This window comes from Candidatus Thiosymbion oneisti (assembly GCF_004359955.1).
Taxonomy (GTDB): Bacteria; Pseudomonadota; Gammaproteobacteria; order Chromatiales; family Chromatiaceae; genus Thiosymbion; species Thiosymbion oneisti.
In genome coordinates this window covers 1-98,205 of record NZ_SMSC01000021.1, presented here as the reverse complement: position 1 = coordinate 98,205, position 98,205 = coordinate 1, and the positions used below count along the sequence as shown (strand labels likewise).

The following is a 98,205-nucleotide window of genomic DNA, read 5'->3' as shown; positions in this document are numbered from 1 at the left end:
ACACAGAAAACGCAGAGCATTGGCCGATTCCTTTCTCTGTGTTCTCTGCATTCTCTGTGGTTCGAAATGATTTTTGCGACTCCCTCGGCGGGAGGGGGACTGATTGTGCCTATGGGAACAAAAGCGCCCGGCGTGGGTATGGGGCTCGGGTTCCGGTGCTCCTCCGCCGGGACAAAGCTTGCTCCCACGCTGGAGAGACTGTGAAAGTATTCGCTTTTCCTGTTCAACACCCGACTGCATGGCGTTCACGTCCTCGCACCATAGACGCAAGCGCTGCGTCTTGAGGGAAACATCCAGATCTTCCTGTCCCTTGGTTTCCACTACGATCACCCGTCCATCAGTCAAAAGGGGCCACCGTAACGCCCCGCCTTGGACACAATGCCGACCGCGCCAGTGCACTCGATCCACTGCTTCGGTGTCAGGGTAAAGCTGTTCAGCCTGGCCTGGCGTCTAAACCCGTCGAATTCGACGGGGTTAAAACCGGGGTTGTGGATCTGCTCCCAGATGCCCAGAAACTCGACCGTGTTGCGATTGCGTATCCAATTCCGAATCAGGTCGTCGGTCCGCTCCGCGTCCCGGTGGCGGGCGATGTCCGTCAGGGAAATGGAGTCGTCCTCTTCTATCCGGGCGACCTTGACGGCGGTGTCCAGTACCTCGATCTCGCGGCTCTTCCGGCTCATACGCTGACCTCCACAATGGTCATGGTGTCATTGCCGAAGATGTCCATCACCTTTACCGCCACCTTGTGTCGCCCCGGCGGGTATTAACGATCTTCGAGGCCTTCGCGGCGCTTATTTAAAAGACACACAACATAATAAAGGAGAAAGCATTGCCACGGCCCTTTCCGGTTTAATAGATACTGTTTTTTCAAGTCGTCTTTTTCCTCGTTGAGGTCTTCGATATATTCGGCAATTTGGGATTCCAGCTTAGTTTTCGCTTCCGCTAATGTGTTTGCCTGCGCGGCTAGGCCGAACTCAAGGCTCATTGCCACATAAAGGTCTTCATCACGCTCAACTAAGTATCTGATTTTCATTGTCATCTGTTGGTTGAACCGGTCAATCATAGAGAGAAAACTAAGCGTCGTCTGTGGCAGGGCTGTTTGCGAGTCGTTACACCCAGGCCGACGGAAGGACAAGCACTGGTAGTGGTAAATTTTTAAATGGTTAGCGGAGAGCGGTTCATTATGCCCCATTGCTTCATTTGATCCCCTCTCCCCGGCTCCCTCCTCCGTCGGGACAGGTTCTCTCCCGGGGGGAGAGGGGGTGCAGCTTGTGGCGTGCCCAACCCCCTGCTCGTGGCGATGTTTCCATTTAAACCTTAACCACTACCTGGGGTTTCTCGACAAACCGCCTATCGGTATGTGGCGCGTGCCCTGGAGGATTTGAGGAACAGGACCAGGGAGAGCGCCGCAGCAATGGTGCAGTTGGAGTTTGACCGCTATGACTACCTGCTCCAGATGCCAGCGCCGGAGATTGAAAAGGGTTGTGTACCGGCAATCCTTGCGGCGTTGAAGATCAGTGAGCGGCGTTGCAAGCTGTTAGGGCTTGATGCGCCGGCCAAGACCGCGATGACCGACCCGGGCGGCGAAAAAGAGGCCCCTGGCGTGGTGATTTACCTGCCGGACGACGGGAGGCCAGTCGAAGTGGATAATGGCAGGGATTGAGGGCAAGCGAGGTTTCAAAGGGGGGCTAAATGGGGGGGCGAACAAGGGAATCTATAAAAACATCCTTGTGAATCAATCTCTTAAAAACCAGATTGGTGGAGGTGGCGGGAATCGAACCCGCGTCCGCAAATCCTCCGCCTATGGATCTACATGCTTAGCCCGACCTATTGTTTTTGACCTTCCGCCGCCCGGTGGGCGGGGCATGCGGTCGGCGATTCCGAATTCGGTTTTAGCGGATCAGGTCCGGACCCCCATCACCGCGATCCCATGTGGTGTTACCCCTTAAGTCCACCGCCCATAGGCAAACAGCGGTCAGAGGCTCGCCGGTCAAGCGGCGAGAGCGTAGTTGTCGTCGTTGGCAACTATTAGTTTGCGGTTGGATTTACGAGGTAATCCGCACCTCGGCATGCACCACAGGTTTCGCAACCCACGTCGAAGCCAGGTCACCCCCTGCGTGTAGTAATGGATTAGTGTACACGGGGGAAAGTTCCCGGGCAAGCAGATCCGGGTAAATCTTCCCAAAAATATCGCTTTGGCGGGTCGGGATTTTGAACCGCAAAGACGCAGGATACTCTGTTCTACTGCAAGTCCAATCGCAGGCGGCGTTTGACCCCGGACCACCGAATGATAAATCGAGAGAAAGCAGAGAGTTGCCTATTTTTTGAACCACAGAGACACAGAGAACACAGCGGAGATGAAATGCCGGCTACGGTCGTTTACTCCCCGTTCGGAACGCATCCTGCCGGTATCGGCTTACCGCCCTTTGGAGTGCGGCGGCAACCAGATACCCTTGGGCCTCAAGTGATCTCCGGGGATGGGCTGATGGCGCCCGTCTCCCGATCGGCACCAATCCGACGCCGCTTTGGATTGGGAGCGGCCAAAGACCAAAGCGCCGTCGCCGCGCTGCGGAGGGGACGCCGCACCGCCGATCTCGGCAAACAGCACGGTAATAACGCCCCCCGCTTGGTTCCAAATCAGAGGCAGCGCGCTGCCGGCGCACTCCAAAGAGTTGGGTAGAAGGCCTGACCCACCTGACCCGATTCCAGGCCAAGGGCTTGTTTCAGCAGGAATTATCATGACTCATTTGTAAAGATGCGGGTCCATCAAGGAATCCTAGCCATTGATTTCTCAGCCTTTGCTCAACTCAAGCTTCGTCGTGAAACCCCAATCGGACAGGATTTACAGGATTACACAAGATTTACAGGATTCTTGTATTTCCTGAATTTCCTACGCCCGATCACACGCTTACCAAACCAGCAAGCGCTCTTCACAACCAAAAATCCTGTACATCCTGAAAATCCTGTCAATCCTGTACTATTGGCTAGCGAGGCTTCGCCTTAAGCCCACGAGGCGTGAATCTTTTGTGCCGTGCACACAAAACCTGACCCATCTGTAAAGATGCGGGTCCATCGAGGAATCCTAGTCGATCCTGATCGAGCGCGCCAGCCGGTCGAATTCCGTCGTCTCCATCGGTTGAAATCCGTGCGCGGCGAGATCGGAGTCCTCCCATAAATAGAGATCGCGGAAATCCGATCCCGCACCGCCCTTCTGCCGGTCGTAATCCGCCACTTTTCTCGCCCGCGCCTGCCTGGAGCGAATGATCCAATCGAAGTGCACTAAAAAGGCTTCGTCCGGGGCGACCAGCCCGGCTGATGCCCGAAACCCGGGGGAGTGGATGTCCGTGATGTAGTCAACCCGATCCGGCCGAAACAAGCGCCATTGGATATCCATTTTGTCCTGATCCTGCTTCAGCAATGGGTGGTTGGAAAACTCGCAGTGTTCATTCTTCCCCATTCGTACCCAGCGGCGCGGGATGCCGACGATGTTGGTATCCAGACTGTCGAGCCTATCCGGGATCCAATCGATCAAGGCATGGGATGGAAATTCATCGTCGTCCAGGCGCAACACCCACTGGGCATCGGTATGCTTCGGGATCAATCGAACGATCGCCTCGACCCTCGGAAATTCCGGAATAACCCGAGTGAATTCTATCTGTTCGCGTTCGAGCAATTCCTTGGTTCCGTCTTCGGAAGCATTATCGAGCAAAACCAAGGGTTGGATCGCCAGCTTTCGGTAAGCATGGAGAATCTCTCCGAACCACCCGGCACTGTTCTTGGTTGCGATCACGATCCGTACCCGTTCGCGGAAAAACCTGCTCGATTTCCCGAGCCTGGCTTTTCGTAAGACCCATTGCCACATGGAAGTGCTGCGCCTCAATGGATGGATTAGATATCAATCAGTTAGCTTACCAGAAAATCTTTGCATCCTTTGCGATCCATCAGTCGCCGGCTACCAGTCACCAGCTTCCAGCGGCTGGTAGCCGACGACCGGAAGCCGGAAATTATACGCGCTCGCCCCGGGGCAAACCTGCCCGACTTGAGCAGTGCCGCCGATTTGCCGGAAAATAAGCCCCTATTGTGCGAGCAGGCGTTGGGCCCCGTTCGGACGGCATATGAGGAATCATCGATGGTGGCAACGACCTCGATCCACGGTATGTGGACGACCCGGCTGGCGTTTATCCTGGCGGCAACAGGCTCGGCGGTCGGGTTAGGCAACGTCTGGAAGTTTCCTTACATCACGGGCGAGAACGGGGGCGGCGCCTTTGTGCTGGTCTATATCCTGTGCGTATCGATGATCGGCATCCCGATCATGATGGCGGAGATCATGCTCGGGCGGCGTGGTCGCCAGAGCCCGATCAACACCATGCGCACCCTAGCTCACGCGGAGGATCGGCATGGCTTCTGGCAGCTGATCGGTTGGGGAGGGGTGATCGCCGGCTTTCTTATCATCTCTTATTACAGCGTCATCGCCGGCTGGGCCATCGCTTACGCGTTTCGCGCCCTGGGAGGGAGCTTTACGTCCTTGACCGGTGAGACCGCCAAAGACCTGTTCGGTGCCCTGACCGGTGATCCGGAGCGGCTGCTGGCCTGGCATACGATTTTCATGGTGATGACCACCATCGTCATCTCCCGCGGCGTACGTTCCGGTCTGGAACAAGCGGTGCGCGTCCTGATGCCGGCCCTGTTCGGGCTACTGTTGGTCCTGGTGGGCTACGCGCTGACCAGCGGCAACTTCATGGACGGGCTTAGGTTCCTGTTTGTCCCCGACTTCGGCGCCCTGAGTGCAGGGGCGATCATCACCGCGATGGGACATGCCTTCTTCACCCTGAGCCTGGGTATGGGGGCCATCATGATGTACGGCTCTTACCTGCCCGCGAGTGCCTCGATCACCCGTTCAACCATCATCATCGCCCTGATGGACACCCTGGTCGCCTTGTTGGCGGGAATGGCTATCTTCCCCATCGTCTTCGCCAACGGTCTGGAGCCGGGGGCCGGGCCGGGCCTGGTCTTTCTGACCCTACCGATCGCATTCGGCAATATGCCCGGCGGTCTGCTGTTCGGTACCCTGTTCTTCGTCCTGCTGGTATTCGCGGCCTGGACCTCCGCCATTTCGCTCATCGAGCCGGCGGTTGCCTGGTTAGTGGAGAATCAGGGATTCGCAAGGGTACGCGCTTCGGTCTACGTGGGTATCGTCGCCTGGCTCCTGGGGATTATGACCGTCCTGTCGTTCAACGACTGGGCCTTCAGTTTCGATTTCGCCGGGGAGGCGAAGACAAATGGCGTCTTCGACCTGGTCGATATCCTTACCGCCAACTTCATGCTGCCCTTAGGCGGACTGGCAATGGCCCTGTTCGCGGGCTGGTTCATGGCGCGCGCATCGACCCAGGACGAGCTCGCCCTGGGTCAGGGCCCGGCCTATCGTCTGTGGCGGGTACTGATCCGGTATATCGCTCCCCTCGCGGTCGTGCTTGTGTTTTTCAACGCCGTTGGACTCCTGTAGGCGACTTTGCAGATGCCGGTCATCACCAAGAGTGCCTTGGTTACCTTCTCCGCCTCCCGGATGTTCGATCTGGTGGCGCAGATGGAGGACTATCCGAAGTTTCTGCCCTGGTGTGCGGCCGCCGAGATTCTGTCCCGTGAGGACAACCGGATTTGCGGTCGCATGGAGGTGGCCCGGGCAGGCATCCACCAGACCTTCACCACCTGCAATCGATTCGTTCCCGGGGAGCGGATGGAGCTGATGCTGGTGGATGGCCCCTTCCGCAAGCTCCAGGGCGCCTGGACCTTTCGACCCCTGCGCCGGGACGCCTGCAAGGTGGAGCTCGAGCTCGACTTCGAGTTCTCCGGCAAGCTCATCGACAAGGCCTTCGGCCGGGTGTTCAATCAGATCGCCAACACGCTGGTAGACGCCTTCTGCAAGCGGGCCGAGGAGGTCTACCGTGACTGAGGATCGGAACCGGGTCGAGATCGCCTATGCCCGGCCGGACGCGCAGACGATCCTCTCGGTAACGGCGAGCGAGGGGCTCACGGCAAAAGGGGCCATCGAGCAGTCCGGAATCCTGCGACGCTTCCCCGAGATCGACCTCAGAGTCAACCGGGTGGGGGTGTTCGGCAAGCTCGCAAAGCTCGACCAAGTCTTAGCGCCTGGTGATCGGGTGGAGATTTACCGGCCGCTTATCGCGGACCCCAAAGTGGTACGCAAGCAGCGCGCGGCGCAAGGGAAGGCCATACGCAAGCGGAACGACGGCAAAGCACAGGCCTGACCACGCCGTATTTGGGTCCGAGCTTTTGAATTTCCCCCTCACCCCCGCCCTCTCCCGGAGGGAGAGGGAGTGAAATGCGCAGATTGTTCCGTGTGGAAGTATAGATGTTGGGTACGGCACGAGATAGACCATCAACGGAGAAAAAGACTAATGGCGAACAACGTCTTTGCCAATGGGCGAGAGATTGCATGCAAAGCGGCAGAGGGGAAATCCACCTGCGCCTTTCCCGATGTCTGCATGACGCCGCCGGAGACCCCGGCGACGCCGGCCGGGGTGCCGGTGCCTTATCCGAATACCGGCTATGCCAAGGACACGACCAAGGGGAGCAAGACGGTCAAGATCTCCGGCAAACCGGTGATGCTCAGAGATCAATCGTACTTCAAGACATCGACCGGGAATGAGGCGGGATCCGCGGCGAAGAAGGGTGTGGTGACCGGTGTCAATCGAGGCAAGGTCTATTTCAATTCCTGGTCGATGAATGTGAAGATCGAGGGCAAGAATGTTGTTCGGCATTTGGATCTGACCACCCATAACCATGGATCGGTGCCGGGAAATACCGGGGTGTGGAGATATATCGATACCGGGGTCGAGGCGGGTCAATGCGAACGCGATAAAAGAAAGGTCGAGGCCAAATGCAAACCCAAGGAAGAAGCAGACCAGGCAACGGGAAAGCGAAAGAGACAGGGGGATGTGGATAAAAAGCCCGCGACCTGGAAGGACAGCGCCTGCAAGGGCCTGGAGTTCAAGCCGCTGGATAACCTGGACCCGGCCGCGATCGAACGGAAGCTGAACGAGATCCTGGACGTCGGAAAACAGTTGGAAGACGCGCTCCGAAAGGCCAAGGACATCCTGGTCGAGAAGGTCGAGACCTGGGCCTTGGAAAAGGGCGGCAGACTGATCGCAAAATCGGCCGTAAAGGGCTGGTTAGGACCCTTGGGCTGGGTCTGGACGGCATACGATGTTGTATCGGCCGGACTCGAGATCAAGGATATGTGGGGAATCCTCGATGAGATGAAAGAGGACATCGAAACCCTCAAGCAACTGCCCAAGGAGATCGAAGAGATCAAGAAACAAGGATTGACACCGAAATCGCTTGCCAACGCGCAGGCGGCCCTTGCCCGCGCTGTCCCCTGTCTACGGGCCCGCAAATGTATGTTGGTCCCTTACGAGAAGAGCCGCCAATCGAAGCAACGGGGCGACGAAGACAGCGGCTGTTGTCCGGGCCAGACGCCGCATCACCTGATGCCAAAATCCCAGTTCAAGGACGCCGCGGATTGCCCCGGCTACAATGAAGACAAGGCCCCCTGTGTCTGTGTCGAGGGTACCAGCCACAGTAAAGGGGGGACGCACCAAAAGTTTCATGACTTCATCGAACCGGAAATAAAGCGGGCAGCCGATGCCCAGGGAGAGATGACCTACCGGCAGGCGAAGACAATTGCTCTAAATTCTCACGAGAAAGTCTTTGGACATTGCAGTAAGGCCTGTCTTGCAGCCCAATTGGATAACCACTATAAGCAGGTGTGCGGCCGGCCGGGCAAGGGCTTCAACGAGAACTCCAAGGTTCGGGCAGCGAGTGCCAAATCCAATAAAGTCTATCAAAACGTCCCTCAAGAGGGGGCAGAAATATAATCATTTATAGGAGAAGCCATATGAAAATTGGTATCTATGAAGAAATGCGTGAGCGCCTCCGGGGGTTCTCGATTATCGACTGCACGATCCGCAGCAAAGACTGCATCTACATCTTCTTCGAGAACAACCCGGATCAAGACGACGAAGATGCCGAGCTGATCTTTCGGGCCGGGTTTTATTACCCCAAGACGGAACGGGTGTGGGGATACAAGGAATATTTTAGTTTTTACCGGGCCAAGTCGTGTGTCTTGCCGCCACCCAATGGCCCGGTCGTCGTGGTGGATTTCGACGGTAATGTGATATCTCAGACGGGCGACACGGACCGCGGGAGCGGTTTTGCGCTTGAAGAGCCGATCCCCCTCATCCCCAATGTATCCGTGATGCGGGTGCGGGAGATCGCGGGACAGGCCTACATGGCGGGCACCCTACGGACCGTCTTTCGCCGCGAAGGACCTGGCGAGTGGACTTGTCTCTCCGGCAATGACTTGGCGGTCCGGGACGAAGAGGATCGACTGCATCTGAGGTTTGGTTTTAAGGATATCGATGGGTTTGCCGCCGACGACATCTACGCCTGTGGCGGGCGAGGTGATCTGTGTCACTATGACGGCCGGCGTTGGGAGGTGATCGACTGTCCCACCAACCAGTATCTTGCGGCAATCTGCTGCGCCGGGAACGGCAAGGTCTATGTGGGCGGGGACGATGGGATGCTGATCGAGGGACGGGGCGATAAGTGGCAAGTGATCGGTGAGGATACCGAAGGCTTCGGTACGGACGGGGATCCCGAAACCGCCGGCATGGGTGCCGATATCGTCTGCATGGCCTGGTATCGGGACCGGCTCTATCTGGGCACGGACCAAGGGCTGTACGAGTATTACGAGGGCCGGGTCCGGCGCACCCCCGGATTGTCGGGACTGGTCCCGACTTCCGGCGGGGATGAAGGCCCGGAACCAAAGATCAACGAACGGGTGCAAGAACTCCTGCGCACAGGTGGTGCTGACGAAGAAGCAGTCGATTTGGTCTCGATGCCGGTGGAGCCTGCGGGGGAAGGAATACTTATGCTGGCGGTGGATTCCTTGAGTACCGATGGCGAATTGTTGGTGGTTAATGGGGACGATAAGGTTGTGGTATTCGATGGCGTGAGGTGGAAGATCCTGTATTCGCCTTATGGGCTTGATGAAGGTGGGTCGCTATAAGTGGCCCGTGTCCAGCACCCTTACCGGGCCTGCCTGCCGCCCAAAGATGCGGTTTGCCGCGGGCCAGGCGTCCATTGATGCGGTTCGCGCTGCTTCGAATGCCATCCTGTAAGACCTGCCGCGCTCACCGCACCATTATGATCCCCGTCCGTAGGCATCCCGGCGGGATGCGGCCGTCCATGGCCCGTCCCGCCCTACGGGGACTGCTGATGCGGTTCGCGCCTCCTCGTGGTGCCATTCTGTAAGATCTACCGCGCTCACCGCACCTATTATAAGAAGGCGTGCGGTCGACAGGACGAGGACTTCAAGGTTCGGGCGGCGAGCCCGTGTAGGGCGGGAAAGCGAAGCGCATCCCGCCTTTAGGCGCTACTCCGTCGACTCCGGGTCCAGCAGGAGCCTGGTGAATAATCCGCGGTCGTCCTGCCAGTCGGGCACCGAGACCAGCAGGTCGGCGGGCTGGCGCTGGGCCGCACGGTTGGGGTCCGGCCGCAGATCGCCTTGTACCTCCACCAAGCGATCGGCCTCGAACAGCAGGGTAAGGCGCATCATCATCATCTTGTCGTGACCACGCCGTATGGTATAGGTGTAGTCCCAACGATCGGTGTGAAACAGGTCGGTCAGCATGGGGGTTCCGAGCAAGAACCTGGCCTGGCTTTTCGTCATACCCAGCTCCAAACGGTCTATCATCTCTTCGGTAACGATGTTTCCCTGCTGTACCGTCATCTTGTGGACAAACGGCAGCTTCTCCAGAACCGAGGGCTTGGGTTGGGAATCTTTCTCACCGAAAGCGCATCCTGCAAGGACCAGGATTGCACCGATGACGAGATAAGCAAGAACCTTTTTCATCATGCTCGTTTTTCTCACACCAAGCCACAAAGCCACGAAGGATTCTTCTCCATTTCCGTTGCTCTTCTCCCAAATCCTTGTATCCCTCTGTGGTTTAGAGGCTGTCTAAAAATTAAGATACTGATTTTAGAGCATAAAATTTGCAAATTTCACGCTCGTTCCCACGCTCCAGCGTGGGAACGGCAGCTTGTCCGCTCCCGCGGACGCAGCTCTTCTGTGCGGATAGGCATTGGCGGTTAGCCTACCGAGGCGCTTAATCGACGCTGGAGCGTCAGATCCCTCCTCCGTCGGGACCAGGTCTGCTCCCACGCTGGAGCCTGGGGAGCCAGCCGGAAATCAATGCCAGTAGAAAATCAATAGGTTAGTTTTTAGACAGCCTCTTAGTGTCTACGGGTCTGAAAACGTAAAACGGCAGGAATTTTTCAAGCTGCGCTTAGAACAGATCGTCGATAACCCGGGGCGCACGTTGTTTCGCCTTGGCGGAAGACGCGCGTCGCCCTTTCTTGCCACGGGTTTTCTGGCCGGCTTTCCCGCTCGCTTTCCCACCACCGGTGTAGGCTACGGGCTTGGGTCCCTGCAGGGCATGCGCATACTCGGCCCGGACCCATTCCCCCACCCCACCTGAGCTGACACGTCGTCCGCTGGCCTTGGAGACGCGCACTTTGACCATCCCCCGGGGCGGCTTCAGAATCGCTTGGGGCTTGCCTTTGAGGGCCTTGCGCATGAAATCCACCCACATGCCGAGGCCCGCCTGACCGCCGGTCTCCCGCTTTCCCAACGGGCGGAACCTGTCGTAGCCCATCCAGGCCACGGTAACCACGTCCTTCTGAAAGCCGCAGAACCAGGAATCGCGCACTTCGTTGGTCGTCCCGGTCTTGCCGGCCAGGTCCTTACGTTTGAGCCGCAGGGCCTTGCGCCCGGTCCCACGCTTGATGACATCCTGCATCATGGATGTCATCTCGTACACCAGACCCGGGGCCAGTACCCGCTCGGCCAGGGGACTATTGGGGGGTCCGTCGGTCCGTCCCAGGGCCGCAGTCTTGGCGGACGACCCCCGGTAGCGGGCCCAGCAGTCCAAGCAGGCACGCGGCGGATCGGCCGCGAAGACCACCTCACCGTCGCCATTCTCGATCCGGCTGATGAAATAGGGTTTCACTTGGAAACCGCCGTTGGCGAACAGGGCGTAGGCCCCTGCCATCTGGAGTGGGGATACTTCGGCGGTACCCAAGGCCAGCGAGAGACCCCGGGGCAGCTCCTCAAGGGTAAACCCGAAACGTCGGATGTAATTTCTGGCTTCCTCCACCCCTACCCGCTTGAGGAGATGGACGGACGCCAGGTTTCGGGACTGGGTCAGCGCGACGCGCATGCGGATCCGTCCCAGGATCTTATGATCGGCGTTCCGCGGTCGCCACGCCCGCCGCCGACCGTACCTGACGACAATGGGCTCGTCCCGGACCAGGCTGGCCGGGGTATAGCCCTGGTTCAGAGCGGCCGCATAGACGAAGGGCTTGAAGCTGGAACCCGGCTGACGGCGGGCGTCGACCGCTCGGTTGAACTCGCTGTCATTGAAGTAGTATCCCCCCACCACGGCTTGAATCGCTCCGTCCAGCGGCGACAAGGCTACCAGGGCCCCGCTGACGCTAGGTGCCTGCGACAGTCCCCAGGTGCCCTGCCGGTTCCGCCTGAGCCGGATCAGGTCACCCACGGCCACCGCGTCCGTCACCCTGCGCGGCGCCCGCCCCCGCCAATTCTCATTCCTGAACGGACGCGCCCACTTGACTTGCCCCAGCCTCAAGGTGATGCGTTTCCCGCCTCCGACGTAGACCTGGGCTGCTTTGGCACTGGCCCCAACCACGATGCCGGCGGTGAGGTCCGGCAAGCGAGTCACCGCCTCCAAGAGCAGGTCGAGCTGCTCGTCATCGGCGCCCGCGACCTCGTACTTGGCCTCGGCGCCGTGATAGCCGTGACGCCGATCATAGGCCCGTAGGGCCTTGCGCACCGCATCCTGGGCGGCACGCTGCAACCGGGGTTCGATGGTCGTGGTCACCCGATAGCCTTGTTGGTAGGCAGCCTCTCCGAACCGCGTGACCAGGTGCCGGCGCACCATCTCGGCGGCATAGCCGGCCTCCAGATCCACCCCCTTGCGGTGCAGACGGGCCTGGTCAACGCGCTCGGCAGCGGCCTGAAACTCCGTGTGGGTAATATAATCGAGATCGCGCATCCGCCGCAGAATATAGTTACGGCGTTCCCGGGCGCGCTGGGGATTGGAAATCGGGTTATTGACGGACGGGGCCTTCGGGAGGCCGGCCAACATGGCCATCTCGGCAAGGTTCAGCTCATCGAGTTGCTTACCATAGTAAAGGGCCGCCGCGGCCGAGACGCCGTAAGCCCGATGGCCGAAGAAGATCTTGTTGAGATAGAGCTCGAGAATCTCCTCCTTCGTGAACGAGCGCTCGATGCGTATCGACAACAAGAGTTCAGCGAGCTTGCGCTGGAAGGTCTTCTCTCTGGACAGGAAGAAGTTACGCGCGACCTGCATGGTGATGGTACTGCCGCCCTGGGTGCGCTCGCCGGTTCGGGCGAAACTCATCGCCGCCCGTGCAATGCTCTTGAGATCGACGCCCTGGTGCTCGAAGAACCGGGCATCCTCGGTGGCCAGGAACGCCTTCACCATCAAGGGTGGTATGGCGTTGAAGGGCACCGGACGGCGCCGCTCGATACCATACTCCGCCATCAGACCACCATCGGCGGCGTACACCCGCAGGGGCTCCTGCAGGTGCATTTCCTTGAGCATCTCGGGGGTGGGAAGATCGGCCTGGGTAACGGCAACAAAAGCGGCGAGGACCAGGCCCCCCGCCAGCGTCAGATTCAGGACGCCGGCCACCACTGCAACGAGGGCGCGCCACATCGCAACTAAGACGCCCCGCATCAGCCTGCCCAGGAGGGTATAGGCCGTCGAACGGCGGGGATTGCGCGGGGCTGCTTGGCGCGCCGCCGTCTTCATAGGCAACTCGAATTCCGGAGCCTCAGATGACGGCAGCTCGACTCCTGAATCTTTCTCCACGCGGAACTCCACCCAGCTTTTTTACTCCGCTTCTTGAAGAAGCGCCGGGAAGACAATTCTCCAAGGTGATTGGATTCTACAACATCGCACCCTTGAGATATAAGGAGTTCGGGTGATCGAGATCGGGCAAACGCGTATAAACCCTTTGAAAACATGACCTTGGCGAGCCTGTCTGGCTGCTCCTGCCGGCCGGCAAGCAGTTTCCGGTCCCGGCTTGGTCTTTCCCGCAAGCATACCCTGTAATATGCTCGGTTCCATACCGGCAAACATCCCCGACCCCTCAGGCCACGGTTCCATAGCCGACAGCGCTTCTTACAGATGACATGCAAAGCACACCCGCTGCTTCCATCAGCCTTTCCCTCGTCGTCCCCATGTACGAGGAGGCGGACAATGTTGCCCCCATTCTGTCGCGGGTCCACGCGGGCCTGCGGGAGTATCCCGGTCCCTGGGAGCTGATCTGTGTGGACGACGGGAGTCGGGACGGGACGGGCGAGCGCCTGCGGGAGCAGGCGGCAAACTATGGGAACCATGTGCGGATCATCGAGCTGCGACGCAACTTCGGGCAGACGGCGGCCATGCAGGCGGGGCTCGACGCAGCCCGGGGTGGGCTGATCGCGACCTTGGATGGGGACCTGCAGAACGACCCGGCGGACATCCCACGCATGGCGCGGGAGCTTATGGAACGGGATCTGGACCTGCTCCAAGGTTGGCGTCTCGAACGTCGGGACGGGTGGCTGCTGCGCAAGCTCCCCTCGCGCATCGCCAACTGGCTCATCGCCAAGGTCACGGGCGTCGCCCTGCACGATTACGGTTGCAGCCTGAAGCTCTACCGCGCAGAGGTCATCAAGCCGGTGCGCCTGTTCGGGGAGATGCATCGCTTCATCCCGGTGTGGGTAGCGGGCGTGACCGACCCCCGGCGGATCGGCGAGACCGTGGTGCATCATGAGGCGCGTCGTTTCGGGGTATCCAAGTACGGGATCTCGCGTACCTTCCGGGTGCTGCCGGACCTGCTGGCGGCCTCCTTTTTCCTGCGCTACGGGGCCCGCCCCGGACACTTTTTCGGCGCCATCGGCATGGGCCTCGGCTTGATCGGGACCCTGATCATGTCGTACCTCCTGGTCGTCAAGTTCGGCCTGGGGGAGGACATCGGCAATCGCCCCCTGTTATTCGTGGGTATTCTATTCCTGGTAGCCTCGATCCAATTCCTCACCACCGGTGTGTTGGCGGAGCTCCTGACGCGGACCTTCTTCGCGTCCAGGGATCGACCCGATTTCACCATCGCCCGGCAGAGCGATCCGGACCTGGCCGGCTGGAGGCGATCCGAATGAACCGGGACGCAGAGTCCCCCGCGGAGCTCCCTACCCCGACCTGGTTGCTGGTGCCGGTACTGCTGCTCGGCTTCTACTGGATGCTCGGGTCCGTGCCCCTCTATGACCTGGATGAGGGGGCCTTCACCGAGGCCACGCGCGAGATGCTGGCTAGCGGCAACTACATCACGCCCACTATGGATGGTGAGCCCCGCTTCGACAAGCCGGTGCTCATCTACTGGCTGCAGGCGGCGTCCGTGAAGCTGCTGGGCTTAAGTGAGCTCGCCCTGCGTCTCCCCTCGGCCCTGGCGGCCACCGGATGGCTCCTGGTCCTGTGGCTCTTCGTGCGCCGGCGCCTGGACCCTTCGACGGCGACGGTAGCGGCCCTGGTCATGGCCCTGACCCTGGAGGTCTCCATCATCGCCAAGGCGGCCACCGCCGACGCGGTGCTGAACCTGTTCCTGGCCTTAAGCTTCTTCGACATCTACCGCTGGTATCTCAAGCCTGAGCGCGGCACCCTGCTGCGCATCTACCTCTGGATCGGACTCGGCTTCCTGACCAAGGGGCCGGTGGCGATCCTGTTTCCGGTCCTGGTGAGCCTCCTGTTCTTCCTCAGCGAACGCTCCCTGAAGGAATGGCTGAAGGCGATCCGCTTCCCCTGGGGTTGGGCCTTGTTGCTGGCGGTCGTACTACCCTGGCACATCGCCATCTACTTAGACAGCGGTCCCGGCTTCTTCGAGAACTTCTTCCTGGGCCACAACCTGGGCCGCTTCGGCGCCGCCATGCACGGACACCAGGGCTTCTTCGGCTACTACCTGGTGATATTGCCGCTGATCATGCTGCCCTTCACCGGCTGGTTCCTGCGGTTGCTGCCGGCACTCAGACAGACCTGGGCCGATCCCCTGGACCGCTTCCTGTGGCTCTGGTTCGCCGCGGTCTTTGTCTTCTTCTCGTTCTCCGGGACCAAGCTCCCCCACTATATGCTCTATGGCGCAACCCCCCTGTTCGTCCTGATGGCCCGGCACCGCAAGCTGCTCGCGAACCGCTGGCTGGCATTCGTACCACCGGTGCTATTCTTCCTGCTGCTGCTGGTGCTGCCGGAGCTGGTGGAAGCGGCCGCCGGGTGGACCCAAGGGCCCCATCAGCTCGCCATGTTCGAGCTGGGCAGGACCCTGCTGGACACCCCCTATCGCATCGCGGTCGCCCTGGGCTTAGTCTTGGTCTCGGCGATCGCCCTGTGGCGGCGGTTGCCGCCCTGGCAAGGGCTGGTGCTCGTGGGCCTGGTCCAAATGGCCGTCGTCTCCGGGGTGCTGGTGCCCCGGGTGATGGAGGTCCTGCAGGGACCGGTGAAAGAGGCGGCCCTGCTGGCCCGAGCGCTGGATCTGCCCACCCTGGCCTACCGCACCAACATGCCCAGCTTCAGCCTCTACCGGCGGGCGATCACCCCCAATCGCCCCCCCAGCGCCGGGGACCTGGTATTCCTGCGGGTAGACAAGTTGAGCAAGCTCACCGCGCAGCATCCCGATTTGGAGCAGGAAGTGGTCTTTCGGCGCGGCGCGGTCGCCTTGGTCGAGGTTAAGAGGCTGTCTAAACTGCCTGCCGAAAAATTCAGCCGCAAATGAACGCGAATGAACGCAAATGAAGATCACTGCTTAAATTTGCGTTTATTTGCGTTCATTTGCGGCAAAGAATAAGGGGCTTAAGGCACATAAAGCGAATCGATGGCCTGGTATGAAACGACTGAAATTTACAGTTTCCCAACTGAAAATCAATAAAATCAGGGTATTAGTTTCCAGGCAGCCTGTAAGGGAGCGGCGGCATGGCGGCTGAGGGCCTGCTCCCCTTTCTCGGACGCGACCTGCGTGAAGGCTTGGCGGCGGGTTTTCGACGCACCCCGGCGATCCTTCCCGAGGGTGGCCTATGGCTGGTCCGGTGGGCGACGATCAGCCTGCTCGTCGGCCTGATCCTGTTCCTGGCCTGCGGCTATCACGGCGGCTTTTCCCGGCTCAACACCCTGGCGGCCGAGCTTCCCGCACCGCTTTGGCAGTGGCTCACGGTGCTCGGCGACGAACGCGTCGCCTTTGCCCTGACCTTGTTCTTCACCCGCCGCTGCCCGCGCGTCTTCTGGACCCTCATCAGCGCCGCCCTCTTCGCCATCGCCTTTACCCATTCCCTCAAACCCCTGTTTTCCACCCTGCGACCGCCGGCGGTATTGGAGGCAGGGGTCTTCAACCTCATCGGCCCTGGTCTGCGCGAGCACAGTTTTCCCTCCGGGCACACAGTGACGGCGGCGACCTTCTTCGGCGTCTGGGTCTACACCGTCCGCGCCCGCTGGCTGCGGGCATTCCTGATCCTGCTGGCCGTTGCCGCCGGCCTCAGCCGGGTAGCGGTCGGCGTGCATTGGCCGGTGGATGTGGCGGTAGGACTGGCGGGTGGGGCAATGGCCGCCCGGTTGGGGGTATCCCTGGCGGCCCGGAGTGAAAGGCTCGGATCGGAGCCCATCGTCCATTTGGCGCTGGTGACCCTGGCCGCCGGGATGGCCGTTTCGCTGTTTCTATGGGACGGCGGCTACCCCGGGGCCGCAACTATGCAACAGCTGCTTGCCGTCGCCGCCCTGGGTTTTGCGGTCTACGCCTATCTGATCGATCCGATACTGCGCTGGTCGACGTTGAGAAACTAAAGCTACCGGGTCGTTTTCCCCATGCTCAATTTTGATAAGGACTTGGTATTCGTCCGCGGAACGGCCAGGGTTGGATCGAGCCTGTAGGATGCGGTGAGGCCTACCGAACCATTGATGCGGTTCGCCGCCGGGCGCGGGACGCGCCCGGTGGCTCACTACATCCTACGGGCTGTGGAGCAGTCCGGGTCGGATTGAGCGTGGGAATAAGGCATTTTTTATCCGCAGATTTTCGCAGATTAGTTCGTTTTTCATCTGCGGAAATCTGCGTAATCTGCGGATTAAATAAGTCAGATCCCACTAGCAACTTTTATTCACTGTGATGCGGCAATCCGTGCCCCCCATACCCGCGCCTCGTCCAGGATGGCCGCCGGGTCCAGGGTCGTGGGCTCGCCGTCGCGGATCAGGTGCCGGCCGGCCACCCAGACCTGTTGGACTTGGTCGCGTCCGGCTGCGTAGACGACCTGGGAGACCGGATTGTAGACGGGTTGGGTATCCGGGTCCCGTAGGTCGAGGGCTACCATGTCTGCGGATTTGCCGGTCTCGAGGGAGCCGGTCTCGGCGTCGATGCCGAGGGCCCGGGCCCCGTTCAAGGTCGCCATCCGCAGGGCAGTATAGGCGGGCAACGCCGCCGGGGAATCGGCCACGCCCTTGCCCAACAGGGCCGCGGTCCGGAGCTCGCCCATCATATCCAGGTCGTTGTTGCTGGCCGCCCCGTCGGTCCCCAGGGCGACATTCACGCCTGCGGCAAGGAGCCGGGCCGCCGGACAGAAGCCGGCGGCAAGCTTCAGATTCGACTCCGGGCAGTGGACCACATGGGCGTTAGCGTGGGCGACGGCCGCGATCTCCGCGGCCTCGAGTTGGGTCATGTGCACCGCCACCAGATTCGGTCCCAAGAGGCCCAGGCGCTCCAGCCGGGCCAGGGGCCGCTCGCCGTGGTCGCGCAGGGATTGGACGACCTCGTCGTGGGTCTCGTGCAAATGGATGTGTACTGGCACGTCCAACTCGTTGGACAGGGTACGGATGCGCTCGAAGGGGCCGTCGGACACCGAGTAGGGGGCATGGGGGGCGAAGGCGGTGCAGATCAGGGCATGGTCGCGGTAACGGTCGTGGAGCGCCAGGCCCTTGCGTAGGTACTCCTCCGGTGTCTCGGCGAAGCGGGTGGGAAAGTCCACCAGGATCATGCCGGCGACGGCCCGCATACCGATGTCGGCCGCGGCCTTGGCGGTGACCTCGGCAAAAAAGTACATATCGTTGAAGCAGATGGTGCCGCTCTTGAGCATCTCCAGGGCGGCGAGCCGGGTCCCGGCACGGACGAACTCAGGCTCCGCCCACCGCTGCTCCGCCGGCCAGATATGCTGGTTGAGCCAGGTCATCAGCGGCAGGTCGTCTGCCAATCCCCGCAGCAGGACCATGGGGGAGTGGGTGTGGGCGTTGATGAGCCCCGGGATCAGGACATGGCCCGGAAGCTCGATCTCCTGTGCGGCCCGGATGTGGGCGCGGGCCTCCGCGGTCGGCAGCAGGGCCCGGATGCGTCCCCCGCTAACCGCCAGGCTGTGATCCGTGAGGATGCTTGCGGCGGCGTCGACGGGGACGATCCATTGGGGGTGGAGGAGAAGCTCTGCTTGCATGGGAGAGATTTCCCTGGAGAGTAGTCGGCCAATCGGGTCACGATAGGCGCAAATCAGCGGTAAGGATACCTCCCTGGGAACCGCAAGTCCCCTTATTGTCGGTCCGGCAATGCCATCGTTCGGTATCAGCGCTGTCCGGCATTGTTGGGTGCTGCCCGAGAAGGCGTCGTGTTGCGTTACGCCGCGTTTGAACCGTGCCTGTCCGGGCACGGTCCTGGGTTATTTGGCGTTGGTTGTGGGAAAAGATCCCTCCTGCGTCGGGACAAACCTGACGTGTTGGGTTACGGCGCGTTCGGCCTTGTCGCTGTACTTCGGGATCGGACAGCGCGCCTAACCCAACCTACATTTAACGCGAGGTCCGCGCAGGCAGGCTGCGCGGGGGGGGGGGCATGTGGGTGTAGGTTGCGTTAAGACGCCGGCACTGACGCCACCCCAGATGCACGAGCCTTGGTGCGTCGAACGCAACAGGTCAAACCCTGTCCCGACGCAGGAGGGATCTTTCTTGTCCCGTCGCAGGAGGGATCTTTTCCCTCCGGACAACGCCAAATCATTCAGGATCGCTACTCTGACGTCCGGATTGTTTTGACCTCCTCCTTATCCTGAACTAAGCTTCTTTCCACGCTTAAAAATTGATGACCTATCGACAGCAAATCCCGACGCTCCAGCGTCGACAAGCGACCAGGTAAGCCGGCACAAGCCAACCCATGTTGGCCCAGAGGGGTAGAGTCCGCTGGAGCGGACAAGACGGCGTTCCCACGCCGGAGCGTGGGAACGAGCGCGGGACGATGGCCCATTAAAAATTTACCACTATCTGTGCTGAAATGAGGTACGAGGGTGCAACCGGGTCCCGACGGTAACCATATAGTCTCCCTCAGCTACCGCGACGCCGGGGTCGATATCGACGCGGGCAATGCCTTGGTGGAGCGCATCAAGCCTCTGGCCGCCGCGACCTTCCGGCCCGGGGTCGTCACCGGCCTCGGGGGATTCGGGGCCCTGTTTGAATTGCCTCCGGGCCGCTACCGCCGACCAGTGCTGGTCTCAGGGACCGACGGCGTAGGGACCAAGCTCAAGCTGGCCCTGGCGCTCGGCCGCCATGACACGCTGGGCATCGACCTGGTCGCCATGTGCGCCAATGATATCCTGGTCGCCGGGGCCGAGCCTCTGTTCTTCCTCGACTACTATGCTACCGGCCGTCTGGATCTGGAGGTTGCTACCTCGGTGGTGGCAGGCATCGCCAGGGGGTGCGAGCTCGCCGGCTGTGCCCTGGGCGGCGGCGAGACGGCGGAGATGCCGGGCATGTACGCCCAGGGAGACTATGATCTGGCCGGGTTCTGCGTCGGCATCGTGGAAAAAGACCAACTCCTGACCCCCGAGCGGGTGCGGCCGGGAGATGTCTTGATCGGGCTGGCCTCCTCCGGGGCCCACGCCAATGGTTACTCCCTGATCCGAAAGGTCATCGAGATATCGGGGGCGGATCTCACCGCGCCCCTGGGCGCTTCCACTCTCGGTGAGCTGCTGCTCGCCCCGACCCGGATCTATGTCAAACCCCTGCTCAACCTGATCAGGGAGCTACCGGTCCACGGCATGGCCCACATCACCGGCGGCGGTCTTCCCGAGAACCTGCCCCGCATGCTGCCCCAGGGGGTGCGGGCATGCATCGATCCGGATTCCTGGCAACGCCCGGCGGTGTTCGACTGGATACAGTCCCAGGGCGCCGTAACCACACCGGAGATGCTGCGCACCTTCAACTGTGGGGTAGGTATGGTCGTCTGCACCCCTGCTGCGGACGCCCGACGCGCCTGCGATCTGCTCACCCGAGCCGGAGAGCAGGCTTGGCCCATCGGTCGGATCGAGACCGCGGAAGGGACCCCGGAAGTGGTCTTCACGGGAGGGGATAGCGAGTGACGGCGCTCACCCTTGCGTTGTATTACTTCGCCTTGTATCATCCAGATATTCAGGTACAAAATATTGCGTACTGGTAGCCTACAAACCACAAGATCTTGTGTTTTCATCGCGACGAGCAATTGCTCACTCTATTGCGAGAAGCCGTAACACAGCGATCGGGTGCGAGAGGTTAGGTGTCGCAAAGGAATATTCGAACATGAAAAATATACCAATACAGGTAGTGGTACTCATCTCCGGCAGCGGCAGCAATCTGCAGGCCCTCATCGACGGAACCCAGGCGGACTTGCCCATCCAGATCCGTGCCGTGATCAGCAATGAGCCGGATGCCTTCGGCCTGGAGCGCGCCCACCGGGCCGGCATCGAGACGCGGGTCCTGAACCACCGGGACTATCCGAGCCGGAAAGACTACGACGACGCCCTGGGCGCTTTGATCGATAAATTCGAGCCGGGTCTGATCGTCCTGGCGGGTTTCATGCGCATCCTTACCCGGGAGTTCGTAGACCGCTTTCGAGGGCGTATGCTCAACATCCACCCCTCCCTGCTCCCCAAATTCCGGGGCCTCCACACCCACCAACGCGCCCTGGAAGCCGGCGAGACCGTCCATGGGGCCAGCGTGCACTTCGTCACCGAAGCGCTGGACGGCGGTCCGGTGGTGTTACAGGCCAGGGTGCCCGTGGAGCCGGGAGACGATCCGGAAAAGCTCGCCGCGCGGGTGCTGAGCCAAGAACACCGCATCTATCCCCAGACGGTGCGTTGGTTCGCCGAAGGCTGGTTACAGGTAGACGAAGACGACAGACTATGGTTCGGCCGCCAACTCCTATCACAACCCTTACGGTTGGATGCAGCCGGCCGACCCCGGCTCGACGGTCGGGCTCTACCACCACCCAATGACGACCCGGCAGACCCCTTGCCCTCCTGGTCATCAGTACCAGTGAGCCAGCCAGCTGCCGTCGCTACTTCTCATTCCTAGCGCCGCTAGCCTCCGTGGTCCCTGTACTCTTGCCGGCGACGGAAATCATCTTCTGCACCAAATCCCAGGACGCCAGGGTGCCGGTAAGATAGGGCTGCAAGAGCTTGAGGGGATCGTACTCATCGACCCCCTCGACCATGCGTTTGCGCAGCTTATCCAGCATCTCGCGCTGAATCGGCTCTACATCCGGTAGGCCCAACAGCCGGCGCAGCTCCTCGGGACTCATGTCAATATCGAGCTTGATGTTCATGGTGGACTCTTAGGGGCTGTCTGGTTAAAACGAACCCTAAACCTCGTGTTGCCTTACGCCGCGTTCGGCGCCGTGCTTATCCGGGCGCGGTTCTGGATTATTTGGCGTTGGTTGTGGGAAAAGATCCCTCCCGCGTCGGGACAAACCTGACGTGTTGGGTTACGGCGCGTTCGGTCCTATCGCTGTGCTTTGGGATCAGACAGCGCGCCTAACCCAACCTACACTTAACGCGAGGTCCGCGCGGGTCGGCAGCGCGGAGGGTCATGTGAGTGTAGGTTGCGTTAAGACGCCAACACTGACCTGACAGATGATCAGCGAGCCTTTGGGCGTCGAACGCAACACGTCGCCCCTCCCAACAACGTCAAATAATTCAGGATTGCTTTTAACCAGACAGCCTCTTAGGTTACAAGACGTGCCGGGAACCCCGGATCTTGTGCGCCCCGCAAGTGCGGCTCAATGGCGGCTGAAGCGGGGCGGCACCGACTCCGAAGGCGCCGGCTCGTCCACTACGAGACCTTTGTGGACCCGCCGCCCCACGAGCAGACAGGCCCGCTCGAACGCCTGCTCCGCCTCCCCGGCGTGCCACGCCCATTCCATCGGCGACACCGAGGCCGGGATCTGCCAGTGACCGATGGTCAGCACATTGGCGATGCGGATCTCCAGGGTCCAGTCGTGCCAAACCATCTTCGGATCCTCGTCCTCGTAGAACTCCTGCTCGGCGAGCCGAATATAGTTACCTGCCGTATCGTCCATGGACAGCACGCTGGCAACCACCAGCTTCTCATCGATACAGCTCGACCAGCCGGTGTGAACGGTCGAGGCGGTCGCCATCAAGGCATGGATGAGCAGGGCGGGGGTCAGCTCCAAGCGCAGCGAACTGCTCCAATCCGGCTCCGTTGCGTCCTGTTCTTCGGTCATCTGGCACTCATTTTATTCGTGACAGCGTCCCGCTGAAATTTGAGCACCACCGTGGCATAGGGGGGAAGGGTGAGACAGATGGAGTACTCACGGCCGTGGATCCCATGCCGTTCCGTCCTCGCGCCGCCCTCGCTGCCCCAATTACCGCCACCATAGACCTCGGCGTCGGTGTTCAACACCTCTCGATAGTAGCCCTCCTCGGGCACCCCGATCCGGTAGTTGGGCCGCACCACCGGGGTAAAATGGGTCACCGCGATCACGAACTCGCTCCGGTCTTTGGCGTAACGGGCGCAGGAAAGGATGCTGCAATCCTCGTCATTGGTATCGATCCATTCAAAACCGCTCGCTTCGGCATCCAGCTCGTGCAATGCCGGGGTCTCGCGCACCAGCTGGTTGAAATCGCGAATGAGCCGCTGCACCCCCAGGTGCATCGGATCCTGAAGTAGATGCCAGTCCAGGCTGATGGTGCTGTTCCATTCCCGGTTCTGGGCGAACTCCGTGCCCATGAACATGAGTTTCTTCCCCGGCATGGCGTAGGTCAGACCCAGCCAGGCCCGTAAGGTGGCGAACTGCTGCCAGCGGTCCCCCGGAATCTTGTTGATCATGGCGCCCTGACCGATGGAGACATGGTCGTGGGAGATCGGCAGTACGAACTGTTCGTCGAAGGCGAAATTGAGGGGATTGATCAGCTCATAGTGATAATACTTCCGGTGTACGGGGTGACGACCCAGATAACGCAGGGTGTCGTAGGCCCACGCGGAGTTCCAACGGAGGCTGAAACCCAGACCCCCGGCTTTCACGGCGCCGGTGATCCCCTTGCGCAGGGACGAATCCTCGGCAATCATCAAGACGTCGGGATACTTGTCACCGACCAGCGTGGTCAACCGACGGATGAAAGCGAGGGCCTCCAGACTCTCGTTGCCACCGTCTTTGTTGGGTACCCATTGGCCTTCGCCGCGCCCATAGTCGAGGTAGAGCAGCTTGGCGAGGCTATCGATTTTCAGTCCGTCCAGATGGAATTGGTCGAGCCAGTACAGGGCATTGGCGAGCAGGTAGTTGACCACCGTCGGGCTGCCGAGGTTGTAGAGGGGCATATCCCAATCCGGGTCCCGGCGATGGTGAGGGTCGGCGTCCTCGTAGAGTGCGGTCCCGTCGAACCGGGCCAGTCCCTGGGGCTCGCTCGACAGGAAATTGGGCACCCAGTCGACGACGACGCCGATGCCGGCACGGTGGCAGGTATCGACCAGATACCGGAAGTCATCCGGGCTGCCGTAGCGGCTGGTGGGGGCGAACAAGGCCGAGGGCAAAAAGCCTACGGTATCATCGAACGTATGCTCGCTGACCGGCAGCAAGGCGATGTGCGTAAAGCCGAGATCGGTGACGTATTCCACCAACTCGTCCGCCAGCTCGCGATAGCTGAGCCAGCGGTGGTCCTCTTCCGGCTTTCTGCGCCATGAACCCGGATGGACCTCATAGAAGGTCAAGGGCGTCTCTCGACCTTGTTTTTGCCTTCTCCGCTCGAGCCAGGCGCCATCGCGCCAGCGGTAGGTTCCCAGCTCCCGGACCAGCGAAGCGGAGCCGGGAGGACGCTCGGCACCCAGGGCATAGGGATCGGATTTGAGTACCGAATCGGCACCCGGCGCGGCCTTGATTTCGTATTTGTAGAGATCGCCGCTGGCCGCACCCGGAATGAAGATCTCCCACACCCCACATTCGTGGCGCAGGCGCATACCGTGCCGGCGCCCGTCCCACCCGTTGAAATCGCCCACTACGGCCACGCGAGCGGCATGTGGCGCCCAAACCGCAAAGGCGACCCCTGCGACGCCTTCGACCTCGGTGGGATGCGCGCCCAAAATCCGGTAGCTCGACCAGTGGGTGCCTTCACTCAGTGCGCGCGCGTCGGCATCACTGAGCACGGGTGGGAAGCGATAGGGGTCTTCGATCGCTTGCTCGCCTTCGGGGGTCCTTACTCGCAGCCGATAGGGAAAAGGCCCTCCCCGCCCCTGGATCGTGCCGACGAACAGGCCTTCGTCATGGACCTGTTGCAGGGCCGCCACCGCCTTGCCGGTGGCAATGTCCAGGACTTCCACGGCGCTTGCCTCGGGCACGAAAACCCGCACCGTCACCGCCCCCGGGGTCGTGGCCGCATGCATCCCGAGGAAGGCGAACGGATCCGCATGCTCCGCGTTGAGCAGGGCCTCCACATCCCGGGTGTCCACCACGGGCGGGGGCAACCCCTCGGCCCCGATACCACCGATGGGCCCCTTGGGCTCTTGCGGAAGATCGGCGGTTCTTCGGGGCGGCGCCGGCTTCTTTTTTGCTGCAACCGGTTTGCGCGGCGGCTGGGGCTGGACCGGATGATCCCGGACGGCCGCCTTGGCGATCGCCTGGGCCGCGGAGACATGTGGCGCACCCTTGCCGGTCCGGGCTTGAGCGGCGTCCTTATCGGTTGCGGCCTGCTTCATGACCGCCATGGCATCGATCGCGGAATGGACGGTCGGGCCGTCGGAGCTGCCGGCAGCATCGGGGCCAACGGTCTGCTCGCGAGGCGGGGGCTGGACCAATGCGTTGGGCACCACCGGCTTTGCCTTGGCGTCGGCGGTCACCGCCGAATCGGCAGCCGAAGCCGGCTGTGCCTGGGTGCCTGGAGGTGTCTTTGCGGCAGGCCCCGGCTTCGCGGCGTCCGCACGAGCGGCCCTTGTCTTCTTCGAGCCTTTGCCGGCGGTCGATCCGGCGGCTGAAGCCGACTGTGCCTGAGTACCTGGAGGCGTCTTTGCGGCAGACTCCGGCTTCGAGGCGTCCGCACGAGTGGCCCTTGTCTTCTTCGAGCCTTTGCCGGCGGTCGATCCGGCAGCCGAAGCCGACTGTGCCTGGGTGCCTGGAGGCGTCTTTGCGGCAGGCTCCGGCTTCGAGGTATCCGCACGAGCAGTCGTTGTTTTCTGCGATTCCTTACCGGTGGTTGGTTGGGTGGTCGGTGCTGATTTCTTGGCGGTCATCTGGTCGGTTCCCTTCCATATACATGACGTTACTGACATATGGGAGTCTGTCGAGCTGGGTATCCATGCGATCCCGCGTCGGAAGGGCTCCCGGCAGCAGGTTCAGGCGGTATCACAATCAGGCGGTCTGCGGACCCATTCCGCATTATACTGACCTCCCCCGCTGCGGAGTACAAGCCCGTCCTCGAGTCCAGCTACCAGCCACTAGTCTGGTTGCGTCCTTGCCCTGGAGATATACGGGCTAAAGCAGGATCGGAGCCAATGCCTTGGCTGCCGGGTTGACGGGCGCCTCCGGTTCGGTGGAGAACCGGTACCCCCGCGCGAGACAGAAGGCCAACCATCTGGACAAGAACAGGTTGACCTTCCATTTGGCCTCCAGGGCGGGATACGGGTAATGCGTGTGAACCGGCAGCGCCGTCTGGCGCAGACCCAAGACCTCCACCTGACCGGCGTCATGATAGGCGCGCAGCAGGGTATCCGGATCGGGATCTGGGGTCCTATGGAGCTTGCCGTCGTGGTGTGGAAAGTAATAGGTAAGCCGCAGCAATGTCGTGTAGGGTGCCTGCTCCAGGACTTCCAGGAAAAGGTCCTGATCCCGGCCGACGACCGAACACGCCTCACCTTGGAGCCCACGCAGATCGGGGACCAACCGCAGCAAGGCGCGGTAGTTCTCCTCGCACAGGTCCATCAGATTACCGACCGTCGGGCGCCCCGACCCGATAAGAACCGTTTTCCAGGGGTACCGGGGCGCCTGCATGGTGCAACATGGACGTCAGGCGATCGCCTGCGCTTGGGCTGCGACCTGCCTACGCACCTCGGCCATGTCGAGCCCCTTTGCCTGCTCCAGGAGCTGGCGGAACGCGGCTTCGGGAAGCGCCCCCGGCTGGGCAAAGACGATAACCTGCTCGCGGAAGATCATCAGGGTAGGGATGGAGCGGATCTGGAAGTGGGCGGCAATCTCCTGCTCCTCTTCCGTGTTGATCTTGGCGAACAGGATATCGTCATGATCTTCCGAGACCTTGTCGTACACGGGGGCGAACGAACGGCAGGGTGCACACCAAGACGCCCAGAAATCCACGATCACGAAATCCTTGTCTTTGATTGTCTGCTCGAAGTTGTCTTTGCTCAGCTCTACGACGGCCATTGGCTCCACCCGATTGGAAGAAATGAGATCCGATACTACCAGAATCTCCTTCGCACCGCAGTTTACCCGGATCATCGGCAGTGGCTCAGTTTGAAAATTTTATGCTTGGCCGCTCACTTTCCGGCCCATTTAACGCCACGACGCAATGGCGCCAAGACGCAAAGTTTCTTTGTTCTTTCTTTGCGTCTTGGCGTCCTTGCGTCATTGCGTTTTTTCACAATTTCCGTTTTTTCGCGAACTGAGCCACTACCGGATCATCCGACGCAGATGCTCCTTGGCTAACTCTCTGGGGGGTAGTGGTTAATATTTAAATGATTTGTTGGGCACACCGCCGTCCAAAGATGCGGTTCGCTGCCTACCTGCCCCGTCCATGGGGCGGTAGGCAGGCGCTCACCACATCCTACCGGCTTTGCCCAACCTATGAGCTTCGCCCCTCTCCCACCGAGGGTGTCACAAAAGGCACCGATCTTCTTCGGGAGGCTTGATGGACGTTCGCCCTGTAGGTTCGGTTTTTCGATGGGCAATCCCCTCCCCTTTCCATTAACATACCTTCTTCCAAGCCGACCGGGACCGCACGCCAGATGAAACGATTGATCCTTACCGCCGCCTCCATTGCTACCGCCGCGTTGCCGGCGGCGGTCCACAGCGGAACCGAGCCCAAGGCCTACCCGGAGCCGCCCGAGCTACCGCCTCCGGCCTATCAAGGCGAGACGGTGGAGCCCCAGGTCACCATCATCGAGACCGGGCAGGACACCATCTACGAGTATCGGGTGCGCGGTCGGCTCTATATGGTAAAGGTGCAGCCCCAGATCGGCCCCCCCTACTATCTCCTGGACACCACGGGGGACGGCCAACTCGATGCCCGCAGGGATCGGGTGTGGAACAATGCGTTACCCCAGTGGGTGTTGTTCAGCTGGTAGGTCGGGCAAATCCCGTAGGATGCGGTGAGCGCGGGAGATCCTTCAGGATGGCACTGCCGGGTGGCGCGAACCGCATCGATGGTGCGGTGAGCGCGGTAGGTCTTACAGGATGGCATCCCGAGGAGGCACGAACCGCATCGATGATGTGGTGAACGGTTGAAGGCGGGATGCGCTACGCTTTCCCGCCCTACGGGTTACGTGCAAAATATGCAGAAACGGGATCCTAGGGTCGGACGTGGGCACCGCCACAGCGGCGCATCTTTACCCAACCCAGAATATGTCCCGTCTGACTCCCCGGCGCACGCTTATCAACGAGACCGCCGATGAGACTTAAGCGCGTGTCGCCCCCAGGGAACGGTGTCACCCTGCGCTCCCTGGTTGCCGCCCTGGAAGCGGTCGCCGACCGGACCGGGCGCCTCGTCTCCTGGCTTTCCTTCTTCATGGTGCTGATCGCCTTCCTGGTGGTGGTGCTGCGCTACGTCTTCGATCTGGGCTGGATCGCCATGCAGGAGTCGGTGACCTATATGCACGCCGCCCTGTTCACGCTCGGGGCGGCCTATACCTTGCGGCGTAACGGCCATGTGCGGGTGGATATCTTCTATCAGAAGTTGTCCCGGCGGGGACGCGCCTGGGTGGACCTCCTGGGTACGCTGCTGCTCCTGATACCGGTTTGTATCTTCATCGCCTGGGTCGGCTGGGACTATGTACGCAAGTCCTGGGAGGTCATGGAAGGCTCGCGGGAGGCGGGAGGCATTCCCGCCGTTTATCTGCTCAAGACCCTGATGATCGTCATGCCGGCCCTGGTGCTGATCCAGGGGTTGGCCTGGATTCTGCGTACCGGGTTCTTTTTGGCCGGTGTCCAGGGGATCCCCCCGCCGGACGAGGACGACGGCAATGCTTGAGCTCATGCCCCTGTTTCTGTTCCTGGGGGTGGGCTTGGTGCTCCTGGCCGGCTATCCGGTGGCCCTGTCCCTGGGCGGGACGGCGCTGGTCTTCGCCCTGGTGGGAGACTGGTTCGGTCTGTTCGATCCGGCCTTCATCGCCGCCCTTCCCAACCGGATCTACGGGGTCATGACCAACGAGACCCTGATCGCCGTGCCCCTGTTCGTATTCATGGGCGTGATGCTCGAACGCTCGCAGGTGGCGGAGAGCCTGTTGGACACCATGGCCATGTTGTTCGGACCCTTGCGCGGTGGTCTGGGGATCTCCGTGACCCTGGTGGGGATGCTGCTCGCGGCCAGCACCGGGATCGTGGGCGCTACCGTGGTGACCATGGGTCTGCTGTCCCTGCCCACCATGTTACGGCGCGGCTACAGCCCGGGGATCGCCGCGGGCACCATCTGCGCCTCCGGAACCCTGGGTCAGGTCATCCCGCCGTCCATCGTCCTGGTGCTCCTGGGTGACGTGCTCTCCGCTGCCTACCAGCAGGCCCAACTCGATATGGGACTGTTCGCACCGGAGACGGTATCGGTCGGGGACCTGTTCGTCGGCGCCCTCATCCCTGGACTGGTGTTGGTGCTGCTGTACCTGCTCTACCTGCTCGGGGTGGCCTGGCTGCGTCCTGAGGCCGTGCCGGCCATCCCCAAATCCGAGCGGACGATCGCGCCGGGCGTGCTGTGGCGACGGGTGCTCCTGGTGCTCCTGCCCCCTTTGCTGCTGATCGTGGCGGTGCTGGGCTCCATTCTCTGGGGCGTGGCTACGCCGACGGAGGCCGCCTCCGTGGGGGCGGTGGGGGCCATGCTGTTGGCCTGGTCGCGCCGCCGACTCGACCTCGGGACCCTGCGGGAGGTGATGGTTCAGACCACCAATGTCACCAGCATGGTCTTCCTCATCCTCATCGGCGCGGCCCTGTTCTCCCTGGTGTTCCGCGGTTTCGGGGGTGATGAGCTGGTGACCGAGCTCCTCAGCGGGCTGCCGGGCGGTACCCTAAGCGCCGTTGCCCTGGTGATGCTGGTGATGTTCCTGCTCGGGTTCATCCTCGACTTCATCGAGATCACCTTCGTGGTGGTCCCGATCGTGGGGCCGGTGCTGCTAGGAATGGGATTGGACCCGGTGTGGCTCGGGGTGATGATCGCCATCAACCTGCAGACCTCCTTCCTGACCCCGCCCTTCGGCTTCGCCCTGTTCTACCTGCGCGGGGTGGCACCGCCCCAGGTCAAGACCGGCCACATCTACCGCGGTGCCATTCCCTTTATCCTCATCCAATTGCTGATGTTGGGGGCACTGGCACTGTGGCCGCAGATCGCCACCTGGCTGCCGGGCCTGGTTTACAGCTGATATGAAGGTACGAAGTAGGGTGGGTTGTGCCCACCAATACGGCGCCTACCCGGTAGGCACAGCCCACCCCACGTCTTCCTTCTACCCGACCTGGGCCTTCTTCAGGGCCGCGGGCGGCAATGCGAAGGTGGACCGGATCAGGTCGTTGTCCAGGCCCACCAGCTGAGGTGGGGGCTTAATTTCGGTTCAAACTGTCCCGCGGCCAACCAACCGCAGATGGGGATGTTGGGCACGGGCCATCCTAAAGATGCGGTTCGCTGCTTGCCCGTGCGTCCCTGCACGCAGACAGGCGCTCACCGCATCCTACGAGCTACCCCCACCCGGACAGGGATGAGCCGGGCGCAGAGATTTTCGAGCCTCGTTGTAATGCCTCCCGAGGTCTTGTACAGTATCTACATCATAGATACTCGCAGGACTCACAATGCAGACACTCGTGAAAAAATGGGGTAACAGCGCCTCGGTGCGCATCCCCGCCACCGTGATGGAAGCCGCCGGCCTTTACCTGGACGACCCGGTAGATGTGCGCGCAGAAGACGGACACATCGTCATTGAGCCAATGCACCCACGTGAATACGATCTTGCGCAGCTGCTGGCCGGAATCACCTCGGACAACTTGCACGCCGAAGTCAGCACTGGCCCGGCGGTCGGTAACGAGGCGCTCTAACCGATGGCTCGCCGCTACCTGCCTGAGGCCGGCGACATTGCGTGGCTGGGCTTTGACCCGCAAGCAGGCCACGAACAGGCCGGGCACCGGCCCGCCCTGGTGCTCAGCCCGGCAACCTATAACGGTAAAACCGGTTTGATGCTCTGTTGTCCTATGACAACAAGGATCAAAGGCTATCCGTTCGAGGTGCTGATCGCCGGTAATCCCCCAAGTGTGGCGCTGGCCGATCAGGTGAAATCCCTCGATTGGGTTGCGCGCAAGGCGAGTCGCAAGGGACAGGCCGCTGCCTCCGAATTAGCCGAGGTCCGGGCAAAACTGATTGCCCTGATCGGAAAACCTTGATACCAATCGGGTAGTAGGCGAGGGTAATAGGTAAGTTTCAAGTGGGAATATCCGGCAGTCGATAGTCGTTCTGAATTTCTACCACTTGAAAATTTACCACTACCACTGAAGTATCCCCACAAACCAGCCTCTGGCTCCCACGCTCCAGCGTGGGAGCAAATCCAGACGCTCCAGCGTCATGAAACCTTGGCCGCTGGAGCGGCCACAACGGCATTCCCACGCTGGAGCGTGGGAACGAGCCATTAGGGCATCGTGACAGCTCATTCGCTCCATAACTCGTTGTTTTAGATTGCAATAATGTGGGGGTACCTCAGCCACTACCACATTTTTTATCCGCAAGTGATGAAATCGGATCGGTCAGGTGGGGTGGATTTCTGAAGATCGAGGTGAAAATCGATGCAAATTGCCAACCCCATCTACGATGTCGTATTCAAATATCTTATGCAGAATAACGAGATCGCCATCTTGATCCTCTCGACCATCCTGGATGAGGAGATCATGGCACTGGATTTTCTTCCCCAGGAAACCTCCATGGCGTTGGAAAATCGCTCGTTCACCGTATATCGGCTGGATTTTTCCGCCCGGATAAAAGCCCGGAACGGCGCTATCAAACAGGTCATCATCGAGATCCAAAAGGCCAAGTTCGCCGCCGATATCATGCGCTTTCGCCGTTATCTCGGGGAACAATACAAGCAAGGATTCACGCTCGAAGGAGACAGCAAGGTCCAAAAGGCTATCCCCATCATCAGCATCTATTTCCTGGGGTATCAACTCAAGCACGTGAAGGTGCCGGTCATCAAGGTGCTCAGAAACTACTATGACGCCGCCACCGGGCAAGCAATCTCCGCGCGGGAGGAATTCATCGAGAGCCTGACCCACGATAGCTTCGTGATTCAGATTCCCTACCTGGGGCCGGAATACAAAACGGCCGCGGAACGACTCTTGGCCGTTTTCGACCAACACCTGATAGTATCGGGTGACGAGCATATCCTGAATATTGATGAGGCTGCCTATCCGAAAGAATATCGACCGGTAATCCGCTGGTTGAATCGGGCCATCACCGAGCCGGAGATAAGACAGACCATGGACGTGGAGGATGAGATCCTGGCGGAGCTGGAGGATATGGAACGACAGATCGCGGGAATGGGCCAGGCCCTGGAGGAGAAGGACAAGACTCTGGAGGAGAAGGACAAAACTCTGGAGGAGAAGGACAAGGCCCTGGAGGAGAAGGACAGGGCCCTTAAGGAGAAGGACAGGGCACTGGAAGAAAAGGACAAACTGATTGCGGAGCTACGACAATTAGGTAGTGGGTAAGCTCAAAGTGGGGACCGAGCCGACAACTGACAGTGGTTGCCGGTTGCAGAGAGCCACTTGGATCTGAACGCGCCGTAACCCGACAGCCAAGGAAAACCACGAATCACGCGAACTTTCGCGGATCGATTCGCGTTGATTCGCGTTGATTCGCGCGATTCGTAGTTTTCCCTGAAGCCGGGGTCAACCCCCGGCGAGCATCATGCTCATCATCAGCTGGTTGAGCCGACCCACGAAGGCGGCGGGGTCATCGAGCTGTCCGCCCTCGGCCAGCTGGGCCTGATCGAACAGGATCATCCCTAAGTCGTTGAAACGGGACTCGTCCCCCTCGGCCTCCAGGCGTTTCACCAGCGGGTGATTCGGATTGACCTCCAGGGTCGGTTGGGTGTGGGGGGCCTCCTGACCCACGGATTTGAGCACCCGGGCCAGGTTAGCGCTCATGTCATACTCTCCCACCACCAGACAGGCAGGAGAGTCCACCAGCCGGGTACTCACCCGCACCGCGGCGACCCGCTCCCCCAGGCCCTTCTTGAGCCTCTCCAACAGCTTGCCGTGCTCACCGGCCGCTTTCTCCTGCTGCGCCTTCTCTTCCTTGTCCGCCAGGTCGCCCAGATCCAGATCGCCCTTGGTAACCGACTGTAGGTGCTTACCCCGGTACTCGGTCAGACCGCTGACCAGCCACTCGTCCACCCGGTCGGACAACAGCAGCACTTCCAGTTCCTTCTTGCGGAAGACCTCCAGGTGCGGACTGTGGCGCGCTGCCGCCGGACTGTCGGCGGTGATGTAATAGATCTTGTCCTGGCCCTCCTTCATCCGCTCGATATAGGCGTCCAGGGTCTCGGTCTGGGCCTCGCCCTCGGTCGCCGTGGTCGCGAACCGCAACAGGCCGGCAATGCGCTCGCGATTGCCGTAGTCCTCCGCCGGCCCTTCCTTGAGCACGGTACCGAACTCCTTCCAGAAGGTCTGGTAGTCATCCGGCTTGTCCTTGGCCATGGACTCCAACAGGCCCAGGATGCGCTTGGTGTTGGCCTGGCGGATGGTGTCGATCTTGCGGTTGTGCTGCAGGATCTCGCGCGAGACATTGAGCGGCAGGTCGTCGGAATCCACCACCCCCTTGACGAAGCGCAGATAGCGGGGCATGAGCTTGTCCGCCTCGTCCATGATGAAGACCCGGCGCACGTAGAGCTTGACGCCGTGCTTCTGCTCCCGGTCCCAGAGGTCCCAGGGGGCCCGCTTAGGCAGATACAACAAGGCGCTGTATTCGTTGGTGCCCTCCACCCGGTTGTGGGCCCAGGCCAGGGGCTCGTCGAAGTCGTGGGAGATGTGTTTGTAGAAATCCTGGTACTCGCTGTCCTCGATCTCGGACTTAGCGCGCATCCACAGGGCCGTGCCCTGATTGACCCGCTCGTACTCCGGCGCCTGCTCCGCGTCCTGCTGTTTGTCTTTGTCCTTGTCCTCTGCATCGGGCATGGCCTCCTTGCGCATCTCCACCGGCAGGGCGATGTGATCCGAGAACTTGCCGATGATGCTGCGCAGGCGCCAGGCATCGAGAAACTCCTGCTCGTCCTCCTTCAGGTGGAGTATCACATCGGTGCCCCGCCCCGGCTTATCCACCGTCTCCAGGGTGTAGCTCCCCCGCCCGTCCGACTCCCAACGCACCCCGTGCTCGGGGCCCAGACCGGCGCGCCGTGAGACCAGGGTCACCTTGTCCGCGACGATGAAGGCGGAATAGAAGCCTACCCCGAACTGGCCGATGAGCTGACCATCCATGCTCTGGTCGCCGGTCAGCTGCGCGACGAAACGGCGGGTCCCGGAGCTGGCGATGCTGCCGATGGTCTCGGTCACCTCCTGGCGGCTGAGGCCGATGCCGTTGTCCGAGACCGTCAGGGTCCCGGCCTCCTTGTCCAGCTCTACGCGGACCCGCAGCTCCGGATCCTCTTCGAGCAGCCCCTCCTCGGTCAGGGCCTCGAAGCGCAGCTTCTCGGCCGCGTCCGAGGCGTTGGAGACCAGCTCCCGCAGGAAGATCTCCTTGTTGGAGTAAAGGGAGCGGACGACCAGGTCCAGGACCTGACTCACTTCGGCCTTGAATTCCAGGGTTTCCTTGTGTGCTTCTAGGGTCATGTTTCTGCTATCCCCTTATCAAATCAAACAAAAAGTCATGTGCGGCACGGACATGAAAGGATACAATGTAGCCTGAAAAACCCTCCGGTAGGAGGGCCGGGATTCCCGCTCAGGATCGCTCCCGTTACGCCCGTCTTGCCGCGAGCTCGCGCGTCGGGCCGGTCTTGAACCGGCCCTTAAAATCATGCACGTATCACCCTGTGGGCGATGGGAGGGCGGCTGCGCCTAATGTAGGGTGGGTTGCGCCCACCCAGGGCAGTGGCCTGTGTCTATACCTAATGGTTGTGCCCACCATTGCCGGAACCGCACGTCCTGCACGTGGGGATGAATGTAGTCTCAACACACACAAATCAAGGGCTTTGTGAGATGGATGCGAAAATCATCGCTACCCGGCCGTTCGACGGCCAGCGCCCCGGCACCTCCGGTCTGCGCAAGAAGGTCAAGGTCTTCCGGCAACCCGGCTACCTGGAGAACTTCGTCCAGGCCATTTTCGATACCAGGGCAGACCTCAAGGGCGGCGTGCTTGTCCTCGGCGGTGACGGCCGCTACTACAACCGCCACGCCATCCAGATCATACTGCGTATGGCCGCCGCCAACGGCATGAGCAAAGTACTGGTCGGCCAGGGCGGCATCCTCTCCACCCCCGCCGCTTCCTGCGTCATCCGCAAGTACCGGACCCAAGGCGGCATCATCCTCTCGGCCAGCCACAATCCCGGCGGCCCGGACGCAGACTTCGGCATCAAATTCAATACCCCCAACGGCGGCCCGGCCCCGGAGACGGTCACCGAGGCCATCTATGCCCGCACCGGCGAGCTCGACAGCTACCGGACCCTGGAGGCGGCGGACCTGGACTTGGACCGCCTCGGCGAAGTCAAACTCGGCGCTATGACCGTGGCGATCATCGACCCGGTGGCGGATTACGCCGACCTGATGGAGTCCCTGTTCGACTTTACCGCCATGCGCCGGCTCTTCGATTCCGGGGCCTTCAAGATGCGCTTCGATGCCATGCACGCCGTCACCGGCCCCTATGCCATCGAGATCCTGGAGAACCGGATCGGCGCCATGCCGGGCACCGTGATGAACGGCAAGCCCTTAGAAGACTTCGGTAAGGGCCATCCCGATCCCAACCTGGCCCACGCCAAGGAGCTGGTAGCCATGACAAAAGGCGCGGACGGGCTCGACTTCGCCGCCGCCTCGGACGGTGATGGCGACCGCAATATGATCCTGGGTAAGGACTGCTTCGTCACCCCCAGCGACAGCCTGGCGATACTGGCGGCCAACGCCCATCTGATCCCCGGCTATCAGGACGGTATCGCGGGTATCGCCCGCTCCATGCCCACCAGCCAGGCCGCGGACCGGGTGGCCGAGGCCCTCGGCATCACCTGCTTCGAGACCCCGACCGGCTGGAAGTTCTTCGGCAATCTGCTCGACGCCGGGCGCATCACCCTGTGCGGGGAGGAGAGCTTCGGCACCGGCTCGGACCATGTGCGGGAGAAGGACGGCCTGTGGGCAGTGCTGTTCTGGATCAATCTGCTGGCGGCCCGCAAGCAACCCGTCGCCCGGATCGTCAGGGAACACTGGCACGGCTTCGGGCGCAACTACTACACCCGGCACGACTATGAAGCGATGGACGCCCAAGCCGCCGGCGACCTCATGGACTACGTGCGCCGTCTGCTGCCCGGCCTGCCCGGAACCAAGCTCGGCGACTACCGGGTCGAATACGCCGACGACTTCGCCTACACCGACCCCATCGACGGCAGCCGCTCCGGAGGCCAGGGCCTGCGCATCGGCCTGGAAGGGGGCTCGCGCATCATCTACCGCCTCTCCGGCACCGGCACCCAGGGCGCCACCCTGCGCGTCTACCTGGAGTCCTTCGAGCCGGACGCCACCCGGCACAACTGGGAGACCCAAGCGGCCATGCGGCCGCTCATCCTCGTCGCCCGCGAGCTGGCCCAGATCGAGACCCGGACCGGACGGACGCAGCCGGACGTCATCACCTAACTGTAGGGTGGGCTGTGCCCACCGACTCAGGTGGATGGTAGTGCTCAATAGGTAGTGATCGTGTAGTCATCCCATCGAAGAAGGAAAAGGCTCAGCTCGTAGATTGGGCAAAGCCGGTAGGATGTGGTGAGCCGCCGGGCGCGGGACGCGCCCGGCGGCAAACCGTATCAATGGTGTGGTGAGCGCCTGCCTACCGCCCCAGGGACGGGGCAGGTAGGCAGCGAACCGCATCTTTGGACGGTGGCGTGCCCAACAAATCATTTAAATATCGGCTGGTTCCCCAGGCTCCAGCGTGGGAGCAGACCTGGTCCCGACGCAGGAGGGATCTTTTCCCCAAACCGCGCCGAATCATTCAGGATTGCTTTTAACCAGACAGCCTCTTAGATTCCTGATAGACACCGGCGTACGGCTGCCGCCGCACTCCAAGCTTTTAATCTAGGAAAGAACCCTCCAATGACCACCACCGCCGACCCCCTGCGTGATCTCTACCAAAGCCTGAGCGGCAAGGGCGCCGAGCCCCTGGAGCCGGACCACCCCTACTATGTGCCCATCCTGGAGGGGACGCCGGAGAAGGACCCCATCCTGATGCTGTGGCAACGCCTGGACTGGTCCGAATCCGAGAGCGTCAACCTGCTCACCGGCTTTCGCGGCAACGGCAAGAGCACCGAGCTGCGGCGTCTCAAGCAGCTGTTGGAGACAAACAGCGGCGCCAAGGTGTTCCTGGTCAACATGCTGGATTTCCTGTTGATGACTAAGCCCCTGGAGCTGTCGGATTTCGTACTCTCCCTGATGACTGCCCTGGGCCAGGCGGTGGAGCAGGACACGGGCCTGCGCGCCCTGACCCACGGCTACTGGGAGCGGCTGCAGAATTTCCTGACCTCCGAGGTACAGTTGAATGAATTTAAGCTAGATTTCACGCCCGCCAAGCTCGGCCTCAAACTCAAGAACGAGCCCGACTTTAAGGAACGGATCCAAAATCACCTGCGCGGCCACCTGAGCCGGCTCATCGAGGACGCTAAGAACTATGTGGTGGACCTGGTCCAGGCCATCCGCAAAGAGGCAGGGGATCCGGACCTGAAGGTAGTCCTGCTGGTGGATTCGGTGGAGCAGATCCGGGGCGTGGGCACCGAGGCCCAACAGGTCCACGAGAGCGTCGTGGATCTCTTCTCCGGCCAGGCCGACAAACTCGCCTTCAAACAGCTCCATCTGGTCTACACGGTTCCGCCCTATCTGCAAATCCTGTCCCCGAACCAGGGGCGTGCCTTAGGCGGTCACCCCATCGTCTCCTGGCCCAATGTCCATGTGCGCAACCGCAAGGGCGTCCCCGATGCCGCCGGGCTCGAAATCATGGAGGCCATCATCGACCGGCGTCAGGCCGGCTGGCGTGATGTCATCCCGTCGGACACATTGCGCCGGTTGGCGGTCTGCACCGGCGGCGACCTGCGGGATTTCTTCCGCCTGATCCGCGAGTGCGCCGTTACCCTGAGCACCGCCCGGATCGCCCGGCCGGACGCGAATCTGGACCCGGAAATGGTGAAACGAGCCGAGGAACAGCTACGCAACGAGCTATTGCCCCTCGCCGCGGACGACGCCCGCTGGCTCGCCCGCATCCATGTTGCCAAGGACACCGGCCTGGAGACCACGGATGATCTGCCCGATCTGGCTCGCTTCCTGGACGGGAATCTGATCATGAACTACCTCAATGGCGAGCCCTGGTATGACATCCATCCCCTGCTGCTGGAGGAGATCAAACGCCACGCAGATGACCATCGTGCCGAAGAATAGTACGGCAGTGCCGAAGTACCGATAACACGAGTCCGCAAATGGACGCCAATGGACGCAAATCGGTCGTAAAAGATCAGATGTTTTTGTGTCCGCAGATTACGCAGATTCTCACAGATTGTTCCGTTTTTAATCTGCGAAAATCTGTGGATCGATCGAAGCGACCGGACATTTTTCCTATACTCAATCCGAACCTCGGCGGTTTCGCTTGTTACTACCAATCAACGTAAATCAGTCAGAATCGGCTCACCATTACCGACGGTTTTTGATCTCGTTGCATTTATTTGCGTCCATTTGCGTTTATTTGCGGATAACTCTTCTGTGAAGATCCTGCTCGCTCAATGTTATCGGTAATCGAGAGCATCCGTATCAGGGGTGACCGGGCTTGACGACCGAGGCCTCTCTCAACCCGGAAGGCGAGGCCGCCTGGCTGCGCCTCAAGCAACACCTGGAATGGTGTGACAGCTTTGCCCTGGTATTCCTGTTCAGCGACCGGCCCGGCGTTATCGATGTGCTGCGGGAGCGCCTCGCCGCCATCTATCGGGCGCGCGTCACCGGCCTGAAGATCCCGCCGCCGGAAACCCCGGACGCGCTGCTGACCGGGCTGCTGCCGCGCCTGCTCAATCCGCCTCTGTATCAACGGACCCTGGACGCCCCGATCTGGCTGGATCTGACCCGCCCACCCGGTGGCCTATCACCCGAGCAGCAGGCCGCCTGGCAAGAGACCGGTCTGCAATTCCTGGCCCGACTCAACGAACAGCGCGAACCCCTGCGCCGCACCCTGACCAAGCCCCTGATCCTGGTCCTACCGCTGGCGGAACAGGCCCGGATCAAGCGGCTGGTCCCGGATCTGTGGGCCATCCGCCACTTCAGCCTCCGGACCGGGCCCTGGCTCGTCCTGACGGCGGCCCCAGGACCCACCCACCCACCCACCGTCCTGAGATCTCCCACTTAGCGAGACCGGAGCAGGCGCTGGTCCGAGCGGCAACGGCTGCGGACCAGGGTATCCGCGCGGCGTCACCGGCGGACATGCCTTCGATGCCTTGCCGCACCGCGGCCGGATCGGAGAAGCCAGCGGTCGCTGCCTGGCTGGTGAAGATCGCCCGCCGCGGGCTGCCGGATCATTCCAGCCACCAGGGAAGCCCCGGCGCGACCTCTCGGTCTGCTCAATAACGCGGGCAAGACTGATCAGCAACTCTGGCGACTGGCAACGCGCACGCGACGCCTTCACCGAGTCCCTCGAAATCCGGGCCGCCGCATCCTGCAAACGGGTCGGCGAAACCCCAGAGGTCTGGTGCGCGACCTCTCGGTCTCACTCAATAACCTAAGCAAATAATTTCGATCAGGCACTCGGCGATTGAGCCAGGCACGCAACGCTTTACCGAGGCACTCGGAAATCAGCCGCCGCCGCATCCCTCTCCAACGCCTTCGGCGAAACCCTTCAGAGGTCTCCGCGACCTCTCGGTCTGCTCGACAATGTCGCGAACACCGATCAGCAACTCGGCGACTGGTAACGCGCACGACGCCTTCACCGAGTCCCCGAAATCCGCCGCCGCATCCTCCAACGGCCTCGGCGAAAACCCCAGAGGCTCCTCCGCGATCTCTTCGGTCCTGCTCGACAATGTCGCGAATACCGATCAGGCACTCGGCGACTGGCAACAGGTCTGCAACGCTTACCGAGTCCTCGGAAACTGCCGCTGCATCCTCCAACGCCTTCGCGGAACCCCTTAGAGGTCTCCGCGATCTCTCATTCTTGCTTCGACAATGTCGCGGAACACCGATCAGCAACTCGGCGGATCGGCAACGCGCACGCGACGCCTCTACTGGTCTTCCCGAAATCCGCCGTCAGTATCCTCCAACTGGCGAAACCCCAGAGGCTCCGCGATCTCTTCTGGTCTCGCTCAATAAGGTGGGCAAGACTGATCAGCAACGGCGATCGGCACGACGAGTTCCTGCAAAACCGCCGCCGTATCTCCAACGCCTCGAAGTAAAACCTCGTGAAATTTCCGGCATCTCGCCCTCGCCTGGATATAATGCGTCGCGAACACCGATCAGCAACTCGGCGACTGGCAACGCGCACGCGACGCCTTCACCGAGTCCCTCGAAATCCGCCGCCGCATTCCTCCAAACGCCTCGGCGAAGTCCCAGGAGGCCTCCATGGATCTCGTCTCGCCTAATAAGGTGGGCAAGACCGATCAGCAACCGGCGACTGGCAACGCGCACGCGACGCCTTCACCGAATCCCTCGAAATCAGCCGCCGCATCCTGCAACGGGTCGGCGAAACCCCCGAGGCCCTGCGCGATCTCTCCGTCTCGCTCAATAACGTGGGCAAACACGATCAGGCACTCGGGGATTGGAACCAGGCCCGCACCGCCTTCACCGAATCCCTCGAAATCCGCCGCCGCATCCTGCAACGGGTCGGCGAAACCCCCGAGGCCCTGCGCGATCTCTCTATTTCACTCGAAAGAATCGGCAACACCGATCAGGCACTCGGCGATTGTTTTCAGGCACGCAACGTAACGCTTTCACCGTGGAGGTACCGGTACCGCCGCATCCTCCAGCCTCGGCGAAACCCCAGAGGCCCTCCTCATGACCTCGGTCTCACTCGAAAGAATCGGCAACACCGATCAGGCACTCGGCGATTGGAACCAGGCCCGCACCGCCTTCACCGAATCCCTCGAAATCCGCCGCCGCATCCTGCAACGGGTCGGCGAAACCCCCGAGGCCCTGCGCGATCTTTCCATTTCGCTCAATAACGTGGGCAAGACCGATCAGGCACTCGGGGATTGGAACCAGGCCCGCAAGGCCTTTACGGAGGGATTGGAGATTGCCCGGCAGCTGGCCGCGGCCCTACCCGAGCACCAGGATCACAAGCGGCTTCCGGACTGGTTCGAGCGCCGGCTGGCCGAGCTGGCGGCGGCTCAGGAGGAAGACCGAGCTTGATTTGGGTCCGACACTACTTGAAAAATAAGCCTGTAGGGTCCGCTGTGCGGACCTATTCTCTCGTTCCCACGCGCCGCGTGGGAACGTGGAAGCTCCGCGCCGCGGAGTGTCTCGGAGACGCTATGGGCCGTAGCCGCTACCGGCTTGTTGAACCACAAGTGATCGGCTGGCTCGTTCCCACGCTCCAGCGCCTGCCTGTGCGTCTCTGCACGCAGACAGGTGGGAACGCAGTTGTGGCCGCTCCAGCGGCCGAGATCCCTCGCTCCGCTCGAGACAAAGCTTCATGACGCTGGAGCGTCTAGACTTGCTCCTACGCTGGAGCGTGGGAGCCAGAGAAAAAATAAGCCTGTAGGGTCCGCTGTGCGGACCTTCTAAAGGTCAACACGCCCTAAACATCCCCCACAACAGGAGATTGCAGATGTCAGTAAAACCGATTCCGGACGGCTACCGGAGTATCACCCCCTACCTGAGTATCGAGGGCGCGGCCGCGGCCATTGATTTTTATCAGCGGGCATTCGGCGCAACCGAGCACTTCCGTATGCCCACCCCGAGCGGTGGGATCGGCCATGCGGAACTCAAAATCGGGGATTCGACCATTATGCTGGCCGATCCCTGCGCAGAAGAAGGCGCATTCCAAAGCCCCCGAGCACTGGGCGGCTCGCCGGTGGGTCTCCATCTGTACGTGGAAGACGTAGACAAGGTTTTTGCGCAGGCCGTCGCGGCCGGGGCAAAGATCATCCAACCGCTGGAAGACCGCTTCTACGGCGATCGCAACGGCACCCTCGAAGACCCATTCGGACACCTTTGGTTCCTCTCTACCCATAAAGAAGACCTCACGCCGGAAGAAATCGACAACCGGGCTAAGGAATTCTTTGCCAAGCACAACGCCTGATACGGACCTCCATGCGCTGCGGCGCACTCCTATGGACATTCTTGTTTGGGTAGTGGTTAAGGTTTAAATGGAAACATCGCCACGAGCAGGGGGTTGGGTACGCCACAAACCGCACTCCCTCTCCCTCCGGGAGAGAGCCTGTCCCGACGGAGGAGGGAGCCGGAGAGAGGGGATCAAATAAAGCAATGGAGCATAATGAACCGCTCTCCGCTAACCATTTAAAAATTTACCACTACCCTGAATGATTCGGCGCGGTTTGGGGGGAAAGATCCCTCCTGCGTCGGGACAAGCTTGCTCCCACGCTGGAGCGTGGGAGCCAGCAGACGCGCTCCACCCGTAGGATGCGGTGAGCGTGGCAGGTCTTACAGGATCGTCTCAACACACCTACACCAGATTTCATCCCCTGCGCTGCTGGCCCGCGCGGCCTCGCGTTAAGTGTAGCTGGGCTTAGGCGCGCTGGTTCGATCCTGAAGCGCTCCAGCGGGACAGGGCTGAACGCGCCGTAACCCAACACGCGCCGATCCCCCCAACCAACGCCAAATAACCCCGGACCGCGCCCGGACCGGCACGGCGCCGAACGCGGCGTAACGCAACCCGACGCTCGGATCCATTTTAACCAGACAGCTTCGTCGTTTTCTCTTCCGCCTCCTGATCGACCACGACCAGCGGTCAGCAGCTAACTTAATGGCATTGCCCTGCCTGCCGGTCGGTGGGCACAGTCGGTGGGTACAGCCCACCCTACTTGTCGGACCGGAAGCCGGCGGCGCCCAGGGTCGTCAATGCCGCCAGGCCGCGTGGTGGATCACCGCGGTAGATCCGGGTCTGGGGGGTAGCGGGAAAGGTGGCCTGGAAGGTCTCGGCGAGGGTCTTGTCACGTCTCGCCTGGGCGGCACAGCGTGGGCACTCTCCATTCGGTGTCAGTCGGTGGGCACAGCCCAGCCTACCTGCCGGTGTGAGCAGGTTGAGGAAGAGGTGTTGGAGCTGCAATCCCGCCGCCCGACAGGCGGCGACCAGATCCCGACTCTCCTGGAGGGCTAGAGCTGTGGGAATGGCGACCAGCACCAGGCCGGCCTGATCCCGGTTCCTGAGCAGTCCCCGCAGGAACTTGAGATCCTTCGACAATTGCACCAGGCGCCGGCCGAAACGCGGGACGCCGAGGGTGTCTTTGTATTTGAGCAGCAGCTCGAACATGGCCTGCAACCAGTCATCGAGCAATCCCGGTAGCTCGAGCAGCCGGATCAGATGACCGCTCGGCGCCGCGTCGAGCACGAACCGGTCGTAATCGCCTTCCCGCAGGAACACCAGGGCGCGCGCGAGGGCCGCGATCTCATCGATGCCGGGGGGAGCGAAATCCAGCAGTTGTTCCATAACCCGCCGGTCGAAGGTGAAATCCAGGTTGGAGGAGAGCCTGGTGAAGAAGCTCCGCAGCTCTTGGCTGTATGCCGAACGCATGGCCGCGAGCTCGGCCTGCGCATCGACCTCCATCACGGCCAAGCCCTGGGAGAGCGCAACCGGCTTGGGTCCGACGGGGGCTCCGACGGGGACCCTCAAGCAGTCGCTTAAGGAGTGGGCCGGGTCACTGGAGAAGAGTAGGGTGCGCCGATGGGGCTCGGTCGCGGCGATGTGCAGGGCGGTGGCGCAGGCCAGGGTGGTCTTGCCCACGCCGCCCTTGCCGCAGAAGATCAACAGGCGCTGGTCCGGCCCCGGATAGGGGCCGGGCGCTGCGACCCGGACCGGCAGCTGTGCGGTCGCGGGGGAGCTACTGAGGAAATCGAAACTTCGGTCGATGGGTGTTACTTCGTCCCAGAATTCGGCCAGGGCCTTGATGCCGCGGGGCTCCTGCGGCTGCACGGGGAGGCCCCAAAGATACCCGATGCCCTGGAGCGCCGAGGCGTATCGGGCCAGGCACTCCGATTGCTCGGCCCGCACGGCCCGGCAGGTGGGACAGGGGTGGTCGGGATGTAATCGGTTGATTATCAGCTCCGGGGTGGCGATGCCGGCGGCGTGCAGGGCACGGACCAGGTCTAGGGTCTCTTCCAGGACCAGGGTCTCGGCCAGGGCGATGGGTACGAACCGGCAGCGGTCCGGGTCCCGCAGCAGCTGCTCCAGGGTCTCGAGCTCGGCGGCCAAATCCAAGATGAAGCGGTCCGGCGCGTCGGGCGCGTAGCTCCCGTGAAACACCTCTTTCATGTAACGGTGTTTCGCCGATAGGGTATCCAGCAGATCCAGCCATTGGCGCATGGCCGGCGGCATGGCCAGCAGGCGCAGGGTGTGGCCGCTGGGGGCGGTGTCTACCAGGACGGTTCGGTAGTGGCCCGCGGATAGCTGACGGCTGAGCGCCAGGACGGCCATGAGCTCGTCCAGTCCGGGGAGGGAGAGGGACAGGAAGCGGTCGATGTCGCTATCGTCGAGGAAGGTGCCGCGCCGCCCGATCTCGTGCAGCTGGTCGCCATGCCGGGCACGGAATGCCGCCAGCTCAGCGGCGGCATCCGGTTCTTCGACATGCAGGTTGCGCGGCGGTGATCCGCCGGCCAGGCAGTCTGCCAGGGAGTGGGCCGGATCGGTGGAAACCAGCAGCAGGGGGGCATCGGGGTCCTCGCGGGCCCAGCGCAGCGCCGTCGCCAGGGCGCAGGTGGTCTTGCCGACGCCGCCCTTGCCGCCAAAAAACACCAGGCGCGACTTGCCGGGTCGGAGTAGCTCGGGGCCCTTCACGCCCCGTCCTGGGATGGCTCCTGGAGCCGGTCCAGGGCATCGAGCAGCTCGGCCTCGCGGGTGTCGAACTCCGCCTCGTCGATGCGGCCCGTCTCCAGCTCCATATAGAGCTCGGACAGCGCGGTGGTAATGGCCTCGCGTTGGGACACCTGCTCGGTGAGCACGGCTTTATGGATTTCCTTGCCGATCCAATACAGTCCTTTGAAGGGTGCCAGCAGCAGGTCGTCGATGATGAGCATCGAGGGTAGTACCCCATTTCATCAAAATTCTCTGGTAAAACCAATCCCTGTCATCTCGACCATAGAGAGCTGTCATCCCGAGCGTAGCGAGGGATCTCCCGGCTTGGCAGAGGTCCTCAACACACGAGATCCTTCCTCCGTCGGGACAAGGATTTCTCGCTTCGCTAAGCTCTCTCCCTGCGGTCGAGATGACAAATGACAACCAACAAAATCAGATGAAATGTGGTAGTAGTGGACGGTGGTGGTAAATCTTTAAATGGTAGAGGATAGGTTGGGCCGCTATGCGGCTCGGTGGACTTGGACTATCGATCACTTTATCGGTTAAAGATTTACCACTACCCTGGGCATCAGAGGGTAATGGGCACGTCCACGAAGCTGTGCGGCGCCCATGGACCATTGAAATCGAAGGCGTAATGGTCGTCGAAGGCTTGGGCCGCCTTGAGCACGGCTGCCTCGAAGGTAGCCTGGTCGGCGCGTTCTACCAGGCAGGAGAGGCGCATGATCTCGGCCTCCTTACGGGGCTCTGTGCGCCGGATCTCGGCACAGCAGGCTTGCAGGGCCGCTTCCACCTGGGCGGTGTAACGCTCCCGGTCCGCTTCCAGGAGTTGACTGAACAGCCGGCCCAGCTCGATCTTCCGGTCCCGTGGGGGCTCCCGATCTCCGGCGTACAGGGTGTCCCGCAGGGCCCTCAGGGGCGGGTGCCGGTCGACGAAGTACTCGAAGATGTTCGGCAGATCCCAGCGGACATTGAGCCCCATCTCTACCTTGCCGCGGACCCGTTCCAACGCCGCTTTGAGATCCGCATGGCTGTGGCGGAGGGCGGTATGGACGGCCTGGGCGTTTTCGGCGATGGTCCCGAAGCTGATGGGCAGCGGCGTCGTCACCGCCAGCAGCGCGCTCAGTACCTTCTGGTGGGCGGCGATGTTGGTCCGTTGCGGCCGTACCGAGGAGCCCCGATAGGTGGAGACCACGGCAGCGATGCCGTCTGCGGCCAGGGTCTTGACCTTGGTCTTGCCGATGCCGGCTTTTCCGAGTCCGGCTAGGACATCCCCGACGGCATGGTCGGCGACGATCGCGTACAGGTATTGTGCACTCATGGATACGGCATTCAGTCTATTGAAGCATACAGGCTTGATAGCCTCCTGGATATTGAGCCTATTGGACTTGGAGATTTAGGCTTTTGGCGGGATGCGCTGCGCTTTCCCGCCCTACGCGGGCTTAACGCAACCTTATACACTTAGAGGCTGTCTAAAAACTAACCCATTGATTTTAAATCGGTAGGCTGGGGTGAGAAACGAACCCCAGCTTTGGTTATTGCTGGGTTTTGGCCGTCCCTGGCCGCAACCCAGCCTACGGTCTATGGTCCCTTTTTAGACAGCCCCTTAAGGCGAGGTCCGCGCATGCAGGCCGCGCGGGGGATAATGTAGGTGTAGGTTGCGTTAAGACGCCGGCACTGGCCTGGCCGTAGACCAACGAGCCGTTGGGCATCGAACGCAACACGTCAAACCCTGTCCCGACGCAGGAGGGATCTTTCTTGTCCCGACGCAGGAGGGATCTTTTTCCCCAAACAGCGCCAAATCATTCAGGATTGCTTTTAACCGGACAGCTTCTTAATTTGTGAAAATCCGTGTCACCTGCGGATAGACCGAAGCAACTGGATCATTTTCCCACACTCAACCTGAACCTCGGCGGTTCCGCTTTTGGTAGTGGTTAAGGTTTAAATGGAAACATCGCCGCTGGCAGTATGTCGGGCACGCCATGCGCTGCCCCCCCTCTCCCTCCGAGGGTGTCGCAAAAGGCATCGATCTTCGCCCTTTGACCCCCTCTCCTCGGCCCCCTCGCTGCGCTCGGGGCAGGCTCTCTCCCGGCGGGAAAGGGGCTTCTGCGACACCCTAAAGCCCGCGTAGGGCGGATAAGCTTGCGCCATCCCCGTATGCCAGCCACCTCCGTCGGGTGGCGGCCATCCCTGGCCTGACCCGACCTACGGGCTTTATTCACCACTCTAAAAGTGTCTTAAGGTGTTTGGTCTATCGGCTGGCTCCCCACGCTCCAGCGTGGGAGCCAGCACGTCCCTCAATATTGCAACCTGAATCCTTGCCGCAGCTGCCGCGGTCCGTGCTCGCGGGCGGCCTTCGTCTCGCGCCGCCGTTGCTCTTCGGCATTGGCGATCTGGCGCTGCTGCGGCCCATCGGCCTTGCGTTTGGCTTCCACAGCAGCGCGGCGCGCGGCCTGCTGCGCAGTCGTCCGCTCTTGGTGAGCCGGGCGCAGCTCCTTGAGGGTGGTGTCCCGCATGCTCATGGCCTCGAACAGCTGGCGTTTCTCGGTGTCGATTTCGCGGAAGCGTTTATCCAGGAGTTGCCCCCGTCGCGAGATATGCCGCTGCTCGACATTACGGTGGGCCTTTTCCATCTCCAGGATGGCAATCCGCAGGTAGACCTTATAGCTCTCGGCACGGTGGTCCGCACGCCTCACGCTGGTGCGGAGGTCCGCCAGACCCTTGATCTTTTGATTCCTGATATCCAAAGGCATAGGGATTTACTCCTTACCGGCGGCCGGGGCCCGGCGCTGGTTGTTTGCCTGGGGCCGGTAGCCGGGCTTGCGGCCCACACGGTCGATGATTTCGTCCACCACTTCGGGCATCAGGGATTGCCCCTCGCGAGTCACCTTCAAGGTGTCCATATTGAACACGTCGTGGCAGACGGTGCGAAAGAACCTTTGGACCGGGTTCGCCGGGATACCCCGATAGGCCAGTATCTTACCGATGGCGATGGCGGCGCGGATGGTAGGCCGGTGATTGTTCACCCCGACCGTCCGCAGCTCCCGGATGATATCGACGATGAGGATCGCGTCCTGCCCCTTGATCCCGGTCTTGCCCTGGACGATAGCGATCTCGGTCGCACGCTCGTAGTGGTCTACGTTGAGAGTGATGACCCGGTCCAGGAGTGCGTCCTGGGTCTTGTGTACCCCCGCGTACTCTTCCGGGTTGGAGGTGAAGATGGCACGGAAGTCCGGGTGTACGTCCAGATAGCCCGCTCCGTCGCGCCGCACATTCGGCAGGTTGAGTACGCGCTCGCCGAGCACGCTCAGCAGGGCGTTGTTGGTCTCCGGGCGGGAGCGGGTGAACTCGTCATAGATCAGGATGTGGCCCAGCTCGCAGGCGGTGGTGAGGCGGTTGTCCACCCACAGGGTGCTCATCTGCTCTTCGGTCTTCATCACCTGATGGACGTAGTTGTCGACCACCTTGAACTTGTGAAAACCGGCGTCGCGACCTACCAGGTCGGAGCTTCCGAACTCATCGTCGCCATGGATCAGGGACACCGGCCGGCCCAACTGGGCGGCCACATGGAAGGCGAGGGTAGTCTTGCCCGTTCCCGCGGGGCCCGAGAAGTGGATCGAGTAGCCCGCGCCGAGATAGGTCAGGGCCCGCTCGGTGAGATCTTTCACCACCGGGGTCAGCACGAAACCGGCACCGGGCTCCGGCACCACCTCGGCATGCTTGGCGGCGGAGGGATCGGTATACGACGGGATGGATTGCAGCAGGGACTTGCTCATACCAAGAAATCTGCTCCGGGGCCCGGTCTGGCCCTTAGCTCGGATGCGGGCGTGCGCCGCAATAATCAGGGGTCGCCGCATCCATCAGGATGCGGAAGCTGATCGAGATCGGGTGGAGCCGCTACGCCGGCTCCACCCCAGGTTAGAAATCTCACCGGATCGGACCTAGGTCGTGTTGACATTTAGAAGGTCCGCACAGCGGACTCTACAGTCAATCAGGTGGTTAGGGTAGGGTCCGCGGTGCGGACCGCTTGAGCATTGCGGCTACCTAACATGTGAAAAACAAACGGTTAGGGTTAAATGTCAACAGGACCTAGTACCCCGTTTCAGCAAAATTTTCCAGTAAAACCAGTCTCTGTCATCTCGACCGAAGGGAGAGATCTTCTATACGAAGTGATGGTGTTGTTTGGGCACAAGATCTCTCCTCCGTCGGGACAAGGATTTCTCGCTTCGCTCGAAATGACAACCAGCAAAATTGGATGAAACAGGGTACTAGGGATCTTGCACATCATCCACTAACTTGCGGGCCTGGGTGACCCAGTCCTCCATGTTTCGGTATCTTGCGCTTGAGTGCCTGGGCCAGATCCTCCGGCGTGGTGGCAGCCAGTTTCTCATAGCTGTCGATCCCCCCTTCGATGAGACTCTCCGCCACCCGTGGGCCTATGCCCTGGATTGCTGTGAGGTCATCCGGTAGCGGCGCAGTCTCGGTCGGGACCTCCGGTAGCTCGGGAGTAGAGACCGACGCGGTTCCCTCGACGGCATCGGTTGTCTCCCCGAGGGTATCGGTTGCTCCCTCAAGTGTTTCCTCGACGGCACCGGCTGCCTCCCCGAGGGTATCGGTTGCTTCCTCAAGAGTTTCCTCGACGGCATCGGTTGCCTCCCCGAGGGTATCGGTTGCTCCCTCAAGTGTTTCCTCGACGGCATCGGTTGCCTCCCCGAGGGTATCGGTTGCTCCCTCAAGTGCTTCTTCGACGGCGCCGGTTGCCTCTCCCAGGGTATCGGTTGCTCCCTCAAGTGATTCCTCGACGGTGCCGGTTGTCCCCCCGAGGGCATCGGCTGCTTTCTCAAGGGCATCGGCTGCTTCCTCAAGGACACCGGCTGCTCCCTCAAGGGCACTGGCTACTCCCCCAAGGGCACCAGTTGCTCCCTCAGGTGCACACGTGGCAGCACCGGTTACTTCCCCGAGGGCACCGCCAAGGGCACCGGTTACTCCTCCCAGGGCACCAGTTGCTCCCTGGACGACACCTCCGACGGTATCGGTCACTCCCCCAAGGGCACCAGTCGCTCCTCCGAGGGCACCAGTTGCTCCCTCGACAACACCCCCAACGGCATTGGTCACTCCCCCGACGGTATCGGTCGCTCCCTTGACGACACCACCAACGGTATCGGTCACTCCTCCAAGGGCACCGGTTACTCCGCCGAGGACACCGCCAAGGGCACCGGTTGCTCCCTGGACGACACCTCCGACTGTATCGGTCACTCCTCCGACGGCGCCGGTTGCTCCCTGGACGACGCCTCCGACTGTATCGGTCACTCCCCCGAGGGCACCGGTCGCTCCCTGGACGACGCCTCCGACGGTATCGGTCACTCCCCCGAGCGCACCGGTCGCTCCCTGGACGACGCCTCCGACGGTATCGGTTACTCCTCCGAGGGCACCGGTCGCTCCCTGGACGACGCCTCCAACGGTATCGGTCACTCCGCCAAGGGCACCGGTTACTCCTCCAAGGGCACCGGTTGCTCCCTCGACAACACCCCCGACGGCATTGGTTACTCCCCCCAGAGCGCCAGTCACTCCTCCGAGCGCACCGGTTGCTCCTCCGAGTAATCCTCCCAGGGCGCCGGTTACTCCGCCAAGGGCGCCGGTTGCTCCCTGGACGACACCTCCGACGGTATCGGTCACTCCCCCGAGGGCACCGGTCGCTCCCTGGACGACGCCTCCGACGGTATCGGTTACTCCTCCGACGGCGCCGGTTGCTCCCTGGACGACACCTCCGACGGTATCGGTCACTGCCCCGAGGGCACCACCGGCCACATTCCCGACGGCTCCGGTTACTCCTCCAAGGGCACCGGTCACTCCTCCGAGTAATCCTCCCAGGGCGCCGGCTGCTCCCTCAACGACACCTCCAACGGCATTGGTCGCCCCCCCGAGCGCACCGGTTGCTCCTTGGACGGCACCAGTTACTCCGCCAAGGGCACCGGTTGCTCCTTGGACGACGCCTCCGACGGTATCGGTTACCCCTCCGACGGCGCCGGTTGCTCCCTGGACGACACCTCCGACGGTATCGGTCACTGCCCCGAGGGCACCACCGGCCACATTCCCGACGGCTCCGGTTACTCCGCCAAGGGCACCGGTCACTCCTCCGAGTAATCCTCCCAGGGCGCCGGTTGCTCCCTCAACGACACCTCCGACGGCATTGGTCGCTCCCCCGAGCGCACCGGTTGCTCCTTGGACGGCACCAGTTACTCCTCCCAGGGCACCGGTTGCTCCCTGGACGACACCCCCGACGGCATTGGTCACTCCCCCCAGGGCACCGGTTACTCCCCCCAGGGCTCCGAGCCCGGATTCTGCCTGCCCGGCAGCGATGGGCCGCCGCAGGGCGGTCTTGCCGTGTGCCTTAGCCGGCCCGGGGGTGGAGGCCGACGGTCTCCCATGTACGAATTCAGGCGCGGGTGCCGGAATGCTTTCCCCGGTCTCGAGGGCCTTGGCCACGCGGTTCGTGTACTCGGGATCGGACAGGAGCTGGCGCATCGTGGCGATGTCACCGGAGAGCCGGTGGCGCATCGTATTGACCCGTTGTCGCACGTCATTCACGAAGGGAATCGTTTGCGTGGCACGGAGGTCGCGCGCCCGTTCCCGCATCGCCTGTCCCTCGGCGCGGATGGCCGTTGCTTGCCGGCGGACATGCTCTACGTAGGTGTGACGTTCGGTCCGGGCAAGGTTGGCGGCGACCGCCCGGTCGTGGGTGAGCCGGTGCTGAAATTCCGCCATTTCGCCCTTGCGTTCCCATTCCTGGGTCTTGCGTTCCCGCACTTCCTGCTCGCGTTCCACGTGGCCGCCATGGATCTGCTCGGCAAGGCGGACCGTACCTTCCACCAGCTTGTTCATGTCCTCCTCCTCGAGAGGCTCGTCAATGGAAACCCTTCCGCCCGGCCGGCCTCGCGGCTCGTCGGGCGGGTTAGCCGCCGGGGAACGGTGCCTAGGCTGTGGCCGGTACCGCCGCGGTGGCGGTCAGTCCGACGGCTTCGGCGTATTTCAGATAGGTCTCTACCGAGGCGATGATGACGCGGGCCTCTATGGACAAGAGCTCGATCCCCACCAGGGAGATCTTGACCCAGGCATCGATCACGATGCCGCGCTCCAGGATGCGGTCGACGACTTCGCCCAGACTCGAAGAGTCGGTACTTTTCATTACTTGTGCCATGGGTTAGCTCCGTTCGAGATGGATACGCGTCGAGATGGATACGCGTCGATGATGGGCGGGTTGCGCCTGGCGCCTCCCACCCAGGAAACCGTGGGACTCCGGGTGCCGGTCGAACAGCGCCGGCTACCCGCTGCCCCCGCCGGGTCGGTGCGATGATGGCTTGCTGCGAAGTGAAGATGACCCTGTCCGGGTGCTCGCCGGCCATGCTTCGTCCCCACCGACAAACATAGTCCAATTCGGGCCAACAAACCAGCAAAGATTATCGGCAAGGCTCAAGCAGCGAAATTGAACGGCGGCCAGGGACCCGTCAGCAGTATCCGCGCGCCCGCGGGCGGCCGCAGGTCGGCATAGGCCTGGCGGAACTTTTCCACCAGGGTACGCGGGATCAGGAAGTAGACGCGGATCATGACCTGGGAATCGGCCCCTTGCGCTTGCGCCGTCTCGCCTTTGAGGTCCTGGAACAGACCGGCAAAGGCGTTGCGACAGAGCTCCTCGATCCGCCGTCGCTGCATTTGTCCGGCCGCCTCCATCCCATAGCGGGCCCGGCGCTGCTCCAGGAAAGCGCGGCCCTGGGAATGGGGAGAGGGCCGGAGGATCGCCTCCGATATCGATTGCGCGCTGGCCGGGAGAAACCGGATGCCCATTTCCGTCGTACCCACGAGGCGCGTCAGCCGCCTCAGATACAGATCGGCATCGGCGGCAATCGCGCGCGTCAAGGCTTGGGGGTCCGGAAAGTGCTGCCCCCAACGTAGGGGCAGGACGTCGTAGCGGGCGTGGAGCTGCTCGATCACCCCATAGAAGGCCTGCAGCTGCTCGACGTCAGGCGCCGTCGGTTGCGGCACGAGCCGGGAATAGACCACCCGCAGCCCGGCGACTTCCCGGGTCCGGAGCTGCGCGTCCCACAGGCCGCAGATGGTCGGTAGCCGGAATGGCCGGCTGGCGTCGAGGACGGCATACGCGAGCACCGCCTCCTCGGTATCGGCGGTGCCTGTCATCATCATCCTCAGCTTTCATCGAGCCGGGGTGAGAAGCTGTAGGGCGGCCAGGGCCCGCTCATCTGGAGCTGTAGGCCACCCGGATTCCCTGGTCCCGATAGCGCGTCTACCGTCTGTTTGAATGCGTCCGGCGCGGATCGGGCGATGAGAAATGCCCAGTTGGCCGCCATATCCAGCGCCAGGCCGCTCTGCTCCTTCGCCTGGAGCCGAACCTTGCAGGCCTCGGTGGCCGTCTCGCTCAACCGCTCGTACAGCCATCGGCACGCCTCGGCCAGGGTCGTGCTCAGCCCCGACTCGACCGCCTTGCGCAGCTTCTGTTCCTCGAAATAACGCCGTCCCGGGGCCAATGCCGTCAGCTCGGTTGCCCTTTCCGCCAGGGTCCGCTCGGTGATACGCGCCAGATCCGATTTGCGGTCATGCAATGCCTTCACCGACCATTCGGCCTGATCCCGGGTCCGTTCCAGAAACGCCGATAGGGCGGCCTGGTGGCGGGTGATGCGCGCGCGCAGATTCTCGGCATCGCTGAATAGGGTGGCGAACCGTACCGGGACCACCGGCCCTTGGTCCATCAGGTCGCGGATGACCGCTTGGTGACGCAGGGCGCGCGGTCCTACCCAGGCGAGATCCCGCAGGCGTTCCTCGGCCTCGGGACCGACGAATTCCTGCCGCGGGATGGTGCTGACAATCGCGGTGAGGTCCCCCAGCTCCAGCCGCTCCAATGGGTGGGTGCCATCGACGCCGACACCCGCCGGGACGATCGCGGTATCCGCCGGCACCAGGCCGAAGAGATAGAGGGGGTCATTCATGCGGGTTCATACCAGGCAGGCTCCGTTTGGCCTAATCCTACCCGAAATGCATCTTTGTTAAGAGGGGCTGGAGGAGCACAGTGCCATGCCCAAGACAGCAGTACCGCTAACATGGGAAGTATTTTTTCCGCTTTTCCGCACGCTTAGAGGCTGTCTAAAAACTAACACAATGATTTTCGGCTGGCTCCCCAGGCTCCGGAGACTGTGAAAGAATTCGCCTGAGCATCCGCGCCCTGGGTTTCTGCGCATCGGAGAAGCGCAGAAATCGTGCCCAGGCGCTCGATCGGCGGCGTCTGGCCGCTGACTACCGGACCCTAGACTTACGCTGGGCAGGCACATCAATAATAAATAAAAACAGGCAGTTATGTATCATGCGGCCAGTTGTACCGGGGCTTGGCGGTTCCTGACCTGGGTTCGCCGGGCGCAAGACTCCTGGAACGCCCCCACGCCGAGCCGGTTGACCACTCGGATCAGGTTGTAGCCAAGCACCATCAGGCTCATCTCACCGCAGACCTTCTTGAAGCCACGCACCAGAAAGTGATCCCAGCCAAACCAGCGTTTGAGGGTGCCGAAGGGATGTTCGACCAAGCCCGCACGCTGACGCATCTTCTCTGGCCCCTGATCGGCCATCTGTTACCGATGGGCCTCAACCAACGCCGCGTGCTCGCTGCGGTAGATACGGCGCGCAGCACCGGAGTCGGGCTGGCTCACCGCCTTCAGCGAGCAGTTCCGACACGGGCTGGCGAGGCGGCTGTAGCGGGTACGCTGGACGCCGTTCTTGTGGTGTGATTGACCACACCGAGGCAGCAACTCGCCGGCGGGGCAGATGTCGACATCAAGGGTACGGTTATACGAGAACCGCTCGCCGCTGAGGCGGCCGTGCGTGGCCGGTAACTGCCTGGTGCTGATCCGGGATGGGGACCTAGACCGTGGCCCCAGCGCTTCGCAGGCAGTCAATTCGGCCTCACTGGAGTAGCCGGTATCGGCGACCGCGGTAAGAGACTGTCTAAAAAGGGACCGTAGGCCGTAGGCTGGGTTGCGGCCAGGGATGGCCAAAACCCAGCAATAACCACAGCTGGGGTTCGTTCCTCACCCCAGCCTACCGATTTAAAATCAATAGGTTAGTTTTTAGACAGCCTCTGAGCTGGTTCTGATCATTGCCAGCGTTGGTGACCCGGTGATGCACGATGAGCTTATGTTTGTGATCCACACCGCTTTGTACGTCGCGCTCGTTCCCACGCTCCAGAGACTGTGAAAGTATTACTGGATTTTCGGAGCCATAGGGACAGCACAACATAATTATCCTACTTTAGGCCGAAAATACTTCTCTTAAATCCCATATGAGACAGAATTTAGTATGAAATATAGTGGCTTCACCCCACCACTTCCGGGGAAAAGCGAATACTTTCACAGTCTCTCCAGTGTGGGAACGCCGTCTTGTCCGCTCCAGCGGACGCAGCTTCTCCGTGCTGATCGGCGTTGGCGGTTAGCCTACCAGGCGCTTAATCGACGCTGGAGTGTCAGATCCCTCCTCCGTCGGGACCAGGTCTGCTCCCACGCTGGAGCCTGGGGAGCCAGCCGAAAATCAATGCCAATAGAAAATCAATAGGTTAGTTTTTAGACAGCCTCTGAGCTGGTTCTGATCATTGCCGGCGTTGGTGACCTGGTGATGCACGATGAGCTGGTGTTTGTCGTCAACGCAACCTTGCACGTTGTCGCCGGTCACAGGCTGGTTGCCCTTGTTCAAGGCCCGCGCATCGGGGTCGGTACGCGACGCTGGGTCTCATCACGCTCCTCGAGCTGCTTGAGTTGTGCCTGCTGGCGGGCCTGGCGCGCCTTGAGTTCTTCCAGCTTGCTCGCCAGCGCGGGGTCTTCACCTAACCCCTCACCCGCATCGGTTTCCTGCGCGTCATTGGCATCCAGGCACTGGGTGTCGGCGTCCAGATCAGGCTCGATCTGCTTCAGTTCAGCTTCCAAGCCCTTCTTCGGCGTGATGCTGGCGTCACTGGCGCTGGCCTGGAAAAACGAGCCGTCGATGCCGATCGTTTCTCCGCCCACCAGCTCCAGCTCTTGGCACAGCACGACGAAATCACGGTTGGCCGCCCGCCATGCGCTCCCGTTGACCCGTCGAAACTCAGCGCTGGTGCGGTAGCTCGGGACTAACCCCTCCCGCAGCCAGCTCAACTCCAGGTTGCGCCGGCACTCGCGTTCCAGCCACCGGGAGCTGCGCACTCGGTTGAGATCGCCGTAAACATAAAGCTTAAGGAGCACGGCAGGATCGAACGCCGGCTGACCGGGCGTCAGATCACCCGTCGCATGGGTAAACCCCAACGCCGGCAAATCAAGCGTGTCAACGTAAGCGTCGAGCGCCCGAACGTGGTTGGTTTCGCTGACCTAGGCTTCAATCCGGGCGGGCAGGCGTGCGGCCTGGGCACGGGCGACGCCTGGCTTGTAACCTCTCGCCATCAATCTCAACCTCTCGGATCGAGCTCGACCGGGAGTTTACCCTCGCCACCACCAAGGGCGAATTCTTTTACAGTCTCTCCAGCGTGGGAACGAGTGCGAAATTTACAGATCTTATACCCTAAAATCAGTATCTTAATTTTTAGACAGCCTCCTAGATGTCAACAGGACCTAGCTGTCATCGGATGTGGCCCCGGCGTTATTTCCCGCGTCGCTCGCTTTCTCCGCCGGGACCGCCGCCCGGACCTCGAGGGGTGGCTCATCCGATCCCGCGAGCTGCTCCTGGGCCACCTGGCCGCCCAGGAATTCAGGGTCGCGGATCTCCGCCAGGGTCGGCAGGTCGTTCAGGGAACGCATCCCGAAGTAGTCCAGAAACTTACGGGTAGTGGCATAGAGGGCCGGACGGCCAGGCACGTCGCGGTGGCCGACGCTGCGGATCCACTCGCGCTCGGTCAGGGTCTTGACGATGTGGGTGCTGACGGCGACACCGCGAATGTCCTCGATCTCGCCGCGGGTGATAGGCTGGCGGTAGGCGACCAGGGCCAGGGTCTCCAGCAGGGCACGGGAATAGCGGGCCGGCTTCTCCTCCCACAGGCGTGCCACCCAGGGGGCCGTCTCCTTGCGGACCTGGACCCGGAAGCCGCCGGCAACCTGGATCAGCTCGATACCCCGGTCCCGATAGTCTCGCTCCAGGGATGAAAGGACCTCCAGCACCGCATCTCGGGTCGGCCGCTCCTCATCGGGAAAGAGGCCGAGCAGACGATCCGGGGTCAGGGGCTCACCGGCCGCCAGGAGGGCACCTTCGAGGATCTGCTTGAGGGACGGTTGCCCGCTCACGCCTCGGCCCCACGCAGCCGGGCGTGGATGGGCGCGAAGGGCTCGGGCTGTACCAGCTCGATGGAGGCGTCCTTGATGAGCTCGAGCAAGGCGAGAAAGGTGACCACGACTCCGGCCCGCCCCTCACCCAACTCGAACAGGTGGACAAAGGGGACGAAGCCCGCTCCCTGCATATGCTCCAGCACCTTCGCCATGCGCTCGCGTAGGGACAGGGATTCCCGCTCGACCCGGTGGCTGAGGTAGAGATCCGCCCGGGCCAGGACCTCGCGCAGGGCCAGCAACAGCTCATGCAGGTCCACGGTCGGCGGCAGCCGGCGTACCTGTCCCGGCGGTATCTGCGCCCGGGTGACGAAGGCGTCCCGTCCCAGGCGCGGCAGGGCATCCAGGTCCAGGGCCGCCTGCTTGAAGCGCTCATACTCCTGGAGCCGTCGTATCAGCTCGGCCCGGGGGTCTTCCTCGTCCTCCTGCGGCGTCGGCCGCGGCAGCAGCATGCGCGACTTGATCTCCGCCAGGATGGCGGCCATGACCAGGTACTCGGACGCCAGCTCCAGGCGCAGGTCCTTCATCAGCTCGACGTACTCCATGTACTGCTCGGTGATCTCGGCGATGGGGATATCGAGGATGTCCAGGTTCTGACGCCGGATGAGATACAAGAGCAGGTCCAGCGGCCCCTCGAAGGCCTCGAGGATGACCTCCAGGGCATCCGGGGGAATGTAGAGGTCCTGGGGGAATGCGAGCATGGGAGCGCCCTGCACAATGGCGCAGGGTGTCCCCTGTGGCTGCGGCCGATCACCGTCGATTCGGGGGTCAGCTGTCCCCTCGGTCACGGGAACACCAACGACATGGCGTGCCGCACCTCCTCCATGGTCTCCCTTGCCAGGTTCCGCGCCGCCTCGCAACCATCGTTGATCAGATTCCGGACCAGGTCCGGCTGCTGCTCCAATTCGCGCACCCGTGCTTGGATCGGCCGCAGCTCGTCGAGCACCGCGTCGATGATCGGCTGCTTACAGTCGATGCAACCGATGCCGGCCGTACGGCAGCCCTCCCGGACCCAAGACTTGACCTCCTCGTCCGAGTAGATCTGATGCAGCCGCCACACCGGACATCGTTCGGGATCCCCCGGATCGGTACGGCGTACCCGCTGGGGATCGGTGGGCATAGTGCGCAGGGAATGCTCCACCTCCGTGGGGTCGTCCCGCAGCGCGATGGCGTTACCATAGGATTTGGACATCTTCTGTCCGTCCAGGCCCGGCATCTTGGAGGCCTTGGTGAGCAGGACCCGAGGCTCCGGGAGGATTACGCGCCCTCCCCCTTCCAGGTAGCCGAACAGGCGCTCGCGGTCCGACACCGTGATATTACCCTGACCCTCGAGCAGGGCGCGGGCTACCTCCCGGGCCTCTTGATCGCCTCGCTCCCGATATTTCCTACGCAGCTTGTCGAAGAGCTTGGCGTTCTTCTTGCCCATCTTCTTACAGGCCTGTTCCGCCAGCTCCTCGAACCCCGGCTCGCGGCCATAAATGTGGTTGAAGCGGCGGGCGATCTCTCGGGTCAGCTCCACGTGGGCTACCTGATCCTCCCCCACCGGGACCTGCCCCCCTTTGTAAATCAGGATGTCCGCGCTCTGCAGCAGCGGATAACCCAGAAAGCCGTAGGTAGCCAAGTCCTTCTCCTTCAGCTTCTCCTGCTGGTCTTTGTAGCTCGGGACCCGCTCCAACCAACCCAAGGGTGCGATCATGGACAACAACAGATACAGCTCCGCGTGCTCCGGCACGCGGGACTGAACAAACAGGGTCGCGGAGCCGGGGTTGATCCCGGCGGCGAGCCAGTCCACGACCATATCCCAGATACTCCCCGGGATCGGGGACGGGTCATCGTAATGGGTGGTCAAGGCGTGCCAATCGGCGACGAAGAAGAAGCACTCGTGCTCGTGCTGCAGCTCCAGCCAGCTCCTGAGCACCCCGTGATAGTGGCCGAGGTGCAGCCGTCCGGTGGGCCGCATGCCGGAGATGACGCGGTTGCCATGGGGGGAAGCAGCGTTCAATGATCGAAGTCCTAAGGCGATTGGCGGAAAAGGGTAGGCCAGATTACGCCGAATTTTCGTTCCTCTGCAAGGCACGACAACCGGCACATCGTCGAGCTATGTAACGATTGTCATAACCCAACCGACAGACGCGAAGGCAAGCAAGCCGGGATGTCATTTGACAGCAATCGCTAAGGCTGGCGGTGGAAAAACAGCTCCTTTACAACCTCAGCGCCCGGCAGGAGGCCGATCGTGCCCTCGATGATCGGAAGCAGAAGGGAGCCCAACAGGCCGGTGACCAGCAGCACCAGCAGCAGGATCAGCCCATAGGGCTCCAAGCGCGAGAACCCGGCCGACCACGTGGACGGTAACAGGGCATTGAGCACCCTCCCGCCGTCGAGCGGAACCAGTGGAAACAGGTTCAGCACCATCAGGAGCACATTGATGAATACCCCGGTGGCGCCCATGTAGAGGAGCGGCAGGGCGAGCCACCGGGAGGTATCCAAAAACGCGAGCCCACCCTGTGCGACCAGGCCCCACAATACGCCCATCAGCAGATTCGCCCCCGGTCCCGCCAGGGCCACCAGGGCCAGATCCCGCCGCTCCTGCCGAAGATTACGCCCGTTGATCGGCACCGGCTTAGCCCAGCCGAAGAGGAAACCGGTCACCAGAAAGGTGATCAGGGGGACGATCAGAGTACCGAGAAGATCGATGTGCCGGAGGGGATTGAGGGTCACCCGTCCCAGCATCTTGGCCGTACCGTCACCCAGCCGGTTTGCCATCCAGCCGTGGGCCGCCTCGTGCACCGTGATGGCAAAGAGCACCGGCAGCACGATCACCGCCAGCAGCTGGATACTGTTCAAGGCATTCATTGCCCCATTATATACCTAGTTCCGAAGCTTCATCGTCTGGGCCTGGGTGGCGGATCAGAGCGAGCGCATATCATTATTAATCAACAAGTTACAATAAACGTTAGGCTCTTTATGGATTCCGGACTGCTTTGGAGTGCGCTGGCAAAGCGGCACGACCGCATCGAACCTCAGTCACGGGGGATACCAGCGGCGTTGGCCGGGAATCCGGGCACTTAGGTTCCACCCGCGCCGCGGCGACGGCGTTTCCCCTGGCCGCAATGCCTGGCTGGGGACGGAGCCTTGCCGAATCGGGTAAGGGCGGGTGTTTAGCCCGCCCGCCCCACACCACCTAGCATGCGGGTCCGCACTCGGCGGTTCATGCGAAGGAAGCACCCACCGGTCTCAAGCCTAACCCTGCGCCTTCATCCACCGCTCACGCACGCCGAGCAAGCCTTGGCGTTTCCGCCAAGCGTTCGTCATTCCCGTCGGCATCGCCCGCGTCCGCGACCGGCGCCCGTCGGCTTCGGGATCCAGGCTCGGCTGACCGGTTGCGGTTGGTCGCTGCCATCGTGCCGGGCTTGGCGGATCGCCCGCCCGGTCGGCCCTTCGCCGTCACACCCCTCCGCCGTGCGCCGCCTACTCTGGCCGCTGCTGACTGCTGTCCCCTCACGCCCGGCGGTACCGTCCCGCGCGCGGCCCGCGTCACGCTCGGGTCCGGTGGTCATTCCAACCCTTTCACCCTGGCCCTCCGGCCAGCTCCCATGGCAACCACCGCCCCCTTCGGGTTCGATGCTGACGCCAGCCCTTTCGGACTGGCCCTCACTTCGACTCCCCTCGGGATACCGACCGCCAGTCAGACAGCGCTCCCCGGATACGAACTTGAACTTTCCGGGCACACCCGCCGCCTTTACCCTCTCCCCGGGACCTGGCGGCCTTCGTCAGCTGATGCTGACGCGCCCGCGGACCACGCCTTCTCTGCGATTTCTGTTCGTCGGCTCGCACGTTTGCACTCGGGCTTCCTTCCGACATCCCCGCGCCGGTTTGCCCTTGCCGTCGGCTCGTCGTTACCGTCGTCTCAACGGCCATTCAGGTACTCCTACACGGGACTTACACCCCATCCGTTCATGCCCATGCCGGGCGTACATCCAAAGCGGCGGCCGGATGGTGCCACCTGGCCGACCCCCTGCTTATGCTTGGCGCTGTAGGTTCCGGTAAGCACTGGGGCAAGGTTGCCGCCGCCTGCCTGGGGGCAGACAGGCACTCCAAAACGTCCGGTGGTACCCTTCCATGATCCTTGGCAGTCCGGAATCCATAAAGGGCCTAAAAATTTACCGCTACCAGCTGCTGACCGCTTGTCGTGGTCGATCAGGATGCGGAAGAGAAAATGACGAAGCGCGCGAATCGGCGCGCATCCATTCGCGCGGATTCGCGTGCTTCGTCGTTTCTCCTCTTGTTTGTCGTCCGGTAACGCTTAACTTAATGGCATTGGATCACAATCGGCTCGTCATCGGCGACGGTTCCGGATCCCGTTGCGTTCATGCTTCAGTGGGCACAGCCCACCCTACCTTGCCGGTGAGCCACAGATCGGGCAATGCCGGGAGCGCCGACATCTTGTCGGCAAAACCGGCTTGCCGGCAATGCCGGCGCCGATGGGGGCGTGCCCGACATCCATAGCTAGGTCTCCTATCTAGGTCTCCTATCTAGGTCTCCTATCTAGGTCTCCTATCTAGGTCTCCTATCTAGGTCTCCGGGGTGGGTGTTTCATCACCGGGCTCGGAGGTGGGGATGCGGGCAGGGAGCTCATAGCGAACATCGCCCGGACCGGCTTTTTGGTCTCGCATCACCGTGACGATCCGCGCCCGGTAGGGGGACAGATCGACCTTGCATTGGGCGCTGCAATAGGGACATTCGAGCAGCAGCACCGGATCACCGGCGAGATCGACCACCAGTCCGAAGGTCCGTTCGCACTGCCAACACACGAAGGAGGGGCGGGTCTTCATGATTAGGTCCTGTTGATGTTTACTTACTAGAAAATCGGGTAGTGGTAAATTTTTAAATGGTTAGCGTAGAAGGGTTCATGATGCCCCCTTGCTTGATTTGATCCCCGCTCCCCGGCCCCCTCGCTGCGCTCGGGGCAGGTTCTCTCCCGGTGGGAGAGGGGCTTTTGCGACACCTTCCTGCCGGGAGCAGGGATCAAAAAAGAAACCGGGAGTGGTTAATGACCCCCTTTACTCGACCACTCAAAAATTCACCACCGCTCATATCTATGCTCACACCGAGCCGCGAAGATGTGGATGTTGGGCACGCCCGCCATCCCCTGCCTGTGCATTCCGCACGCAGACAGGCTGGCGGGCTTTGCCCAACCTACCTGGGGTACCCGCAGGGGATGTCCCGACAAAGGAATCTTTGCGTCTTGTACCCCTTGTGCCTGTTGGAACGGACCGGAATCCGTGAAGAGCCAAGTTGATGTAATCTGTGAAAATCTGCGGATAAAAGATGTCATTGTCATTTTTTCTATCTTAGGGAGCCGGCGAGTCAACCGCCGTTTCCTTCCGCAAACAGCCGCGCGAGCATTGCGCCCGGGTCCGCGGCACGCATGCAGGCCTCCCCGACCAAGAAGGCATGGACGCCGCGTTCACGCATGCGGGCAATGTCTTCCCGCGCGCCAATGCCACTCTCGGTAATGAGGATCCGGTCCGCGGGGATGGCGTCCAGCATCCCGAGTGTCGTCTTCAGATCGACTTGGAAGTTGCGCAGGTTCCGGTTGTTGATCCCGATCAGGCGGCCGGGAATCGCTAGGGCCCGCTCCAGCTCTTCCCGGTCATGGACCTCCACCAGCACGTCCAGCCCCAATTCTCCGGCCAGGATACTGAGCTCCTGCAGCCGGCGGTCGTCCAGGCAGGCCACGATCAGTAGGATACAATCGGCGCCGATGGCCCGAGCCTCGTAGATCTGATAGGGGTCGATGATGAAGTCCTTGCGGAGGACCGGCAGGGTACAGGCGGCCCGGGCCTCTTGCAGATGGGCGTCGCTGCCTTGGAAGAAGTCCAGGTCTGTGAGTACCGAGAGGCAGGCGGCACCGCCGCGCTGGTAGCTGGCCGCGAGCTCGGCGGGCCGGAAGTCCTCCCGCAACACGCCTTTGCTGGGGGATGCCCGCTTGAGCTCGGCGATGACCGCCGGCTGGCCGGCGGCCAGCTTGGCCGCCAGGGCGTCGGCGAAGCCACGTATCGGCGGCGGCGCGGCGAGTCCCCGGACCAATCGCTCCCGGGGCAGACGCTCGGCGCGGGCCGCGACTTTCTCCGCTTTGCGGCGTAGGATCTTCTTGAGGATGTCCGGGGTGTCGACCATCGGGTTTATTCGAAGCCCTGGGTGAGCACAACCAGCCGCTCCAGGCGGTCGCGTGCCTCGCCGCTGCGGATAGCGGCATCTGCCGATTGTACGCCTTCCGCCAGGCTGGCGGCGACACCGGCCACATAGATGGCAGCACCGGCGTTGAGGACTACGATGTCCCTGGCCGGCCCTGGCCGGTTTTCGAGCACGCCGCGGAGCAGGGCCAGGCTCGCCTCTGGTCCCGCGACCCGAATGGTGTCCAGGGGTGCGCGGGGGATGCCGAATTCCTCGGGCGCGATGCTGAAACGGCGGATTTCGCCGTCCTTCAGCTCCGCAACTTCGGTCTCGTCGCCGATGCTGATCTCGTCCAGGCCGTCGCGGGAATGGACGACCATCAGGTGGCGGCTGCCCAGGCGTTGGAGCACCTGGGCCAGGGGTTCCAGCAGATCTGCGCGGAAGACGCCGAGCAGCTGATTGGGGACCCCGGCGGGATTGGTCAGGGGGCCGAGCAGGTTGAAGAGGGTCCGCACCCCAAGCTCCTTGCGCGGGCCGATGGCGTGTTTCATGGCCTTGTGATGGACCGGGGCGAACATAAATCCCACCCCGACCTCCCACACGCAGCGGGCGACCTGATCGGGGGTCAAATCCAGCCGCACGCCTGCCGCCTCGAGGACATCGGCGCTGCCGGATTTGCTCGATACCGAGCGGTTGCCGTGCTTAGCGACGTGACAGCCCGCGGCGGCGGCCACGAACATACTGGCGGTGGAGATGTTAAAGGTCCCGGATGCATCGCCGCCGGTGCCTACGATGTCCAGGGTGTTGGGCAGCCCGCCGAGCTCCACGCCGCTGGCCAGCTCGCGCATGACGGCGGCCGCGGCCGCGAGCTCGGTGACTGTCTCTCCCTTCATGCGCATGGCGACCAGGAAGCCGGCGATCTGGGCCCCGGTGGCGGCGCCGCTCATGATGGCCCGCATGGCGGCGGTCATCTCCTCGCTGTCGAGATGCTGTCCGTCGATGACCTTGGCGATGGCCTGTTTGATATCCATGCCTATTTACCCTCGATGAAATTGCGCAGCAGGTCGTGCCCCTGCCGCGTGAGGATGGATTCGGGGTGGAACTGCACGCCCTGGACCGGATGCACGCGGTGACGGATGCCCATGATCTCGTCCCGGGTCCCGTCTTCCGTCCGGGTCCAAGCCGTGACCTCCAAGGATTGCGGGAGGCTCGCCTCCGCGACCACCAGGGAATGGTAGCGCGTGGCCTGGATGGGCATCTCCAGCCCGGTGAACACACCCTGTCCTGCGTGATAGATGAGCGAGGTCTTGCCGTGCATCACCTGCCGCGCCTTCATGATATTGCCGCCGAATGCCTGGCCGATGGACTGATGGCCGAGACAGACGCCGAGGATAGGAATGCGCCCGGCAAATGCCCGGATCACAGGCATAGAGATCCCGGCCTGGTCAGGGGTGCAGGGTCCGGGCGAGATAACGATGTGCGTGGGGGCGAGGTCTGCGATCTCCTCCAGGCCGATGCCGTCGTTGCGGAAGACCCGTACCTCCACCCCCAGCTCGCCCAGATACTGGACCAGGTTATAGGTGAAGGAGTCGTAGTTGTCGATCATCAGGAGCATTTCAAGCTCGGCTTGCATTCGCTGCCAACGGAATACTTACTGCGGTCCGGTGGAGCAGTGCACACGGAAGGACACGCCTTCGTGGGTTTTCAGGTGGGAGACCACAGCAAAGAGACTATCCACGCGCGGATTGCCCTCTGTGCTTAACATGCGCATCAGGCTCTCAGGGCTTTTGTGCAGTTGTACGCCCAAGGTCTCGAAACCGAGGGTCGCATTCACACAATCGCGCAGGAGCAACTTGCCGGTTTCCAGGTCGGCGTTCAGGAACGCATCAAGGGCTTCTTCCAGCAGGGCAATACGAAACGTCGGGTCCCGTTCGGCCCGTGCCTCGATGGTGTCTTTGAAATCTCTGGTAAGCGGCATGGCCTCACCCTCCTTCCTTACGCTTTTTGTAGTTTCTCCAGTACGCCTTGGCCTGGACGATATCGCGCTGTTGACGCTTCTTCGTCCCGCCGACAAGTAGGATCACGAGTTGCCGACCATCCTGGCCGAAATACACCCGGTATCCAGGGCCATAATTGATCCGCCGTTCGGCAACGCCTTCGCCGACCGGTTCCACGTCGCCCGGATTCCCGGTTTCGATTACGACACCCTTTCCATGTAGGGTGGGCTGTGCCCACCGGCTGCATCCGAGCACAGATGACGGTCGATACCCGCCTCGGCCATGGCTACGGCGCGGAAGATGGCGCGGCCTTTGTTCATGGTCTCCTTCCATTCGAGCTCGGGCCTGGAATCCGCCACGATCCCGGCACCGGCCTGGATGTGCAGGGTGCCGTCCCGGATCACGGCGGTGCGGATGGCGATCGCCGTGTCCATATTGCCGTTCCAGGACAGGTAGCCGACCGCTCCGGAATAGATGCCGCGCTTGACCGGCTCGAGCTCGTCGATGATCTCCATGGCCCGGATCTTGGGTGCGCCGGAGACGGTGCCGGCAGGAAAGGTGGCCCGCAGCAGGTCGATGGCACTCATACCGTCCTTGAGTTCCCCCACCACGTTGGAGACCATGTGCATGACGTGGGAGTAGCGTTCCACGAGCAAGCGATCGGTGACCCGCACCGTGCCCACTCGGGCCACGCGCCCGGTGTCGTTGCGGCCCAGGTCGATGAGCATCAGGTGCTCGGCGAGCTCTTTGGGATCGGCCAAGAGCTCCGCCTCCAGCGCCCTGTCCTCGGCCTCCGTGTGGCCGCGGCGGCGGGTGCCGGCGATGGGACGCACGGTGATCACACCGGCATCCAGCCGGGTCAGGATCTCCGGTGACGAGCCCACGATCTGGAACCCCCCCAGATCCAGGAAGTACATGTAGGGCGATGGGTTGAACGCGCGCAAGGCCCGGTAGAGGTCCAGCGGCGCTGCGCCGAAGGGGATGGACAAACGCTGCGAGAGCACCACCTGCATGCAATCACCCGCCAGGATATAGTCCTTGATGCGGTCTACTGCTTGGCGGTAGCCGTCCTCCGTGAAGCCCGAGACGAAGTCGGATTCCTGCACTTCCCTGGACAGTCTGCGGGCAGGGCGGGGAGTTGCGCGCGTTACCCGCCCGACCAGCTCGCCGATGCGGGCCTCCCCGGCCTCCAGGGTATCCCCGGCGGTCGGGTCCAGATGCTTGACGATATACATGGATCCGGACAGGTTGTCGAAGACCACCACCTCGTCCGACACCATGAGCAGGATATCCGGGGTGCCGATGGGATCCGGATTCGGACACCGGGCCAGTCGGGGCTCGATATGGCGAATGGTGTCGTAGCCGAAGTAGCCCACCAGACCGCCGGCAAAGCGCAGTTCCTCGGGTTGCTCACAGACCTGGATCCGGGCCTGGAAGTCCTGGATCCAGGCCAGGGGGTCCGTGACCTCCCGGTCGTGGACGATGGTGCCGTCTCGCTCCAGGACCACGCGCTTGCCGTACACCTTGAGCAGGGTCCGGGCGGGCAGCCCGATGATGGAGTAGCGGCCCCATTTCTCGCCGCCGTGGACGGATTCGAAGAGATAAGAGAAGGCACCGGCCGCCAGCTTGAGATAGATACTCAGTGGGGTATCGAGGTCGGCGCGTACCTCGCAGACGATGGGGATCCGGTTATAGCCCTGATCGGCAAGATCGGCGTAGGCTTCGGGTGTCATGAAGGGTCTCCGAGAATAGGACTCAGGGGATTGGCCGAATGACGCTTAGGCTTCAGCGCCGCCATCGGCGGCCCGTGCCGGACCTTGTTCTCATGAGACCGTGAAAAGACACTGGTTTCGACCCTGTTAAGTAAACCTTAAAAATGATGTTAAAGGTTCGGGCGCCGATTCCCGGAGCGGTACTTTCGCTTGGTCCGGCAACATTCAATGTTTCGATTTTATGTTTCTCGATCCATTCTGCGATCTTGTCGCCGGCTGCATCATCATATGCATCGACACTGAGTAACGGCTTACCAAAACGTGCCGTGCAACTTGCAGTCCATTCAGTACCCCTATCAACCAATGCAAGATTCAATGAAGTTATAATACAGGTCGCATCGGAGTCCCTTACGTTCAGTTCCGTTCGCAGTGACCTCGGAACAGCCGGGGCCGAATCGCTGCGCGCCTTATCGGTTGGGACCAGCGGAAACTCAGCTGGGATCTTTCCGGTTTCACATTCCTTATTCGGTGGACACCATCCACCGATCTCAACGCCGGCGGCCAAAGCGGCCTTGAGTGCCGCTTGATCAACGCCGGTCTGTCCACCGGAGATTAGCTTTCTGATGGGCACCTTAAAAAATTCAAGTATCCACGTGGAGTGGGATACCAATGCCATTAAGTTAGTTGTTGGCCGCTGGTCGTGGTGGGCCGGAATACGAAAGAAAAAACGACGAAGCGCGCGAATCGGCGTGAAGTGAAAACCGGGTTTTCACTTCGCGTCTTGAAAAATCGCCGGGAAAGCAGCTTTTCAAGGTGCCCATACAGGATCTTTAATTCGCAAAAAGGCTCTCGCAAAAAGGCCCTTTAGGGTGTCTTTCGCAAAAACCCCTTAGATCGAATCCGAATCTGTCGAAAAACCTTTCGAATCCTTCGAATCCTTCGGACTCTTCATGGTGCTCTTCCTCTATCAAGGTCTTGGTAAACCAATCCGTGCTCCAGGCAATGGCCTTATCGAGCTCCTCCGGTCCCTCCAGCATATTGAAAACATGACCGGCATCGAGTATGATCAAGGCCTCCTCCCCTTCGTGATAGCGCATATAAATTTCCCCCATTTGGGGTTGAGGCTTGATGCCGACGTCCTGCAAACCGACGACCACCATCAAAGGCTTGGTAAAGCGAACAATCTCGGCCACCGGATCGACTTTCAACAGTTCCTCGAAGAAAGGACGCTTGAGCTCTAAAGTCCTACCTGAGAATGTGAAGGAAAGACTCTCACCATCATCGAGATTTAGTCCGGCTTCTACGAAAGTCAATCCGGCTCCTTCGAGATCCAGTTCGGTTTCTATCGTGTCCGGTCCCAAAACGTCCATGGTGTAGGTTGCATAGGGAATCGCGACCGGCGACCAGAGCACCATCGAATCGATTCGATCATCCCGAGCCGCCGCACTCGGAGCTATCACCCCACCCTGGCTGAGACCAAGCAGCCCCATGCGTTCAGGGTCTATCTGCGGAAGATTGGCCGCATATTCGATCGCGACCAGGGCATCGCTGATCTGTCTCGTGAACCTCATATCCGCAAAGTCGCCATCGCTTTCCCCGCTCCCCCGATAATCGAAGCGGAGGTTGGCAATCCCTTGCTCGGCGAACACCCGGGCCGTCCGGCCATACATGGTTTCCTCCGTCCCCTTCACCGGCACAGAAAGTCCATCCTTATTGCCACTAAACCCATGCGCCATCACGACGATCGGATACGGAGAATCCATTAGGGGTTCCGTGAGGATCCCCACCAGGGTTTGTCCCTGGTTTTCGAATGTGATACGTGATGAGGTGGTTCCATACTGGGGCATCAGTTGTGGGGCCGGCTCCCCGACCTCGATAATCGAGGTCGAGGTTTCCTCGGCGAAGGTTCCCGCAGACCACGTGAGCAGTCCGATAACACAGGCTGTTTTTATGATGTTGTCACGCATTTTCACTCTCCTCTTTAGGGGGTTGAACGATTACGCCGATTTATCAATTGTCATTTCGAGCGCAGCGAGATTCGGTAATTTCTTTTTCCCATGCGGAACTGACATCACCGGGGGCCGTAGAATAATTATCCAAAAAAAGGAGAAACCTAGCTATTTCTAACCTCTCTCTTGGACAATCGAATTAATTCTGACGCTAATTCTTCAATATTTCTTTGCATATATTGATGCCTCTCATTATACGGCCAACGAAACGAGTTTAGACTTGTAGACTGCACACAGATATTGGCTTGTTCCCACACTCCGGCATGGGAATGCAATTGTAACCGCTCCAGCGGCCAATGTTTTATGACGCTGGAGCGTCCGGACTTCCTCCCACGCTGGAGCGTGGGAGCCAGAGAGGGTCTTTAATTCGCAAAAAGGCTCTCGCAAAAAGGCCCTTTAGGGTGTCTTTCGCAAAAACCCCTTAGATCAAATCCGAATCTGTCGAAAAACCTTTCGAATCCTTCGGACTCTTCGGACTCTTCATGGTGCTCTTCCTCTATCAAGGTTTTAATAAACCAATCCGTGCTCCAGGCAATGGCCTTATCGAGCTCGGCCGATTGCTCCGGGATATTGATAAAATGATTGGCATCGAGTATGACCAAGGCCTCCTCCCCATCGTGATACCGCAGATAAATTTCCCCCATTTGGGGTTGAGGCTTGATGATAGTGTCCTGCAAACCGACGACCACCATTAAGGGTTTGGTAAAGCGAACAATCTCGGCCACCGGATCGACCTTTAACAGACCCTCGAAAAAGGGACGCTTGAGACCGAAAGTTGCCCCCCAGGATGTCGTGAAGGAAAACACCTCACCGTCCGCGGCATTCAGTCCAGCTTGCACCGTTTTCGGTCCGAAAACGTCGCTGTAGCTCGCATAGGGCATCGAGGCGGGCACCCAAAGCACCATCGAATCGATTCGATCGTCCTTGACTGCCGTACTCGGAGCTATTATTCCACCCTGGCTGCGGCCAAGCAGCCCCATGCGTTCAGGATCTATCTGCGGAAGATTGGCCGCGTATTCGATGGCGGTCAGGGTATCGCTGATCTGTCTCGTGAACGTCATATCCGCAAAGTCACCATCGCTCTCCCCGCTCCCACGAAAATCGATGCGGAGGCTGGCAATCCCTTGCTCGGCGAACACCCGGGCCGTACGGCCATACATGGTTTCTCCCGTCTCTTGCAAAGGTTGGGAGAATCCATCCTTATTACCGCTGAACCCATGCAGCATCACGACGATCGGATAGGGGGGAGTCGTTTCGGGTTCCGTGAGGATCCCCACCAGGGTTTGTCCCTGGTTTTCGAAGGTGATACGTGATGATCTGCTTCCAAACTGAGGCACCAGTTGTGGGGCCGGCTCCCCGACCTCGATAATCGAGGTCGAGGTTTCCTCGGCGAAGGTTCCCGCAGACCACGTGAGCAGTCCGATAACACAGGCTGTTTTTATGATGTTGTCACGCATTTTCACTCTCCTCTTTAGGGGGTTGAACGATTACGCCGATTTTATCAATTGTCATTTCGAGCGCAGAACGACGAAGCGCGCGAATCGGCGCGAACAAGATCCCTCCCTTCGGTTCGGGATGACAATTTCGTGAGGATTCGCGTGATTCATAGTTTTTCTTCCTTTTTGTCGACCAGTAACGCTTAACTTAATGGCATTGGGTTACCCACCCCTTGCTCAATGTGTATCACACAACTATTGGCGGCCGAACAGTTTTATTAGATTGCACGCAGACATTATTGCATGCGTATGCGGGCAGTCTAGCACAGTAACTTCCTGTCGGCGTCCCCCTGCTTCCCGGCATCGCTTGCGGAGCTAACGGATGAGCAGGCTGCGAGCTCGTTGCAATGAGCGGCGCGGAACGTAAAACTCCCTGACTAGGTAGTTTCATCCAAACAGCGCAAGAACACGTCAGGGGTACCTAGGGACAACCCCCCTGTGATTGCCCTATCCGAGGGCAGGCACGGGGCCTGTCCCTATCCGCTCGCGCTCTAGCCAGGTCTGATTGAGTATGGGAAAATAACCCGATGGCTCCGATGAGGCCGCGGAATCGCTCCTACCACCAGAGGGTTTCCCTCCGCGCAGCTGGAAGCCGGTAGCTGGCGACCGGTAGCTATTAGATGTGCCAAGGCCATGTTTTCGAGTGGATTCAAGCGTCTGCCCTCCCCCGCCGGCGCTTCGGTTTGTCTTGCTGCGGGCGTGTTTTGGCGACCTCCCCATCTGAGATCGCCAGGATCAGGCCCAGGGTGAAAAAGGCGACGAGCAGACTGCTTCCACCTTGGCTGATGAAGGGGAGTGTGATACCGGTCAAGGGGATGAATTTGGTGACGCCGCCGATATTGAGGAAGGTCTGGGTCGCGGTGACCGTCGTCAGTCCGAGGCCCAGCAGCATCCCGAATGGAGGGCCGGTCCGGCCCGCGATCCGCAACCCGCGCGCGAAGAGGATCAGATAGAACACGACCACCGCCGCGCAGCCGAAAAAGCCCAGCTCCTCACCGATCACCGAATAGATGAAGTCCGACTCGGCGATCGGGGTATATTCCGGGTTGCCGCGCCCGAAGCCCTCCCCCCACAGCCCGCCGGAATACATCCCGGACAGGCCCTGGAGGATCTGCCAGCCGGTGCCGGTGGGATCGTCAAAGGGTGCCTGCCAGGCCTGAATGCGTCTTTGCCCGTGAGCGAACAGGGTAAGCATCAGATAGCCCACCCCCGTCGCAGCGAGGATACCGTAGACCAAATAGCCCCAGCGGGCGGTACCGACGACCAGCAGCACCAAGAGGGCGACGCTGAGGATGACGAACATCCCCAGGTCCCGTTGCAGCAACAGCAGTCCCGCCAGTAGGGCCCAGAATCCCAGCAGGGGCAGCAGTGCCCCGAACGGCGGCACCAGCCATGGGCGCCAACTACCCAGGGCCTTGGCGTCCCGGTCGATGAGGCCGGCCAGGAACAGGAGCACCGTTATCTTGAGCAGCTCGGTGGGCGTGATGAAGCCCAGCGCATAAACAGCGCCGCGGAATCGCTGCCCCGTGATCAGCACGCCCGCCAAGAGGACCAGGGACAGCCCCGCCCAGACCCAGGGCCACGCGGCGAGCCGCCGATAGCGCCCCCGCATCCCGGCGATACAGACCGCCAGCATGACCAGGACCCCGCCGGGAAAGATAAAACGCACGTTTGCCCACCGATCGGCACCCTCGAAGGCGCCCAGCCGATACTGGGCGAGCAGCCCAAGCCCGGACAGAAAGGCCGCCACGACCGGCAGCATCTGATCACCCCGGAATCGGAACAGCACCAGGGTCAGATGGATCACTAGCAGGCTCGCTGCGTAGGTGAGCAGGGGCAGGAGATCCAACAGCCCGAGCCGGCGGCCCGCCGCTTGACCCGAGCCCAGTATCATCAGAAAGCCCAGTGCAACCAGGAGCAGGCAACCGGCCAGCAATTGCCGCTCCGGCCGCCGTAGCTCCCACACCCCGACCCCTCCGGCGGACGCCGCCGTCACCGTCTTAGCACCATACTGAACCGCTCTACGCTGACCACTTGAAAATTTACCACTACCCAGGGTCGCGCCTATCAGGACAAAATATGCTTTCGTATCTCATTATGGAGTCCAACAAGATGGCAGACAAAATTCCCGTTGTGGTAGGAGATGCTGAATCCCCTTCGAATGTCCTCGGCTTGGGGGATCAGGTTGAACGACAGATTGCCGAAATCGATGTCGATACCCTCAAACAGTCCCTCAGCAGGCTGACCGGCCAACTGGATTCACTCTTCCAAGACCTCAAGGCCGTCGGTAGCTTCAAGCTGGACCAAGTGGAGGTCAGCCTGGAGATAAGCGCCGAGGGGGGCGTGGCATTGATCGGTACCGCCAAGGCGGGGGCACGTGGGGCCATCAGTCTAACCTTCAGCCGGGGGTAAGCAGCCTAGGGGGGGTTCTCAAATGAACCGCACCGAAGAACCACGGATGGACACAGATAAACACGGATCACAATCGGTGTTTATCCGTGTCTATCCGTGGTTCTAATGCAGTACAGTAAAAACTCCAGATTGAGAACGCTCCCTAGCCCGTGTCGGCCCAATTCCCGTTACGTGACTTCCTCCTCAGACTCGACGCCGAAGGGATTCGGGTTCGGGTCCGTGACTATCGCCGCATTGCCCAGGCCCTGCAGGGGAGCGGACCCTGGACGCGCCGCCGCTTGCGCGACACCCTGGCGGTACTGCTGACCAAGAGCGAACACCAGCAAAACCTCCTGTTGCGCCAGTTCGACCGCTACTTCTCCCTATCTTCCGCAGAGGTCGAGGCGGTCGCAGAAGCGATCGACACCCAAGCCTTTCTGAACGACCTGCGAAATTTGGAAGCCGCACCGGACAGGCCACCGGTATCTTCCCCGCTACCGCCAACCCCTATCCCGCCCGAGGTACCCGATCAACCGGATAGCCGTTCCCGATCACGATCAGCCTGGTTACTGTTGATCCTGGCCCTAATCACGGGTCTGGCAATCTGGTATTACTGGCCGAGGCCCGATCCAGCTCAGGTGGTCGATCCGACCGCACCACAGCCAAGGGCAGAATCTCCCTCAGGCCAAGAGGATGAGCTGGAAACCCGAACTGACGAGACCCGAACCGACGAGACCCAGCCCGATAAAACCCAAACTGACGAGACCCGAACCGACAAGACCCGAACCTACAAGAAGGTCCCCTATGTCGAGGACATTCAAAACGTCTCCCTGCCCCAACTCGATGCCACCTGGAAGAAACCGGCCTGGGCGTCCGGTGCTCTGTTGTCCGGTGCTCTGTTGCTGCTGTTGATCGCCTATCCGGTCTATCTAGGGTTGATCGCCTATCTGGTCTATCCAGGGTTTAACCGCAAGATCCGTTTTCCCGCGCCCCTCGAATGGGATGCAGACAAACCCCGACGTTTCTCGCTGGCGCAGGTCGGCGGGGGGCCCGCTCCTCTGCTCGACCGGGATACCCTGGATGAGGCGGCAGATGCCGTCAGCTATTTTCAGAGCGACCGGCCGGCGGCGACCCTGGACGTGCCCGCTACCATCCAGGCCACCCTGGATCAGGGCGGACTGCCGGCGCTGCGGTTTCACCGGCGCAGACATATCCGCACCCTGCTCATCTTGCGCGACAGGCGCGCCAGGGCGAGCTGGAACCGGACCGCGGAAGAGCTGGCCGTGGGCATTGGGCAGCGCGGGGTTCCCGTGGTCCTCGGCGCCTTCAAGGGTTCTCCCGCCCGCTTTAGAGTGGAGCACGGCGGGGTAGGGCATCTGGAAGATCTGGAAGAGACCCGCGCTGCCTTCATCATCCTGATCTTCAGCGATGGCTCCCGGATCCGACCCTCCCCGGCCTGGACCGATCTCAAACAGTGGCCCCAGTGCGCCTGGCTGGACTACCGCGAGCCTCGTCGCTGGTCGCCGGAGCATCCCGCGCGGCGCTACGGCCTGCCGCTCTATACCGCCGATGCCCAAGGCATTGGCGCGGCGCTTAAAGGCTTCCTCAGCGAATGGGGCGCCAGGACCCAGGCACCTGATGTCGCCGCGCCCATCGTCAGGGGTGAGCTGACCGACGCCGCCCTGGCGTCCCGGCTCGGCGATACCCTGTCCTGGGCTCAGGACTGCTCGGTCTTGCACCCCTGCAGCAGGGGCCTTGCGGACAGGTTGCGCCGGCGTTTTTACCCGCATCTAGCCGCCACGCGCTTGGAACGGATGCTGGACCTCCCAGGCACCTGGCAAGACGCGGAAGGTATCCGTTTTGCTCCCGCGGCACGGCGGCTGTTGAAGCAGGGCTTTGTGACGCGACCGGAAAAAAATCGCCGCGAGGTCCTGGAATTCATCCGGGATGAGTTGGACCAAGCGGGAAGGGAGCTGGAAGCGGGCGGTCTGGCCCGACTCGACTGGCAAAGCCGACGCGCCCTGCTCGACCTGGAGCTGGGTCGGCCCACGCCGGAGCTGGCCGCTCTGGCCCGGACCCCGGCGCTCGCTGCCGCGCTCAGCAACCGTCTCCAGGAATTCGGCCTGTCTGGCGGGGCAGACTCCGGCGAAGCGGACAAGATCCCCCTGGCAAACCAGCCGTCTCCCGAGATCTTGCAGTCTCTCACCTGGCTGCCCGACAGTCCCCTGCAACAAAAACGCCGCCGTTACCATCCATTGCGCAGCGGGCAACGGCTGGTTGCGGGCCTGATCGGCACGGCCTTGCTGGCGATGATCGCCTGGAGCCTTTGGCTCGCCGTGCAGTCCGTTCCACAACCGGAGCCGAACTGGAGGGTAGAAGGCGTGGATGCCCTGGCCCTGTTGCAAGAACAGCCGCAAGAAAACGCCGGCGAGCCGGCGGATGGAATCCGGGGTATGGTCTCCGACCTGCCTGCCGAGCTAAGGCTCAAACCCGATACGGACTACAGATTAAGACTGTTCGGCGGGGGCTATTGGCAGGACTATGCATTCAGGGTATCCGAGGGCCAAGAGGCCCGGCTGCTTGTGGCGGAAAGGGAAATCGAGCGGCCTTGTATGGAAGAGATCACGGCGGGCCTGCAGGCGATTATCTGTTTGCAGGACGGAACCACGCCGCCTCAGAGTTGGCGCGAGCGACTTGAAGCCACGGATGTCCCGGACAAGCCGCTGGGACGTCAATTGAGTATAGGCATCGAAATTGCTGAAGACCCGGAGTCCACCCCGGATCATTGGTCCGGCTATGACCCACTGCTGGCCACCGGCTCCCTGGATGCCATCTTCCGCCTCTATCCGACCGCAGGAAAAGCGGTCCTGGATCGGATGCCTGTCCTGTTGGAACAGCTTCCGATCTCCGCTACCCAGGCCCTTTGGTGGCTGGAGGACCCGTCCGCTACCTTCCTTTCCGAGCCGGATCGGTCGGCGCTGGATGCAGCCCTCGGAAGCTTCGCCAGAGCCGGATCGCTGAGATGGGATAGCGCCTCATTGGTCGCACTCTTTCAGCCCGGAAGCACGCCCGACATCAGCGAGGACGAGCTGATTGCGGCCTTGCGCCTCGACCCTGATGATTTCTCCGGCAATGGTGACCCCCTCTTGTTATTCCGGCCTTTGGCAACAGCGGAACCCCCAAAATCTGCACCCAAAGACCCTGCGCCGGATTATGCCAACTGGAAAATACTCTGGAAGGTCAAAGCGCATTCCGAGTATATCGCTTGGCCCCAGGGTGTTGCCTTTGCACCGGACGGGCGCAGTGTGCTGTCAGGAAGTGATGACAGTACGATGAAGCTGTGGGACCTGAGCAGTGGCCAGAAAATCCGTACCTTCAGCGGGCCTTCCGGTGTCTTTGCAATTGCCTTGGCGCCGGACGGCCGCCGTGCGCTGTCAGGAGGTGTGGACAATACCCTGAGATTATGGGACCTGATCAGCGGCAAAGAAATCCGGACCTTTACAGGACATTCGAACGCAGTTCATGCCATTGCCTTCTCTCCGGACGGACGCAGTGTGCTGTCAGGAAGCTGGGACAATACCCTGAAACTATGGGATCTGAACAGCGGTAAGAAACTGCGCACTTTCACTGGACATTCCGATGTTGTCTACAGCGTTGCTTTTGCCCCGGACGGACGCCGTGCACTGTCGGGAAGTCGGGACAATACCCTCAAATTATGGGATCTGAGCAGCGGCAAGGAGATCCGCACCTTCAGCGGACATTCTGGGAGTGTCATGTCCGTTGCCTTTGCACCGGACGGACGCAGTGTGCTGTCAGGAGGTGTGGACGATACCATGAGATTATGGGACCTGATCAGCGGCAAAGAAATCCGCACCTTCAGCGGACATTCCGACGCTGTTTTTTCCGTTGCCTTTGCACCGGACGGTCGTAGTGTACTGTCGGGCAGTGGTGACGGTACCCTGAAATTATGGGACCTGAGCAGTGGCAAAGAGATTCGCACCCTCAGCGGGCATTCCAATGGGATCTCCTCCGTTGCCTTTGCACCGGACGGCCGGCGGGCCGTGTCGGGGGATAGCGATGGCTACTTGATTTTGTGGGGGGCGGAGTAGCTGGGAGGATCTTCTATTACCAGCGGGGCCTCGCCTCAGACCGACGAGATCAAGTGATAAGTGATAAGTGATAAGTGATAAGTATGAAATGAAGAAGGCAGTCCTGTTTTCACACTCCACACTCAGCCATCGGGGACATCCCAACTATCCGGCCGTCATTCCGGCTGGGACGCCGGAATCCGGACGCCAGGGACGGCAAACCGGCGGGAACCCGGAACATGGGTTATAGGCATCCGACCGATCGGCCCGTGTCGATGCGGTTCGTGTTACTCACCACATCCTTGTCTGTTCTGTTTCCGAGCAGAGTCCTACCGGACACCCATAGCCTGCTCTGGCTGGTGACCTACGACCCACGGTTATCAGACACCGCGCGAAACACTTTGGCAAATGCTATCGTGACAGTCTTCCACCAGCAGATCACGAGGAAAGATGATGGCCCAAATGATCGTCAGAGAGCTGGAAGAAATCGTCGAACTAAGGCTCAAGCGCCGCGCTGCGCGTCATGGAAGGAGCATGGAGGAGGAGGTCCGGGAGATCCTTTGCAATGCGATTCGTGACGAGCAAGGCCCGCAAATCGGGCTCGGTTCACGCATCGCCGCTCATTTCGAAGGCAAGGGCCTGGATACGGATCTGCCCGAGCTACGGGGTATCGAGGCACGCTCTGCGAGCTTCGGGGAATGATCGTTCTCGACACCAACGTACTATCGGCCTTGATGCAATCTCAACATTGAGAGGAATGCGAGATGTCCGAATTGCTTCGCAACAACCACCGATGAGAAGCAACCTCAGAGGCAGTGATTATTATTCGGTTGCCCTGTATACCAAGACCACACAGGCAGGAAAGACCCATGCGAGTCTATTTCGATATCCGAGCCCAAGGCACCAGCGCCTACGCCGGTACCGAAACAGGCGGCCAAATGCTGCATCTGGCAGGTTTAGAGCTGGGCGAGCAGGCCCAGGTACGGATCAAAGGCAGGTCCTATACCCTGGGCGATCTGGTCCGGCTGCTGATCGAATTCAAAAATGACGATGCCGGGTTGTTGGACGACCGCGACCAACTGGAGATCGGGCGGTATCTGTATGCCCAGACCATTGCCCGCCTGCCGCCGGCGGAGCAAAACAAGCTGCGAGATGCCTCCGAAGTCATCCTGCATCTCGCCAGCCCGGATGAGCAGATCACCCGCCTGCCCTGGGTGTTGCTGGCACGTGACCAGGACCTATTGAGCATCTGCGGCTGGTCGGTATTGTTGCGTGGTGAACCCTTTGTCCGGCCGGACGACGAGGGGACCATACAGCTGCATCACGGTCTGCGGGCCGTGGAATTGCCGCCGGCGCCGCGCCTGCTGGTGATCGCCCCCCAGCCGACGGATGTCAAAGGCACGGATGCGGATGCCCATCTGGCAGCATTGCAGGAGCAATTGAGTAGCCGTGATGCCCACATGCAGTGGGGCAAGCATTTACGCCGCGTAGACGACTGGGATGAATTCGTCGCGGTCTTGCCGGAGTTCAGGCCACACCTGATCTATTACTATGGCCACGGCAGGGGAACGGAACACCGTAGCGAGCTCATCTTCGCGACTCATCAGGGGCAGGCCCGGAAGATCCCCGTGACGGGTTTCGCCCAGTGTATCAACCAGTTGGAGGACCCTCCCAGGCTGGTCTATGTCAATTGCTGCCAGGGGGATGCGGCCGGTTATCTCGGGGTGGGGCGGCAGATAAAGGCACCGGCGGTCCTGACTAATCGCACCAAGGCGGTGATCCCGGCGGCCCAAGCCCAGGCCATGGCCCTGTGGGAGGCTGTGATCCTGAAGGGCCGGGCCCCGCACCTGGCCTTGCAAGAGGTCTACCAACGCACGCCCGAGTTGGATCTGTCACTGGCGGACGTGTGCTGGATGACGCCGGTGCTGTACGGACAGTATGCCGAATGGCGGGCCAATCCGCCGGTCAAACACTGGATTAAGGATGATGAGTGGCATCTCAAGGTGGATCGCATCCACCAATTCGGCACCGTTAGCTTCCTGGTGCGCGAGATGCTGCGCAACAAGCGGCCGCGCTGTCTGTTCTTCGTCTGGTACGGGCGTGCGGGCGAGGGCATCGATCTGTTCCATGAGCGTCTGGCTTCCGAGCTGGAGCTGGACCTACCCGGAGCGACAGAGGTCTATCCGGTCAATCCGGCCTGGCCGGATCATTTGGCGGACCCGACAATCGCCTTCCGCGAGGTGACCCTGGAGGTCTTCGGGGTGAACAGCCTGGAGGATATCCCGGCGCGTATCCGCACGCAGAACCAGGGCGAGCGACAGGTCCTGACCTATCTGAATCATCGACCGGTCATCACCCGTCCCTATGCCTCGCCGGAGATGCTGGCAAATACCATCAATCCGCAGACCCTGCGCGACTATTTCGACTGGTGCGACCGGGTCTATCCCGACTTGCTCGAACCGGGCCAGTACCTGTTGGTCGGCATCTCTTTCGTGGTCAAGGACCCGCCGAGATTCCGCGACTGGTTTCGCCAGGCCCAGCGCGGATTGGATCTGTGCAACAGCGTGGTACGTCTGTTGGACGAGATGGAGAATCTGGCCGAAGAGGATTTGAAGGATCTTTTCCATCTGCACAAGATTCCGCTGCCGGCCGCCAGGCGCGACCAGGTGATCAAATCAATCCTCGCCAAGACCAAAGGCCGCTACGAGCTGACCATTGACGAGCTACGGAACTGGCTGGAGTGCGGACTGGCGGTGGAGGAAGAGCAACAAGAAGATCAGGGCTTCAGGCCCTTCGAGGTATGACGAGATGGAATTGAGCCCGGATATCCTGCAACTCACCCCGGCGGACAGCACCTTCGAACAGGACGCCCGCTGCTTTGTGCCCGACGCCAAGCTGGTGACCGCCATCCGGACCGCGGTGGCGGTGGGTGAACCCTTGTTGATGACGGGCGAACCGGGCACCGGCAAGACCCAGGCGGCCTATTACGCGGCCTATCAGCTGGCGCTGGAGCCGGTCATCCATTTCCAGGTGAAGTCGGAGACCACAGCGCGGGACCTGCTGTATCATTTCGATACGGTCCAGTATTTCCATGACGCCCATTTCCGGAATCTTCAGGAGGAGAAGCAAAAGGAAGCGCAAAAGCAAGGGCAGCCAAATGCCGGCGATCGACTGGACAAAAGTAGCTATGTGGAGCCGCGTCCTTTATGGGAGGCGTTCAAGCACAGCGACAAGACCGGAAAACCGGCGGTGCTGCTGATCGATGAGATCGATAAGGCGCCCCGCGATTTCCCCAACGATCTGCTGCACGAGCTGGACCGAATGGAGTTCACGGTGGCCGAGACCCGCACCAGGGTCAAATCCGAACGGCGCATCCGCCCGCTGGTGTTTATCACCTCCAACAGCGAACGCCGCCTGCCGGAGCCTTTTTTACGGCGTTGCGTGTACCACCATATCCGTTTCAACGATACCATCGTCGAGCGTGCCGTCGCGGCCCATGCCAAACACCGCCCCGAGTTGAACCGCCTGAGCGATGAGCTGCTGAAGCTGGCAATTCGCCGCTTTCTGGATCTGCGCGACCAGGACACTTTGCGCAAAAAACCCGCTACCGGCGAGCTCCTGGTCTGGTTGCGTATGCTGGCACTGAAGGTGGATATGGATGCCGCGAAGCTGCACCAGCTATTAAAGTCGAAGGACCTGTCGACACTGCCCTATCTGGGCACGCTGCTGAAGGACCATCAGGATATGGAGGAGGTAGCCGGTTGAAAAGGAATCCAGTCCCTCAAACAACGCCAAATAATTCAGATTGCTTTGCGTCCGTTGGCGTTCATTTGCGGACTCTTCTCGTTCGATCCTGGTGCTGTTCGGCGTTATTTGGCGTTGCTTGAGCGGGCGTCGTGTTGGGTTACGGCGCGTTCGACGCCCTGTCCCCCGCAGCGTTTCCCCGCGCGCCTAACCCAACCTACGCCCAAGGCGAGATCGGCACGGACAGGCGGCACGTTAAATACAAACATCCTGTAAATCCTGTGTAATCCTGTAAATCCTGTCCTATTCGGGGCTCGCGACAAATCATTCAGGCCCCTTTATTCGACGGTGACGGATTTGGCCAGATTCCGCGGCTGGTCCACGTCGGTACCCTTGAGCACGGCCACGTGGTAGGCCAGGAGCTGGAGCGGGATGGTGAAGAGCAAGGGGGCGATGAGGCTCTCTGCCTGGGGGAGCTTGATGACGGTCATGCCCCGCCCTTCGGTCATGGTGACGCGGTCGTCGGCGAACACGAAGAGCGCGCCGCCGCGGGCCCGGACCTCATCGAGGTTGGACTTGCATGCGGAAATGGTCAACCACCAAGTCGGCAAGAGCACGGTGATCGCGTATTCGGATTACAGATTTTCGACCAACCTGACAGATCAAGACATGTCGACCTCAGCGCTCAGGCGATCGCGTTGATGTGGGCTGTGGCCTATAAACAGGTCATGATCCTAGCTGTCAGGTCCCCGTTCTCGTCAGGTTTCACGAGCCGCATCTATACTGCCACACGGCACAATCTGCGCATTTCACTCCCTCTCCCTCCGGGAGAGGGCCGGGGTGAGGGGGAAATTCAAAAGTTCGGATTGTGCCGTGTGGCAGTATACCTAGGCTCCGATGGGCGCCTGCGCACCCTCGAAGGCGCCCAGCCGGTACTGGGCGAGGAGCCCAAGCCCGGACAGAAAAGCCGCCACGACCGGCAACAGCTGATCACCACGGAATCGGAACAGCACCAGGGTCAGATGGATCACTAACAGGCTCGCCGCATAGGTGAGCAGGGGTAGGAGATCCAACAGTCCGAACCGGCGGCCCGCCGCAAGACCTGCGCCCAGTACCATCAGCCAGTACCATCATAGAAAGCCCAGTGCGACCAGGAGCAGGCAACCGGCCAGCAATTGCCGCTCCAGCCGCCGTAGCTCCCACACGCCGGTCCCCCCGGTGGACGCCGCCGTCACTGCAACGTCCCCAGCGCGTGCGCCCGTACCAGCAGATCACGGGCGATGGGGGCCGCGGTCTTCGACCCGTAACCGCCGTGTTCCACCATCACCGCCACCGCCAGGGCAGGACGGTTCGCCGGGGCAAAGCCGACGAACCAGCTATGGGCCGCGCCTTGGGGATTCTGTGCCGTCCCGGTCTTGCCCGCGATGGGCGGTCCCTCGCCGTCGATACTCCGTCCCGTGCCTTGGGTAACCACCTTGCGCAGCATCCCCGCGAGCCGCCGGGCCCCGGCGGCGGACATGAAACGGGCGAGCCGGATGGGGGGATCGGTCGCCACCAGGCGGGGGCCCATTGCCAGCCCCCGATTGGCGACCGCCGCCACGATCAGGGCCATGTGCGCCGGGGTCACCAGGATTTTCCCCTGACCGATGGACGCCTGCGCCAGGCCATATTGGTCGGAGGTCGCGATTTCGGGTATGCGGCCGGTGTTCATGGTCCAGGCGCCGTAGGGGCTTCGGTACAGGTCGATCCGGCGATTAAAGCGGAAGCGCTCGAGGTTGCGGGAGAAGGCGGCATGACCATAGCCGACCCCGAGTTGGGCGAAGAACACGTTGGACGACTTGACCAGGGCGGTAGCCAGGCCGAGGTTGCCATGGCCCTTCCAGACCCTCCCTGATCTGCGTGCGGCATAGTATTCGTGGTCCCGGATCTTGCGGTAGCGTGAGGACGTAGCATAGCCATCCGCCGGACAAGGGAGCGTCCCCTTAAATCCCTTTTCCACGGCCAGGGCGGCGGTGAGAATCTTGAATGTGGAGCCGGGTGGATAGAGCCCCTGGGTCGCCCGATTCAACAGGGGTGTCTCGGGCTGACTGGTCCGGAACAGGCCGGCGCTTATTCGGTTCGGATCGAAGGCCGGCGTGCTGACCAGCACCCGGACCGCACCATCTCTTGGGTCCAGAAGCACTACCGCCCCCCGTTTGCCGTCGAGCCGTTGCGCCGCCAGGAGCTGTAGCTCGGTATCCAGGGTGAGCGCAAGGTCTTGACCACGGGGGTTCCGGTCGCGGGTCAATAGCCGGTGTCCCAGCTCACCCCAGGCCGGCAGACTATCCACCGTCGCTCCGTTCAGATGGGCATTGGCGGCCGCCTCCAGACCACTAGTGCCGAACTTGGCATCACTGTAACCCACCACGTGGGCGAACGCGGGTCCATAGGGATAGCGGCGGAGAACCTGGTCCCCTCGCCTTTCGCTGAAGGCCAGCACCTCACCGCGACGATCCAGGATCCGCCCGCGCCGGATGCGGTGGGCGGGGTTGAACTGACGGCGGTCGTAGGCCTGCATAAAGGCGAGGAACTGCGGCCGGAACAAGCCGGTCAGCTGCCAGGTCGCCTGATACAGGAGCACGCAGGAAAACAGAATGGTCAGGGCGATGAAGAAGATGTGAAAAGACCGTTTGGAGCGGCCAAGGTGCCGCAGCTCCATGAGGCCACGCAAGTCGAAGCCGAGCTTGATGAGGTAGACCAGCGTCAAGAAGAACGCGCCTTGCAGCCCGATGCGCAGGATCGGCCAGGCATCGGAGCCGACGATAGCGCCGAAAAGCTGGGGTGGATCTGGCGGGGTCACACTTACGCCCGTATCTAGCGAGGCTTCGCCTCAGACCGATGAGGCGTGAATTTTTTGTGCGTGCACAAAGTCAAGTCGGACATGGCAAATACCGAGGACCATCGCTTGATCCCCCTCTCCCCAACCCCTCTCCCGGCGAGGGCGTCTGCTCTGAGCGTTGCCGCCAGCTGGTCATGGGGTCCGTAAGCCGTCTGAAAGACGGCGGTCCCAGCCGGACTCGCGTCCCCGGAACCGCCGATATGTTGTCGGCCCCTGGGACCGCCGACATTCTGTCGGCTCCCGGGACTACCGATATTTCGTTGGCCCTTCCGGCTATCGGGTAAAACCTGAATGCCGAGTTGCCGGTCCAAATGGTCATCAGTCAGGCTGAGTTTTCTCGTTCCCAGGCGCTGCGTGGGAACCAGAGACCGGGAGCGGGGCTGTTGCGACACCCTCTCCCGGGGAGGGTGTCGCAAAAAGGTAGGGCGGGAAAGCGTAGCGCATCCCGCCGTTAGCGTTTTCTTTTCCTACGGGGCTCCCCCAGGCGTTTCCCTACGCAGCTAACGTAACCTACACCCAACGCGAGGTCCGCGCGGGCAGGCCGCGCGGGGGGTCATGTGGGTGTAGGTTGCGTTAAGACGCCAGCACTGACCTGGCAGACAATCAGCGAACCTTTATGCGTCGCAACGCAACACGTCAAACCCTGTTCCGACGCAGGAGGGATCTTTCTTGTCCCGACGCAGGAGGGATCTTTCTTGTCCCGACGCAGGAGGGATCTTTTCCCTCCGGACAACGCCAAATAATTCAGGTATCGCTTTTAGCCAGACAGCTTCTCAGATTCCGCCTTCCGAACCGGAAACGACGCGGGAGCCGGTCCGAGGGTTAAGTATACTTGCCTAAGCGCACGCCGGGAGTCCTGCAATGCCAGGGTGAGCACGTATAAATTTCATGATGATTCACTGCTGTCCGGTAAAACCAGCCGCGCTGCGTTGTAACTATTTGTAATAGAAGACGAAATTTCCAATTTATGAGTGTCATCGATTTGAATCGAACTACAGACTCTTGGACAAATCGGGTGGCGTTCGATGCAATCAGACCATCGTATTGACGCAGATCCCTACACAATTCTACACATTCCGAGCTTGTCTTTATTCGAGAAAACCCATTTTTTCAAATAGTTACTGAACTGAAATCCAAAAATGACAGGTGCGGATTTCCTAACCGATTGAATCTGTTTAATAATTTCCCCGGACGCTAGTGATGATGATTAATGAGTTGCCGGCAACGTCGGTTGGGCAAGGCCCGTAGGTTGAGCAAAGCAAGCGCCCCTCAGAATGGTGTGAAGGTAGCAGTTATTCCACAAAGGTTTCCGAACCACGGCTGTTTGCAGGATGTACGGAGCGCAGTGTGCCTATCAATAGGGAGACTGAACGGTTACCATTCGTATTGAACCCTAGAGGACAAGAGGACCCGGAGAGCCTAGAGAAATGAGTTGGATGTTGGACACGGCCCATCCAATGATGCGGTTCGCGATCTGCCGTGCGTCCATCGATGCGGTTCGCGCCTTCTCGTGATGCCATCCTGAATGACCAACCGCGCTCACCGCATCCTACGCTGGCTCACCACATCCTACGCCCACTCGAAAAGACACAGGACAGGAAACATGAATAGAAGGGTCATGCTGACGCTGATGATCGTCGGCATTCCTCTGCTACTGGGGTTTGCTGCCGACATGGTTCAGAAATGGGATCATGTCTTCGACGATGCCTTCATCACCTACCGCTATGCCAAGAATCTGGCCGACGGCCATGGCATAACCTGGAACCCCACAATGGCGCCGACGGAGGGCTACACCAACTTCCTCCTGGTTATCTTCCTGGCTCCATTCATCGACCTCGGCTATGACCCCCTGCTCGTTACCCGCCTCTTGAGTTATTTCAGCGTATTCGGCATGGCCGTGATTCTATTCGCACGGGCAAAGCGCCGCTACGGCGCCACAACGCCGACTGCGATCATGATCGCGAGCTTGATCCTTCTGGACCCGTCGACAAGCGCGCTTTGTCTTACCGGGCTCGAGACAGTGGTGTACGCGCTCGTCCTGTTGGTTGCCTTCCATTTCGCCGTCGAGTTTCTCCATTCCCAGGATACGACTAACTCGGTGTTGCTGGGTATTTTTACCATGCTCGCGATCTTGCTGCGCCCGGAGGCGGCACTGCTCTATCTCGTCATGGCGTTCGGGTACGGCATTATCCTGGTCCGCAAGAAACAGCTGCACAGGTTTGCAAGCCTCACCCCCAGCCTGCTTATCCTGCTCATACTCGGCGGGGTCTATCTTGGGTGGAAGGCCCTTCATTTCGAACAATTGCTGCCGAATTCGTTCTACATCAAGGTCGCCACCGGAGCCGTCATCAGTAAAATCGGTCTGGTCAGTGTGTATTATTTCCTCTCGACCCATACCCTGCTGCTGGCGGTCTTTTGCGTAAGCCTTCTGTTCTGCCTCTCGCATCACGACAAACACGGACGTTCGGACAAGTTGCCAGTCCTGTTGGGGCTGGGGCTCATGCTGAGCCATACGGTCTTCTTCATCAAAACCGATACCCATATGGATGTCGGTAGCCGCTTCATGTACCCCCTGGTGCCAGTGCTGATTTACTCCAGCATCCCTGTGCTCACAGTTGCTATGGGGAAGATTGAGGACTGGATAAAGGAACGTGCCGTACTCTTCCCCGTGCTTGTAGTCGCCTTCATGCTCGCATTTGGAACCGAATACTCAACGAAAATGTACAGCAATGTGAAGAGACTGTTGATTTACCCCTATCCATCGGAGAGAAGCAGTTGGCTCATGCAGGAAGAGTATCGCATAGCGAAAACGCTCTCCACTTTTCCACAGATCGAGAATGTACGCATCGCCTTTGGTGATGCAGGCGTAATACCCTACTTCACGGGCGCCGTTTGGCTCGATGTCATCGGCCTCAACGATACCTTTATCGCGCGGACCCGCAACCAAGACGCCTTAGTCGATTATTTCTTTCGATGGCAGGCCGATCTCGTGATCAAGGGAAGCGATAAAGACCATTCCTGGATCACCACCCAAGGCCCCCTTGGTGACCATACCGCGTGGGCGGGGGACCCGAGGTGGGATGAGTATTCCTACATCGGCACCAGCAAAGTGGATAAGTGGTACTATGACTTGCAGTATTTCGTGAGGAAATCCAGCCGATTTGCCCAACCCTTAACCGATTTTCTGCGCGCCCGCACCATCAACGGGTGGTACGCTCCCATGCCTTTTCACATCGGTAGCTATTCACCCGACAATGAGACCCAGCCGACCTGGATTCCGCGCCCGGAATCAGGCGGTTGATTTCTACAGTACCGATAACATGGGAATCATTTTTGCCGCAAATGAACGCCAATTAACGCAAATCGTCGAAATCGGCTCGCGTTTGAGCCGCTTAAGACGCAATGCCATTAAGTTAGCTGTTGGCCGCTGGTGGTGGTGGGTCGGAATCCGAAAGAGAAAACGACGAAGCGCGCGCATCGGCGTGAACAAGATCCCTCCCTTCGGTTCGGGATGATAATTTCGCGCGGATTCGCGTGATTCGTCGTTTTTTCTCGTTCCCACGCTCCAGCGTGGGAACGCATGTGTGGCCGCTCCAGCGGCCAAGGTTTCATGACGCTAGAGCGTCCGGACTTGCTCCCACGCTGGAGCGTGGGAGCCAGATGAAATCTGTCTAAAAAATCAAAATCCAGCTTCAACTTGGATAAAATTCGTTATCGCGAATCTGGGCAAGTGACCAGATAGGCTCTTCAGGACAATCGAGATTTGTTTCGTTGGTAAAGATAACCAACGCCTTATCCCAAGTACTTTCAAACCACTCAGGGTCTTCGAGGTCGGCCTTCAAACTGGGTGTTTTTTTCAGGGCTCTTTCGATATCACGCCGTTGGACTTTGATGGTTTTTTCCCAGCTACTGCAGTGTTGGGTCGGTTGTAATTTCCATTTCAATAAATGGGCAATCAACACGGCCATGCGGCTAGACAATTCACGTTGCTCACTTTTGCCCACGTCCTCAATCTCCTCCGCGATATGCTCGATATCCAAATCTGAAAACTTGCCGTAACGCAATAGCTGTGCTTGCTGTTTGGACCATTGGATAATGTCACGATCGTAATTGCTTTTAACTTGCATTTGAGCCTCTTATCAATTTTCTGTTCAAGAATCTCCTCCAGGGAATAGCTTCCGTGCCGTTCCGAAGCGTTTATTCCGACTGGAAAACCCCGCTGCAACGAACGTCAACCGGTAATGGCTGCAAACACCGCCGGCAACCGCTCCGGTAGCCGCTCTAGGTGATCCACGATGGAGTAGTTGTTCTCTCCGAAGATCCGGGCCACATAGCGGTCGGCGTTGGGATCCAGGGTCAAGCAGTAGGTGTAGACCCCCTGTCTGGCCAGGTCTTCTACCGCCTTCTTGGTATCGTGGCGCAGGTATTGGGGATCGCGCTCATCGATGTCGGCGGGCTCGCCGTCGGTGATGAGCAGCACCAACCGCTTCTGGGCCGCCTGCTGGGTCAGGTGCCAGCCGGCGTGGCGCAAGGCCGCGCCCATGCGGGTGGAGAGGCCGCCCTGCATGCCGGCCATGCGGGATTTGGCCTCATCGTCATAGGGCTGACCGAAGTCCTTGAAGCGGTAGTACTGGACGTCGTGGCGGCCATCGGAGGCGAAGCCATGGACGGCGAAGTTGTCGCCGATGGCGTCGATGGCCCAGGCCAGCAGGCCGGTGGACTCCCGGGTAAGATCCAGGATCGAGGGGGCCATGTCGTACTCCGGCTCGCCTTCCTGCACGCCGATCTTCTCGTTGGTGGATTCGGAGAGGTCCATGAGCACCAGGATGGACAGGTCGCGGATGTGGCGGTCAATGCGGATATTGATGCGCGGGTCCGGCATGACGCCGCGCTGGATGTCGATCATGGCCCGCACCGCGGCGTTGAGATCCAGCTCCTCGCCCTCCTCGTAGCCGCGCCGGCGCACGATGCCCTGAGGTTGCAGGGCATCGATCAAGCGGCGGATGCGGCTGGCGATGGGCTTGTACTTGGTGAGGATCTCGTCCATGCGTTCGGGGTCGTCCTTACCCTGGCGGCGTTCGATGACCGTGGCCCAGTCCGGGCGGAAGAGCTGGACATGATAGTCCCACTCCTGATAGTGATAGGGAGCGGAGACCGGCTCCTTGCCCCACATCCGGTTGTAGCTGATGCCCTCATCTTCGTAGGGGAAGAATTCGGTGGCGCAGATCCAGACCTCCTGGGCGTCGTCACCGGCCAGCTCACAATCCACCTCGTTGGCCATCTCCACCGCGGAGACATACTTGCGTACCTGTTGTTTGTGTTCGGGCAGATAGTCCAGCCCCGATTCCAGGAACATGTTCTCGGTGAATGCCCAGAGATATCGGTTGTCGTCCCGGTAGGGGATAGGCCAACTCTCCATAACCCGCAGATTGGGTAAGGCGACCTGCTGGATAACCTTGTTGTAGAAGGTGATCCCCGCATCCCAGCTGAGCTGGTTGTCATCGGCGCGGACCTCGAGTTGGCGGCGAAAATCGGAGGCCGTATCGTTGATCAGGGGTTCTTCGTCCCGGTAGTGGGGATCGAGCAAGGCGATGGCCAGGCGTATCATTCGATCCATCATGGGGTGGAGCTCGACGAATTCTTCGTCCGGGGTCATGGGGGCCGTGAAGAAGCCGAGCCACAGCTTACGCAGCCCGGGGAAATCGCGGATCGCCAGATGCTCGACCCGGGCATCCTCGAACAGCTCGATGAGCTTCATCTGGGCCGGACTCAGCTGCTCGGCGCTGAGCGGCTGGCGAGTATAGACCATGTGGGCCGCGCAGTGGGCGGCGCTGGCCCGGTAGACCTCCAGCCCTGAGATGCCGCGGAAGGGGTCGAAGGCGTCCGGCAGATGGATCTGGAAGTCCTCGATGAAGGGTTTGAGGCCCTGGCGGGTCTCATAATCGCCGGAGGTGGGGCGCATGAAGAAGGCGCGGGCCCAGAGGGCGCGCAGATAGAAGTTGAGCTTGCGCTGGTTGTCCACGAACAGAGTCCCGCGGCGCTCCTTCTGGAGCACGGCTCGGGACGACTCCGTCTTGAGCCCGAAGTAGGCCATCTGCCCGTCTAGATCCCGCTGATGGGCCTGGGCACCCCACAGGGCCCAACGGCGCAATCCCCCCAAGGTGAGCTTGGAGAGCAGCTCGTCCATGTTCTCCATCATGGGACGCAGCCCCCGCGGGGCCTTGCCGGCGAGCTGATGGAGCAGCTTGAGGTAACTCCGCATCACATCGGCATCGCCGAGTCGAGTCGCGGCCAAGGGCATGTTAGTCATCACCAAGGTGACCACGGTCCCGGAGGTGTGAGAGGCGAGCTTCATCAGGGCGCTGACGATATCGGGGATGACGTCCTCCCCCAGCTCTTTGGCCACGCCGGGCATCTCCTGGACATAGGTGAGGATCAGATCCTCCCCTTTGTTCAGGGTGCCCATGGCCTTCATACCCGTCAGGTAGTGATCGAGTCCTTGGGGGGACATGACCCGGGCCGCCTCGTGATAGCTGGATTCGAGCGCCTGGCGGTGCTCGTGCCCGGGCTCGGTATTGAGACCGGTGACGTATGCGGAGAAATCGATGGTCATTGGTTTTGCCTCAAAAGTAATCCTGAATTGTTCGGCGCTGTTTGGAGGACCGGACGTGTTGCGTTGCGACGCACCAAGGCACGCTGATCGTTTGCCAGGTCAGTGCCAGCGTCTTAACGCAACCTACGCCCCCATTACCCCCGCGCGGCCTGCCCGCACGGACCCCGCGTCAAGTGCAGGTTGCGTTAGCGACGCCTGGAACAAGCCCTTCTCTTTGTACTAATATACTACTAATTGATGTCAAATTAGTAATTCGGTCACGCAAGGACGTGTTGCGTTCGACGCACCAAGGCTCGCTGATCATCTGCCAAGTCAGTGCCAGCGTCTTAACGCAACCTACACCCACATGCCCCCCAGCGCGGCCTGTACGCGCGGATTTCGCTTTGCGTGTAGGTTGGGTTAGGCGCGCTGCCCGATCCCGAAGGACACAAATACCGTTGAACGCGCCGTAACCCAACACGCCCGGTCCCCCAAACAGCGCCAAATAATCTAGGATTGCTACCCAAAATGTCATGATGCGACACGCATGAAGATCCCTCCACCCCCCCCCGATTACGACAACCTCGGCCGCTCGGTGGTAGGGACCGGCGCCGAGCATCTGCGACGGCTGCTTAGCGCCTCCATCGGCCCGGCTCCGGGTGGACATTATCTGCATTGGGACGAGCTCCGCCACAAGACGCCTCCTGAGGGCTTCTCCCACGCGGATTGGTGGTTCGCCGTCAAGAGTGCCCGCCGCTTGCTCTACAAGCCACTCCCGCTCCAGGACAAGGCGGATCGCCCATTCCGATTCGTGCTCGCCGATCCGATCCTCAGCCGGCTCCATCGCATCGATCGAGATACATCCGGCCAGATCCGTCTCGAAGCCCCGATCGCCAATCCCGAGACCCGCGATACCTACCTGGTCAGCTCCCTGGTCGAGGAGGCTATCACCTCCAGCCAGTTGGAAGGCGCCTCCACAACCCGGCACGTGGCCAAGGAAATGCTGCGCCAAGGGCGACGGCCGCGGGATAAGAGCGAGCAGATGATCTGCAACAACTTCCACGCCATGCGCTCCATCTCCGAGCGCATTCGCGAGCCCCTGACGCCGGAAGTAATCCTGGATCTGCAGCGCGTCTTGACCCAGGACACCCTGGACGATCCCTCCGCCGCGGGCCGGCTGAGACACCCGCACGAGCGCATCGAGGTAGTCGATCATCGCGACAACCGCGTCCTGCACCTACCCCCCACCGCCGATGAGCTCCCCGAACGCCTGGCCCTGCTGTGTCGATTCGCTAACGAAGCCGACGGCGAGCCTTTCGTGCATCCGATCATCCGCGCAATTCTCTTGCACTTTGCGCTTGCCTACGACCACCCATTCGTCGACGGCAACGGCCGAGTCGCCCGGGCGCTCTTCTATTGGTCCACCCTATCCCACGGCTATTGGCTCCTGGAATTCGTCTCGATTTCCAGGGTGCTGAAACAGGCCCAGGCTCGGTACAGTCGTTCCTACCTGTTCACCGAAACGGATGACAGCGATGTCACCTATTTCATCATCCACCAGTTGACGGTCATTGCCGAAGCGATCGATGCGCTCCAGGCCTATCTAGGCCGCAAGGCCGAAGCCCTGCATGAAACCGAAGCGCTGCTGCGCTCATCCGAGCAGCTGCAAGCCGCCTTCAATCACCGTCAGGTCGCGCTGATCCGCCACGCGCTCCAGCATCCGGGCGCACGCTACACAATCGAAGGACACCGTCGGAGCCATAACATCGTCTACCAAACGGCTCGCACCGACTTATTGGCACTGGTCGAGCTCGGAATCTTGGTCAAGCGGAAAACAGGACGCTCATTCGTTTTTCTTAGCTCTCCAACGCTGCGGGATCAGTTGGGTAATCTTTAGTCGCCAGCTTCCAGCTTCCAGTCGCCAGCTACCAGTCGCCGGCTATCAGCTTGGCTAAGCTGCCGCCAAAAGCAGAGCAAAGCGGCGCTTTTGGTGGTCAGCTTGAGCCTTTTGTCAGCAGCCTTGGTGGCAGAGATACAACTTTATGCCCCCATTCTCTTTCGATTCTTTTCAGGTCTTTGCAAATTGCAGAAAGATCATGATTGAATTCTCGCGCATGGTCTTGTCGTGCCTTTCGAACTTCTTCAACAATGGGATCTTTCACGTCAGTCTCCTATAAATTCTTCCGGCGAACAAATCTCTGGGGATATAAAGCCCTGGTTTTCAATTGACCTGATAATGTTTGATTTCTTGAAGGCGTTATTGATATGACTGAAATTCCAGGTTAACAGGAACTCCATACCATTTAGACTGGCTACAGCAATGTGTAGAGCGTCTTCTTCGGCCTCGGCAGGAATAGCATTTTGAGCAATCAGAAAAGCAGCAACCTCTTGAACTTGCGGTGTGATTTCCAGGACAGTAAACTCAGAAATCGCGCTCAAACGTTTCTTTGCGGCTTCTTTATCTCCCCGAGATGCTTCTTGTATAACAAGGGCAGAAATGTAAATGTCGAATTTATCCTGAAGCATCGGCCATATCTCACGTGTAATCTCCTGCCACGCAGCAATAACGAGGTCACGACTCGGCCGTGCTGTGTAATAGCTTATAATAGATGTCTCAAGATACACTTTCTGCTTCATTTTATGTGTTTTCTGTTGCTAACGGCATGGCTCAAACGCCCAATGCCGCGTGGCACTGAGCTTGAAAGTCGCTGAGGAGCCAAACCGCGGCATTGGGTCGCTTGCAGCCGAATGTCAGGCGAATGAGCTATAAAAAATGACCCATCAATTGAGTCTGGTCCCTTTTCCCTTCCAAACAAGATGGGTGTCCTTTTATAATCTTAACTGAATACATCTGTCATCCGATTTTAGCCTTATAGTTCTTTAATCTCTTCGATTGAAAGTCCTGAAGCTTTAGCAATAATCGTTATACTGACTTTTTCTTGCTTCATTACCTTTGCCATTTCTTTTTTTCCTTTCTCCTCCCCAATTTTCTCCCCCAGATAAAGCCCTTCCTCCTTACCCGCCTTTAATCCTTCTTCTTTACCCTCATTCCTGATCCTCTTCTTGAGTTTATAAGGCAAAATCCATCGTTCACTTGCCTGAAGCTTCTTGAAGATTCCCGAATCGACAAAGCTATAATAGGTTTCATCGCTGATGATGAGATGATCGATCACTTCGACCTTGAGGAATTTTCCCGCCTGAATAAAATGATCGGTGAGATCCTGATCTTCGATTGAAGGCGTCACATTCCCACCGGGGTGGTTATGGACCATGATAACCTGAACGGCCAGCTTGTAAATCGCCATTCGGAAGGCTTCTCTGGGGTTGATGTTCGCCATATTGGAAGACCCCAGAGCGACCAACTCGATATAGAGGATCTTGTTCGCTTGATTTAAGCCCACCATCCAGAAGTGCTCCTGACCTTGACCAATTTTATTCTCTCTACGGAGAATTTGGCGCATGATCAGATAAATATCCTCCGCGCTGTTTACGGTGACTTTTTGTTGCTTGCTTAATTTGACTTCCATTGCGGGGCCTTTTATAGAACGCCTAACGCTCACTTTCACTTTGAGGGGCCGAGGGGCGCACAGCATCGCTGAGGTCCCTATCGAAGGTGTTGTTGGGTTTGACATTATCCAAATTGATACCCCATCCGCACCCAATAATGCCAATCCTCTATAGCTTGAATAGTCTGTTGTGATGTATCACTAATAGGAGTGAGTTGAGACAGTGGAATAGCTAAACTATCTTTTTCCCACCGAATTGTAACAAACATTTCTTTGTTGCACTCCTCTTCAGGGGCCATTCCAATAACATCAACCTCATCTTTAACTTTCAGCGGAGATATTGCACGTTTCCCAGTGCAAATAGCAGCAAATGGAAAATCAAGTTGATCTTCAAGGTAATAATACCAACCCATGGCTTGTTCCTCTGGGCCATAAGCATCAACGATGATCTCCATCGTTATGCGCTCTTCCCTATCTTCATTCTGCATAGTCGTGGTTATATTTCATTTGTCGAGCCCGCAGCAATTCTCGCGAAGCGGGCAAAATCCTGGTCGCTGCCTCGGCCACTACCTTCCGCGATGTTTGAGGGAATGGATGTCGCCACCCTTCGCATTTGGCTTATCAAACCAAACCACTCATCAGCTGGGAACCGTTGCGTTTCTTGGTAGACAAGCAGCATCAGCTGATGGGCCTTCACCCAGACACTGAGTTGTCGGTAATCTCCCATCGCTGGTAGCTGGCGACTAGCAGCTGGCGGGGCTACCAGTCGCCAGCTATCGGCTTGGCTCAGGCGCCCAATGCCGCGTGGCACTGAGCTTGAAAGTTGCTGAGGAGCCGGACTGCGGCATTGGGTCGCCTGCAGCCGAATGTTAGGCGAATGATCTGTGAAAAACGACCCGTCAATTGGGCCTGGTCCCTTTTCCTCGATCAGCCGGTTTCGGCCTTATAGTTTTTCAATCTCTTCGATTGAAAGCCCTGAAGTTTCAGCAATAATCGTTATGCTGATCTCTTTTTGCTTCATTGCCTTTGCTACTTCAATCTTACCTTCACTCCTGTATCTCTCCTTGAGTTTATAAGGCAAAATCCATCGTTCACTTGCCTGAAGCTTCTTGAAGATTCCCGAATCGACAAAGCTATGATAGGTTTCATCGCTGATGATTAAATGATCGATCACTTCGACCTTGAGGAATTTGCCTGCCTGAATAAAATGGTCGGTGAGGTCCTGATCTTCGTAGGAAGGCGTCACATTCCCACCGAGATGGTTATGGACCATAATCACCTGAACGGCGAGCTTGTAAATCGCCATGCGGAAGGCTTCTCTGGGGTTGATGTGCGCCATGTTGGCAGAACCCAGAGCGACCAACTCGATATAGAGGATCTTGTTCGCTTGATTCAAACCCACCATCCAGAAGTGTTCCTGACCTTGACCAATTTTATTCTCTCTACGGAGAATCTGGCGCATGATCAGGTAAATGTCTTCTGAACCCTTTACGGTGACTTTTTGTTGCTTACTTAATTTGACTTCCATTGCGAGTCCTTTTATAGCAGGGTTAACGCCTGGCGTCAGCTGCCCATAGTGGCGGGGCGAGGCTTGTGGCGTTCCGTCATAAACAAAACATTGCGGAGGTAGGTCGGCTGAACGCTATTGTTAGATTTTTTATTTGTACCAATTCTCTAATTTTAATTTGGATACCCTTGAAAACTCTTTTGTATTATTGGTAACCAAAATCCCTTGATTAGCCAAAGTGGTGCCTGCAATCAATATATCATGAGCACCTATTGGCGTACCTTTCTTTTCTAAATTCGCTCGAATCGCAGCTGATAAACGTGCCTCCTCATCCTCAAAAGGTAGTATCTCAACCAATGAACATAATTCTTTTAGTTGAGCTTGCCTTTTTCCGGGAGAAGTTGATTTTGCAATTCCATACTCTAGTTCATACAATACTATCGATGGAATCGCAATTTCTTTCGGGGACACCTCAAAAAACCTTTTTGGAACATTTCCAATTCCTTTGAAGAAATAGATTAATGTATTTGTATCAATGACATACATTACAGCTTCTCACGGTTAGTATCTTTTCCTTGATCTGACCGAATGTCATCTATATCCGGAAAATCCTCCCATGCCCCGACCAACTCTACTATAGATCGAGGCCATTCATTTGCGACCTTTTCTTGAATTAGCTCTGCGATCCACTTACTCTTTGATAATTGGGCGGATTTTGCCGCAGCAACCATTTTCCGCTCTGTATCCTCTTCCAAATAAATCGTTACTTGACCCATAACTGGCGTCCTCACAAACAATATATGTTTAATTATATGTGTCGGCCAGTCACAGTCAACACTGAAAAGGTGGTGTTGCAACTCTGTTGTCAAAGAGACGCAATTTGTCATTTCGAGCGGAGCGAGAAATCCTATGCTCCGGAACCTCTTACAAGCCGAAAAGATCTCTCCCTCCGGGTAACCGTTCAACTCCCTCTCGATCCTGATCCCGAAGTGGAGGAGGCTGAACGGTTATCCCTTCGGTCGAGATGACAACCTTCTAACTTAATGGCATTGCGTTAGAAATAGGTATTCACGGCAGCGTCCAGGGTATCGCGCATATCCGGATCGTCCGTCAGCGGACGTACCAGGGCCATCCGACAGGCGGACTGGACATCGATGCCCTTGCCGATCAGCTGGGCGGCATAGACCAGCAGACGGGTGGACATGCCCTCGTCGAGGCCGTGGCCCTTGAGGTTGCGGCTGCGCTGCGCCACCTGGACCAGCTTCTCGGCGGTCCGGGTGTCGACGTTCCCTTCGTGGGCGACGATCTCGGTCTCGATTTCGGCCTCCGGGTAGTCGAAATCCATGGCGCCGAAGCGCTGCTTGGTGGACTGCTTGAGGTCCTTCATCAAGCTCTGGTAGCCGGGGTTATAGGAGATGACGAGCTGAAAGTCCCGATGGGCCATCACCAGCTCGCCCTTCTTCTCCAACGGCAGATTGCGGCGGTGGTCGGTCAAGGGGTGGATGACCACCGTGGTGTCCTGGCGGGCCTCGACCACCTCGTCCAGATAGCAGACGGCGCCGATGCGGGCGGCCAGGGTCAGGGGTCCGTCCTGCCACTTGGTGCCGTTGATATCCAGGAGAAAGCGCCCCACCAGATCGGAGGCCGTCATATCCTCGTTACAGGCGATGGTAATCAAGGGCCTTTGTAACTTCCAGGCCATGTACTCGACGAAGCGGGACTTGCCGCAGCCGGTCGGACCCTTGAGCATGACAGGCATACGCGCGTCATAGGCCGCCTGGTACATTTCCACCTCATTACTCAGAGCACGGTAATAGGGCTCTTTTTCGATCAAATACTGGTCACGGTCGATCTCACTCATGGTCATTGATCCTGTTTGTTTGGTTTGAACCGCCAAGGCGCTGTAAGAACGCCGAGATTGAATCATCTGAACCGGACTTGCATGGGTTGATGCAATGTCACCTCAGTTGAAGGCCTCGAAGATGAACATTGGAGGAATATTGAGCAACCCGATATCAACGGTGACCCGCCCGAAGTGGTCTTGCAGGTGTTTCTTCACGAATGTCGAGTACTGGTACACAAAAAACCTGCCGTTTTCGGTCAGCGCGCTGCATGTGTTCTCGAGCACGCTCTTCCTCGATCGTTCGCCGAGAAGGGTGAAGGGGATGCCGGATATAATGCAGTCTGCGGAATTTTCATCGCACTGTGTCAACACATCCCGCACGTTCTCTGCGCTGTCGTTGAAGACGTGAACCCGCGGGTCCTCGAATCGCTTCAGCATCTCGCAGAATTCGGGGGTTGTCTCGATCATGATGAGCTTCGATCCCGTCAGCATCCTCTCCAGGGGGAATTCGGCAAAGACGCCGGTCCCCGGTCCGTACTCTACGATGACGCGCGAATGCTCGAGATCGATCCGGTCACACAACCGCTTTATCGTGTACAAGGACGTGGGAGTAAGGGCTCCCACCTTCGTATCCGTCAGGAAATTCTTGAAAAACCTGGCCTTACTCACTTCGTAACCCTCTCCCCACCCATGATCCGGACAGGATTATAGCAGCCCGGACAATGGCAATAGGATCCATAGGGCACCTTGAAAAATGAAGTGAAGTGGAAACCGCGTTTTCACTTCGCGTCTTGAAAAATTGCCGGTATCAGTGTCGGGGTTTCTCGTTCCCACGCGCTGCGTGGGAACGTGGAAGTAGTCCGCGCCGCGGAGAGAATCAAGCCTACGTCCACCATTCCATCTACACGGGAACCAATCCCTCCAGGCCAAAATCAAATAATTCCGCGCACGAGATTAACGTCTATGCTCCGGCTGTTCCGCTTCCCCGCGTTGGTCCGGGTGATTGGGGTTTGTCTCTGAGATATCCCCACATTATTTCTATCTAAGACAACAAGTTGTAACGTGTAGTTACTGTCGATCTGGACATGCATAGGGTATTATGGCCCCTGGAAAGTCACCCAACTCCCCAGGAGCCCCCCATGCCTGTCAGT

At 60.3% G+C, this 98,205-nt stretch carries 84 protein-coding genes, 1 other RNA gene and 3 pseudogenes; 31 read left to right on the top strand and 57 right to left on the bottom strand.

The genetic code is table 11. The annotated features are described in order from the left end of the window. Positions 1-341: 341 nt before the first annotated feature. Together E1958_RS13435 and E1958_RS13425 are read right to left on the bottom strand one after the other, a co-directional pair. Complete coding sequence (locus E1958_RS13435) at positions 342-680, bottom strand: KilA-N domain-containing protein (RefSeq protein WP_133512321.1); 339 nt, start codon at positions 678-680, stop codon at positions 342-344. Positions 681-763: 83 nt separating this feature from the next. Then, entirely contained in the window at positions 764-1,192 is a 429-nt protein-coding gene (locus E1958_RS13425; RefSeq protein WP_133512320.1) for a type II toxin-antitoxin system HicB family antitoxin, read from the bottom strand. A gap of 222 nt (positions 1,193-1,414) precedes the next feature. Between E1958_RS13425 and E1958_RS13420 the strand changes: the two genes are divergently transcribed. Continuing rightward, a complete protein-coding gene (locus tag E1958_RS13420; protein ID WP_133512319.1) occupies positions 1,415-1,663 on the top strand; it encodes a hypothetical protein in 249 nt (82 codons plus the stop codon). A 93-nt stretch (positions 1,664-1,756) separates the two neighbouring features. On the opposite strand, the gene ssrA is transcribed toward E1958_RS13420, so the two are convergent. Then, positions 1,757-2,114, bottom strand: a transfer-messenger RNA (tmRNA) gene (gene ssrA, locus E1958_RS13415). 968 nt (positions 2,115-3,082) lie between these two features. Further along, the gene (locus E1958_RS13410; protein ID WP_208108599.1) at positions 3,083-3,790 is read right to left on the bottom strand and encodes a glycosyltransferase family 2 protein; all 708 of its coding nucleotides are present in this window, start codon (positions 3,788-3,790) and stop codon (positions 3,083-3,085) included. Between the two features lie 339 nt (positions 3,791-4,129). On the opposite strand from E1958_RS13410, the gene E1958_RS13405 reads away from it, so the two are divergent. From E1958_RS13405 to E1958_RS13385, 5 genes are all read left to right on the top strand, one after another. Next, a complete protein-coding gene (locus E1958_RS13405; RefSeq protein ID WP_133512327.1) occupies positions 4,130-5,503 on the top strand; it encodes a sodium-dependent transporter in 1,374 nt (457 codons plus the stop codon). A 12-nt stretch (positions 5,504-5,515) separates the two neighbouring features. Next, positions 5,516-5,950 (top strand): type II toxin-antitoxin system RatA family toxin, encoded by a 435-nt coding sequence (locus E1958_RS13400; protein ID WP_089726747.1) that lies wholly within the window; start codon positions 5,516-5,518, stop codon positions 5,948-5,950. Beyond that, positions 5,943-6,266 carry an RnfH family protein gene (locus E1958_RS13395; RefSeq protein ID WP_133512316.1) on the top strand — a complete coding sequence of 108 codons (324 nt, stop codon included), beginning with the start codon at positions 5,943-5,945 and terminating at the stop codon, positions 6,264-6,266. The genes E1958_RS13400 and E1958_RS13395 overlap by 8 nt, the downstream gene beginning before the upstream one ends. 150 nt (positions 6,267-6,416) lie before the next feature. Then, positions 6,417-7,895, top strand: a complete 1,479-nt coding sequence (locus E1958_RS21665) for a PAAR-like domain-containing protein (protein ID WP_133512314.1) — start codon at positions 6,417-6,419, stop codon at positions 7,893-7,895. A gap of 20 nt (positions 7,896-7,915) precedes the next feature. Continuing rightward, positions 7,916-9,088 carry a hypothetical protein gene (locus E1958_RS13385; protein WP_133512312.1) on the top strand — a complete coding sequence of 391 codons (1,173 nt, stop codon included), beginning with the start codon at positions 7,916-7,918 and terminating at the stop codon, positions 9,086-9,088. A gap of 366 nt (positions 9,089-9,454) precedes the next feature. Here the strand turns inward: E1958_RS13385 and E1958_RS13380 are convergent, their stop codons facing one another. Next, positions 9,455-9,937, bottom strand: coding sequence for an outer membrane protein assembly factor BamE (locus tag E1958_RS13380; protein WP_341534745.1), 483 nt, complete (start codon positions 9,935-9,937; stop codon positions 9,455-9,457). 430 nt (positions 9,938-10,367) lie between these two features. Further along, the gene (locus tag E1958_RS13375; protein ID WP_243725272.1) at positions 10,368-12,998 is read right to left on the bottom strand and encodes a penicillin-binding protein 1A; all 2,631 of its coding nucleotides are present in this window, start codon (positions 12,996-12,998) and stop codon (positions 10,368-10,370) included. A 323-nt stretch (positions 12,999-13,321) separates the two neighbouring features. Between E1958_RS13375 and E1958_RS13370 the strand changes: the two genes are divergently transcribed. The 3 genes from E1958_RS13370 to E1958_RS13360 all read left to right on the top strand — a co-directional run bounded on the left by E1958_RS13370 (position 13,322) and on the right by E1958_RS13360 (position 16,985). Beyond that, positions 13,322-14,326: a glycosyltransferase family 2 protein gene (locus E1958_RS13370; RefSeq protein WP_089725568.1), complete on the top strand. Its 1,005-nt coding sequence runs from the start codon at positions 13,322-13,324 to the stop codon at positions 14,324-14,326. Continuing rightward, the gene (locus E1958_RS13365; protein WP_133512311.1) at positions 14,323-15,927 is read left to right on the top strand and encodes an ArnT family glycosyltransferase; all 1,605 of its coding nucleotides are present in this window, start codon (positions 14,323-14,325) and stop codon (positions 15,925-15,927) included. Before E1958_RS13370 ends, E1958_RS13365 begins: the two co-directional genes overlap by 4 nt. A gap of 197 nt (positions 15,928-16,124) precedes the next feature. Further along, a complete protein-coding gene (locus tag E1958_RS13360) occupies positions 16,125-16,985 on the top strand; it encodes a phosphatase PAP2 family protein (RefSeq protein WP_133512310.1) in 861 nt (286 codons plus the stop codon). A gap of 311 nt (positions 16,986-17,296) precedes the next feature. Here E1958_RS13360 and E1958_RS13355 read toward each other — a convergent pair whose 3' ends face one another. After that, positions 17,297-18,613 carry a TRZ/ATZ family hydrolase gene (locus E1958_RS13355; RefSeq protein ID WP_133512309.1) on the bottom strand — a complete coding sequence of 439 codons (1,317 nt, stop codon included), beginning with the start codon at positions 18,611-18,613 and terminating at the stop codon, positions 17,297-17,299. Between the two features lie 834 nt (positions 18,614-19,447). Here E1958_RS13355 and purM point away from each other — a divergent pair. Together purM and purN are read left to right on the top strand one after the other, a co-directional pair. Further along, entirely contained in the window at positions 19,448-20,518 is a 1,071-nt protein-coding gene (purM, locus tag E1958_RS13350) for a phosphoribosylformylglycinamidine cyclo-ligase (protein ID WP_133512308.1), read from the top strand. Positions 20,519-20,714: 196 nt separating this feature from the next. Next, on the top strand, positions 20,715-21,488 hold the full coding sequence (gene purN / locus E1958_RS13345; protein ID WP_133512307.1) for a phosphoribosylglycinamide formyltransferase: 774 nt from the start codon (positions 20,715-20,717) through the stop codon (positions 21,486-21,488). Here the strand turns inward: purN and E1958_RS13340 are convergent. The 5 genes from E1958_RS13340 to trxA form a co-directional block, all read right to left on the bottom strand. Beyond that, positions 21,472-21,738: a DUF6489 family protein gene (locus E1958_RS13340; protein WP_133512306.1), complete on the bottom strand. Its 267-nt coding sequence runs from the start codon at positions 21,736-21,738 to the stop codon at positions 21,472-21,474. The two genes, purN and E1958_RS13340, sit on opposite strands and share 17 nt — an antisense overlap. 453 nt (positions 21,739-22,191) lie before the next feature. Then, positions 22,192-22,656, bottom strand: coding sequence for a hypothetical protein (locus tag E1958_RS13335; protein ID WP_133512305.1), 465 nt, complete (start codon positions 22,654-22,656; stop codon positions 22,192-22,194). Next, positions 22,653-25,652, bottom strand: a complete 3,000-nt coding sequence (gene glgB, locus E1958_RS13330; RefSeq protein ID WP_208108598.1) for a 1,4-alpha-glucan branching protein GlgB — start codon at positions 25,650-25,652, stop codon at positions 22,653-22,655. The genes E1958_RS13335 and glgB overlap by 4 nt, the downstream gene beginning before the upstream one ends. 241 nt (positions 25,653-25,893) lie before the next feature. Further along, entirely contained in the window at positions 25,894-26,409 is a 516-nt protein-coding gene (locus E1958_RS13325; protein WP_133512304.1) for a DUF1249 domain-containing protein, read from the bottom strand. A 15-nt stretch (positions 26,410-26,424) separates the two neighbouring features. Further along, positions 26,425-26,796: a thioredoxin gene (gene trxA, locus E1958_RS13320; RefSeq protein ID WP_133512303.1), complete on the bottom strand. Its 372-nt coding sequence runs from the start codon at positions 26,794-26,796 to the stop codon at positions 26,425-26,427. A 581-nt stretch (positions 26,797-27,377) separates the two neighbouring features. Between trxA and E1958_RS13315 the strand changes: the two genes are divergently transcribed. The 6 genes from E1958_RS13315 to E1958_RS13290 all read left to right on the top strand — a co-directional run bounded on the left by E1958_RS13315 (position 27,378) and on the right by E1958_RS13290 (position 32,313). Beyond that, positions 27,378-27,716: a DUF2782 domain-containing protein gene (locus tag E1958_RS13315; protein WP_133512302.1), complete on the top strand. Its 339-nt coding sequence runs from the start codon at positions 27,378-27,380 to the stop codon at positions 27,714-27,716. A gap of 323 nt (positions 27,717-28,039) precedes the next feature. Beyond that, positions 28,040-28,618 carry a TRAP transporter small permease subunit gene (locus E1958_RS13310; RefSeq protein WP_133512301.1) on the top strand — a complete coding sequence of 193 codons (579 nt, stop codon included), beginning with the start codon at positions 28,040-28,042 and terminating at the stop codon, positions 28,616-28,618. After that, positions 28,611-29,993, top strand: a complete 1,383-nt coding sequence (locus E1958_RS13305) for a TRAP transporter large permease (RefSeq protein ID WP_133512300.1) — start codon at positions 28,611-28,613, stop codon at positions 29,991-29,993. Before E1958_RS13310 ends, E1958_RS13305 begins: the two co-directional genes overlap by 8 nt. A gap of 421 nt (positions 29,994-30,414) precedes the next feature. Next, positions 30,415-30,657, top strand: coding sequence for an AbrB/MazE/SpoVT family DNA-binding domain-containing protein (locus E1958_RS13300; RefSeq protein ID WP_133512299.1), 243 nt, complete (start codon positions 30,415-30,417; stop codon positions 30,655-30,657). A 3-nt stretch (positions 30,658-30,660) separates the two neighbouring features. Continuing rightward, entirely contained in the window at positions 30,661-30,999 is a 339-nt protein-coding gene (mazF, locus tag E1958_RS13295; RefSeq protein WP_089730137.1) for an endoribonuclease MazF, read from the top strand. 396 nt (positions 31,000-31,395) lie between these two features. Next, positions 31,396-32,313 (top strand): hypothetical protein, encoded by a 918-nt coding sequence (locus E1958_RS13290; RefSeq protein WP_133512298.1) that lies wholly within the window; start codon positions 31,396-31,398, stop codon positions 32,311-32,313. 180 nt (positions 32,314-32,493) lie between these two features. Here the strand turns inward: E1958_RS13290 and htpG are convergent, their stop codons facing one another. Next, complete coding sequence (gene htpG, locus E1958_RS13285; RefSeq protein ID WP_133512296.1) at positions 32,494-34,431, bottom strand: molecular chaperone HtpG; 1,938 nt, start codon at positions 34,429-34,431, stop codon at positions 32,494-32,496. A 366-nt stretch (positions 34,432-34,797) separates the two neighbouring features. Here htpG and E1958_RS13280 point away from each other — a divergent pair, with 366 nt between their 5' ends. The 7 genes and pseudogenes from E1958_RS13280 (at position 34,798) to E1958_RS13250 (ending at position 42,049) form a co-directional block, all read left to right on the top strand. Further along, entirely contained in the window at positions 34,798-36,432 is a 1,635-nt protein-coding gene (locus E1958_RS13280; RefSeq protein WP_133512295.1) for an alpha-D-glucose phosphate-specific phosphoglucomutase, read from the top strand. 453 nt (positions 36,433-36,885) lie between these two features. Further along, positions 36,886-38,217 carry a hypothetical protein gene (locus tag E1958_RS13275; protein ID WP_133512294.1) on the top strand — a complete coding sequence of 444 codons (1,332 nt, stop codon included), beginning with the start codon at positions 36,886-36,888 and terminating at the stop codon, positions 38,215-38,217. 382 nt (positions 38,218-38,599) lie between these two features. Continuing rightward, the gene (locus tag E1958_RS13270) at positions 38,600-39,169 is read left to right on the top strand and encodes a hypothetical protein (protein ID WP_133512293.1); all 570 of its coding nucleotides are present in this window, start codon (positions 38,600-38,602) and stop codon (positions 39,167-39,169) included. Positions 39,170-39,690: 521 nt separating this feature from the next. Beyond that, the gene (locus E1958_RS13265) at positions 39,691-39,945 is read left to right on the top strand and encodes a hypothetical protein (RefSeq protein WP_133512292.1); all 255 of its coding nucleotides are present in this window, start codon (positions 39,691-39,693) and stop codon (positions 39,943-39,945) included. Between the two features lie 593 nt (positions 39,946-40,538). After that, a pseudogene (locus E1958_RS22050) lies at positions 40,539-40,646 on the top strand (hypothetical protein); the annotation flags it as partial. Positions 40,647-40,803: 157 nt separating this feature from the next. Further along, positions 40,804-41,157: a tetratricopeptide repeat protein gene (locus tag E1958_RS21325; protein ID WP_133512291.1), complete on the top strand. Its 354-nt coding sequence runs from the start codon at positions 40,804-40,806 to the stop codon at positions 41,155-41,157. 418 nt (positions 41,158-41,575) lie between these two features. Beyond that, positions 41,576-42,049: a VOC family protein gene (locus E1958_RS13250; RefSeq protein ID WP_089728434.1), complete on the top strand. Its 474-nt coding sequence runs from the start codon at positions 41,576-41,578 to the stop codon at positions 42,047-42,049. A 738-nt stretch (positions 42,050-42,787) separates the two neighbouring features. Here the strand turns inward: E1958_RS13250 and E1958_RS13245 are convergent. The 29 genes and pseudogenes from E1958_RS13245 to E1958_RS13110 all read right to left on the bottom strand — a co-directional run bounded on the left by E1958_RS13245 (position 42,788) and on the right by E1958_RS13110 (position 72,501). Then, a complete protein-coding gene (locus E1958_RS13245) occupies positions 42,788-44,761 on the bottom strand; it encodes an ArsA family ATPase (RefSeq protein WP_133512290.1) in 1,974 nt (657 codons plus the stop codon). Then, positions 44,758-45,000, bottom strand: coding sequence for a gas vesicle protein GvpG (locus tag E1958_RS13240; protein WP_133512289.1), 243 nt, complete (start codon positions 44,998-45,000; stop codon positions 44,758-44,760). The genes E1958_RS13245 and E1958_RS13240 overlap by 4 nt, the downstream gene beginning before the upstream one ends. Before the next feature lie 347 nt (positions 45,001-45,347). Continuing rightward, complete coding sequence (locus E1958_RS13235; RefSeq protein WP_133512288.1) at positions 45,348-46,097, bottom strand: GvpL/GvpF family gas vesicle protein; 750 nt, start codon at positions 46,095-46,097, stop codon at positions 45,348-45,350. 976 nt (positions 46,098-47,073) lie between these two features. After that, positions 47,074-47,529, bottom strand: a complete 456-nt coding sequence (locus tag E1958_RS13230; protein ID WP_133512287.1) for a hypothetical protein — start codon at positions 47,527-47,529, stop codon at positions 47,074-47,076. 6 nt (positions 47,530-47,535) lie between these two features. After that, on the bottom strand, positions 47,536-48,552 hold the full coding sequence (gene gvpN, locus E1958_RS13225) for a gas vesicle protein GvpN (RefSeq protein WP_133512286.1): 1,017 nt from the start codon (positions 48,550-48,552) through the stop codon (positions 47,536-47,538). A gap of 508 nt (positions 48,553-49,060) precedes the next feature. Next, positions 49,061-51,658, bottom strand: a complete 2,598-nt coding sequence (locus tag E1958_RS13220) for a helix-hairpin-helix domain-containing protein (RefSeq protein ID WP_133512285.1) — start codon at positions 51,656-51,658, stop codon at positions 49,061-49,063. Between the two features lie 91 nt (positions 51,659-51,749). Beyond that, positions 51,750-51,974, bottom strand: a complete 225-nt coding sequence (gene gvpA / locus E1958_RS13215; protein WP_089729497.1) for a gas vesicle structural protein GvpA — start codon at positions 51,972-51,974, stop codon at positions 51,750-51,752. A gap of 272 nt (positions 51,975-52,246) precedes the next feature. Next, the gene (locus E1958_RS13210; RefSeq protein WP_133512284.1) at positions 52,247-52,975 is read right to left on the bottom strand and encodes a GvpL/GvpF family gas vesicle protein; all 729 of its coding nucleotides are present in this window, start codon (positions 52,973-52,975) and stop codon (positions 52,247-52,249) included. Between the two features lie 2 nt (positions 52,976-52,977). Next, a complete protein-coding gene (locus tag E1958_RS13205; protein ID WP_133512283.1) occupies positions 52,978-53,775 on the bottom strand; it encodes a GvpL/GvpF family gas vesicle protein in 798 nt (265 codons plus the stop codon). Positions 53,776-54,144: 369 nt separating this feature from the next. Next, positions 54,145-54,405: a transposase gene (locus tag E1958_RS13200; protein WP_133512282.1), complete on the bottom strand. Its 261-nt coding sequence runs from the start codon at positions 54,403-54,405 to the stop codon at positions 54,145-54,147. A gap of 3 nt (positions 54,406-54,408) precedes the next feature. Next, positions 54,409-54,831 carry a hypothetical protein gene (locus E1958_RS13195; protein WP_133512281.1) on the bottom strand — a complete coding sequence of 141 codons (423 nt, stop codon included), beginning with the start codon at positions 54,829-54,831 and terminating at the stop codon, positions 54,409-54,411. A gap of 529 nt (positions 54,832-55,360) precedes the next feature. Beyond that, the gene (locus tag E1958_RS20355; RefSeq protein ID WP_166664655.1) at positions 55,361-55,522 is read right to left on the bottom strand and encodes a hypothetical protein; all 162 of its coding nucleotides are present in this window, start codon (positions 55,520-55,522) and stop codon (positions 55,361-55,363) included. Next, a pseudogene (locus tag E1958_RS13190) lies at positions 55,519-56,151 on the bottom strand (transposase); the annotation flags it as partial. The gene E1958_RS20355 and the pseudogene E1958_RS13190, both read right to left, overlap by 4 nt. A gap of 258 nt (positions 56,152-56,409) precedes the next feature. Then, the gene (scpB, locus tag E1958_RS13185) at positions 56,410-57,075 is read right to left on the bottom strand and encodes an SMC-Scp complex subunit ScpB (RefSeq protein ID WP_133512279.1); all 666 of its coding nucleotides are present in this window, start codon (positions 57,073-57,075) and stop codon (positions 56,410-56,412) included. Further along, on the bottom strand, positions 57,072-57,815 hold the full coding sequence (locus E1958_RS13180; protein WP_133512278.1) for a segregation and condensation protein A: 744 nt from the start codon (positions 57,813-57,815) through the stop codon (positions 57,072-57,074). Before E1958_RS13180 ends, scpB begins: the two co-directional genes overlap by 4 nt. A gap of 83 nt (positions 57,816-57,898) precedes the next feature. Beyond that, positions 57,899-59,116 (bottom strand): tryptophan--tRNA ligase, encoded by a 1,218-nt coding sequence (locus tag E1958_RS13175; RefSeq protein WP_133512277.1) that lies wholly within the window; start codon positions 59,114-59,116, stop codon positions 57,899-57,901. Between the two features lie 170 nt (positions 59,117-59,286). Then, a complete protein-coding gene (locus E1958_RS13170; protein ID WP_133512276.1) occupies positions 59,287-59,967 on the bottom strand; it encodes a site-2 protease family protein in 681 nt (226 codons plus the stop codon). Between the two features lie 455 nt (positions 59,968-60,422). Further along, the gene (locus E1958_RS13165) at positions 60,423-60,842 is read right to left on the bottom strand and encodes a hypothetical protein (protein WP_133512275.1); all 420 of its coding nucleotides are present in this window, start codon (positions 60,840-60,842) and stop codon (positions 60,423-60,425) included. A gap of 843 nt (positions 60,843-61,685) precedes the next feature. Then, a complete protein-coding gene (locus E1958_RS13160) occupies positions 61,686-61,946 on the bottom strand; it encodes a hypothetical protein (RefSeq protein ID WP_133512274.1) in 261 nt (86 codons plus the stop codon). 535 nt (positions 61,947-62,481) lie between these two features. Then, complete coding sequence (gene trpC / locus E1958_RS13155; RefSeq protein WP_207787928.1) at positions 62,482-63,294, bottom strand: indole-3-glycerol phosphate synthase TrpC; 813 nt, start codon at positions 63,292-63,294, stop codon at positions 62,482-62,484. A 5-nt stretch (positions 63,295-63,299) separates the two neighbouring features. Beyond that, the gene (gene trpD, locus E1958_RS13150; RefSeq protein WP_133512273.1) at positions 63,300-64,322 is read right to left on the bottom strand and encodes an anthranilate phosphoribosyltransferase; all 1,023 of its coding nucleotides are present in this window, start codon (positions 64,320-64,322) and stop codon (positions 63,300-63,302) included. A 2-nt stretch (positions 64,323-64,324) separates the two neighbouring features. Then, positions 64,325-64,906 (bottom strand): anthranilate synthase component II, encoded by a 582-nt coding sequence (locus E1958_RS13145; protein ID WP_133512323.1) that lies wholly within the window; start codon positions 64,904-64,906, stop codon positions 64,325-64,327. A gap of 36 nt (positions 64,907-64,942) precedes the next feature. Further along, complete coding sequence (locus E1958_RS13140) at positions 64,943-65,269, bottom strand: helix-turn-helix domain-containing transcriptional regulator (RefSeq protein ID WP_133512272.1); 327 nt, start codon at positions 65,267-65,269, stop codon at positions 64,943-64,945. A gap of 4 nt (positions 65,270-65,273) precedes the next feature. After that, entirely contained in the window at positions 65,274-65,543 is a 270-nt protein-coding gene (locus tag E1958_RS20350) for a type II toxin-antitoxin system RelE/ParE family toxin (RefSeq protein ID WP_341534755.1), read from the bottom strand. Next, complete coding sequence (gene trpE / locus E1958_RS13130) at positions 65,489-67,021, bottom strand: anthranilate synthase component I (protein WP_133512270.1); 1,533 nt, start codon at positions 67,019-67,021, stop codon at positions 65,489-65,491. Before trpE ends, E1958_RS20350 begins: the two co-directional genes overlap by 55 nt. Before the next feature lie 52 nt (positions 67,022-67,073). Next, positions 67,074-67,676: a YpsA SLOG family protein gene (locus E1958_RS13125; protein WP_133512269.1), complete on the bottom strand. Its 603-nt coding sequence runs from the start codon at positions 67,674-67,676 to the stop codon at positions 67,074-67,076. A 154-nt stretch (positions 67,677-67,830) separates the two neighbouring features. Next, on the bottom strand, positions 67,831-68,967 hold the full coding sequence (locus tag E1958_RS13120) for an alpha/beta hydrolase (protein ID WP_133512268.1): 1,137 nt from the start codon (positions 68,965-68,967) through the stop codon (positions 67,831-67,833). Positions 68,968-69,371: 404 nt separating this feature from the next. Then, positions 69,372-70,466: an alpha/beta hydrolase gene (locus E1958_RS13115; protein ID WP_133512267.1), complete on the bottom strand. Its 1,095-nt coding sequence runs from the start codon at positions 70,464-70,466 to the stop codon at positions 69,372-69,374. Positions 70,467-71,154: 688 nt separating this feature from the next. Next, positions 71,155-72,501 carry an FtsW/RodA/SpoVE family cell cycle protein gene (locus E1958_RS13110; protein WP_243725271.1) on the bottom strand — a complete coding sequence of 449 codons (1,347 nt, stop codon included), beginning with the start codon at positions 72,499-72,501 and terminating at the stop codon, positions 71,155-71,157. 116 nt (positions 72,502-72,617) lie between these two features. Between E1958_RS13110 and E1958_RS13105 the strand changes: the two genes are divergently transcribed. The 5 genes from E1958_RS13105 to E1958_RS13085 all read left to right on the top strand — a co-directional run bounded on the left by E1958_RS13105 (position 72,618) and on the right by E1958_RS13085 (position 80,749). Continuing rightward, a complete protein-coding gene (locus tag E1958_RS13105) occupies positions 72,618-72,917 on the top strand; it encodes a Pepco domain-containing protein (protein WP_133512266.1) in 300 nt (99 codons plus the stop codon). Positions 72,918-73,066: 149 nt separating this feature from the next. Continuing rightward, on the top strand, positions 73,067-77,005 hold the full coding sequence (locus tag E1958_RS13100; RefSeq protein WP_133512265.1) for a WD40 repeat domain-containing protein: 3,939 nt from the start codon (positions 73,067-73,069) through the stop codon (positions 77,003-77,005). 429 nt (positions 77,006-77,434) lie between these two features. Beyond that, positions 77,435-77,686 carry a FitA-like ribbon-helix-helix domain-containing protein gene (locus E1958_RS13095; protein WP_243725270.1) on the top strand — a complete coding sequence of 84 codons (252 nt, stop codon included), beginning with the start codon at positions 77,435-77,437 and terminating at the stop codon, positions 77,684-77,686. A gap of 167 nt (positions 77,687-77,853) precedes the next feature. Then, positions 77,854-79,788, top strand: a complete 1,935-nt coding sequence (locus E1958_RS13090) for a hypothetical protein (RefSeq protein ID WP_133512264.1) — start codon at positions 77,854-77,856, stop codon at positions 79,786-79,788. Between the two features lie 4 nt (positions 79,789-79,792). Continuing rightward, the gene (locus E1958_RS13085; RefSeq protein ID WP_133512263.1) at positions 79,793-80,749 is read left to right on the top strand and encodes an AAA family ATPase; all 957 of its coding nucleotides are present in this window, start codon (positions 79,793-79,795) and stop codon (positions 80,747-80,749) included. 317 nt (positions 80,750-81,066) lie between these two features. Here E1958_RS13085 and E1958_RS13080 read toward each other — a convergent pair. The 3 genes and pseudogenes from E1958_RS13080 to E1958_RS13070 form a co-directional block, all read right to left on the bottom strand. Beyond that, positions 81,067-81,306, bottom strand: a pseudogene (locus E1958_RS13080) (glutamine--fructose-6-phosphate transaminase (isomerizing)); the annotation flags it as partial. A 309-nt stretch (positions 81,307-81,615) separates the two neighbouring features. After that, complete coding sequence (locus E1958_RS13075) at positions 81,616-81,846, bottom strand: hypothetical protein (RefSeq protein ID WP_089723779.1); 231 nt, start codon at positions 81,844-81,846, stop codon at positions 81,616-81,618. Between the two features lie 113 nt (positions 81,847-81,959). After that, the gene (locus tag E1958_RS13070) at positions 81,960-83,567 is read right to left on the bottom strand and encodes a peptidoglycan D,D-transpeptidase FtsI family protein (RefSeq protein WP_133512262.1); all 1,608 of its coding nucleotides are present in this window, start codon (positions 83,565-83,567) and stop codon (positions 81,960-81,962) included. Positions 83,568-85,224: 1,657 nt separating this feature from the next. Between E1958_RS13070 and E1958_RS13065 the strand changes: the two genes are divergently transcribed. Continuing rightward, a complete protein-coding gene (locus E1958_RS13065; protein WP_133512261.1) occupies positions 85,225-86,907 on the top strand; it encodes a hypothetical protein in 1,683 nt (560 codons plus the stop codon). Between the two features lie 391 nt (positions 86,908-87,298). Here the strand turns inward: E1958_RS13065 and E1958_RS13060 are convergent, their stop codons facing one another. Beyond that, positions 87,299-87,733 (bottom strand): DUF29 domain-containing protein, encoded by a 435-nt coding sequence (locus E1958_RS13060; protein WP_133512260.1) that lies wholly within the window; start codon positions 87,731-87,733, stop codon positions 87,299-87,301. A gap of 104 nt (positions 87,734-87,837) precedes the next feature. Next, entirely contained in the window at positions 87,838-90,219 is a 2,382-nt protein-coding gene (locus tag E1958_RS13055; RefSeq protein ID WP_133512259.1) for a nitric oxide reductase activation protein NorD, read from the bottom strand. 526 nt (positions 90,220-90,745) lie between these two features. Here E1958_RS13055 and E1958_RS13050 point away from each other — a divergent pair. Further along, positions 90,746-92,095 (top strand): Fic family protein, encoded by a 1,350-nt coding sequence (locus E1958_RS13050; RefSeq protein ID WP_133512258.1) that lies wholly within the window; start codon positions 90,746-90,748, stop codon positions 92,093-92,095. 97 nt (positions 92,096-92,192) lie between these two features. Here E1958_RS13050 and E1958_RS20335 read toward each other — a convergent pair whose 3' ends face one another. The 10 genes from E1958_RS20335 to E1958_RS13005 all read right to left on the bottom strand — a co-directional run bounded on the left by E1958_RS20335 (position 92,193) and on the right by E1958_RS13005 (position 97,723). Next, the gene (locus E1958_RS20335; RefSeq protein ID WP_165741915.1) at positions 92,193-92,360 is read right to left on the bottom strand and encodes a hypothetical protein; all 168 of its coding nucleotides are present in this window, start codon (positions 92,358-92,360) and stop codon (positions 92,193-92,195) included. A 1-nt stretch (position 92,361) separates the two neighbouring features. Then, positions 92,362-92,835, bottom strand: coding sequence for a type II toxin-antitoxin system VapC family toxin (locus E1958_RS13045; RefSeq protein ID WP_089723785.1), 474 nt, complete (start codon positions 92,833-92,835; stop codon positions 92,362-92,364). Positions 92,836-93,068: 233 nt separating this feature from the next. Then, positions 93,069-93,725 (bottom strand): JAB domain-containing protein, encoded by a 657-nt coding sequence (locus tag E1958_RS13040; protein ID WP_165741918.1) that lies wholly within the window; start codon positions 93,723-93,725, stop codon positions 93,069-93,071. A gap of 104 nt (positions 93,726-93,829) precedes the next feature. Next, on the bottom strand, positions 93,830-94,159 hold the full coding sequence (locus E1958_RS13035) for a calcium-binding protein (RefSeq protein ID WP_089723790.1): 330 nt from the start codon (positions 94,157-94,159) through the stop codon (positions 93,830-93,832). A gap of 41 nt (positions 94,160-94,200) precedes the next feature. Further along, positions 94,201-94,431, bottom strand: a complete 231-nt coding sequence (locus E1958_RS13030; RefSeq protein ID WP_133512256.1) for a four helix bundle protein — start codon at positions 94,429-94,431, stop codon at positions 94,201-94,203. Positions 94,432-94,647: 216 nt separating this feature from the next. After that, positions 94,648-95,232, bottom strand: coding sequence for a JAB domain-containing protein (locus tag E1958_RS13025; protein ID WP_133512255.1), 585 nt, complete (start codon positions 95,230-95,232; stop codon positions 94,648-94,650). Positions 95,233-95,361: 129 nt separating this feature from the next. Then, positions 95,362-95,757, bottom strand: coding sequence for a type II toxin-antitoxin system VapC family toxin (locus E1958_RS13020; protein WP_133512254.1), 396 nt, complete (start codon positions 95,755-95,757; stop codon positions 95,362-95,364). Next, positions 95,757-95,987 carry a CopG family transcriptional regulator gene (locus E1958_RS13015; RefSeq protein ID WP_133512253.1) on the bottom strand — a complete coding sequence of 77 codons (231 nt, stop codon included), beginning with the start codon at positions 95,985-95,987 and terminating at the stop codon, positions 95,757-95,759. Before E1958_RS13015 ends, E1958_RS13020 begins: the two co-directional genes overlap by 1 nt. 278 nt (positions 95,988-96,265) lie before the next feature. Further along, a complete protein-coding gene (locus E1958_RS13010; protein ID WP_089723958.1) occupies positions 96,266-97,072 on the bottom strand; it encodes a CbbQ/NirQ/NorQ/GpvN family protein in 807 nt (268 codons plus the stop codon). A 102-nt stretch (positions 97,073-97,174) separates the two neighbouring features. After that, positions 97,175-97,723 (bottom strand): class I SAM-dependent methyltransferase, encoded by a 549-nt coding sequence (locus E1958_RS13005; RefSeq protein ID WP_133512252.1) that lies wholly within the window; start codon positions 97,721-97,723, stop codon positions 97,175-97,177. Between the last annotated feature and the right edge of the window lie 482 nt (positions 97,724-98,205).

Bases quoted from the DNA above. Each gene is read 5' to 3' on its own strand.
- E1958_RS13435 (WP_133512321.1), bottom strand. From the start codon at position 680: ATGAGCCGGAAGAGCCGCGAGATCGAGGTACTGGACACCGCCGTCAAG.
- E1958_RS13425 (WP_133512320.1), bottom strand. From the start codon at position 1,192: ATGGGGCATAATGAACCGCTCTCCGCTAACCATTTAAAAATTTACCAC.
- E1958_RS13420 (WP_133512319.1), top strand. From the start codon at position 1,415: ATGGTGCAGTTGGAGTTTGACCGCTATGACTACCTGCTCCAGATGCCA.
- E1958_RS13405 (WP_133512327.1), top strand. From the start codon at position 4,130: ATGGTGGCAACGACCTCGATCCACGGTATGTGGACGACCCGGCTGGCG.
- E1958_RS13400 (WP_089726747.1), top strand. From the start codon at position 5,516: ATGCCGGTCATCACCAAGAGTGCCTTGGTTACCTTCTCCGCCTCCCGG.
- E1958_RS21665 (WP_133512314.1), top strand. From the start codon at position 6,417: ATGGCGAACAACGTCTTTGCCAATGGGCGAGAGATTGCATGCAAAGCG.
- E1958_RS13385 (WP_133512312.1), top strand. From the start codon at position 7,916: ATGAAAATTGGTATCTATGAAGAAATGCGTGAGCGCCTCCGGGGGTTC.
- E1958_RS13380 (WP_341534745.1), bottom strand. From the start codon at position 9,937: ATGATGAAAAAGGTTCTTGCTTATCTCGTCATCGGTGCAATCCTGGTC.
- E1958_RS13370 (WP_089725568.1), top strand. From the start codon at position 13,322: ATGCAAAGCACACCCGCTGCTTCCATCAGCCTTTCCCTCGTCGTCCCC.
- E1958_RS13365 (WP_133512311.1), top strand. From the start codon at position 14,323: ATGAACCGGGACGCAGAGTCCCCCGCGGAGCTCCCTACCCCGACCTGG.
- E1958_RS13360 (WP_133512310.1), top strand. From the start codon at position 16,125: ATGGCGGCTGAGGGCCTGCTCCCCTTTCTCGGACGCGACCTGCGTGAA.
- E1958_RS13355 (WP_133512309.1), bottom strand. From the start codon at position 18,613: ATGCAAGCAGAGCTTCTCCTCCACCCCCAATGGATCGTCCCCGTCGAC.
- purN (WP_133512307.1), top strand. From the start codon at position 20,715: ATGAAAAATATACCAATACAGGTAGTGGTACTCATCTCCGGCAGCGGC.
- E1958_RS13340 (WP_133512306.1), bottom strand. From the start codon at position 21,738: ATGAACATCAAGCTCGATATTGACATGAGTCCCGAGGAGCTGCGCCGG.
- E1958_RS13335 (WP_133512305.1), bottom strand. From the start codon at position 22,656: ATGACCGAAGAACAGGACGCAACGGAGCCGGATTGGAGCAGTTCGCTG.
- glgB (WP_208108598.1), bottom strand. From the start codon at position 25,652: ATGACCGCCAAGAAATCAGCACCGACCACCCAACCAACCACCGGTAAG.
- E1958_RS13325 (WP_133512304.1), bottom strand. From the start codon at position 26,409: ATGCAGGCGCCCCGGTACCCCTGGAAAACGGTTCTTATCGGGTCGGGG.
- trxA (WP_133512303.1), bottom strand. From the start codon at position 26,796: ATGGCCGTCGTAGAGCTGAGCAAAGACAACTTCGAGCAGACAATCAAA.
- E1958_RS13315 (WP_133512302.1), top strand. From the start codon at position 27,378: ATGAAACGATTGATCCTTACCGCCGCCTCCATTGCTACCGCCGCGTTG.
- E1958_RS13310 (WP_133512301.1), top strand. From the start codon at position 28,040: ATGAGACTTAAGCGCGTGTCGCCCCCAGGGAACGGTGTCACCCTGCGC.
- E1958_RS13305 (WP_133512300.1), top strand. From the start codon at position 28,611: ATGCTTGAGCTCATGCCCCTGTTTCTGTTCCTGGGGGTGGGCTTGGTG.
- E1958_RS13300 (WP_133512299.1), top strand. From the start codon at position 30,415: ATGCAGACACTCGTGAAAAAATGGGGTAACAGCGCCTCGGTGCGCATC.
- mazF (WP_089730137.1), top strand. From the start codon at position 30,661: ATGGCTCGCCGCTACCTGCCTGAGGCCGGCGACATTGCGTGGCTGGGC.
- E1958_RS13290 (WP_133512298.1), top strand. From the start codon at position 31,396: ATGCAAATTGCCAACCCCATCTACGATGTCGTATTCAAATATCTTATG.
- htpG (WP_133512296.1), bottom strand. From the start codon at position 34,431: ATGACCCTAGAAGCACACAAGGAAACCCTGGAATTCAAGGCCGAAGTG.
- E1958_RS13280 (WP_133512295.1), top strand. From the start codon at position 34,798: ATGGATGCGAAAATCATCGCTACCCGGCCGTTCGACGGCCAGCGCCCC.
- E1958_RS13275 (WP_133512294.1), top strand. From the start codon at position 36,886: ATGACCACCACCGCCGACCCCCTGCGTGATCTCTACCAAAGCCTGAGC.
- E1958_RS13265 (WP_133512292.1), top strand. From the start codon at position 39,691: ATGTCGCGAACACCGATCAGCAACTCGGCGACTGGTAACGCGCACGAC.
- E1958_RS21325 (WP_133512291.1), top strand. From the start codon at position 40,804: ATGACCTCGGTCTCACTCGAAAGAATCGGCAACACCGATCAGGCACTC.
- E1958_RS13250 (WP_089728434.1), top strand. From the start codon at position 41,576: ATGTCAGTAAAACCGATTCCGGACGGCTACCGGAGTATCACCCCCTAC.
- E1958_RS13240 (WP_133512289.1), bottom strand. From the start codon at position 45,000: ATGCTCATCATCGACGACCTGCTGCTGGCACCCTTCAAAGGACTGTAT.
- E1958_RS13235 (WP_133512288.1), bottom strand. From the start codon at position 46,097: ATGAGTGCACAATACCTGTACGCGATCGTCGCCGACCATGCCGTCGGG.
- E1958_RS13230 (WP_133512287.1), bottom strand. From the start codon at position 47,529: ATGCCTTTGGATATCAGGAATCAAAAGATCAAGGGTCTGGCGGACCTC.
- gvpN (WP_133512286.1), bottom strand. From the start codon at position 48,552: ATGAGCAAGTCCCTGCTGCAATCCATCCCGTCGTATACCGATCCCTCC.
- E1958_RS13220 (WP_133512285.1), bottom strand. From the start codon at position 51,658: ATGAACAAGCTGGTGGAAGGTACGGTCCGCCTTGCCGAGCAGATCCAT.
- gvpA (WP_089729497.1), bottom strand. From the start codon at position 51,974: ATGGCACAAGTAATGAAAAGTACCGACTCTTCGAGTCTGGGCGAAGTC.
- E1958_RS13210 (WP_133512284.1), bottom strand. From the start codon at position 52,975: ATGATGATGACAGGCACCGCCGATACCGAGGAGGCGGTGCTCGCGTAT.
- E1958_RS13205 (WP_133512283.1), bottom strand. From the start codon at position 53,775: ATGAATGACCCCCTCTATCTCTTCGGCCTGGTGCCGGCGGATACCGCG.
- E1958_RS13200 (WP_133512282.1), bottom strand. From the start codon at position 54,405: ATGGCCGATCAGGGGCCAGAGAAGATGCGTCAGCGTGCGGGCTTGGTC.
- E1958_RS13180 (WP_133512278.1), bottom strand. From the start codon at position 57,815: ATGCTCGCATTCCCCCAGGACCTCTACATTCCCCCGGATGCCCTGGAG.
- E1958_RS13170 (WP_133512276.1), bottom strand. From the start codon at position 59,967: ATGAATGCCTTGAACAGTATCCAGCTGCTGGCGGTGATCGTGCTGCCG.
- E1958_RS13160 (WP_133512274.1), bottom strand. From the start codon at position 61,946: ATGAAGACCCGCCCCTCCTTCGTGTGTTGGCAGTGCGAACGGACCTTC.
- trpC (WP_207787928.1), bottom strand. From the start codon at position 63,294: ATGGTCGACACCCCGGACATCCTCAAGAAGATCCTACGCCGCAAAGCG.
- trpD (WP_133512273.1), bottom strand. From the start codon at position 64,322: ATGGATATCAAACAGGCCATCGCCAAGGTCATCGACGGACAGCATCTC.
- E1958_RS13145 (WP_133512323.1), bottom strand. From the start codon at position 64,906: ATGCTCCTGATGATCGACAACTACGACTCCTTCACCTATAACCTGGTC.
- E1958_RS13140 (WP_133512272.1), bottom strand. From the start codon at position 65,269: ATGCCGCTTACCAGAGATTTCAAAGACACCATCGAGGCACGGGCCGAA.
- trpE (WP_133512270.1), bottom strand. From the start codon at position 67,021: ATGACACCCGAAGCCTACGCCGATCTTGCCGATCAGGGCTATAACCGG.
- E1958_RS13125 (WP_133512269.1), bottom strand. From the start codon at position 67,676: ATGGCATTGGTATCCCACTCCACGTGGATACTTGAATTTTTTAAGGTG.
- E1958_RS13120 (WP_133512268.1), bottom strand. From the start codon at position 68,967: ATGCGTGACAACATCATAAAAACAGCCTGTGTTATCGGACTGCTCACG.
- E1958_RS13115 (WP_133512267.1), bottom strand. From the start codon at position 70,466: ATGCGTGACAACATCATAAAAACAGCCTGTGTTATCGGACTGCTCACG.
- E1958_RS13105 (WP_133512266.1), top strand. From the start codon at position 72,618: ATGGCAGACAAAATTCCCGTTGTGGTAGGAGATGCTGAATCCCCTTCG.
- E1958_RS13095 (WP_243725270.1), top strand. From the start codon at position 77,435: ATGATGGCCCAAATGATCGTCAGAGAGCTGGAAGAAATCGTCGAACTA.
- E1958_RS13090 (WP_133512264.1), top strand. From the start codon at position 77,854: ATGCGAGTCTATTTCGATATCCGAGCCCAAGGCACCAGCGCCTACGCC.
- E1958_RS13085 (WP_133512263.1), top strand. From the start codon at position 79,793: ATGGAATTGAGCCCGGATATCCTGCAACTCACCCCGGCGGACAGCACC.
- E1958_RS13075 (WP_089723779.1), bottom strand. From the start codon at position 81,846: ATGGTACTGGGCGCAGGTCTTGCGGCGGGCCGCCGGTTCGGACTGTTG.
- E1958_RS13065 (WP_133512261.1), top strand. From the start codon at position 85,225: ATGCTGACGCTGATGATCGTCGGCATTCCTCTGCTACTGGGGTTTGCT.
- E1958_RS13060 (WP_133512260.1), bottom strand. From the start codon at position 87,733: ATGCAAGTTAAAAGCAATTACGATCGTGACATTATCCAATGGTCCAAA.
- E1958_RS13055 (WP_133512259.1), bottom strand. From the start codon at position 90,219: ATGACCATCGATTTCTCCGCATACGTCACCGGTCTCAATACCGAGCCC.
- E1958_RS13050 (WP_133512258.1), top strand. From the start codon at position 90,746: ATGAAGATCCCTCCACCCCCCCCCGATTACGACAACCTCGGCCGCTCG.
- E1958_RS13045 (WP_089723785.1), bottom strand. From the start codon at position 92,835: ATGAAGCAGAAAGTGTATCTTGAGACATCTATTATAAGCTATTACACA.
- E1958_RS13040 (WP_165741918.1), bottom strand. From the start codon at position 93,725: ATGGAAGTCAAATTAAGCAAGCAACAAAAAGTCACCGTAAACAGCGCG.
- E1958_RS13035 (WP_089723790.1), bottom strand. From the start codon at position 94,159: ATGGAGATCATCGTTGATGCTTATGGCCCAGAGGAACAAGCCATGGGT.
- E1958_RS13030 (WP_133512256.1), bottom strand. From the start codon at position 94,431: ATGGGAGATTACCGACAACTCAGTGTCTGGGTGAAGGCCCATCAGCTG.
- E1958_RS13025 (WP_133512255.1), bottom strand. From the start codon at position 95,232: ATGGAAGTCAAATTAAGTAAGCAACAAAAAGTCACCGTAAAGGGTTCA.
- E1958_RS13020 (WP_133512254.1), bottom strand. From the start codon at position 95,757: ATGTATGTCATTGATACAAATACATTAATCTATTTCTTCAAAGGAATT.
- E1958_RS13015 (WP_133512253.1), bottom strand. From the start codon at position 95,987: ATGGGTCAAGTAACGATTTATTTGGAAGAGGATACAGAGCGGAAAATG.
- E1958_RS13010 (WP_089723958.1), bottom strand. From the start codon at position 97,072: ATGAGTGAGATCGACCGTGACCAGTATTTGATCGAAAAAGAGCCCTAT.